Origin of the sequence: Streptomyces sp. NPDC085866 (assembly GCF_044541035.1) — a bacterium.
Taxonomy (GTDB): Bacteria; Actinomycetota; Actinomycetes; order Streptomycetales; family Streptomycetaceae; genus Streptomyces.
In genome coordinates, this window is sequence record NZ_JBITSQ010000010.1 from 285,229 (window position 1) to 391,587 (window position 106,359).

The 106,359-nt window shown below is 72.0% G+C and carries 95 protein-coding genes, 1 pseudogene and 2 riboswitches (1 of these 98 only partly in view); of the genes and pseudogenes, 59 read left to right on the forward strand and 37 right to left on the reverse strand.

All coding sequences use genetic code 11. The features are described 5' to 3' along the window. From ACIF83_RS26625 to ACIF83_RS26640, 4 genes are all read left to right on the forward strand, one after another. Positions 1-600 carry the 3' end of a protein kinase gene (locus ACIF83_RS26625; protein ID WP_399730556.1) on the forward strand. The gene continues 2,187 nt to the left of window position 1, outside the view, so 600 of the gene's 2,787 nt are visible here — the last part of the coding sequence; its start codon lies off the left edge, out of view; it ends in the stop codon at positions 598-600. 162 nt (positions 601-762) lie between these two features. Continuing rightward, on the forward strand, positions 763-2,475 hold the full coding sequence (locus ACIF83_RS26630) for a serine/threonine-protein kinase (protein WP_399730559.1): 1,713 nt from the start codon (positions 763-765) through the stop codon (positions 2,473-2,475). Between the two features lie 64 nt (positions 2,476-2,539). Then, complete coding sequence (locus ACIF83_RS26635; protein ID WP_399730562.1) at positions 2,540-4,324, forward strand: protein kinase; 1,785 nt, start codon at positions 2,540-2,542, stop codon at positions 4,322-4,324. 52 nt (positions 4,325-4,376) lie between these two features. Then, positions 4,377-5,969: a serine/threonine-protein kinase gene (locus ACIF83_RS26640; protein ID WP_399730565.1), complete on the forward strand. Its 1,593-nt coding sequence runs from the start codon at positions 4,377-4,379 to the stop codon at positions 5,967-5,969. On the opposite strand, the gene ACIF83_RS26645 is transcribed toward ACIF83_RS26640, so the two are convergent. Next, entirely contained in the window at positions 5,956-6,891 is a 936-nt protein-coding gene (locus ACIF83_RS26645; RefSeq protein ID WP_399730568.1) for an AraC family transcriptional regulator, read from the reverse strand. The two genes, ACIF83_RS26640 and ACIF83_RS26645, sit on opposite strands and share 14 nt — an antisense overlap. A gap of 71 nt (positions 6,892-6,962) precedes the next feature. Between ACIF83_RS26645 and ACIF83_RS26650 the strand changes: the two genes are divergently transcribed. The 4 genes from ACIF83_RS26650 to ACIF83_RS26665 all read left to right on the forward strand — a co-directional run bounded on the left by ACIF83_RS26650 (position 6,963) and on the right by ACIF83_RS26665 (position 12,535). After that, positions 6,963-7,865, forward strand: a complete 903-nt coding sequence (locus ACIF83_RS26650) for an MBL fold metallo-hydrolase (protein WP_399730571.1) — start codon at positions 6,963-6,965, stop codon at positions 7,863-7,865. Positions 7,866-7,910: 45 nt separating this feature from the next. After that, entirely contained in the window at positions 7,911-8,954 is a 1,044-nt protein-coding gene (locus tag ACIF83_RS26655) for a serine/threonine-protein kinase (RefSeq protein WP_399730574.1), read from the forward strand. A gap of 127 nt (positions 8,955-9,081) precedes the next feature. Then, a complete protein-coding gene (locus ACIF83_RS26660) occupies positions 9,082-10,695 on the forward strand; it encodes a succinic semialdehyde dehydrogenase (RefSeq protein WP_393467745.1) in 1,614 nt (537 codons plus the stop codon). Between the two features lie 34 nt (positions 10,696-10,729). Further along, complete coding sequence (locus ACIF83_RS26665) at positions 10,730-12,535, forward strand: GMC family oxidoreductase N-terminal domain-containing protein (protein ID WP_399730577.1); 1,806 nt, start codon at positions 10,730-10,732, stop codon at positions 12,533-12,535. Between the two features lie 692 nt (positions 12,536-13,227). Here ACIF83_RS26665 and ACIF83_RS26670 read toward each other — a convergent pair. Beyond that, a complete protein-coding gene (locus tag ACIF83_RS26670; protein WP_393467751.1) occupies positions 13,228-13,494 on the reverse strand; it encodes a chorismate mutase in 267 nt (88 codons plus the stop codon). Positions 13,495-13,878: 384 nt separating this feature from the next. Here ACIF83_RS26670 and guaA point away from each other — a divergent pair, with 384 nt between their 5' ends. Next, a complete protein-coding gene (gene guaA, locus ACIF83_RS26675; RefSeq protein ID WP_393467753.1) occupies positions 13,879-15,459 on the forward strand; it encodes a glutamine-hydrolyzing GMP synthase in 1,581 nt (526 codons plus the stop codon). A 15-nt stretch (positions 15,460-15,474) separates the two neighbouring features. Here guaA and ACIF83_RS26680 read toward each other — a convergent pair whose 3' ends face one another. Then, entirely contained in the window at positions 15,475-15,936 is a 462-nt protein-coding gene (locus tag ACIF83_RS26680) for a pyridoxamine 5'-phosphate oxidase family protein (protein ID WP_399730582.1), read from the reverse strand. A gap of 140 nt (positions 15,937-16,076) precedes the next feature. Between ACIF83_RS26680 and ACIF83_RS26685 the strand changes: the two genes are divergently transcribed. Continuing rightward, positions 16,077-16,871 carry a class II aldolase/adducin family protein gene (locus ACIF83_RS26685; RefSeq protein ID WP_398136990.1) on the forward strand — a complete coding sequence of 265 codons (795 nt, stop codon included), beginning with the start codon at positions 16,077-16,079 and terminating at the stop codon, positions 16,869-16,871. Between the two features lie 36 nt (positions 16,872-16,907). Here the strand turns inward: ACIF83_RS26685 and ACIF83_RS26690 are convergent, their stop codons facing one another. Continuing rightward, positions 16,908-17,807, reverse strand: a complete 900-nt coding sequence (locus ACIF83_RS26690; protein WP_399730585.1) for a DUF4429 domain-containing protein — start codon at positions 17,805-17,807, stop codon at positions 16,908-16,910. Between the two features lie 190 nt (positions 17,808-17,997). On the opposite strand from ACIF83_RS26690, the gene ACIF83_RS26695 reads away from it, so the two are divergent. Beyond that, entirely contained in the window at positions 17,998-19,284 is a 1,287-nt protein-coding gene (locus tag ACIF83_RS26695; RefSeq protein ID WP_399730588.1) for a hypothetical protein, read from the forward strand. A 297-nt stretch (positions 19,285-19,581) separates the two neighbouring features. Further along, a complete protein-coding gene (locus ACIF83_RS26700) occupies positions 19,582-20,109 on the forward strand; it encodes a DoxX family membrane protein (protein ID WP_393467769.1) in 528 nt (175 codons plus the stop codon). On the opposite strand, the gene ACIF83_RS26705 is transcribed toward ACIF83_RS26700, so the two are convergent. Further along, positions 20,106-20,324 (reverse strand): hypothetical protein, encoded by a 219-nt coding sequence (locus ACIF83_RS26705; protein WP_399730592.1) that lies wholly within the window; start codon positions 20,322-20,324, stop codon positions 20,106-20,108. The genes ACIF83_RS26700 and ACIF83_RS26705 overlap by 4 nt on opposite strands. Next, positions 20,311-21,765, reverse strand: a complete 1,455-nt coding sequence (locus ACIF83_RS26710) for a PspC domain-containing protein (protein WP_399730595.1) — start codon at positions 21,763-21,765, stop codon at positions 20,311-20,313. Before ACIF83_RS26710 ends, ACIF83_RS26705 begins: the two co-directional genes overlap by 14 nt. A gap of 199 nt (positions 21,766-21,964) precedes the next feature. Here ACIF83_RS26710 and ACIF83_RS26715 point away from each other — a divergent pair, with 199 nt between their 5' ends. Together ACIF83_RS26715 and ACIF83_RS26720 are read left to right on the forward strand one after the other, a co-directional pair. After that, positions 21,965-23,257, forward strand: coding sequence for a PspC domain-containing protein (locus tag ACIF83_RS26715; protein WP_393467777.1), 1,293 nt, complete (start codon positions 21,965-21,967; stop codon positions 23,255-23,257). Continuing rightward, positions 23,254-23,985, forward strand: coding sequence for a LuxR C-terminal-related transcriptional regulator (locus tag ACIF83_RS26720; RefSeq protein WP_381783978.1), 732 nt, complete (start codon positions 23,254-23,256; stop codon positions 23,983-23,985). Before ACIF83_RS26715 ends, ACIF83_RS26720 begins: the two co-directional genes overlap by 4 nt. A gap of 19 nt (positions 23,986-24,004) precedes the next feature. Here the strand turns inward: ACIF83_RS26720 and ACIF83_RS26725 are convergent, their stop codons facing one another. Then, positions 24,005-25,069, reverse strand: a complete 1,065-nt coding sequence (locus tag ACIF83_RS26725) for an NlpC/P60 family protein (protein ID WP_399730732.1) — start codon at positions 25,067-25,069, stop codon at positions 24,005-24,007. A 417-nt stretch (positions 25,070-25,486) separates the two neighbouring features. Between ACIF83_RS26725 and ACIF83_RS26730 the strand changes: the two genes are divergently transcribed. Then, entirely contained in the window at positions 25,487-25,840 is a 354-nt protein-coding gene (locus tag ACIF83_RS26730) for a hypothetical protein (protein ID WP_393467780.1), read from the forward strand. Between the two features lie 3 nt (positions 25,841-25,843). On the opposite strand, the gene ACIF83_RS26735 is transcribed toward ACIF83_RS26730, so the two are convergent. Continuing rightward, positions 25,844-26,812: a tellurite resistance/C4-dicarboxylate transporter family protein gene (locus ACIF83_RS26735; protein WP_399730600.1), complete on the reverse strand. Its 969-nt coding sequence runs from the start codon at positions 26,810-26,812 to the stop codon at positions 25,844-25,846. Positions 26,813-26,916: 104 nt separating this feature from the next. After that, positions 26,917-28,083: an NlpC/P60 family protein gene (locus tag ACIF83_RS26740; RefSeq protein ID WP_399730603.1), complete on the reverse strand. Its 1,167-nt coding sequence runs from the start codon at positions 28,081-28,083 to the stop codon at positions 26,917-26,919. Between the two features lie 8 nt (positions 28,084-28,091). After that, positions 28,092-28,265: riboswitch (cyclic di-AMP (ydaO/yuaA leader) on the reverse strand. Between the two features lie 263 nt (positions 28,266-28,528). Here ACIF83_RS26740 and pcrA point away from each other — a divergent pair. After that, complete coding sequence (pcrA, locus tag ACIF83_RS26745; RefSeq protein WP_399730606.1) at positions 28,529-31,012, forward strand: DNA helicase PcrA; 2,484 nt, start codon at positions 28,529-28,531, stop codon at positions 31,010-31,012. A gap of 51 nt (positions 31,013-31,063) precedes the next feature. On the opposite strand, the gene ACIF83_RS26750 is transcribed toward pcrA, so the two are convergent. Beyond that, positions 31,064-32,557, reverse strand: a complete 1,494-nt coding sequence (locus ACIF83_RS26750; protein ID WP_393467792.1) for a M23 family metallopeptidase — start codon at positions 32,555-32,557, stop codon at positions 31,064-31,066. A gap of 255 nt (positions 32,558-32,812) precedes the next feature. Then, positions 32,813-33,664, reverse strand: coding sequence for an esterase/lipase family protein (locus tag ACIF83_RS26755; protein ID WP_399730609.1), 852 nt, complete (start codon positions 33,662-33,664; stop codon positions 32,813-32,815). A 225-nt stretch (positions 33,665-33,889) separates the two neighbouring features. Here ACIF83_RS26755 and ACIF83_RS26760 point away from each other — a divergent pair, with 225 nt between their 5' ends. Then, complete coding sequence (locus ACIF83_RS26760; RefSeq protein WP_393467797.1) at positions 33,890-34,312, forward strand: cobalamin B12-binding domain-containing protein; 423 nt, start codon at positions 33,890-33,892, stop codon at positions 34,310-34,312. Here ACIF83_RS26760 and ACIF83_RS26765 read toward each other — a convergent pair. Further along, complete coding sequence (locus ACIF83_RS26765) at positions 34,288-35,958, reverse strand: DUF5691 domain-containing protein (protein WP_399730612.1); 1,671 nt, start codon at positions 35,956-35,958, stop codon at positions 34,288-34,290. The two genes, ACIF83_RS26760 and ACIF83_RS26765, sit on opposite strands and share 25 nt — an antisense overlap. A 40-nt stretch (positions 35,959-35,998) precedes the next feature. Further along, a complete protein-coding gene (locus ACIF83_RS26770) occupies positions 35,999-37,360 on the reverse strand; it encodes an SWIM zinc finger domain-containing protein (RefSeq protein WP_399730615.1) in 1,362 nt (453 codons plus the stop codon). A gap of 132 nt (positions 37,361-37,492) precedes the next feature. Between ACIF83_RS26770 and ACIF83_RS26775 the strand changes: the two genes are divergently transcribed. The 7 genes from ACIF83_RS26775 (at position 37,493) to sucD (ending at position 47,825) form a co-directional block, all read left to right on the forward strand. Continuing rightward, the gene (locus tag ACIF83_RS26775) at positions 37,493-38,623 is read left to right on the forward strand and encodes an AAA family ATPase (protein WP_399730618.1); all 1,131 of its coding nucleotides are present in this window, start codon (positions 37,493-37,495) and stop codon (positions 38,621-38,623) included. After that, positions 38,620-41,061, forward strand: a complete 2,442-nt coding sequence (locus tag ACIF83_RS26780; RefSeq protein WP_399730621.1) for a DUF5682 family protein — start codon at positions 38,620-38,622, stop codon at positions 41,059-41,061. Before ACIF83_RS26775 ends, ACIF83_RS26780 begins: the two co-directional genes overlap by 4 nt. Continuing rightward, positions 41,058-42,248: a VWA domain-containing protein gene (locus ACIF83_RS26785; RefSeq protein WP_393467807.1), complete on the forward strand. Its 1,191-nt coding sequence runs from the start codon at positions 41,058-41,060 to the stop codon at positions 42,246-42,248. The genes ACIF83_RS26780 and ACIF83_RS26785 overlap by 4 nt, the downstream gene beginning before the upstream one ends. A 164-nt stretch (positions 42,249-42,412) precedes the next feature. Further along, entirely contained in the window at positions 42,413-43,165 is a 753-nt protein-coding gene (locus ACIF83_RS26790; protein WP_399730624.1) for a hypothetical protein, read from the forward strand. Positions 43,166-43,301: 136 nt separating this feature from the next. Further along, a complete protein-coding gene (locus tag ACIF83_RS26795; protein ID WP_399730627.1) occupies positions 43,302-45,308 on the forward strand; it encodes a hypothetical protein in 2,007 nt (668 codons plus the stop codon). Between the two features lie 427 nt (positions 45,309-45,735). Beyond that, the gene (sucC, locus tag ACIF83_RS26800; protein WP_393467816.1) at positions 45,736-46,914 is read left to right on the forward strand and encodes an ADP-forming succinate--CoA ligase subunit beta; all 1,179 of its coding nucleotides are present in this window, start codon (positions 45,736-45,738) and stop codon (positions 46,912-46,914) included. Between the two features lie 26 nt (positions 46,915-46,940). After that, complete coding sequence (gene sucD, locus ACIF83_RS26805) at positions 46,941-47,825, forward strand: succinate--CoA ligase subunit alpha (RefSeq protein WP_097252849.1); 885 nt, start codon at positions 46,941-46,943, stop codon at positions 47,823-47,825. 91 nt (positions 47,826-47,916) lie between these two features. On the opposite strand, the gene ACIF83_RS26810 is transcribed toward sucD, so the two are convergent. Beyond that, a complete protein-coding gene (locus ACIF83_RS26810; protein WP_399730630.1) occupies positions 47,917-48,909 on the reverse strand; it encodes a helix-turn-helix domain-containing protein in 993 nt (330 codons plus the stop codon). Positions 48,910-49,008: 99 nt separating this feature from the next. On the opposite strand from ACIF83_RS26810, the gene ACIF83_RS26815 reads away from it, so the two are divergent. Further along, entirely contained in the window at positions 49,009-51,006 is a 1,998-nt protein-coding gene (locus tag ACIF83_RS26815) for a DUF6350 family protein (protein ID WP_399730633.1), read from the forward strand. A 40-nt stretch (positions 51,007-51,046) separates the two neighbouring features. Here the strand turns inward: ACIF83_RS26815 and ACIF83_RS26820 are convergent, their stop codons facing one another. Further along, complete coding sequence (locus tag ACIF83_RS26820) at positions 51,047-51,817, reverse strand: hypothetical protein (protein WP_399730636.1); 771 nt, start codon at positions 51,815-51,817, stop codon at positions 51,047-51,049. A gap of 283 nt (positions 51,818-52,100) precedes the next feature. Between ACIF83_RS26820 and purN the strand changes: the two genes are divergently transcribed. Beyond that, the gene (gene purN, locus ACIF83_RS26825; RefSeq protein ID WP_399730639.1) at positions 52,101-52,739 is read left to right on the forward strand and encodes a phosphoribosylglycinamide formyltransferase; all 639 of its coding nucleotides are present in this window, start codon (positions 52,101-52,103) and stop codon (positions 52,737-52,739) included. After that, positions 52,736-54,307 (forward strand): bifunctional phosphoribosylaminoimidazolecarboxamide formyltransferase/IMP cyclohydrolase, encoded by a 1,572-nt coding sequence (purH, locus tag ACIF83_RS26830; protein ID WP_393467824.1) that lies wholly within the window; start codon positions 52,736-52,738, stop codon positions 54,305-54,307. Before purN ends, purH begins: the two co-directional genes overlap by 4 nt. A gap of 102 nt (positions 54,308-54,409) precedes the next feature. On the opposite strand, the gene ACIF83_RS26835 is transcribed toward purH, so the two are convergent. After that, positions 54,410-54,988 (reverse strand): RDD family protein, encoded by a 579-nt coding sequence (locus ACIF83_RS26835; protein ID WP_393467827.1) that lies wholly within the window; start codon positions 54,986-54,988, stop codon positions 54,410-54,412. Between the two features lie 253 nt (positions 54,989-55,241). Here ACIF83_RS26835 and ACIF83_RS26840 point away from each other — a divergent pair, with 253 nt between their 5' ends. The 5 genes from ACIF83_RS26840 to ACIF83_RS26860 all read left to right on the forward strand — a co-directional run bounded on the left by ACIF83_RS26840 (position 55,242) and on the right by ACIF83_RS26860 (position 60,724). Beyond that, complete coding sequence (locus tag ACIF83_RS26840; RefSeq protein ID WP_399730642.1) at positions 55,242-56,096, forward strand: bifunctional methylenetetrahydrofolate dehydrogenase/methenyltetrahydrofolate cyclohydrolase; 855 nt, start codon at positions 55,242-55,244, stop codon at positions 56,094-56,096. Then, on the forward strand, positions 56,086-56,538 hold the full coding sequence (locus ACIF83_RS26845; RefSeq protein ID WP_393467832.1) for a DUF3017 domain-containing protein: 453 nt from the start codon (positions 56,086-56,088) through the stop codon (positions 56,536-56,538). Before ACIF83_RS26840 ends, ACIF83_RS26845 begins: the two co-directional genes overlap by 11 nt. 526 nt (positions 56,539-57,064) lie before the next feature. Beyond that, complete coding sequence (locus tag ACIF83_RS26850; protein WP_399730646.1) at positions 57,065-58,252, forward strand: DUF2690 domain-containing protein; 1,188 nt, start codon at positions 57,065-57,067, stop codon at positions 58,250-58,252. Positions 58,253-58,620: 368 nt separating this feature from the next. Then, entirely contained in the window at positions 58,621-59,610 is a 990-nt protein-coding gene (locus ACIF83_RS26855) for a malate dehydrogenase (RefSeq protein WP_393467838.1), read from the forward strand. A gap of 130 nt (positions 59,611-59,740) precedes the next feature. Continuing rightward, a complete protein-coding gene (locus tag ACIF83_RS26860; protein ID WP_393467840.1) occupies positions 59,741-60,724 on the forward strand; it encodes a hypothetical protein in 984 nt (327 codons plus the stop codon). Between the two features lie 214 nt (positions 60,725-60,938). Here the strand turns inward: ACIF83_RS26860 and ACIF83_RS26865 are convergent, their stop codons facing one another. Beyond that, positions 60,939-61,226, reverse strand: a complete 288-nt coding sequence (locus ACIF83_RS26865) for a hypothetical protein (RefSeq protein WP_399730650.1) — start codon at positions 61,224-61,226, stop codon at positions 60,939-60,941. Positions 61,227-61,252: 26 nt separating this feature from the next. Between ACIF83_RS26865 and ACIF83_RS26870 the strand changes: the two genes are divergently transcribed. Further along, a complete protein-coding gene (locus ACIF83_RS26870) occupies positions 61,253-61,951 on the forward strand; it encodes a LysR substrate-binding domain-containing protein (RefSeq protein ID WP_399730653.1) in 699 nt (232 codons plus the stop codon). On the opposite strand, the gene ACIF83_RS26875 is transcribed toward ACIF83_RS26870, so the two are convergent. Continuing rightward, entirely contained in the window at positions 61,934-62,716 is a 783-nt protein-coding gene (locus ACIF83_RS26875) for a GNAT family N-acetyltransferase (protein WP_399730656.1), read from the reverse strand. The genes ACIF83_RS26870 and ACIF83_RS26875 overlap by 18 nt on opposite strands. Continuing rightward, positions 62,713-63,471: a hypothetical protein gene (locus ACIF83_RS26880; protein WP_399730659.1), complete on the reverse strand. Its 759-nt coding sequence runs from the start codon at positions 63,469-63,471 to the stop codon at positions 62,713-62,715. Before ACIF83_RS26880 ends, ACIF83_RS26875 begins: the two co-directional genes overlap by 4 nt. Positions 63,472-63,671: 200 nt before the next feature. On the opposite strand from ACIF83_RS26880, the gene ACIF83_RS26885 reads away from it, so the two are divergent. From ACIF83_RS26885 to ACIF83_RS26905, 5 genes are read left to right on the forward strand one after another with little or no spacing between them, the layout of a single operon-like run. Then, positions 63,672-65,192, forward strand: coding sequence for an aldehyde dehydrogenase family protein (locus ACIF83_RS26885; protein ID WP_399730662.1), 1,521 nt, complete (start codon positions 63,672-63,674; stop codon positions 65,190-65,192). Between the two features lie 46 nt (positions 65,193-65,238). Next, positions 65,239-66,768: a GMC family oxidoreductase gene (locus tag ACIF83_RS26890; protein ID WP_399730664.1), complete on the forward strand. Its 1,530-nt coding sequence runs from the start codon at positions 65,239-65,241 to the stop codon at positions 66,766-66,768. Further along, a complete protein-coding gene (locus ACIF83_RS26895) occupies positions 66,768-68,054 on the forward strand; it encodes a glycine betaine/L-proline ABC transporter ATP-binding protein (protein ID WP_398137017.1) in 1,287 nt (428 codons plus the stop codon). Before ACIF83_RS26890 ends, ACIF83_RS26895 begins: the two co-directional genes overlap by 1 nt. Further along, a complete protein-coding gene (locus ACIF83_RS26900) occupies positions 68,054-70,000 on the forward strand; it encodes an ABC transporter permease (protein ID WP_399730668.1) in 1,947 nt (648 codons plus the stop codon). The genes ACIF83_RS26895 and ACIF83_RS26900 overlap by 1 nt, the downstream gene beginning before the upstream one ends. A gap of 1 nt (position 70,001) precedes the next feature. After that, positions 70,002-70,967 (forward strand): ABC transporter substrate-binding protein, encoded by a 966-nt coding sequence (locus ACIF83_RS26905; RefSeq protein ID WP_393467856.1) that lies wholly within the window; start codon positions 70,002-70,004, stop codon positions 70,965-70,967. 6 nt (positions 70,968-70,973) lie between these two features. Here ACIF83_RS26905 and ACIF83_RS26910 read toward each other — a convergent pair whose 3' ends face one another. The 3 genes from ACIF83_RS26910 to ACIF83_RS26920 are packed head-to-tail and all read right to left on the reverse strand — an operon-like array spanning position 70,974 to position 72,660. Further along, a complete protein-coding gene (locus ACIF83_RS26910) occupies positions 70,974-71,696 on the reverse strand; it encodes an isocitrate lyase/phosphoenolpyruvate mutase family protein (RefSeq protein ID WP_393467858.1) in 723 nt (240 codons plus the stop codon). Further along, on the reverse strand, positions 71,693-72,163 hold the full coding sequence (locus ACIF83_RS26915) for a carboxymuconolactone decarboxylase family protein (protein ID WP_399730672.1): 471 nt from the start codon (positions 72,161-72,163) through the stop codon (positions 71,693-71,695). Before ACIF83_RS26915 ends, ACIF83_RS26910 begins: the two co-directional genes overlap by 4 nt. After that, positions 72,160-72,660 (reverse strand): carboxymuconolactone decarboxylase family protein, encoded by a 501-nt coding sequence (locus ACIF83_RS26920; RefSeq protein ID WP_393467864.1) that lies wholly within the window; start codon positions 72,658-72,660, stop codon positions 72,160-72,162. Before ACIF83_RS26920 ends, ACIF83_RS26915 begins: the two co-directional genes overlap by 4 nt. A 47-nt stretch (positions 72,661-72,707) precedes the next feature. Here ACIF83_RS26920 and ACIF83_RS26925 point away from each other — a divergent pair, with 47 nt between their 5' ends. Then, positions 72,708-74,096 carry a PLP-dependent aminotransferase family protein gene (locus tag ACIF83_RS26925; RefSeq protein ID WP_393467867.1) on the forward strand — a complete coding sequence of 463 codons (1,389 nt, stop codon included), beginning with the start codon at positions 72,708-72,710 and terminating at the stop codon, positions 74,094-74,096. 81 nt (positions 74,097-74,177) lie between these two features. Here the strand turns inward: ACIF83_RS26925 and ACIF83_RS26930 are convergent, their stop codons facing one another. Then, positions 74,178-75,005 carry a DMT family transporter gene (locus ACIF83_RS26930; protein WP_399730735.1) on the reverse strand — a complete coding sequence of 276 codons (828 nt, stop codon included), beginning with the start codon at positions 75,003-75,005 and terminating at the stop codon, positions 74,178-74,180. Between the two features lie 120 nt (positions 75,006-75,125). On the opposite strand from ACIF83_RS26930, the gene ACIF83_RS26935 reads away from it, so the two are divergent. Then, positions 75,126-75,479: a hypothetical protein gene (locus ACIF83_RS26935; protein WP_393467869.1), complete on the forward strand. Its 354-nt coding sequence runs from the start codon at positions 75,126-75,128 to the stop codon at positions 75,477-75,479. Positions 75,480-75,493: 14 nt separating this feature from the next. Continuing rightward, on the forward strand, positions 75,494-76,678 hold the full coding sequence (locus ACIF83_RS26940) for a glutathionylspermidine synthase family protein (protein ID WP_393467872.1): 1,185 nt from the start codon (positions 75,494-75,496) through the stop codon (positions 76,676-76,678). Between the two features lie 10 nt (positions 76,679-76,688). Here the strand turns inward: ACIF83_RS26940 and rocD are convergent, their stop codons facing one another. Then, on the reverse strand, positions 76,689-77,894 hold the full coding sequence (gene rocD, locus ACIF83_RS26945) for an ornithine--oxo-acid transaminase (RefSeq protein ID WP_399730678.1): 1,206 nt from the start codon (positions 77,892-77,894) through the stop codon (positions 76,689-76,691). 102 nt (positions 77,895-77,996) lie between these two features. Further along, positions 77,997-78,088: riboswitch (ZMP/ZTP riboswitch) on the forward strand. A gap of 32 nt (positions 78,089-78,120) precedes the next feature. Between rocD and ACIF83_RS26950 the strand changes: the two genes are divergently transcribed. The 3 genes from ACIF83_RS26950 to ACIF83_RS26960 all read left to right on the forward strand — a co-directional run bounded on the left by ACIF83_RS26950 (position 78,121) and on the right by ACIF83_RS26960 (position 81,484). After that, positions 78,121-79,569: a glycine hydroxymethyltransferase gene (locus tag ACIF83_RS26950; protein ID WP_393467878.1), complete on the forward strand. Its 1,449-nt coding sequence runs from the start codon at positions 78,121-78,123 to the stop codon at positions 79,567-79,569. A 115-nt stretch (positions 79,570-79,684) separates the two neighbouring features. Next, a complete protein-coding gene (gene trpS / locus ACIF83_RS26955; protein ID WP_393467880.1) occupies positions 79,685-80,710 on the forward strand; it encodes a tryptophan--tRNA ligase in 1,026 nt (341 codons plus the stop codon). A 192-nt stretch (positions 80,711-80,902) separates the two neighbouring features. Continuing rightward, positions 80,903-81,484, forward strand: coding sequence for a 2'-5' RNA ligase family protein (locus ACIF83_RS26960; RefSeq protein WP_393467882.1), 582 nt, complete (start codon positions 80,903-80,905; stop codon positions 81,482-81,484). 87 nt (positions 81,485-81,571) lie between these two features. Here the strand turns inward: ACIF83_RS26960 and ACIF83_RS26965 are convergent, their stop codons facing one another. Next, complete coding sequence (locus ACIF83_RS26965) at positions 81,572-82,327, reverse strand: decaprenylphospho-beta-D-erythro-pentofuranosid-2-ulose 2-reductase (protein ID WP_399730682.1); 756 nt, start codon at positions 82,325-82,327, stop codon at positions 81,572-81,574. A gap of 85 nt (positions 82,328-82,412) precedes the next feature. Between ACIF83_RS26965 and ACIF83_RS26970 the strand changes: the two genes are divergently transcribed. Then, positions 82,413-83,330, forward strand: coding sequence for a YihY/virulence factor BrkB family protein (locus ACIF83_RS26970; protein WP_393467887.1), 918 nt, complete (start codon positions 82,413-82,415; stop codon positions 83,328-83,330). Here the strand turns inward: ACIF83_RS26970 and ACIF83_RS26975 are convergent. Beyond that, positions 83,278-84,513 carry a D-alanyl-D-alanine carboxypeptidase family protein gene (locus tag ACIF83_RS26975; protein ID WP_399730686.1) on the reverse strand — a complete coding sequence of 412 codons (1,236 nt, stop codon included), beginning with the start codon at positions 84,511-84,513 and terminating at the stop codon, positions 83,278-83,280. The genes ACIF83_RS26970 and ACIF83_RS26975 overlap by 53 nt on opposite strands. 91 nt (positions 84,514-84,604) lie before the next feature. Between ACIF83_RS26975 and ACIF83_RS26980 the strand changes: the two genes are divergently transcribed. From ACIF83_RS26980 to ACIF83_RS26990, 3 genes are all read left to right on the forward strand, one after another. Further along, complete coding sequence (locus ACIF83_RS26980) at positions 84,605-84,844, forward strand: SCO4848 family membrane protein (RefSeq protein WP_190012810.1); 240 nt, start codon at positions 84,605-84,607, stop codon at positions 84,842-84,844. Between the two features lie 17 nt (positions 84,845-84,861). Next, positions 84,862-86,142 carry a metallophosphoesterase gene (locus ACIF83_RS26985; RefSeq protein WP_399730689.1) on the forward strand — a complete coding sequence of 427 codons (1,281 nt, stop codon included), beginning with the start codon at positions 84,862-84,864 and terminating at the stop codon, positions 86,140-86,142. 213 nt (positions 86,143-86,355) lie between these two features. After that, positions 86,356-87,900, forward strand: coding sequence for an ABC transporter substrate-binding protein (locus ACIF83_RS26990; RefSeq protein WP_393467894.1), 1,545 nt, complete (start codon positions 86,356-86,358; stop codon positions 87,898-87,900). Here ACIF83_RS26990 and ACIF83_RS26995 read toward each other — a convergent pair whose 3' ends face one another. The 10 genes and pseudogenes from ACIF83_RS26995 to ACIF83_RS27040 all read right to left on the reverse strand — a co-directional run bounded on the left by ACIF83_RS26995 (position 87,901) and on the right by ACIF83_RS27040 (position 95,226). Beyond that, positions 87,901-88,647, reverse strand: a complete 747-nt coding sequence (locus ACIF83_RS26995; RefSeq protein ID WP_399730693.1) for a TetR/AcrR family transcriptional regulator — start codon at positions 88,645-88,647, stop codon at positions 87,901-87,903. 9 nt (positions 88,648-88,656) lie between these two features. Next, positions 88,657-89,232, reverse strand: a complete 576-nt coding sequence (locus ACIF83_RS27000; protein WP_399730695.1) for a thiol-disulfide oxidoreductase DCC family protein — start codon at positions 89,230-89,232, stop codon at positions 88,657-88,659. Beyond that, positions 89,229-89,636 (reverse strand): hypothetical protein, encoded by a 408-nt coding sequence (locus ACIF83_RS27005; protein ID WP_393467898.1) that lies wholly within the window; start codon positions 89,634-89,636, stop codon positions 89,229-89,231. Before ACIF83_RS27005 ends, ACIF83_RS27000 begins: the two co-directional genes overlap by 4 nt. 108 nt (positions 89,637-89,744) lie before the next feature. Beyond that, positions 89,745-90,155 (reverse strand): VOC family protein, encoded by a 411-nt coding sequence (locus ACIF83_RS27010; RefSeq protein ID WP_393467900.1) that lies wholly within the window; start codon positions 90,153-90,155, stop codon positions 89,745-89,747. Between the two features lie 141 nt (positions 90,156-90,296). After that, a pseudogene (locus ACIF83_RS27015) lies at positions 90,297-90,904 on the reverse strand (Uma2 family endonuclease). A gap of 154 nt (positions 90,905-91,058) precedes the next feature. Further along, positions 91,059-91,820, reverse strand: a complete 762-nt coding sequence (locus ACIF83_RS27020) for a succinate dehydrogenase iron-sulfur subunit (RefSeq protein ID WP_393467902.1) — start codon at positions 91,818-91,820, stop codon at positions 91,059-91,061. Continuing rightward, on the reverse strand, positions 91,820-93,574 hold the full coding sequence (gene sdhA / locus ACIF83_RS27025; protein ID WP_393467905.1) for a succinate dehydrogenase flavoprotein subunit: 1,755 nt from the start codon (positions 93,572-93,574) through the stop codon (positions 91,820-91,822). Before sdhA ends, ACIF83_RS27020 begins: the two co-directional genes overlap by 1 nt. Positions 93,575-93,593: 19 nt before the next feature. Beyond that, entirely contained in the window at positions 93,594-94,076 is a 483-nt protein-coding gene (locus tag ACIF83_RS27030; protein WP_393467908.1) for a succinate dehydrogenase hydrophobic membrane anchor subunit, read from the reverse strand. 5 nt (positions 94,077-94,081) lie between these two features. Continuing rightward, positions 94,082-94,462 carry a succinate dehydrogenase, cytochrome b556 subunit gene (gene sdhC, locus ACIF83_RS27035; protein WP_043406142.1) on the reverse strand — a complete coding sequence of 127 codons (381 nt, stop codon included), beginning with the start codon at positions 94,460-94,462 and terminating at the stop codon, positions 94,082-94,084. A 191-nt stretch (positions 94,463-94,653) separates the two neighbouring features. Then, positions 94,654-95,226: a 2-oxo-4-hydroxy-4-carboxy-5-ureidoimidazoline decarboxylase gene (locus ACIF83_RS27040; protein WP_393467912.1), complete on the reverse strand. Its 573-nt coding sequence runs from the start codon at positions 95,224-95,226 to the stop codon at positions 94,654-94,656. A gap of 211 nt (positions 95,227-95,437) precedes the next feature. On the opposite strand from ACIF83_RS27040, the gene ACIF83_RS27045 reads away from it, so the two are divergent. The 10 genes from ACIF83_RS27045 to ACIF83_RS27090 all read left to right on the forward strand — a co-directional run bounded on the left by ACIF83_RS27045 (position 95,438) and on the right by ACIF83_RS27090 (position 104,488). Then, complete coding sequence (locus ACIF83_RS27045; RefSeq protein WP_399730737.1) at positions 95,438-97,042, forward strand: glycoside hydrolase family 20 protein; 1,605 nt, start codon at positions 95,438-95,440, stop codon at positions 97,040-97,042. Between the two features lie 80 nt (positions 97,043-97,122). After that, entirely contained in the window at positions 97,123-97,824 is a 702-nt protein-coding gene (locus ACIF83_RS27050; RefSeq protein WP_398137030.1) for a DUF4328 domain-containing protein, read from the forward strand. 91 nt (positions 97,825-97,915) lie between these two features. Continuing rightward, the gene (locus ACIF83_RS27055; RefSeq protein ID WP_393467921.1) at positions 97,916-98,473 is read left to right on the forward strand and encodes a hypothetical protein; all 558 of its coding nucleotides are present in this window, start codon (positions 97,916-97,918) and stop codon (positions 98,471-98,473) included. A 146-nt stretch (positions 98,474-98,619) separates the two neighbouring features. After that, a complete protein-coding gene (locus tag ACIF83_RS27060; protein WP_398137031.1) occupies positions 98,620-99,006 on the forward strand; it encodes a hypothetical protein in 387 nt (128 codons plus the stop codon). 401 nt (positions 99,007-99,407) lie between these two features. Beyond that, entirely contained in the window at positions 99,408-99,782 is a 375-nt protein-coding gene (locus ACIF83_RS27065) for a hypothetical protein (protein ID WP_393467926.1), read from the forward strand. Positions 99,783-99,977: 195 nt separating this feature from the next. Next, a complete protein-coding gene (locus ACIF83_RS27070) occupies positions 99,978-100,370 on the forward strand; it encodes an ArsR/SmtB family transcription factor (RefSeq protein WP_393467927.1) in 393 nt (130 codons plus the stop codon). Positions 100,371-100,866: 496 nt separating this feature from the next. Then, positions 100,867-101,499, forward strand: a complete 633-nt coding sequence (locus ACIF83_RS27075) for an RNA polymerase sigma factor (protein ID WP_393467930.1) — start codon at positions 100,867-100,869, stop codon at positions 101,497-101,499. A 108-nt stretch (positions 101,500-101,607) separates the two neighbouring features. Beyond that, the gene (locus ACIF83_RS27080) at positions 101,608-102,429 is read left to right on the forward strand and encodes a hypothetical protein (RefSeq protein ID WP_399730704.1); all 822 of its coding nucleotides are present in this window, start codon (positions 101,608-101,610) and stop codon (positions 102,427-102,429) included. Positions 102,430-102,740: 311 nt separating this feature from the next. Then, entirely contained in the window at positions 102,741-103,403 is a 663-nt protein-coding gene (locus ACIF83_RS27085; protein ID WP_393467936.1) for an RNA polymerase sigma factor, read from the forward strand. After that, positions 103,403-104,488: a hypothetical protein gene (locus ACIF83_RS27090; protein ID WP_399730708.1), complete on the forward strand. Its 1,086-nt coding sequence runs from the start codon at positions 103,403-103,405 to the stop codon at positions 104,486-104,488. The genes ACIF83_RS27085 and ACIF83_RS27090 overlap by 1 nt, the downstream gene beginning before the upstream one ends. 217 nt (positions 104,489-104,705) lie before the next feature. Here the strand turns inward: ACIF83_RS27090 and ACIF83_RS27095 are convergent, their stop codons facing one another. Then, entirely contained in the window at positions 104,706-105,536 is an 831-nt protein-coding gene (locus ACIF83_RS27095) for a L,D-transpeptidase family protein (RefSeq protein WP_398137034.1), read from the reverse strand. An 80-nt stretch (positions 105,537-105,616) separates the two neighbouring features. On the opposite strand from ACIF83_RS27095, the gene ACIF83_RS27100 reads away from it, so the two are divergent. After that, positions 105,617-106,359: methylmalonyl-CoA mutase family protein (locus tag ACIF83_RS27100; protein WP_399730711.1), on the forward strand; the 743-nt coding region annotated here is incomplete at its 3' end.

Sequence of the window (106,359 nt, forward strand, 5' to 3'; positions counted from 1 at the left end):
GCGGGCAGCGACCGTACCGGCAGTGCCGGGGAGGCGAGCCCCGCGCCGTCCCGCACCCAGCAGCCGTCCTCCGGGCAGTCCGCGAGCGGCAGCCCCTCGGCGTCCGAGCCCGCCACCGAGACGCAGACGGGCGGCGATCCCTCCGTCGCCGACGGGTTCACCCTGCGCACCGACCCGGAGGGCTTCAAGGTCGCCGTCGCCAAGGGCTGGGACCGCACGCCCAAGAACGGCAGCGGCCAGGTGGTCTACTCGCACGGGAACTTCGAGCTGCTCCTCGTACCGGGACGGGACAGTGCCTCGGCCAACGGCAGCGATCCGATGGTCTACCAGCGGGACAAGGAACGCGAACTGCAGCCGTACCGGGACTCCAGCTGGGCCACGGCCACCGGCCTGAGAACCATCGAGGTGGGCGGACGGACCATGGCCGAGGGCCAGTTCACCTGGACCGACGGGCAGGGGCGCGACCTTTACGTGCGCAACATGGCGATCCTGCTGAACGGCCGCTACCACATCGTCCAGGTCCGGGGTCCGGAGGCCGAGCGGGACGCGGTGACGCGGCTGTACGAGCAGGCTACGGCGACGTACCGCTACACGCGTTGAGCGCCCTGTATACCGGTCGAGCGACCGGGGATTCGGTTCCCGTTCGCGAGGAGAAGCGACAACCGTCACAGTGCGGTTTCCTTGGCCCCCCGCTTGTTCCCAGCGGGCAGGCCGGTCCTTAGTCTGACCCTGTCAAGAGCATTGCGGGGCAACGTGAATCAGATGCAGGGCCTGCTGGTAGCGGGCCGCTACCGGCTTGCCGATTCCATCGGCAGCGGCGGCATGGGCCGGGTGTGGCGCGCCCACGACGAGGTGCTCCACCGGACGGTGGCCGTCAAGGAGTTGACCGCTGCGCTCTACGTCTCCGAGAGCGACCAGGCCGTTCTGCTCGCCCGCACCAGGGCGGAGGCCCGCGCCGCCGCGCGCATCAACCACTCCGCCGTCGTCACCGTCCATGACGTGCTCGAACACGACGGCCGCCCGTGGATCGTGATGGAGCTGGTCGAGGGCCGCTCGCTGGCCGACGCGGTCAAGGACCGCGGCCGCCTCGAAGCGCGCGAGGCCGCCCGGATCGGCCTGTGGGTGCTGCGGGCGCTGCGCGCCGCGCACTCCGCCGGCGTGCTGCACCGGGACGTCAAGCCCGGCAACGTGCTGCTAGGCCGGGACGGCCGGGTGCTGCTCACCGACTTCGGCATCGCCCAGATCGAGGGCGACACCACCATCACCCGCACCGGCGAGGTCGTCGGCTCGGTCGACTACCTGGCGCCCGAGCGGGTGCGCGGGCACGACCCCGGCCCGTCCTCGGACCTGTGGGCGCTCGGCGCCACGCTGTACACGGCGGTCGAGGGCCGCTCGCCGTTCCGCCGCACCTCGCCGCTGAGCACCATGCAGGCGGTCGTCGAGGAGGAGGCGGAGGAGCTCCGCCACGCGGGTGTGCTCGGCCCCGTCATCACCGCCCTGCTGCGCAAGGAGCCGGCCCAGCGGCCGAGTGCGGAGGAGACGGAGCAGTTGCTCGCCGAGGCGGCGGAGGGCCGCCGGCCGAACGCCGCACAGGCGTTCGTGCCGACCCAGGGCCGGGGCGTGGACACCGGCGGGTCGTACGCCAGTGGGTCGTACACCAGCGGGTCGTACGGCAGTGAGTCGTACGCCTCCGGGGCCGGCACCTCGGGCCACGGCTCCGGGCCGGGTGCCGCAGGACGTTCCGTCACCGGTCCGACGGCGGTGGGCCCGCAGGGGATGGGCCCGACCACGGTGGGGCCCACCGCACCGGCGCGCCCCCGCCCCCGGCGCCGTCTGCGCACGCTCGCGCTGGTCGTCGCCGTCGCGGCGGTGCTCGGCGGCGGCGCAGCGGTGGCCTTCAGGCAGTGGAGCACGATGCAGCAGGACACCGAGACGGGTGGCGGGGCGACCCCGGCGCCCGCGACCTCGGCCGGGAGCAGCCCGGGTCCCGGGGGCGCGGACCCCGACAACTGGGTTCGTCAGACAGACCCGTTGGGCTTCAGCCTCTCCCTGCCCAAGGGCTGGACGCGCAAGGTGTACCAGAACGACGGCGCCCTCAAGCAGGTCGACTACTCGCCCGACGGCGGCAAGCACTTCGTCCGCATCGCCATCGACACCGACCCGGACTTCGCCGACGCCTTCCAGCACCAGAGGGACCTGGAGCAGCAGCTCCAGCGGCTGATCGACTACAGGCGCGTGACCATGAAGCAGAACACCTACCGCGACTGCAAGGGCTCGGTGTGGGAGTACACCTGGACCGCGCAGAAGACTGTCCCGCCCTACGTGCCCGGCCCGCGGCGCGCCATCGAGGAGACGTACTACTCGCGCGAGGGCGTCGAGTACGCCATCTACATGTCGTCGCCCGCCGCCGACTGGGCGACGACGAGCAAGCAGTTCAAGCGGGTCCTGCAGGGCTGGCAGCCGAACTCCGGCTGAGTCTTCGAGGCTTGGCCGATGACCGCCCCGGAAGGCGTGCGGCCGGTGCGGCATGATGGGGCTCATGGGATCCGAGGGGGACGACTTCCGTGTGATCGCGGGCCGTTACCGCCTACTGGCGCGGATCGGGCGCGGCGGAATGGGCGTCGTATGGCGGGCGAGCGACGAGCTGCTGGGCCGCCAGGTGGCGGTCAAGGAGCTGGCCCCGGAGGACTCCCTGACGGACGACGACGCCCGTCGCCGCCGGGAGCGCACCTTCCGCGAGGCGCGGGCGGTGGCGCAGCTGCGGCACCCGCACATCATCGTCGTGCACGACGTGGTCGAGCAGGACGAACGGCCGTACATCGTCATGGAGCTGATCGACGGCGGCTCGCTCGCCGACCGCATCGCCGGCGGTGGGCCGGTCGCCGCCGCGGAGGCCGCCCGGATCGCCATCGACCTGCTGAGCGCGCTGCGCACCGCGCACGCGGCCGGGGTGCTGCACCGGGACATCAAACCGGCGAACGTGCTGATCGAGTCCGACACCGACCGGGTCGTGCTCACCGACTTCGGCATCGCACAGGTCGCGGGCGCCACCACGCTCACCGAGACCGGCTCCTTCGTCGGCTCGCCCGAGTACACCTCCCCGGAACGGATGTCCGGCGTCCGTACCGGGCCGGAGTCCGACCTGTGGTCGGTGGGTGCGCTGCTGTGCACGGCGCTCAGCGGCGAGTCGCCGTTCCGGCGCGACTCGCTCGGCGGCATCCTGCACGCCGTCGTCGCCGCCGACATCCGGCCACCCGCGCAGGCCGAGCCGCTGCTGCCCGTCGTGCTCGGCCTGCTGGAGCGCGACCCCGACCGGCGGCTGGGCGCGGCGGAGGCCGAGCGGATGCTGCGGACGTACCTGGAGACGGGCCGCACCCCGGCCGCACCGGGCGGTACACCGGGCTCGGCCCGCACACCCCGCACCGGTGACACGAGGGGGCGTACGCCCAGGTCCGGTGAGACGAGAGGCCGTACGCCCCGACTTGGTGATTCCAGAGGCCGTACGCCCCGGCTCGGTGATTCCAGAGGCCGTGCGCCCGTGACCCCCTACACGCCCACCGAGCACGACGTGCCGCGCGGCCCGCTCACCCCGCCCGCGCCCACCGCCGAACAGCCTCCGGCCGGACGCCAGTCCGCGCGCGGAGTGCTGGTCGCCGCGCTGCTCGTGGCCGCCGTGGCCGGCGCGGGCGTCTCGGCGACGGCGCTGCTGCTGAACCAGGGCGCCGACGGAGGCGGCGGCACCCCGAGCGGTACGGCGACCAGCCCGACGGCGCCCACCAGCAATTCCCCGTCCACCGGCAACTCCCGGTCCACCGGCGCCTCGAAGTCCCCGACGTCCACCGCGAGCAGCGCACCGGCGGCCTCCACCACGCACACCGCACCCTCCGGCTACCGCACCGCCCGGGACCCGGCCGGCTTCTCCCTAGCCGTGCCGGAGGACTTCACCCGCGAACGCCAGGGCGAGCGGGTCTTCTACCTCTCCCCGGGACAGACCTTCCGCCTCGGCATCAAGGTGGCCGCGCCCGAACCCGGCGGCCCCACCGCGGTGATGAACCGGTCGGCGGCCGACGGGCCCAGCACCAATCCCGGTTACCACGACGGCCGGGTCACCGCGACCACGCACGCCGGACACCCCGCCGCGCTCTGGGAGTTCACCTGGAACGGCTTCAGCGCCGCGGAGGGTGCGCGCCACACCTACGACGTGTGCTGGGAGGAGGGCGGCCGGATGTACGACGTGTGGGTGTCGGCGCCGGTCGGGAAGGTCAAGGAGGCCCGGGAGTACTTCGACGTGGCCGTGGACACCTTCTCGGTCACGGCTTCGTGACCGGTTCGCGTTCTCTGTGGCTGGAGCGCTCATGGCGCGATATTGATGAACCATGAGCAGTGACGGGGGAGTCGGCCGCACGGCCGACGACACGACGAGTTTTGTTCTGCAACCGCCGAGCCCGAACCCGGGCCCACGGCCGCCGGTGGTGCCCGCCCAGGGTGCCGGGCGGCTGATCGCCGGGCGGTACCGGCTGCTCGCGAAGCTCGGCCACGGCGGGATGGGCACTGTGTGGCGGGCCAAGGACGAGATGGTGGAGCGCGAGGTCGCCGTCAAGGAGCCCCGGGTCCCGGACCACCTTCCCGAGCGGGAACGCGCCAACGCCTTCGAGCGGATGCGCCGCGAGGCGCGCGCGGCGGCCCGGCTCGACCACCCCGCGGTGGTCGACGTGTACGACGTCGCGGTCGTCGACGACCGTCCGTGGATCGTGATGGAGCTGGTGCGCGGACGCTCGCTGGGCGACGCGCTCCAGGAGGGCACGCTGGACGCGCGCGAGGCGGCCCGGATCGGTCTGCAGGTGCTCGGTGCGCTGGAGGCCGCGCACGCGGCGGGCGTCCTGCACCGGGACGTGAAACCGGACAACGTGCTGCTGGGCCGGTACGACCGGGTCGTCCTCACGGACTTCGGCATCGCACAGATCGAGGGCGAGACGAACCTGACCGACACCGGCGGCTTCGTCGGCTCGCCCGAGTACATCGCGCCGGAGCGCGTGCTGGGGCAGCGCCCCGGCCCGGCGAGCGACCTGTGGTCCCTGGGCGTGGTCCTCTACTCGGCAACCGAGGGCGTCTCCCCGTTCCGCCGCAGCAACACCCCGGCCACCCTGCAGTCCGTCCTCAACGCCACCCCGGCCCCTCCCGCCGTCCCGCGGGGCCCGCTGGCCGAGGCCATCAACGGCCTGCTCCAGAAGGACCCCGCCCGCCGCCCGACGGCGGCGCAGGTCCGCGCCCTGCTGGAGGCGGCCGCCGACCCGCCGGCGCCGGAACCCACCCAGCAGGTCCGGGTCACCGAGCCCGCCACCCGCTCTGCTCGGCCGGGCCGGAAGGTCTGGCTGGGCGTGGGCGCCGCCGTGGTCGCGGCCGCGGCGGCCGGATACCTCGTTCTCGCCGACCCCTTCGCCGGCCCGCTCCCCGAAGGCTGGACGAAGCGGGCGGACCCCGGGCTGGGGGCCACCCTCGCCGTCCCCGCGACCTACCAGGCGGGCCACCCGGACAAGAACGCCGCCGACAAGAGCTGGGTGTCGTACACGGACTGGAGCGGCGGCATCTCGATCGTGCTGGACCTGACCAGGAAGTCGGAGGACTCCCTCAACGAGATCAAGAGCAACGCCGTGGCCCAGATGCGCGCCGACGACGAGAAGTTCAAGAACGAGGGCGACTACGACCGCGACATGGCCAAGGGCGCGAGGACGCACCCGGACGACAACGCCAAGTACCGTGGCAGGCAGGCCGCCACGAACACCGTCGCCTTCACGACCGACGACAGCGAGAACCCGCGCCCGCGGGAGATCCAGATCTTCTACTACCGCACCACGTCCGGCGACCTGTACCGGCTCACCATCGGCTACCCGGGCAAGGGCGACTTCACCGCACGCGGCCGGGAGGTGGCCAAGGCGGCGATCGCGAACCTGGACATCACGAAGCCGTGAGGGCGGGCTCCGCGGCCCGGACCCGTTCCCGGTACCGCCCCGGTGTGGTCCCGAACTCCCGGCTGAACGCGTGCGAGAGGGCGTACGGGCTGCCGTAGCCGGTCTCCCGGGCCACCGTCGCCAGGGGCGCGTCCGAGTCGCGCAGCCGGGTCGCCGCCATGGTCAGGCGCCACCAGGTGAGGTACGCCATCGGCGGGCGGCCGACCAGGGAGGTGAAGCGGCGGGACAGGGTGGCGCGGGAGACGCCCGCCTCCGCGGCCAGACGGTCGGCCGTCCAGGGAGCAGCCGGATCGGAGTGCAGGGCCCGCAGCGCGGCCGTCGCCACCGGGTCGTTCAGCACCGCCGGCCACGCGCCCGTCTCCGCCCGGGCCATCCAGGCACGGACCATGTAGATCAGCAGAAGGTCCAGCAGACTCGGCAGGGCCAGGCAGGCGCCCGGCCGGTGCTCGTCCAGCTCCCGTGCCAACAGATCCACCGCGGTGCGCAGTTCGGGATGGTCGCCGACCCGGTGCGGCAGGTGCACCACCTGCGGCAGCTCCGCCAGCAGCGGGTGTGTGCGACTGCGGTCGAGACGGTACTTGCCGCACAGCAGCTCGACGTCGGGGCCGGACCCGGGAAGCCGTACGTCCGTGTCCCCCACCTCCTCGAACGGCACCGCCCGCCGTATCTCGGCGTCCCCGGCCGCCCGGTCCGCCAGCACGTGTCCCGCCCCGTGCGGCAGCAGCACCACGTCCCCCGTGCCCAGGGGCACCGGGTCGCCGCCCCCGTCCGGCACGAGCCGGCATGCGCCGCTCAGGACGACATGGAAGCCCGCCCCCTCGTACGGCGCGAGCCGGACGCTCCAGCTGCCGCTCACCCGCAGCAGGTTCGAGGACGGTCGGCCCGCCCGGACCGCCGAGATCGCATCGCTCACCACATCCATGAGACAACAGCGTATTGGACAGAGCTGATTGAGCATTGGGACGTTCAATCCAGACTTCTAGGGTCATCGGTATGGCAGATGACAACGTGCAGAGTTTCAGGGTCGGCGACGTCGAGGTGCTCCGTATCGTCGAGTGGCGGGGGCCGTACGTGCCCGCCGGAGCCCTCGTCCCGGACTGCGACCCCGAGGTGTGGAGCGCCCACGAGGAGGAACTCGTCCCCGATCACCGGGAGCCCGGTGGCGACCGCGCCGTGGTGGCGCTCCAGACCTGGGTGGTGCGCTCCGGCGGGCGCACGTTGCTGGTCGACACCGGCGTCGGCAACGGCCGCGAGCGTCCCGGCAATCCGCTCTTCCACCAACGGCAGGGGGACTTCCTGGACCGCCTGGAGCGGGCCGGGGTCCGTCCGCAGGACGTCGACGTCGTCGTCAACACGCATCTGCACGGTGACCATGTCGGCTGGAACACCCGCAACGACGACGGCGAGTGGGTACCGTCCTTCCCCGGCGCCCGGTACCTCCTGCCGGCCGCCGACGACCACCACTTCGGGCCCGAGGGCGGCTACGCGGGCGGCGTGCGCGTGGACGACCGGCTCGTCTACGAGGACAGCGTCGCGCCTGTGCACCGGGCCGGGCAGGCCGTGCTGTGGGACGGCGAGTACCGCATCGACGAGCATCTCGTCCTGGAGGCCGCCCCCGGCCACACCCCGGGATCCTCCGTGCTGCGCCTCGCCTCGCGCGGCGAGCGGGCCGAGTTCGTCGGCGACCTGCTGCACAGTCCGGTGCAGATCCTGCACCCCGAGTGCAGCAGCTGCTTCTGCCTCGACCCGCGACAGGCGGCCGCGACCCGGCTCCGGGTGCTCGAACGCGCTTCTGACGAGCGTGCGTTGGTCGTCCCCGCGCACTTCGGTGGCGCCGGTGCCGTCGAAGTCCGCAAGGAGAAAGGGGAGTTCACCCTGCACCGGTGGGCCGCCTGACCGCCTGCTTCGACAAGGGCGTGGTGCGCACGGTACTGATGTGACATGACTGCAGACGGCGAACGCTCGCCCGACGGACAGGTGATCGGTGGGCGCTACCGGCTCCTGGAGTGCCTCGGTGCCGGTCCGTCCGGGACCGTCTGGCGGGCGCGGGACGAGCAGGGCCGGCGGGACGTCGCCGTCAAGGAGCCCGTCCTGCCCGGGGATCCGGCCGACGACGAGGAGAGCCGGCGGATCGCGCACCGGCTCTGCACGGAGGCGCGGGCCGCCGCCCGGGTGCGGCATCCCTCGGCGGTCACCCTGTACGACGTCGTCACCGAGGGCGGACTCCCTTGGATCGTCATGGAGTTGGTCCAGGGGGAGTCGCTGCGGGAGGCCGTCGGACGCGGGCCGCTGGAGCCCGCCGAGGCTGCCCGGGTCGGGCTCGCCGTCCTCGGGGCGCTCCGGGCCGCGCATGCCGTCGGGATCGTGCACCGGGACCTCAAGCCCGCCAACGTCCTGGTCGAGTCCGGCACCGGACGGGTCGTCGTCACGGACTTCGGGATCGGGGACGGGCACGCCGGAGAGGGGCCCGCCGAGTTCGTCGCGCCGGAGCGGGCGTCGGGGCGCGGTGCCGGTCCCGCCTCCGATCTGTGGTCCCTCGGGGCGCTGCTCGCCGCCGCCGTCGAGGGCGGGGACGCCGGCCCGCTCGGCCCGCTGCTGACCCGGCTGCACGCGCCGGAGCCGGAGGCGCGGCCCGGTGCGGAGGAGGTCGCGGCGGTGCTGGAGGCGTGCGGGGGTGTGCTGCCCCTGCCGGAGACGGCTCCCGAGCCCGAACCCGAGCCGGAACCGCGGCCCGAGCCGGAACCGCGGCCCGAGCCGGAACCGCGGCCCGAGCCGGAACCGCGGCCCGAGCCGGAACCGCGGCCCGAGCCGGAACCGCAGCCCGAGCCGGAACTCCAGCCCGAGCCGGAACCCCGGCCCGTGACTCCCGCACCGGTCCCCGTGCCCCCCGCCCCCACTTCCGCCCCCACTCCCGACCCCCGCCGCCGCACCCCCCTCGCAGCCCTCGGTCTCCTCCTCGCCGCGAAAAAACCCGGAGCCGAGTGATCGTCACCCAGACAACGCCCTGATCAGCACATTTGCTGCCAGTGATCACTGGCGTTGTGTGTGTACTCCGTGAATCCCCGTTACCGACGGGTACCCAAAGCCTTCGCCTCGGCATACCCTGCGCGTCATGACGGACTCGCAGGCCCCGGACATCACCGGTACCAACCCCCTCGCGCCCGCCCCCGAGGGCGCCCGCACCGCCGCCGACGTGGTCACCCCCGAACTGGTGGCCCAGCTGACCAAGGGCGTCGTCGGCTCGGGCCGTACCGCCAACCACACGCCGTTCACCGGCGAGAAGCTGGCCGACCTGCCCGAGTCCACCCCCGAGGACGTGCTCAAGGCCTTCCAGGCCGCCCGCGCCGCACAGGCGGTGTGGGAGAGGACGCCGGTGCGGCAGCGGGCCGCCGTGCTGCTCCGCTTCCACGACCTGGTGCTCGAGCGCCAGGCAGAGGTCCTCGACCTCATCCAGCTGGAGACCGGCAAGGCCCGCCTGCACGCGCACGAGGAGGTCCAGGCCGTCGCGGTGGCCGCCCGCCACTACGGCCGCAAGGCCCCCGCCTACCTGCGGCCCAAGCGGCACGCGGGCGCCATGCCGACCCTGACGAAGGTCACCGAACTCCGCCACCCGCGCGGCGTCGTCGGCCAGATCGCCCCCTGGAACTACCCCCTGGAGCTGTCGGTCGGCGACGCGCTGCCCGCCTTCGTCGCAGGCAACGCGGTGGTGATGAAGCCGGACACCGAGACCTGCCTCACCGCGCTCTGGGCGCGTGACCTGCTCATCGAGGCCGGACTGCCCGCCGACGTCTTCCAGGTCGTGCTCGGCGAGGGCCCGGTCGTCGGCCCGGAGGTCGTCCGGCACGCCGACTACGTCTCCTTCACCGGCTCCACCCGCACCGGCCGCGAGGTCGCCCAGGGTGCCGCCGCCCGCCTGGTCGGCGTCTCCCTCGAACTCGGCGGCAAGAACGCCATGCTGGTGCTCGACGACGCCGACATCGAGAAGGCCGCCGCCGGCGCCGTGCGCGCCTGCTTCTCCTCCGCCGGCCAGCTCTGCATCTCCATCGAGCGGCTGTACGTCCACGAGTCCGTCGCCGACGCCTTCCTGGAGCGTTTCGCCGCCCGCACCAGGGGCATGCGGCTCGGCAACTCCCTGGCCTACGGCGCCGACATGGGCTCGCTGGTCGGGGAACGGCAGCTGAAGACCGTCGAGCGACACGTGGAGGAGGCCGTCGCCAAGGGCGCGAAGGTGGTCGCGGGAGGTGTGGCCCGCCCGGACATAGGGCCGTACTTCTTCGAGCCCACCGTCCTCGACGGTGTCGAGGACTCCATGGCCGTCTGCGAGGAGGAGACCTTCGGACCGGTCGTGTCGATCTACCGCTTCAAGACCGACGACGAGGCGGTCGAGCGCGCCAACTCCACGCCGTACGGCCTGAACGCGTCCGTGTGGACCAGGAGCGCCCGCCGCGGCCAGGACGTCGCCTCCCGGCTGCGCACCGGCACCGTCAACGTCAACGAGGGCTACGCACCGGCCTACGGCAGCGTCCAGTCCCCGATGGGCGGCATGAAGGACTCCGGCCTCGGCCGCCGGCACGGCTCCGAGGGCATCCTCAAGTACACCGAGGCCCAGACGGTGGCCGAGCAGCGGCTGCTGCCGATGGCGCCGTCGCTGGGGATGGACGACGAGAAGTACGCGGCGTTCATGAGCCGCAGCCTCCGCCTCATGAAGGCGTTCCGCTTCCGCTAGAGCAGGACAACCCCGTTCTCAACGAGGAGAGCACGTGTCGCAGGAGAAGTCTGTCCAGGCCCGGGACGAGGACGGGTACGACTACGACGTCATCGTCGTGGGTTCGGGGTTCGGCGGCTCGGTGACCGCCCTGCGCCTGACCGAGAAGGGCTACAAGGTGGGCGTCCTTGAGGCCGGCCGCCGCTTCGCCCGCGACACCCTCCCGAAGAACTCCTGGGACCTGAGGAACTACCTCTGGGCCCCCAAGCTGGGCATGTACGGCATCCAGCGCATCCACCTGCTGGGCAACGTGATGGTGCTGGCGGGCGCCGGGGTGGGCGGTGGCTCGCTCAACTACGCCAACACCCTCTACGTACCGCCGAAGGCCTTCTTCGACGACCCGCAGTGGAAGGACATCACCGACTGGCAGGAGGAGCTGAAGCCGTACTACGACCAGGCGCAGCGCATGCTCGGCGTCCGGCTCAACCCCACCATGACCCCCTCCGACGTGCACCTGAAGGCGGCGGCGCAGCGGATGGGCGTCGGTGACACCTTCCACATGGCGCCGGTCGGCGTGTTCTTCGGTGACGGCAAGGACGCCGACGGGACGGCGAAGGCGCGGCCGGGCGGGCAGGTCGACGACCCGTACTTCGGCGGGGCCGGCCCGTCCCGCAAGGCCTGCACCGAGTGCGGCGAGTGCATGACCGGCTGCCGGCACGGCGCGAAGAACACCCTGAACGAGAACTACCTGTACCTCGCCGAGAAGGCGGGCGCGGTGGTCCACCCCATGACGACGGTCATGTCCGTCACCGACGACTCGCGGGGCGGCTACGCGGTGGCGACGCTCCCGACGGACCAGAAGAAGAAGGGCAAGGGCCGGCTGTTCACCGCGCGGCGGGTCGTGATCGCGGCCGGTACGTACGGCACCCAGACCCTGCTGCACCGCATGAAGTCCGGCGGCCAGCTGCCCCACCTCTCCGCCCGTCTCGGCGACCTGACCCGCACCAACTCCGAGGCGCTGGTCGGCGCGCAGACGGACAACCGCCGCTACCGCAAGGCGACCGGACAGGCGAGGGCCGACTTCACCCGCGGGGTCGCCATCACGTCCTCCGTCCACCCCGACGAGAACACCCACATCGAGCCCGTCCGCTACGGCAAGGGCTCCAACTCGATGGGCGGCCTGTCGATCCTCCAGGTCCCCTACGCCGAGGGCTCCTCGCGCGTCCTGGCCTGGCTGGCCAACGCGGCCCGCCACCCCGTGCTGGTCGCCCGTTCCCTGTCCAACCGGCGCTGGTCGGAGCGGACCATCATCGGCCTGGTGATGCAGTCCCTGGACAACTCGCTGACGACGTACCTGAAGCCCGACGGCGTCGGCAAGGGCCTGCTCACCGCCCGGCAGGGCCACGGCGCGCCGAACCCCAAGCAGATCAAGGCCGCCTCGGAGGCCGCCTCGGCCCTCGCCGCCGAGATCAACGGCTTCGCGGGCAGCAACGTCGGCGAGCTGATGGGCACCCCGCTGACCGCCCACTTCCTGGGCGGCTGCCCCATCGGCGCCTCTGCGGAGACGGGCGTGATCGACCCGTACCACCGGCTGTACGGCCACCCCGGCATTTCGGTCGTGGACGGCGCCGCGGTCTCGGCGAACCTGGGTGTGAACCCGTCGCTGACGATCACCGCGCAGGCCGAGCGGGCCATGTCGTACTGGCCGAACAAGGGCGAGGAGGATCCCCGTCCGGCGCAGGGAGCGGCGTACGAACGCCTGAAGCCGGTGGAGCCGCGCACCCCGGTGGTCCCGGCGGACGCGTTCGGCGCACTGAAGCTGCCGTTCCTGGGGATCCCGGCGGTGCCGCCGAAGAAGTAGCCGGTCCGGAGAAGTCCTCCGCCCGACCGGAGAAGCGCCGAGGGACCTGCATCCCCCTCCGAACGCAGGTCCCTCGCTCTTACCGTCTTCTTGATCCGGTAGCACGTTTGATCAGCGAGGGACTTGAACGGTTGCGCCGCCTCACGCGATTTTTTGTGTGACGTGAGTCACGCATGAGGGGTGTGGGGTGGGCATGACGAAGGGCCCCGCGGGCTTGAGTCGCGGGGCCCTCTTTCGTCAGCACCGACGTCAGGGCGGCGCCGGTGCCTGGGAGCGGCGCCGGGGGGTTGCGCCGCTTCTCCTGTGGTCTCGACCCCGGGCGGACAGGCGGGGGTGGGGCAATGCCGTTGCCTGCGAGGGGACTTGGGGGGCTTTCTACGCATCGTGCTGGATGAGCGAGGCATCCGCAACCGTTTGACCCGGCACTGGTGCATTTTTGCAGTTTTCCGCCGGTCGGCCCCGGGCGTCCCCGGAGCCGGCCGTTCTCTTGGGTGACCGGGCTGCTGTCCCCTGCCGTCCGGTCACTTCTCTGGAGCGAGGTCCCACGGCGCACGGCACGACCCGTACGCCTCATCGCTCCAGCGAGCCACGCGTGGTTCTGTCGGGCCCGCCCCTGGCTGGCACGGACACCGGGATCAACGAAGCGGTCGGCGGGCCGGTCACGCGCCGTACGGGTGAGAGCGGGACCGAACTCAGATGCGACCCCGGCACAGCTCCAGCAGCGTCATCGCGAGGGCGGTGCCCGGCTTGCCGAGGGCCTCGCGGTAGCGGCCGAGGATCTCCATCTCGCGGGAGAGGTTCACCCGTCGGCCGCCGGAGGCGATGCGGGTCTGCTGGACGACGGTGGACACGGCCATCCGCTCCTGGATGAGCCCGATGATCCGGTCGTCGAGCGCGTCGATGCGCTCGCGGGCGTCGGCGATGGTCCGGTCCGCACTGGTCGGGGTCGCGGTGCTCATGCTGGGGGCTCCTCGTGAGGTGACTGGTGGATGCCCCGGAACGACAGAACCCGGAAAACGACAGGCGCCCCGGGCCTTGTCGGCCCGGGGCGCCTGGGAAGTCGCTTGGCGTTCGCTCAAGCAGCACGACCATGGCAGCCGGCGGGCCGGGTGCCATAGGTAAAGACGAAGGTCGAGTGCTTGCGCATGAGGGCCAGTATGCCACGGCGTTTTCTCTGCATCGCCGATCCGGGCGGAGTCACCTTTCGTCCCACCGAGCCGGGTGCCGGCTGGGCGTGGACCGGGGGTCCGCGGGTGGAGCACCCGGCGCACGGGACGCCTCCCACGCCCACCCCGTTAGAATCGGAAACACAGACCCCCGCCCAAACCGCCGGAAGGCACCCCGTGTCATCAGCGACTCCCGCTGCCGCCACCCCCGACACCGTTCTGGTCGTCGACTTCGGCGCGCAGTACGCCCAGCTCATCGCCCGCCGTGTCCGCGAGGCGCGGGTCTACAGCGAGATCGTGCCGAGCACCATGCCGGTCCAGGAGATGCTCGCCAAGAACCCCGCGGCGATCATCCTCTCCGGCGGCCCCTCGTCCGTGTACGAGGAGGGCGCCCCCCGCCTCGGCCGCGAGCTCTTCGAGGCCGGCGTCCCCGTCTTCGGCATGTGCTACGGCTTCCAGCTCATGGCGGAGGTCCTCGGCGGCACCGTCGACAACACCGGCGCCCGCGAGTACGGCCGTACCGACCTGCACGTCTCCCGGACGTCCTCCACCCTCTTCGAGGGCACCCCGGCCGAGCAGCACGTGTGGATGTCGCACGGCGACGCCTGCTCCGCCGCTCCCGAGGGCTTCACCGTCACCGCGTCCACGGACGTCGTCCCGGTCGCCGCCTTCGAGAACGACGAGAAGAAGCTCTACGGCGTCCAGTACCACCCCGAGGTCATGCACTCCACGCACGGCCAGCAGGTGCTGGAGCACTTCCTGTACCGCGGCGCGGGCCTGACCCCGTCCTGGACCACGGGCAACGTGATCGAGGAGCAGGTCGCCGCGATCCGCGAGCAGGTCGGCGACAAGCGCGCGATCTGTGGTCTGTCCGGCGGCGTGGACTCCGCCGTCGCCGCCGCCCTCGTCGCGCGGGCCATCGGCGACCAGCTGACCTGCGTGTATGTCGACCACGGCCTGATGCGCAAGGGCGAGACCGAGCAGGTCGAGAAGGACTTCGTGGCCGCGACCGGCGTCAAGCTGGTCGTCGTGGACGCCGAGGAGCGCTTCCTGACCGCGCTCAAGGGTGTCAGCGAGCCCGAGGAGAAGCGGAAGATCATCGGCCGCGAGTTCATCCGCGTCTTCGAGCAGGCGCAGGCCGAGATCATCGCCGACGAGGGCCCGGCCGTGGAGTTCCTGGTCCAGGGCACCCTGTACCCGGACGTGGTCGAGTCCGGCGGCGGCACCGGCACCGCCAACATCAAGTCGCACCACAACGTCGGCGGCCTTCCCGAGGACCTGGAGTTCAAGCTCATCGAGCCGCTCCGCAAGCTCTTCAAGGACGAGGTCCGCATGGTCGGCCAGGAGCTGGGCCTGCCGGAGGAGATCGTCCAGCGCCAGCCCTTCCCGGGCCCCGGCCTCGGCATCCGCATCGTCGGTGAGGTCACCAAGGAGCGCCTGGACCTGCTCCGGGACGCCGACGCCATCGCCCGCGAGGAGCTGACCGCGGCCGGCCTGGACCGGGACATCTGGCAGTGCCCGGTGGTCCTGCTCGCGGACGTCCGCTCGGTCGGTGTCCAGGGCGACGGCCGCACCTACGGCCACCCGATCGTCCTGCGCCCGGTCTCCTCCGAGGACGCCATGACCGCCGACTGGTCGCGTCTGCCGTACGACGTCCTCGCCCGCATCTCGACCCGGATCACCAACGAGGTCCGGGACGTCAACCGGGTCGTCCTCGACGTGACGTCGAAGCCGCCGGGCACCATCGAGTGGGAGTAGTCCCGCTTCTGAGGATCATGTCCGCTTGAGAGTGCGCACCGGCTCTCCGGGCTTCCAGACCTGGGTGACCAGGTACTTCTCGTCCTCGACGTAGGTCCGTACGACCTCCGTCAGCTCGGTGCGGAAGAGGTGGAACGGCTGCGGCGGTTCCACCTCTTCGACGTATGCCGCCTTGGCCGCGCCGTCCTCGACCTCGAACGCCCGGCCGCTGATGCGTACGTCCCCGCTGCCCACGTCGGCGCCGGGGTTCGCCTGGAGCGCGAAGCGCGGGTCGCGCAGCAGGTCGAGGGCCTTCAGGGAGCGCGGCATCATGCCGAGCCACAGCTCTCCGCCCAGGAACCGGACCTCCAGGCCGGACGTGCGGGGGGACCCGTCCCTGCGCAGGGACGCGAGGACGTGGTGCCGGTAGGTGCCGAAGCGCTCCTCGGCGAGCGCTGCCAGTTCGGGTGCTGCGGTGGTGAAGGCTGCCCAGTTCATACGTGCCAGTCTCACCGGCAAACCGGACATCCTCTGTCGTGTATTCGCTGCGTACGTCATCTTTACAAAACAGCTCTGCCCTTTTGCGCTGACCGGCGGTAACTTCCGGCCCGTACAGCACTCCCCCCGCTGGAGGACCTATGCACGGGCCCACCCCGCCCCTGCCGCTGCCCACCGACCAGCTGCAGTTCGCCATGCCGCCGATGCACGGCTCGGTCGAGGACGAGCGCCGGCACCGCAAGGAGCGGCTCGCGGGCGCCCTGCGGATCTTCGGGCGCGCCGGATTCGAGGACGGCGTGTCGGGCCACATCACCGCGCGTGACCCCGAGTTCAGCGACTGCTTCTGGGTCAATCCGTTCGGGATGCCGTTCAAGCACGTCACCGTCAGCGACCTCGTCCTCGCCAACCAGGACGGCCAGGTCGTCGAGGGCCGGTACCACGTCAACCAGGCCGCGTTCACCGTGCACGCCCAGGTCCACGCCGCCCGCCCCGATGTCGTCGCCGTCGCCCACTGCCACTCCGTGCACGGCCGGGCCGTCGCCGCGCTCGGCGACCTGATCGACCCGATCACCCAGGAGAGCTGCGCCTTCTACGAGGACGTGGCGCTCTACGACGCCTACACCGGCGTCACCGTCGACGCCGACGAGGGCCGCCGCATCGCGACGGCCCTCGGCTCCCGCAAGGCGCTCGTGCTGCGCAACCACGGGCTGCTGACCGTCGGGGACTCGGTGGACGCGGCGGCCTGGTGGTTCATGTCGCTGGAGCGGTCCTGCCAGGTCCAGCTGATGGCGAAGGCGGCCGGCCGGCCCGTCCTGATCGACCACAAGCAGGCCGTGGCCACCCGCGAACAGCTCGGCGGCGACCTGGTGGGCTGGATCAACTACCAGCCGCTGTGGCAGGACATCAGCCGCAGCGAACCGGATCTGCTCAGCTAGTGCCCCCGACAGGCAACGTTCGCCCCGTCGCAAACGTCATCTGCCGGGGCACTGGAAGCCCCGCAGGACGGCGGCCTTCGTCTGCGCGAACTCCTCGTCCGTGAGCACCCCGTCGCGGTGCAGCTCGCCCAGCTCCCGCAGCCGGCGCAGCAGTACGTCGTGGTGGTCGGCCTGCCCAGGCTCGGTGGCCGGCGGCCGGTCCCGGTCCGTGAACGCGCCGTCGGTGCGGGTGGAGGGATGCGGCAGCCGGGCGGTGACGGCCGCCGCGACCAGCGCGGTCAGCAGGTCGCGCCGGACACTGCCCCACAGGTCGAGGGTGTAGGGGTCCCGCTCGGGCGGCAGCTTGGAGAACGCCGTCTCCCGGGTCACGAACCTGAGGAAGCCGTCCTCGTAGCCGGAGTTGGGCAGCCACTCGACCTGGACCAGATCGCCGAGGCCGATGATCCGCGGGCCGGTCGCGCGCTTGACCCGGTCGGAGGTGTCGGCCCAGTCGATGCGCACCTGCGCACCGTCGAAGGAGACCGTGCCGTCGGAGGAGCGCACCGAGACCGGCACCGGCGGCCCCGGCAGGAGGTAGGCCGCCGTGGGCTCCTTGGGGACCTGGTCGAGCAGCAGCGCGTGCCGGATCTCCTCGGCGACGAACTCGGCGACCCCGTCGCGGTCCGCGTCCACGGTCAGCCGGTAGGGGTCGGCCGCCTCCGGCAGCCGGCCGCCCGTGGCCTGCAGCAGCGGGTCGGCGCCCTCGCGCAGCCGCATCCGCAGCCGGCCCCGCTTGCGCTGGGGTTCGTAGCCGACGCCGGACACCGCTTCCAGCGGCACGGCGATCTCCCCGTACGTCTGCCGGAACAGCGGTACGGAACGGTGGAGTCCGGGGGTGATCCGGATCGTGCTGCCGTCGAACGCCCAGGTGCCGTCCCGCTGGATGATCTCGGCCATGGGGAGATTCTCGCAGCCGGGTCAACAAGGCGGCCCGAACTTCACCCTCCGGGACCCGGACACGGGAGCCGGAACGGCCCTGCGTAGGGCACAATTCGCTCTCGGCACAGGGGAGTTGCACGGCAGCGGGACGGCCCGCAGAGGGCGTCGTCGGCCGTGTCCCGGGGCGAGGGGAAGGCGGGCGTCGGGCGTGGCGGTGCAGGAGGCGAGACAGGGTGCGGCAACGGGTGCCGAAGGGGCGCACGGAGGCGGCTGCGCCTGCGGGGACTGTCCGCACGGGGCCCGCGAGGGGCATCGGCGGGCCGTCGCCGCGTTCCTGCGCGCCCGCGACGAGTTCGCGGCCGGGCAGGGCCTGCCGGCGGGCGTGGCGCACTCGGCGTCCGCCTCCCGGCAGTGGGTCTCCGCGGAGCTGACCGAGCAGGCGGAGGCCGTCGCCGAACGGGGCCGGGCGGAGGGCGAGTCCTGGCTCGCCAGGCTGTGGCTGCGCACGGTGTGCGCGGTGTGGGGCGCGGTCGTCGCCCTGCTGCTCGCCGAGTCGCTCACCGCGGTCGGCGCGCAGTGGACCAGCGCTCGTACGGCCGCACTGCTCGCCGCGCTCGTCGTCGCGGCGGCCCTGACCGCCGCCTCCTGGTTCCACCGGGCACGCGGTGGAGTCCTGGCGCCCGTCATCGGCGAGGACAACCGGATGTCCACCTCCCGCACGGTGGCCGCCTGCTGGGTGCTGTTCGTCGCCTACGCGGTGCTGCTGCTGGTGGGCCGCCTGGCCGCCGCCTCCGACCACGCCGAACGCGACGCGCTGCTCTCCGGCCTCGACCTCGCGCGCGGGGCGGGCGTGGTGACCGTCCTCGCCGTGGTGTGCGGCATCGCCGTGCTGGTCCGCCGGGTGGTCGGCCTGCGCATCCTCGGTCTGCGGCTGCAGAAGGTGCCGGCCCACCGGCCGCGCGCCGCCGACCTCCTGACCGACGACTCCGGCCGGGGCGCCTTCGCCGACATCCAGTACGTCGTCATCACCGCCGTCGCCCTGGCCTTCGCCGCGGTACGGCTGGCCCGCCGCCCCGACCAGCTGCCCGACCTGCCCTGGGGCCTCGCCGTCGTCGTGCTGATCTCGGCCGCGACCTACCTGGCCGGCAAGTACGCCGAGGGCGGCCGTCCGGTGATCCTCTCCGTGGTCCGTGCCCGTGAGCCCGGTGACCTGGACGGACCGATCCGCACCGGCGACGACATCGAGATCCGCGGCACCGGCTTCGTCCCGCCCGGGGCCCACGGCGCCGACCGCCTCTCCCGCATGGTCGTGCGCATCGGCGCGGTCGACGTCCGCGTCCCCCTGGTCCCCGTCGCAGGCGGCTTCCGCAACCCCACGGACACGGTCCTGACCGTCCCGGTCCCGGCCGAGGTGGAGCCCGGCTCGGTGGAGGTACAGGTGGTCACCGCGGCCGGGGTGGCGACCAACCGGTGCATAGTCCATGTGACGGAGTGAGGGGAGGGGAGCGGTGAGCGAAGGCTTCCTGCCGGTGATACCGACCGACCCGCACCGGCAGCCCGAGCCCGAGACCGGCGAGCGCGCCGCGGCCCTGTACGGCAACTGGTCTCGGGCGTGCCCGGCGCGGTGCTCGGTCACCCCGTGCGGCAGATCCTGGCCTGGATCCGACTCGGGCGCGCCTCAGTACGGGGACCCGAAATCCGGAAAAAAGTCCGGGAGAGGATTGAACCGGTCCCGTTTGTCGTACGTATCGTCGAGTGAGGGTCCACGGCGGGTGAGAGGCGGCCAACGGCGATGACTCACGGCATGCGGACGGACACACAGACGTCCTACCTGAACCGCGGCGGCTGGCGGGACACAGCCACCCGCTACGCCCTCCTTCCGCTCCGTGTCTTCCTCGGGGTCACCTTCATCTACGCCGGCCTGGACAAGCTCACCGACAGCGCGTTCCTGAAGTCCGGCGGTGCCGGTTCGGTCGGCGCCACGATGCGCGCCGCACGCGACTCCGCGGCCGTCCCCGCCCTGATCGACATGGCCCTGAAGAACCCGGTCGGCTTCGGATACGCCATCGCCCTCGGTGAGCTGGCCGTCGGTATCGGCACCCTGCTCGGCCTGCTCGGCCGGCTGGCCGCCCTCGGCGGCGCGCTGATCTCGCTCAGCCTGTGGCTGACCGTCAGCTGGGCCACGACGCCCTACTACTACGGCAACGACCTCGCCTACCTGATGGCCTGGCTGCCCCTCGTCCTCGCCGGAGCGCCCTACCTCTCCCTGGACGCGGTCTGGCGCTCCCGCCGACGGCAACGGGCGGGCGGCTACCGCTAGGCCCCCCGGCCGTTCTCGGCGCCGTGCCGTCTACGTATGCCCCGGGTCACCGCCGCCGCGACACCGGCCAGGACGAGGCCGCCCGCCACCAGCGGGACGCCCATGAACGGGGGCGTGTTCCACAGGCCGGCCGCGTCACCGGCGTAGACGGCGCCGGTGGCGGTGAGGAAGAGACCGGCGACCAGCTTCCCGGGCTGGAATTCATGACGCAGCACGGCTGACCTCCACCTCTCCGACGCCCACCCGCAGATCGAGCCGCAGCGTCCCGGCGTCCTTGCCGCCCTTGACCGGCGACAGCGTCACGGCCCTGTGCCTACCGGGCTGCACGTCCACGTCCTTCCCGTTCTGGCCGGGCAACCGGATGTCGCCCACCCCCACGTCGATACTCATCCGCACGGCCGCGTCCGCCGGCACGATCACCTTCAGCTGCCCCGCTCCCACCTCGGCGTCCGTGGCCACCGTCTGCCCCTTCGCCGGGTGCACCCGGGTCAGGTCCAGCGTGCCCACACCGGTGCCGAGGCCGTACGAGGACCGCACGTCCGCCGTCGCGGCCGGCTTCCAGGACGTCTGCCTCCAGTGGGTCGTGATGTCCTTGGGCAGGGCCGTGGCCCCGGCGAGCAGCGCCGCCGTGATGATCGCCAGGAACACCGACCCGGCCCCGGTCCGTCCCAGGAAGGCGCTGAGCGTGATGCCCAGGCCGAAGACCACGAGTGCGCAGGCAAGGCCGGCCTGCAGGCTGGTGCCCAGCGGGTGCGTGTCCCAGGTCAGCCCGGTGCCCACACCCCCGGCCAGCAGGGCGAGCAGGAATATCCAGCCGCCGATCCAGCGCGGGCCGCGTGGTCTCGGGGGTGCGGTGCGCGGCGGGTGCGCCGAGCCGTTGTGGGGCCAGGGGGTGGCGATGCCGACGTCCACGGACGAGGTCAGGTCGCGGTCGCGGGCGTCCCCGGGTCCCCAGAGGTAGCCGGTGCCGCCGACATGGGTGCCGTCCTTGACGATCGGGTCCCGCCACCAGGACGGGTAGGTGGTGACGACCGGCGGCGCCTGGGCCTCAGGCGGAGCGTCGGCTGCGGCCTGCGCGGCGAGCGGATCGGGGTCGGCGGCACCGCGCCGTCGCGACCAGTACCCGGCGCCGGCCAGCAGCAGGGAGAGCACCACGGCGAAGGTCAGCACCCCGCCGTTCTTCAGCATGGTCAGGAAGATCCCGCAGCCGACCAGGGCGAACAGCACGGCGGCCAGCGCCTGGCCGTCGACCCGGCCCGTCAGCAGCCTGCGGACCTCGTTCTCCTCTTCCTCCTCGTACGGCACCAGCAACCAGGCGAAGCCGTAGAAGATGAGGCCGATGCCGCCGGTCGCGGACAGCACGGCCAGGGTGATCCGGAAGATCACCGGGTCCATGTCCGTCTGCCGCCCGAGTCCGGCACACACCCCGGCGATCATCTTGTGCCGGCGGTCGCGCCGGAACCGGAGGACGCTGTCGGTGGTCTCCGGCTCCCCGGGGGTGTCCTGCTCCCGCGTCGCTCCCGTCTCTTCCCTCTCTCCTGCCGTTCCCGTCCCTCCCGTCGCGGCGGGTGCGGCATCCGTCGGTCCGGTGCCCGGGGCCGGGCGCGGGCCGGTGCCGGGTCCCGGACCCGTCGCGGCGTGCTCGTGATCCGTCATGCGTCCATGGTGACGGCCCGGCCGCCGCGACGGCAGTCGGGATGACCCTGGGCGAACCCTGAGATCGGCCCTGAGAGGCGGCGGGGAGGCGTTCGACACCGGGCCGGCGGGCCGATTCGAACGTCCGGCTCGAAGATCAGGGGAGTCTAGGGGGTCGACCCTGATGCTCAGCGCCCGCGGCCATGTGACCATCGATGGCATGCCGGAAGCCGCAGCCCTGCCCCTCGACGACCCGCGGCCGCCGCGAAAGCTCTACCGCAGCAGCGACGGACGCTGGCTCGGCGGAGTGGCGCGGGGCCTCGCCGGGCATCTCGGGCTGCCCGTGATCTGGGTCCGGCTCGCCTTCGTCGGCCTGTTCATGGCGAACGGACTCGGAGCGCTGCTGTACGCCGCGTTCTGGTTCTTCGTGCCGCTCGGCGTCGGCGGCGTCGGCGACCAGAAGCCGCAGCCGCCGGTGGGCACGGGGACCTCGCCGGAGGGCCGCCGCAGACTGCTGGCCCGCAAGCCGGACAAGGGGCAGATCGTCGCCCTGCTCCTCATGGTCATCGTGTCCATGGTCTTCGTGGGCAGCATCAACCTGACCAGTGCGGCCAAGGCGTATCTGCTGCCCGCCGTCCTGGTCGCGGCCGGTGTCGCCCTCGTCTGGCGCCAGGCGGACAACGCCCGCCGCGCGCGCTGGGTCGAGGTCGGTAGCCGGCGCCGCACCCTCACCCTGCTGCGCGCGGGCGCCGGCGTCCTGCTGGTCACCGCCGGTGTCTCCGCGATCTTCGTCATGCAGGGCTCGGCCGCCCATCTCGGCGCGGTCCTCCAGGCCGCGCTCGTCGTCCTCGTCGGCATCACGCTGCTCGCCGGCCCCTACCTGGTCCGCATGACCCAGGACCTGTCCGAGGAACGCCTGATGCGCATCCGCGCCCAGGAGCGCGCCGAGGTCGCCGCCCACGTCCACGACTCGGTGCTGCACACCCTCACCCTGATCCAGCGCAACGCCGACAACGCCGGCGAGGTCCGGCGCCTGGCCCGCGCCCAGGAGCGGGACCTGCGCACCTGGCTGTACAAGCCGGAGGGCACCGGCAAGGACGAGGCCGACGAGCCGGACACGGTCGCCGAGGCGGTGCGGCGCAACGCGGCCGAGGTCGAGGACAAGCACGGCGTGCCCATCGAGGTGGTCGTGGTCGGTGACTGCCCGCTGGACGAGAGGACCTCCGCGCAGATGCAGGCCGCGCGCGAGGCGATGGTCAACGCCGCCAAGTACGGTGGCGACGGCGGTGCCGTGCAGGTCTATGCCGAAGTCGAGGGGAGGACGGTCTTCGTGTCCGTCCGGGACCGCGGCCCGGGCTTCGACCTCGACTCGATACCCGCCGACCGCATGGGCGTTAGAGAATCGATCATCGGCCGCATGGAGCGCAACGGCGGCACGGCCCGGCTGCGGGCGGTGCCGGGCGGCGGCACGGAGGTCGAGCTGGAGATGGAGAGGGCGGAGAAGACGTCATGAGCGACGCGACCGAGGCGAACGGTACGGCGGGAGCGGCGGAGCCGGCCGGGTCCGGACCCGCCGGGAAGCGGCACGTGCGCGTGGTGCTCGTCGACGACCACCGCATGTTCCGCACCGGGGTGCAGGCCGAGATCGGGCAGACCGCCGAGACCGGCGTGGAGGTGGTCGGCGAGGCCGCGGACGTCGACCAGGCGGTCACGGTCATCACCGCGACCCGGCCCGAGGTGGTCCTCCTCGACGTCCACCTGCCGGGCGGCGGCGGGGTCGAAGTGCTGCGCCGGTGCGCCGGGTTGATGGCGGACGCCGAGCAGCCGGTGCGCTTCCTCGCGCTGTCCGTGTCGGACGCGGCGGAGGACGTGATCGGTGTGATCCGCGGCGGCGCCCGCGGCTATGTCACCAAGACCATCACCGGCACCGACCTGGTCGACTCGATCTTCCGGGTCCAGGAGGGCGACGCCGTCTTCTCCCCGCGCCTGGCCGGGTTCGTCCTGGACGCCTTCGCCTCCACCGACGCCCCGCCGGTCGACGAGGACCTGGACCGCCTCACCCAGCGCGAGCGGGAGGTGCTGCGCCTGATCGCCCGGGGCTACGCCTACAAGGAGATCGCCAAGCAGCTGTTCATCTCGGTGAAGACGGTCGAGTCCCATGTCTCGGCGGTCCTGCGCAAGCTCCAGCTGTCCAACCGCCACGAGCTGACCCGCTGGGCCACCGCCCGCCGCCTGGTCTGACCCAGCCGGGCAGCTGCCCTCACGCCACCCGGGTGGCCCCCGCGAACGGCATCTGGTCGATGGGAGCCACCCGGACCGGTGCCGAGGGGTTCGGGGCATGGATCATCTGGCCGTTGCCGATGTAGATGCCCACGTGGCTGATGCCGGAGTAGAAGAACACCAGGTCGCCGGGCTGGAGTTCCGAGCGGGAGACTCGTCGGCCCGCGTTGATCTGGGCGTAGGTGGTGCGGGGCAGGGAGAGGCCGGCGGAGCGGTAGGCGGCCTGGACCAGGCCCGAGCAGTCGAAGGCGTCCGGGCCGGTCGCGCCCCACACATAGGGGCTGCCGAGCTTCTGGTAGGCGTAGGCGACGGCCGCCGCCGCGCGGGAGCCGGGGGCGGCGGGGGAGCCCGTCGGCTCCAGGTCCGGCCGGGCGTCCGAGGCCGAGCGCGAGGCGTGCCCCGCAGTGGTGCCGTCGCCGGTGACCTGCGCCCGCTGTGCCGGAGTGAGCCGGGCCAGCAGGTCGCGCGCCTCCGCCAGCTTTCCGGTGATGGTCTTCTTCTGCCGCTTCAGCTCCGCCTGCCGTGACCGCAGCGCGTTCAGCTCGATCCGGGCGGCGCCGCGCAACTGCTCGACCTCCCGCAGCTGTTCGCGTACCCGTGCCACCGCCCCGGCCTGCCGGTCGCCGGCCCGCTCCGCGAACGCCGCCCCGTCCAGGTACCGGTCGGGATCGCTGGACAGGGCGAGCTGCCAGGCGGGGTCGATCCCGCCCTCGCGGTACTGCGCCGCCGCGTACGAACCCAGCGCGTTCCGGGCCGCGTTGAGCTTGTCCTGCTTCCGGGCGGCCTCGTCCCGCAGCGAGTTCAGCCGCCGCTGGGCAGTGCCCGCCTTCTCCTTCGCGCCGTTGTACTTCTCGGTGGCGGTCTCCGCCTCCTGGTACAGCTTGTCCACCTTGGCCTTCACCTGCGTCGGTGTCAGCTGCGGCTCGGCGTTGCCGGTTCCGTCGAAGGCCGTCGCGGTGGCCGCGCCCGCCAGGGCGAGGGTGGCGGCCGTGCGGGCCGTGTTCCCGCCGAGCGAGCGCTGTCGGGGCTTGCGGTGCGCTGCCACCTGGACCGTCACGTCCTTCCGTAGGACTCCTGCGACCGAACGAGCGGTGCGTCCGGCGACGGCCCGCACAGGGGAAGCGGGCCGCCGCCGGACCTTTCTCGGCGGTGGTGCCCGACTGCCGCCCCTGGCCCGGGCGGCGGTGGGGAGCCGGTCACCTGGGGGAGGACGCTAAGCCCGGGTGTGACGGGTTGGTAACGCGGAGTGCGGAACTGTCTTCGAGCGATCGAGGCGTGACCGCATGTGACCGGATTGCCGGTCTGGAGTCGTCGTCTTCACGTAGCGTGGTGACCGATGCACGGAATGCGGGACACACGGGAGCCATGTGCTGCTATGAGGCGCATATATGCAAGATCCACGGATGCTTCCGGCGGGCCCGGTGACAGGGGGCTGCCGGGCCTCTGATTAGGCTCCGGGCTCATGGACGTACTCATCCATCTCTTCGTCGGCCTGCACATCATCGGTATCGCCGCGCTGCTCGGCGGTTTCCTCACCCAGATGAAGGCGATGGGCCGGGGCACGGCCCGCTTCGTCCCCGGGATGCTGCACGGCGCGTTCACCATGCTGGTCACCGGTGTGGCCCTGGTCGGCCTCAACCAGGCCGATGGCCACCACGTCAACACCGTCAAGATCGGCGTGAAGCTGGCCCTGCTGATCGTGATCCTCGGGCTGGTGTACGTGAAGCGCGACGAGGAGAAGGTGGACAAGAGCCTCTTCGGGCTGGTCGGCCTGCTGACCACGGCGAACATCTTCATCGCCGTGCTGTGGACGTGACGTTCAGCGCCGTCCGCTGATCCCGGCGCGGGCCGCGAGGGCCGCGCCGGCCGCGACCACGACCCACGCCGCCACCGCCACCCACACCAACACCTGCCCCGGCCCCTTCAACCACCCGGTGCCCACGGCGGCCGCCACCGACAACGTGGCCGCCCCGGTCATCCCCATGGGGAACACCGTCGCCCAGCGCCGCATGTCGTAGCGCAGGCGCGGCCGGGCCACCTCGGCGATCAGCAGAACCACGTACCAGGCCAGGTCCAGGAAGAGCAGCGCCACCGTCACGTTCCGCAGAACGCCCCGGTCGTCGTCGTTCCACAGGTACAGCCGCGGACTGTCGGCGGAGAGCAGTTTCGCCCCGGCCAGCGCCGAGATGGCGAGCGCCCCGCCCGCGATCCATTGGTCCCCGGCCCCCTCGACGACCTGCCGCCGATCGAAGCGCGGCAGGTCGAGGCCGTAGAGCACCAGGCCCAGCCAGAACAGCACCAGTGCGGCGTGCGCGAGCCAGGCCGTCGTCTCCGCCGCGGCCAGCGTGGCCGCCAGCACCGCAAGCCCCTGTGTGGCCACACAACAAAGGAACACCGCTCCCGGCATGTGCCGCTCCCAGTGCTGTACGACCAGGTACAGCAGCACCGGCCAGAGCACGAGGGCCAGCGCCAGCGCCACCTCGGCCGGCGTCTGCCGGCCGAGCGCCGAGAACCGGGTGCCGAGCACGGCCGTGGCGGCGACGGCAGTGAGCGAGCCCGGGCTGTGCGCCTCGGCCACCCAGCGCTCCCGCTGCGCCACCAGCCGTACGAGGAAGTCGGCGGCCAGCGCCACCCAGGCGACGCAGGCCAGCCACAGGAAGACCCGGGACACCGTCTCGGCGCCCGTCTGATGCAGGCCCACCGAGACGATGCCGGTCGCCATGACGGCGGCACCCGCCGCCGACGGACGCCCCGCCCACCACGTACGCAGAGCCGAGATGCCGGGCATGGGCCCGATGCTAGGCAGCCGCGCGGGCGGGGCACGGAGGCCACGCGCGCGCGTGGCGCTCGAAACCTCGAAAAGGGGACGGCAGGGCTGGACGGAGGGGACGGTCAGGCGGGGCGGACCACGCTGTGGATGATCGATTCGCCGCCGTAGTAGATCGACTCCTCGCGGACGTACGCGCCGGGCTTGGGGGCGTGGATCATCATGCCGTTGCCTATGTAGATGCCGACGTGGCTGATGTCGTCGTAGAAGAAGATCAGGTCACCGGGCCTCGCATCGGCGAGGGAGACCGTGGTTCCCACGTTCACCTGGTCGTAGGTGGTGCGCGGGAGCGCGACGCCGGCGGCCTTCCAGGAGGCCTGGGTGAGGCCCGAGCAGTCGTACGAGCCGGGTCCGGTGGCGCCCCACACGTACGGCTTTCCGATCTGGGCGCGGGCGAAGGCGATCGCCTTCTCGGCCTTGGTGGCGTACGTCCCGGAGGACGTCGACGAGCCGCCGGAGCCGGACGAGCCGCTCGTCGTGGACGAACCGCCGGCCTGCTGCGCCTGCTGCTCCGCCTTGGCCTGTGCAGCCTGCTGCTTCGCCAGCTCCGCGGCCTTGCGCGCGGCCTCCTCCTGCTTCTGCCGCTCGATCGCCGCCAGCCGGGCCTTCTCCTCGGCCGTCAGCTGGGACAGCAGCTTGCGCGCGGAGGCGAGCTTCTTCTGGACGCCGGCCTTGGCGGCCTGCAGCTCGCTCTGCGACTCGGACAGCGCCTGGAGGCTCTTGGCGGCCTCCTGCCGCTTCTTCATGGTCGCGGCCTGCTCGGTGACGTAGTCGTCGACGGCGCTCTTCTGCCGCGAGGTCAGCCGGTTCATCAGCTGGCTCTCGTCGAAGTAGTCCTGGGGACTGTCCGCGAGCAGGAAGGTGGCGGTGTCGGGCGTGGCGGCCCCGGTCCGGTACTGGGCGGCGGCGAACGAACCCAGCCTCTCGCGGGCCTTGTTCATCCGGGCGGTCCGCCGGGCGACCTCTTCGCGCAGGCTGTCGATGTGGGTGCGCTGCTTGCCGGTCTGCTCCTTGGCGGCGTTGTACTTCTCGGTCGCCGACTCCGCCTGACGGTAGAGGTCGTCGACCTTCTTCTCGACCTCCTCCAGGCTCGGCTTTCCGTCGCCCGAGGGAGCGGCGTCGGCCGTCTGGGACAGGACGGCCACGGAGGTGAGGGCGGCGGTGGCCAGGACTGGGGTGCGGAAACCTGCTCCGAGTGTGCCCGCGGGGCGCGTCTTGCGGTGCGACGCCAAGGGAGGCGACTCCTTCCATGTGCCGCCTACCGGGTTAGCTGTCGGGTTCGGGCGGGTGGTCGGAAGGTTTGCCCTACGGCCCTCGTCCCGGGACGGGACGTGTGCCGATTCACCCCAAGGTTCGGTGGGTCCCCGGCTCCGGGCACCGTACGGGGGCGCGCCGGACTCGGCGGAGGCCGCGCGGATCGGCGACGTTCGCCGGAAGGGGGCGTGCGGCCCGCCCCGCAACCTAGCCAACTGGTGTGTCTCGTGTGAAGGTTGGTGCACGATATGTCCGATACATTTTCGTGACCTGAGTGTGGGACCGCTCCCGTGTCACAGTGTGATTCCGCTGCGTGAGGGGCTGTTCGGCCGACCTGGGCGCGCAGGACCGGCTCTTCCCGAACCGGCCATGTTCCCGGGACGGCGACCGGTTGTCGGTGCGGCGCCCTAGACTCGGAGAGCGATGAGCAGCCTCTTTGACGACAGCTTCCTGGCGGACCTCCAGGCCCCTCGCGGGCGCGAGGAGGAGCCCCCGCCGCCGCCCGAGGACGATCACGCTCCGGAGCCGCTTCCGGACGATCTGTTCGGCGGGAAGTTCGATGTGCCGCCGGACCGGGACGCGTACTACCGCGACGGCGCCCACCGCCCCGCGCTCGACGCGGCCGCACTCCTGGACGGGCTGAACGAGAACCAGCGCGCCGCGGTCGTCCACGCCGACTCCCCGCTGCTCATCGTCGCCGGCGCCGGCTCCGGCAAGACCCGTGTGCTCACCCACCGCATCGCCCACCTGCTCGCCGAGCGGAACGTGCATCCGGGCCAGATCCTCGCGATCACCTTCACCAACAAGGCCGCGGGCGAGATGAAGGAGCGCGTCGAGCAGCTCGTCGGCCCGCGCGCGAACGCGATGTGGGTCATGACCTTCCACAGCGCGTGCGTACGGATCCTCCGGCGCGAGTCGAAGAAGCTCGGCTTCACGTCGAGCTTCTCCATCTACGACGCCGCCGACAGCAAGCGCCTGATGGCCCTGGTCTGCCGTGACCTGGACCTCGACCCCAAGCGCTTCCCGCCCAAGTCCTTCAGTGCCAAGATCAGCAACCTCAAGAACGAGCTGATCGACGAGGAGGACTTCGCCGCCCAGGCCGGCGACGGCTTCGAGAAGACCCTCGCCCAGGCCTACGCGCTCTACCAGTCGCGGCTGCGCGAGGCCAACGCGCTCGACTTCGACGACCTGATCATGACGACGGTCAACCTGCTGCGTGCCTTCCCGGACGTCGCCGAGCACTACCGCCGCCGCTTCCGACACGTCCTGGTCGACGAGTACCAGGACACCAACCACGCCCAGTACGCGCTGGTGCGCGAGCTGGTCGGCACCGGCGAGCACGATGAGGACGCACCGCCGAACGAGTACGACCTCCCGCCCGCCGAACTGTGCGTGGTGGGTGACGCGGACCAGTCGATCTACGCCTTCCGGGGCGCGACCATCCGCAACATCCTCCAGTTCGAGGAGGACTACCCGAACGCGACGACGATCCTGCTGGAGCAGAACTACCGCTCCACGCAGACCATCCTGTCCGCCGCCAACGCGGTCATCGAGCGCAACGAGTCCCGCCGCCCGAAGAACCTGTGGACCAACGCCGGCCAGGGCGCCCGGATCACCGGTTACGTCGCCGACACCGAGCACGACGAGGCCCAGTTCGTCGCCGACGAGATAGACCGCCTCACGGACGCGGGCGAGGCGAAGTCCGGTGACGTCGCCGTCTTCTACCGCACCAACGCCCAGTCCCGGGTCTTCGAAGAGGTCTTCATCCGCGTCGGCCTGCCCTACAAGGTCGTCGGCGGCGTGCGTTTCTACGAGCGCAAGGAGGTCCGGGACGTCCTGGCCTACCTCCGCGTTCTCGCCAATCCCGAGGACTCGGTGCCGCTGCGCCGCATCCTCAACGTCCCCAAGCGGGGCATCGGCGAGCGCGCCGAGGCGATGATCGACGCCCTCTCCCAGCGCGAGAAGATCAGCTTCCCGCAGGCCCTCAAGCGCGTGGACGAGGCGTACGGCATGGCCGCGCGGTCCACCAACGCGGTCAAGCGGTTCAACACGCTGATGGAGGACCTGCGTACGATCGTGGAGTCCGGTGCCGGACCGGCGACCGTCCTGGAGGCGGTGCTCGAACGCACCGGCTACCTGGCCGAGTTGCAGGCCTCGACCGACCCGCAGGACGAGACCCGCATCGAGAACCTCCAGGAACTCGCGGCCGTGGCCCTGGAGTTCGAGCAGGACCGCGGCGAGGGCGAGTCGGTGGCGCTGTCCGACTTCCTGGAGCAGGTCGCGCTGGTCGCCGACTCCGACCAGATCCCCGACGAGGACGAGGAAGGCTCCGGCGTCATCACCCTGATGACCCTGCACACCGCCAAGGGCCTGGAGTTCCCGGTCGTCTTCCTGACCGGCATGGAGGACGGCGTCTTCCCGCACATGCGCGCCCTCGGCCAGACCAAGGAGCTGGAGGAGGAGCGGCGGCTGGCGTACGTCGGCATCACGCGCGCACGGGAGCGGCTCTACCTCACCCGGTCCACGCTGCGCAGCGCCTGGGGCCAGCCGTCGTACAACCCGCCCTCCCGCTTCCTGGAGGAGATCCCGGCCGCCCATGTGGAGTGGAAGCGGACGGGGGCCGCCGCCCCGGTGTCCTCCGGGCCGGCCTCCGGGATCGCGGCCTCGCTGTCCTCGTCCCGCTCCCGCTCGTCGGCGGCGGGTGCGTCCGGGTTCGCCACCCGGCGGGCCTCCGAGAAGCCGGCGGTGTCCCTGGCCGTCGGTGACCGGGTCACCCACGACCAGTTCGGGCTCGGCACGGTCGTCGCGGTGTCGGGTGTGGAGGACAAGGCCCAGGCGACCATCGACTTCGGGGACGGGAAGCCGAAGCGGCTGCTGCTGCGGTACGCGCCGGTGGAGAAGCTGTAGGGAGAGACGAGTGAGCCCCGCCGGATCGGCGGGGCTCGGTTCGTCGGAGGCTCAGGTCGGGTCCAGGCCGTGGCTGCGCAGCCACGGCAGGGGGTCTATGGCCGCCCCGCCCGCCGGACGTACCTCGAAGTGCAGGTGCGGCCCGGTGGAGTTGCCCGAGTTGCCGGAGTAGGCGATCGGGTCGCCGGCCTTGACGGTCGTACCGGAGGCGACGCGGTAGCTGGAGAGGTGGCAGTACCAGGTCTCCGTGCCGTCCTTCGCCGTCACGATCATCATGTTGCCGTAGGCGCTGTTCCACTTCGTGGAGACGACGCCGTCGGTGGCGGACATGACCGTGGTGCCGTACGAGACCGGGAAGTCGATGCCCGTGTGCACGGACATCCAGTTCACGCCGGCCTGGCCGAAGTAGGCGCTGAGCCCGCGCTGTGTGACCGGCAGCACGAACTTGGGACGCAGCCGCTCCTTGAGCGCGGCCTCCGCGGCCGCCTTCTTCTGCTGCAGTTCCTGCTGCGCCTTGAGGTCGATGCGCTCCTGCGTCCGGCTGGCCCGGTCGGCGAAGTCGTCGGCGCCGGCGGAGAGGGTCCGCAGCTGGGAGTCCAGCTTGCTGTTGGCGACGGACGGCTTCACCGCGTGCGCGTCCGAGGCGGTGGCGGTGGTGTCCTTGCCGTCGTCGGTCAGGCCGCCGACGGAGGCGGCGGCGATCCCGGCGACCCCCATCACACAGACCGAGGGCACGGCGACGGTCAGCAGCGCGGAGCGCTTGGGGGGCGTACGGCGCCGGGAACGAGCCGCGCTGCGGGAGCCCGCGCGGGTCACCGGGGCCGGGGTGCCCTCTTCCTGGTCGTCGAGCAGGGGCGGTACGGCGGGCAGCTCGCCCGCGTCACCCAACTCGCCGTCCTCGGACGGCATTTCGGTGAACTCGCCGACATGCTCGAAGGTGGCTGTGGCTTGCTGGTCGAACGGTTCGCCTACCTGACCGAACGTGGCCGTGGCCTGCTGGTCGAACGGTTCGGCAAGCTGCTCGTGCGGCGCGGCCGCGCCGTCGGAGTTCCACTGCGTGGCGTCGTACGTGCCTGTCTCGAACGACTGCGTGCCCCACTCCCACTGCTGGGTGGGGTCGGCGGCGGCGAACTGGTCGGGCTGGAGCCAGGCGTTCGCGTCCCACTGGCCGCTGATGTCGTTCCCGGTGGGCTGCGCGGGGACCGACCAGGCGGTGTTGTCGTACACGCCCGAGTCGTAGGCCGCGTGGTGCTGGGCCGCGTACGGGTCGTAGTTCAGGGTCTGGCCGGTGCCGGTCTGCCACTGAGTGGCGTCGTACGCGCCGGTGTGCTGCTCGTTGCCCGGGAGGCCGCCGAAGAGCGGGTCGGTGGCGAAGGATCCGGTGCCGGTGGTGCCGCCCGTGAAACCTGTGGCGTCGTAGCCGCCGTACGTGGTGAGGTCGTCGTACTGGGCTTCCTGCGCCCCGTACTGCGCGTAGTGCGCGGCAGAGGCATCGGAAGCCGGGGTCGGGGTGGTCATGGTCCCCGACGGGTGACGGTCGTTCACCAACTTCTCTTTCGCCTCGACAACAGGGGCTGCCAGAGCAGTGCGGCGACTGTACCCGGCGGTACGCGGGCGCGACAATCTTCGGCCGGTTTCGCGTTGGCCGGAAACGGGCAATCACCCGTGTTTTGGCGGACGACGGGCACGAGTTTGGCCTTGCGTTCGAATAGTGTTCGATGTCAGGTGACCGTGCGTCACCTGTGGACCGGCTGTGCCGCGCCCGTGCCGCCGCCCCGACCGCCTGTCCGGCCGCCGCCCTCAGGCCACCGTCAGGCCGTTGCTGAGCGGTTCCTCGGAGAGGGTGTTGTCGAGCGCGTCGCGTATCCCGGCCGCCACCGCGGGGTGTACCGGCAGCGCGAGATGCCCGATCCCGGTCACCCGGACGTTCAGGGCGTCCAGGTCGGGGTGGTCGATGCAGGCCGTCTCCAGCGGGTCCATCACGGAGTCGAGGTCGCTCCAGAAGCTGACGAACCGCGTCCGGCAGCCCGGTGCGGGCCGGGTCAGCTCCTCGATCACCTCCGAGCCGGGCCGCATCTGCCGCACGATCGGATGGGCGCTGGCCAGCGGTACGGCCCGGGTGCCGGAGTGCGGGGTGCCCAGCGTGACCAGGGTGCGCACCCGCAGGTCACCGCCCAGGCACTGTACGTAATAGCGGGCGATCAGCCCGCCGAGGCTGTGCCCGACGATGTCGACCTGGCCGTTTCCGGTGCGCTCGCAGATCTCCTCGACGTGCCGCCCCAGCAGTTCGGCGGCGGTGCGAATGTCGCAGGTCAGCGGGGAGTAGTTGAGCGATTCGACGCGCTGCCTGCCGTTCCGGGCGAGGTTGCGGCGCAGCAGGACGAAGACCGAGCGGTTGTCGATGAAGCCGTGCAGCAGGACGACCGGCGGTCCGGGCCGGTCGGGCAGCCGTGTGGCGCCGTCCCCGGCGGGGAGCGCGGGGGAGCGGCGCTCCTGGGTGAGGCCGGTCGGATACAGCAGCAGGTGGCCGGCCAGGATCGCGGCCTCGAGCGCTGTCGCCTTGAGGAGGGTCACGGACAGCTCGACCAGTCTGCCGGGCCACAGGCGCCGGTAGAGCGGGAGGAAGAGTGGCACTACCCCGGTGACCTTCATGGGCCGACCTCCTGTCGGCGCACGGAGAGACGGCTCGATCCCCCGTGCGCCCTCATGTCCCACCGTGTGATTTCCCCCTCGCTCGGCACCGTAAAACCGCCGGTTGCGGGATGCTGGGGATAACGTTCGTTCACTTCCCGACGGGTGGCGGAACGTGCCAGATATGCGGTACTTGTCGGTACGGACGGAAGCGGCCGCTTCCGTGGTCGCTTGATGGAGGCAGTGATGGGTGTGGCAGCCGGTCCGATCCGCGTGGTGGTCGCCAAGCCGGGGCTCGACGGCCACGATCGTGGGGCCAAGGTCATCGCGCGGGCGCTGCGCGACGCCGGTATGGAGGTCATCTACACCGGGCTTCACCAGACGCCGGAACAGATCGTCGACACCGCCATCCAGGAGGACGCCGACGCCATCGGCCTGTCCATCCTCTCGGGCGCCCACAACACCCTCTTCGCCGCCGTCATCGAACTCCTCAAGGAGCGCGACGCCGCGGACATCCTCGTCTTCGGCGGCGGCATCATCCCGGAGGAGGACATTCCGCCGCTGAAGGAGAAGGGGGTCGCGGCGATCTTCACGCCCGGCGCGACCACCACGGCGATCGTGGAGTGGGTCCGGGAGAACGTGCGTCAGCCGGCCGCGTCCGGGGGCTGAGCCCCGACGCCGGACGGGCCGCTCCCGCTCAGCTCCGCGGTCATCGCCGCCCGCAACCGCAGCGTGCTCACCAGCCGCTGGAAGGCCTCCGCCCAGTAGCCCCCAGCGCCGGGCGAGGCGTCCTCGCGCTCGTCGGGTACGGCCAGCAGGCCGTCCAGGCGGGCGGCCTCGGCCGGGTCCAGGCAGCGCTCGGCCAGTCCCATCACCCCGCTGAAGCTCCAGGGGTAACTGCCCGCGTCCCGGGCGATGTTGAGGGCGTCCACCACGGCCCGGCCGAGCGGGGCGCCCCAGGGGACGTCGCACACCCCGAGCAACTGGAAGGCCTCGGACAGGCCGTGGGTCGCGATGAATCCCGCCACCCACTCGGCCCGCTCTTTGTGCCCCAGCGTGGCCAGCAGCTTCGCCCGCTCCGCCAGGGACACCGCCCCGGGCCCGCCGGCCTCCGGCGCCGACGGCGCCCCGAGCAGCGCCCTCGACCATGCGGCGTCCCGCTGCCGCACCGCCGCCCGGCACCAGGCCGCGTGCAGTTCTCCCTGCCAGCCGTCGGCCACCGGCAGCGCAACGATCTGCTCCGGGGTACGTCCGCCCAGCCGGCCCGGCCAGGTGCCGAGCGGCGCCGCCTCCACCAATTGGCCCAGCCACCAGGACCGTTCACCTCGGCCTGTGGGAGGTTTGGCCGCCACGCCGTCCCGCTCCATGTCCGGGTCGCACTCGAGGGGCGCCTCCACGACGATCGTCGGCCTGCTCCCCATGTGGTCGACGGCCACGCAGGCGGTGGCCCGCACCGCCATCCGCGCCGCGAGCGCCGAGCCCGGCAGCGCGGACAGCAGCTCCGCCGCCGTGGCCCGGACGTTGCGGCTGCGATCCCCCAGAGCCTGCTCGAGGAACGGCTCGTCCCCGGCGGACAGGCCCGTACGGAGCGTGTCGAGGAACATCAGCCGGTCCTCGGCCCGCTCCGTCGCCCAGGTCGCGGTCAGCAGTTCCCGGGCGGGGCCGGGTGTGCGGGCGCGCAGGGCGGACAGCAGGGCGACCCGCTCGGCGAACAGGCCTTCCTGCCAAAGCCGTTGCACCGCCTCGTCGTCCTCGGGGTCGGGCAGTGTGGCTCCGCCGCCCGGTGCCGAGCGCAGGGCGAACCGCCAGTCCGGGTTCAGCCGGGCCAGCCACAGGGCCCGAGGCCCCGCGAACGCCAGCGCCGCCGGCCGCAGGTCAGTACGGCCCCGGGCGGCGTCCAGCAGTGCGGGCAGCGCCTGCGGGGGCGCCGCGAACCCGCGGGCGTTGGCCGCCGCGAGCCACTGCGGGAGCAGCTCCATGAGATCCGGTGCGCTGCCCCGTCTGCCACCGCCTCCGCCGCCGGAGCGGTCGGCCAGCAGCAGCGCGAGCCTGCGCGCGGCGGCGCCCGGCAGCGCCGGACGCGGATCCTCGGGAGCGGGCTCCGGTCGCTGCGCGGCAGGCCCGGGCCGCAGCCCCGCCCGCCTGCGCAGGGTGGCCACGGCGGCGGCGTCCAACAGGGCCACGGGCGCTTCCCGCCCGGGCGCGGCCGGCGCCCAGGGGCGCCGGTCGGTGCCGAGTAGGGCGGTGGTGACGAGGTCCTCCCAGGAGGGTGGGGCCAGGGCCTGGCCGGCCGTCGCGGTCGAGGTTCCGTGCATCACGTTCCCTTCTCTTCGTGTCCCTCGGTGGTCGGGCAGGTCAGCACAGCGTCACCGGGGCGCCCGGGCCCTCGGGCCAGGCCGTCAGCGGGGTGAAGCCGCGATGGCCGCACTCGCCGAAGACCTTGACGGGGGCGCCGCCGGAGAGGGCGACCAGGCGCCACAGGCCCGGGCGGGAGCGGGCGGACGGGGTGAGCGGGAGCGCCGAGTCCGCTTCGGCGTCGGCCAGTTGCCAACAACCCGGTTCGGTGTCCGGCGTGGGTATGACGCGGTCCAGCGTGACCGGCACCGACTCCAGCCAGGGGTCCTCGCCCAGGGCGTCGCCGTAGCGAGCCGCCGCCTGGGCCGTGCTCACGCCCGGCGGGCGCAGGGCGACGGGTGCGGGCGGGGCGTGCTGCTCGCCCAGGGCCGCCCGCAGCCGGCCGGCGCCGGGGAACACGGACAGGTCGGCCTCCAGCGCCAGACCGACCGGCAGTGACAGTTCCGGTGCCCGGCCGGCCGCGCCGTAGGACAGGAGCAGCCGGGTGTGGCCCGACTCGGCGCCGTGGAGCCAGATCCGGCGCGTCGTCAGTTTCGGTTCGGCCGTGTCGTACTGGGCGAGGACCAGCCAGCGGTCGCGCACCGGCGGGCCGTCCGCCGACGCGGGCAGGCCGAGCCGGGAGCGGACCGTGTCCGCGAGGTCGTCCGGCAGCCGGTCGCGGCGCAGCCAGCCCTGGTCGAGGAGATGCAGCAGAGCGCACTCCTCCAGCAGACGCGCCGGCCAGCCCGGACCGGAGGCGGGTACCGCCCCCAACTCCCTTACCCGAGACGCCAGTCCGGGGGCCTGTGCGTCGACCATGCGGGCCGCCGTCTCGTCCCACATCCCGTATCCCGCCTGTTCGGCCAAGGCCAGGCCGCCGCGCAGCAGGTCCGCGAGGCGTTGCTCCAGCTCCGTCGCGCCCGCCGTGACCCGCTCGGCCCGGCGCTCCGCCCGGCGCCGCGCCGCCTCCGGGTCAGCGGACCCGGGCGCGGAACTCCCGCCGCTCTCGGTCCGTTTGCTCTCCGCGCGCCTGCGTCTGCCCGAGAGCCACTGCTCGGCCCACTCCGGCGGCTCGGCCACCGCCGGCACCGCGCCGTCCCCCTCCGCCCACAGCAGAAGCAGCCCGAGCGCGTGCTTGCACGGGAACTTCCGGCTCGGGCAACTGCACTTGTACGCGGGCCCGGCGGCGTCCGCGAGGTCCACCACCGTCTGGTACGGCCTGCTGCCGCTGCCCTTGCACAGCCCCCACACCGTCCCCTCTCCGCTGCCCGACTCGGACCACGGTCCGGCCGTGCCCAGCTTGCTCCCCGCCTTGCGTGACGCGGCGTCAGGCGCCAGTGCCAGCACCTGCTCCGCGGTCCAGCGCACCCCCTGCTCAGTCATGCCACCGACGGTAGATCCCGCCACTGACAATCGGCCCTGCGAGCGCGTTTGCACAGGTCAGAGCGATTGTCAGTGCCGTGGTGCACGGTGGGTGCCAGATCCGAACCGGCCGAGCTGGAGGGGGCCTCAGCCATGACTGTGTCCGTGGAACCGACGTCCGTCGAAACGAGCGGGAGCAAGGGTCCGCAGGCGTTGCGACCGCACGCCGAGCACGCCTTCGCCGCCGAACTCGCGGCGCTGGCGGCCCAGGACGACCGCCCGCGCCCGGAGCGCTGGAAACTGTCGCCGTGGGCCGTGGCGACCTATCTGCTCGGCGGCACCCTGCCGGACGGCACCGTGATCACACCGAAGTACGTGGGCCCGCGCCGTCTCGTCGAGGTCGCCGTCACCACCCTCGCCACCGACCGCGCACTGCTGCTGCTCGGCGTGCCGGGCACGGCCAAGACCTGGGTGTCGGAGCACCTCGCGGCCGCCGTCAGCGGCGACTCGACCCTGCTGGTGCAGGGCACGGCGGGCACGCCGGAGGAGGCGATCCGCTACGGCTGGAACTACGCGCAGCTGCTCGCGCACGGACCCAGCCGCGACGCCCTGGTGCCCAGCCCCGTGATGCGGGCCATGGCCGAGGGCATGACGGCCCGCGTGGAGGAGCTGACCCGCATCCCGGCCGACGTGCAGGACACGCTGATCACGATCCTGTCCGAGAAGACCCTGCCGATCCCGGAACTGGGCCAGGAGGTGCAGGCGGTCCGCGGCTTCAACCTCATCGCCACCGCCAACGACCGCGACCGCGGCGTCAACGACCTCTCCAGCGCCCTGCGCCGCCGCTTCAACACCGTGGTGCTGCCGCTGCCGGAGAGCGCCGACGCCGAGGTCGACATCGTCACGCGCCGCGTCGAACAGATCGGCCGCTCCCTCGACCTGCCGGCCGTGCCCGACGGCATCGAGGAGATCCACCGGGTCGTGACGGTCTTCCGCGAGCTGCGCGACGGGATGACCGCCGACGGCCGGACGAAGCTGAAGTCGCCGAGCGGCACGCTGTCCACCGCCGAGGCGATCTCCGTCGTCACCAACGGCCTTGCTCTGGCGGCCCACTTCGGTGACGGCGTGCTGCGCCCGGGCGACGTCGCCGCCGGCATCCTCGGTGCCGTGGTCCGCGACCCGGCGGCCGACCGTGTCATCTGGCAGGAGTACCTGGAGACGGTCGTCCGCGAGCGCGACGGCTGGAAGGACTTCTACCGGGCCTGCCGGGAGGTGAGCGTGTGAGCGACGACTCCACGTGGGGCAGGGCCCGTGCCTCCGGGCCGCTGCTGCTCGGCGTTCGGCACCACGGGCCCGGTTCCGCGCGCGCGGTGCGGGCCGCCCTGGAGGCCGCCCGGCCGGGTGTCGTGCTGATCGAGGGGCCGCCCGAGGCCGACGCGCTGATCCCGCTCGCCGCCGACCCGGACATGCGGCCGCCGGTCGCCCTGCTCGGCCACGCCGTGGACGAGCCCGGCCGTTCGGCGTTCTGGCCGCTGGCCGAGTTCAGCCCCGAGTGGGTGGCGATCCGCTGGGCCCTCGAACAAGGCATCCCGGCCCGCTTCATCGACCTGCCCGCCACACACACGCTGGCGTGGGAGGCCGAGCCGGAGGCGCCGTCCGACGGGGACGACAAGGGCGACGGGGACGACAAGGGCGACGGGGACGACAAGGGCGGTGAGGGCGACGCGGACACCGAGGGCGACCCGGGCGCTGTGCGGGACCTGCGCGTCGACCCCCTCGCCGTGCTCGCCGAGACCGCCGGGTACGACGATCCCGAGCGCTGGTGGGAGGACGTCGTCGAGCACCGGGGCCCGGGGCGGTCGGACCCCTTCGCGCCGTTCGCCGCGCTGGAGGAGGCGATGACGGCGCTGCGGGAGCGCTACGGCGTCGGTGGGCGGCCCCGCGACCTGGTGCGGGAAGCCCACATGAGGCTCCAAGTGCGGGCCGCCCGCAAGGAGTTCGGGGACGCGGTGGCCGTGGTGTGCGGGGCGTGGCACGTGCCCGCGCTGCGGGAGAAGACCACCGTCACCGCGGACCGGGCGCTGCTGAAGGGGCTGCCCAAGGTCAAGGCGGACCTGACCTGGGTGCCGTGGACGCACCGCAGGCTGGCCCGGTCGAGCGGGTACGGCGCCGGGATCGACTCGCCGGGCTGGTACGGGCATCTGTTCCGGGCGCCGGACCGGCCGGTCGAGCGGTGGCTGACCAAGGTGGCGGGGCTGCTGCGCGAGGAGGACCGGGTCGTCTCCTCCGCACACGTCATCGAGGCGGTGCGGCTCGCCGAGACGCTCGCGGCCATGCGCGGCCGTCCGCTGCCCGGCCTGAGCGAGACCACCGACGCCGTGCGCGCGGTGATGTGCGACGGCTCGGACGTGCCGCTGGCGCTGGTGCACGGCCGGCTGGTGGTCGGGGACGTGCTCGGGGAGGTGCCGGAGGCGGCGCCAGCGGTGCCGTTGCAGCGCGACCTGGCCCGGGAGCAGCGCCGGCTGCGGCTCAGGCCGGAGGCGCTGGAGCGCGAGCTGGAGCTGGACCTGCGCAAGGAGACCGACGCCGGCCGCAGCAGGCTGCTGCACCGCCTGCGGCTGCTCGGCGTCGGCTGGGGCGAGCCGGCCGAGTCGCGGGGGAGTACGGGCACCTTCCGGGAGACCTGGCGGCTGCGCTGGGAGCCGGAGCTGTCCGTGCGGATCGCCGAGGCGGGGGTGTGGGGGACGACCGTGCTCGCCGCGGCCACGGCCAGGGCGGAGGCGGAGGCGACCTCCGCGGGAGCCCTCGCGGAGGTCACCGCGCTCGCCGAGCACTGCCTGCTGGCCGGGCTGCCGGACGCGTTGCCGGTGGTGATGCGGGTGCTCGCCGACCGGGCGGCCCTCGACTCGGACGTCGGTCACCTCGCCCAGGCGCTGCCCGCGCTGGTCCGCTCGCTGCGCTACGGCGATGTGCGCGGCACCGACACCGGCGCGCTGGCCGGTGTCGCGGCGGGCCTCGCCGAGCGGGTCTTCGTCGGCCTTCCGCCGGCCTGCACCGCTCTGGACGCGGACGCGGCGGAGGAGATGCGCGGTCATGTCGACGCAGTGCACGGTGCCGTGGGACTCCTGGCGGAGACCCTGGCCGGCACCCCGGACACCGGCCGGGGGGACCTGCGCGGCCGCTGGCGCTCCGTGCTGCGGACCCTGGCCCTGCGGGACACCGTGCCCGGTGTCGTACGGGGGCGGGCCGTGCGGCTGCTGCTGGACGACGGCGAGCTGGGGCCCGAGGAGGCGGCCCGGCTGATGGGTCTGGTGCTCTCGCCGGGGACACCGCCCGCCGACGCGGCCGCCTGGATCGAGGGCTTCGTCGGCGGCGGGGGCGGCATGCTGCTGGTGCACGACGAGCGGCTGCTCGGCCTGGTCGACACCTGGCTGACCACGGTTCCGGCGGAGGCGTTCACGGACGTACTGCCGCTGCTGCGGCGCACGTTCTCGGCGTACGAGCCCGGAGTGCGCAGGACCCTCGGCGAACTGGTGCGGCGCGGGCCCGGAGGGACCACCGGCTCGGCGGCTCCGGCGGCCGGACCGCCCGGCTTCGCCGCCGAACCGGACACCGAGCGCGCGGACGCCGTGCTGCCGGTGGTGCGGCTGCTGCTCGGCCTGGACGCGGAGCCGGAAAACGCGGCAACTCACGACAACAACCTCGCGGGGGTGGGCACATGACGACCGAACCGATGGTGGCCGGGGCGCCGGCCGAGTACGCCGACCCCGCGCGCGAGCGGCTGCGGCGCTGGCGGCTGGTGCTCGGCGGCGACCAGGCAGACGGCACCGGCTGCGCCCTGTCCGGCCGGGACGCGGCGATGGACGGCACGCTCACCGCGCTGTACGGCAAGGGGGACAGGCCGCAGACGGGACGGGACCGTTCGGCGGGGCTCGGGGCCTCGGCGCCGTCCGTGGCGCGCTGGCTCGGGGACATCCGCACCTACTTCCCGTCCTCCGTCGTCCAGGTCATGCAGCGCGACGCCATCGACCGGCTCGGGCTGGCCGCGCTGCTGCTGGAGCCGGAGATGCTGGAGGCGGTGGAGGCCGACGTGCACCTGGTCGGCACGCTGCTCTCGCTCAACAAGGCGATGCCGGAGACGACGAAGGAGACGGCACGGGCGGTCGTGCGCAAGGTGGTCGAGGACCTGGAGAAGCGCCTCGCCACCCGCACCCGGGCCACCCTCACCGGCGCCCTGGACCGCAGCGCGCGCATCAGTCGGCCGCGCCACCACGACATCGACTGGAACCGCACCATCGCGGCCAACCTCAAGCACTACCTGCCCGAGTACCGCACGATCGTGCCGGAGCGGCTCATCGGGTACGGGCGGGCCGCGCAGTCCGTGAAGAAGGAGGTCGTCCTCTGCATCGACCAGTCGGGCTCGATGGCGGCGTCCGTGGTCTACGCGTCCGTGTTCGGGGCGGTGCTCGCCTCCATGCGGTCGATCGACACCCGGCTGGTCGTGTTCGACACGGCGGTCGTGGACCTCACCGACCAGCTGGACGACCCGGTCGACGTCCTCTTCGGCACCCAGCTCGGCGGCGGCACGGACATCAACCGGGCGCTCGCCTACTGCCAGTCGCAGATCACCCGGCCCGCCGAGACGGTGGTCGTGCTGATCAGCGACCTCTACGAGGGCGGCATCCGCAACGAGATGCTCAAGCGGGTCGCGGCGATGAAGGCGTCCGGGGTGCAGTTCGTGGCCCTGCTCGCGCTGTCGGACGAGGGGGCACCCGCCTACGACCGTGAGCACGCGGCCGCGCTCGGGGCACTCGGCGCACCCGCCTTCGCCTGCACGCCCGACCTGTTCCCGGAGGTGATGGCGGCGGCGATCGAGAAGCGTCCGCTGCCCATACCGGACACCGTGTGACGGCAGGCTGGAAAAGGGACATGACTACCCATCGGTAACAGGGGGGTTGCGCTACCTCGGGCCGACCGTGCGAGGATCGACGACGCCGCCACCCCCCCCGCCGCGCCGACCGGAAGTACCTCCTCTTGACCTTGCCAGCCGCTGTGTTCGGTACCGCTGTGCGCGTGCTGCGTACGGCGGCCGGGCGGCGTGCGCTGCAACTGGCACTGCTGGTCGGCGGGTTGTTCCTGCTCGGGTTCCTCTGCGGGGAGCAGGCCCAGGCGGCCGAGCGGACGCCGGTGACTGCGGTGACCTCGGTGGTCCCGGTGACCGGGCATGAGAACGCGGTACGAACCGTCACCGAACGGGTCGTCACCCCCGTACGGGAGGTCGTACGGACGACCTCCCAAGGCCTCGATGAGACGCGGGCCCAGGCGCCCGCGCTGCCCGCCGCGCCCTCCGTGCCGCTGCCGAAGCTCCCGGAGGTCCCGGAGGTCTCCGAGCTGCCCGCGCACCCGCTGCCCGCGCCGGCCACCCCGGAACCCGGGGCGGACCGGCACGACAGCACGGCACCGGCGGCGGGCAAGGGCGACCGAGCCCGCACCGAGGCCCGTACCGCCGTCTCCACACCGGCGCGGGCCGCCATGTACGGACCGGACTTCACGCTTCCGGCGCAGGCCCCCCAGGCCCCGGCGCACACCTCCGTGCACCGCGCCGCCGCGGCCGTCGACGCCCCCGCCCGGCCCGCGCCCACCGGAGACCCGGACGGTGTGCTCGGCAAGCAGGCGGCCGACGGCACCGCATCCCGCCACGGTGACGCGTACGCCGTCACCCTCGACGGCCGGGCGCCCCTGCGGCTCCTGCCCGGCATCACCGCGCGCGTCGACGCGCCCGGGACCCGGGAACGGCACCGGGACATCCCGGTCTTCCCCGGCTAGGCCAAGGGCCGACCTCCCCGCCACGGACCTGTCGCGCGGGGGCGGAACAGGTCTGCCCACTCCGCCGGACCCGCCGGCCTCCCCGGCGCCCTCCGGACGGAATCCCCTAGCCGTTTCCGAAGGACTGAACGCACGCATGAACAAGAACATCCGCCGCTCGATCGTGATAGCCGCCGGAGTCACCGGCGCCTGGGCCCTCGGCTCGGCCGTGGCCAGCGCCGACGAACTGTCCACCCCGGCGGTCTCCGTACCCGACACCGAGAGCACCGTCGGCACCCTCACGGACACCGTCGACGGCGTCCTCACCGACGTCCACGACACCGTCTCCGGGGTGACCGGCACGGCCGGCACGGCCGTCTCCGGCGCCGCGGCCAAGGCGCAGCAGCCGACCCGGACCGTCACCGGCACCGCCGACCAGGCCCGCCGCTACGTCGACGCGAAGGTCCCGACCGCCGAGAAGATCAGGGGCGGCCAGGCCATCCAGGGCGCCCGGGCCGCCCGGACGCAGACCGAGGCGCACGTGCGGGCGGCGGGCGCCCGGGCCACCACCGAGGCCGCCGCGGCAACCCACACGGCCACCCACCTGTCCGCTCCTGCCACGCCCGCCACGCCCGCCACGCCTTCCGCTCCGACCCCGCAGGACGAGATCGACTACCTCTTCGGCCCCCTCGCCTCCTTCGCCCCCGAGGTGGAGGAGGCCCTGGCGGGGGCCCAGACCAAGCTGCAGGCCACCCAGGCCGCCGCGCGCCTGCGGGCCGCGGGGGTCGAGGGCGCCGCACGGACGACGGCACAGCAGACCGTGGCCGGGGCGCAGGGCCGTACCGCCGGTGCGGCCGCCCTCGCGGACGGCGAGGCGACACGGGTGGCCGGCGCCGCCGAGGCCTCCGTCGCCGCCGTGCCCGCGCACGTCACCGGCACGGCCGCCGGCGTCGAGCAGCGGGTCGTCGGCACGGTGCGGGCGGTGCCGGGCACCGTCGCGCCCGTCGTGGACGAGACGACCGCCGCCGCCGTCCCGCCGGTGGCCTCCGTCGCCGTGGCCGGGGTGCAGCCGGTCGCCGACGAGGCGGTGGCGGGCGTCCTGCCGACCGCGGGGCACGCGGTCGCCGGCGTCCACGGCACCGCCTCGGGCGCCGTGACGGGCGTCCAGGGGACCGCCACCGGCACGGTGTCGGGCGTCCTGCCCACCGCCGGGTACGCGGTCGCGGGCGTGCAGGGCACCGCCTCGGGCGCGGTGACGAGCGCGCAGGGAACCGCCACGAGCACTGTCGGGGGCGTGTACCGCACCGCCACGGACGCCGTGACCCAGGTGCACGGACGCGCGGCGGACACCGTGTACGGCGTGGACGGGCTCGGGACGGGTGCCGTCGCCGACGTGCACGGGGTCGGCACGGGTGCCGTGGCAGGCGTCCACGGCGTTGCCACCGGTGCCGCGGGCGAGGTGCACGGGGTCGGTACCGGCGCCGTCGCCGATGTGCACGGCGTGGCCACCGGTGCCCTCGCCGACGCGCTGCCCCTCGTCGGCGGGGTCCTCGCGGACGTGCCGCCGTACGCCACCGGGCTGGTCGGCCAGGTGGCCCACGACGCCGTGGACGCCGTGCTGCCGCCCGTCGCCGGGACCGCCGTGCACGGGTTCGTGCCGGTCGCCGGGCAGGCCGTGGCGGACGCGGGGACGCTCGGGTACGGCGTGGTGGGCGACGTGCACCCCTTCGCCGCCGGCGTCGTGGGCGCCGTACCGCCGCTCGCCCACGGGGCGGCCGGGCAGACCGGTGCCTTCGCGGAGGGAGTGACCGGACAGGTGCCGCCGTTCGCGGCGGGAGTCACCGATGCCGTGCAGCCGGTCGTAGACACGATCACCGACACGGTGACCGGGATCGTGTCGCCGGTCGTGGACGGTGTCGGCGGCAGTGCGAGCGGACTGGCGTACGGCGTGGCGGGCGAGGCCGGTCCCTACGCGGGCGGTGTCGTCGGCGAGACCGCGCCCCTCACGCAGCAGGTCGGGCCGTTCGCGCAGGACCTCGCCGGGACCGCGCAGGTCACCGGCGGTCCGCTGGCCGGGCACGCCGTCGCCGGGGCCCAGGGCGTCGCCCACGCCGCCACCCCGGGCTACGTCCAGGGTCTGGCGTACAGCCACGGCGTGCAGTAGGGCTGAGCGCCCGCGCAAGCTCCGCGGGGGCCGGGAACCCGGACGGCCGAACGCCGGCGGCCCGTCCGGCCTCACCCCCCGCGGTACGGGGCGGGTGGTCCCCATTGGGGTGGGGATCAACCGCCCCGGGCCCTTCGGGGGCCGTCCAGGGGCCTCACCGGGTCAACCCCAGCCCGGTGAGGCCTCGCACATCACCCCGATCGCGGCACGCCGTGTCAGCAAACTCGGCATCATGTGACAGGTATCACCGCTCAGGTGTGACCCTCGATTTAGGGTGCCCACGCAAGCGGCGATAACCTGCGAGACGGACATGCCGCGCGCTCGGACACCGTGTGCGCTTCCCTAGTGACAGCGGACGTCACGTTGCCCTTCGCGGCACGCCCACGCATCCAACGAACCGCGAGATCACTGATAGGGACGGAAGCGCGTGGACCTGTTCGAGTACCAGGCGAGGGACCTCTTCGCCAAGCACGATGTACCGGTGCTGGCCGGTGAAGTCATCGACACGCCTGAGGCGGCGCGCGAGATCACCGAGCGGCTGGGCGGCAAGTCCGTCGTCAAGGCGCAGGTGAAGGTCGGTGGTCGCGGCAAGGCCGGTGGCGTCAAGCTGGCCGCCTCCGCGGACGAGGCCGTCGCCCGTGCGACGGACATTCTCGGCATGGACATCAAGGGCCACACGGTCCACAAGGTGATGATCGCCGAGACGGCTCCGGAGATCGTCGAGGAGTACTACGTCTCCTTCCTCCTCGACCGTGCCAACCGCACCTTCCTCTCCATCGCCTCTGTCGAGGGCGGCATGGAGATCGAGGAGGTGGCGGCCACCCGTCCGGAGGCCGTCGCCAAGACGCCGATCGACCCGATCGACGGTGTGGACGAGGCCAAGGCCCGCGAGATCGTCGCGGCCGCAAAGTTCCCGGCCGAGGTCGCCGACAAGGTGGCGAACGTCCTCGTCAAGCTGTGGGACACCTTCATCAAGTCGGACGCCCTCCTGGTCGAGGTCAACCCGCTCGCGAAGGTCGCCTCCGGTGAGGTCATCGCCCTCGACGGCAAGGTGTCGCTCGACGAGAACGCCGAGTTCCGCCACCCCGAGTACGAGGAGCTGCACGACAAGGACGCGGCCAACCCGCTCGAGGCCGCCGCCAAGGCGAAGGGCCTCAACTACGTCAAGCTCGACGGCGAGGTCGGCATCATCGGCAACGGCGCGGGTCTCGTCATGAGCACCCTGGACGTCGTCGCCTACGCCGGTGAGAACCACGGCGGCGTCAAGCCCGCCAACTTCCTGGACATCGGCGGTGGCGCCTCCGCCCAGGTCATGGCGAACGGCCTGGAGATCATCCTGGGCGACCCGGACGTCAAGTCCGTGTTCGTCAACGTCTTCGGTGGCATCACCGCGTGTGACGAGGTCGCCAACGGCATCGTCCAGGCCCTGAAGCTCCTGGAGGACCGCGGCGAGAAGGTCGAGAAGCCGCTCGTCGTCCGCCTCGACGGCAACAACGCCGAGCTGGGCCGCAAGATCCTCACCGACGCCAACCACCCGCTGGTGCAGCGCGTCGACACCATGGACGGCGCGGCCGACAAGGCCGCCGAGCTGGCCGCCGCCAAGTAAGCACAAGGACGAGGACTCACACCACCATGGCTATCTGGCTCAACAAGGACAGCAAGGTCATCGTCCAGGGCATGACCGGCGCCACGGGCATGAAGCACACCAAGCTCATGCTGGGTGACGGCACCCACGTCGTCGGCGGCGTGAACCCGCGCAAGGCGGGTCAGACCGTGGACTTCGACGGCACCGAGGTACCCGTGTTCGGCACGGTCGCCGAGGCCATCGAGAAGACCGGCGCCAACGTCTCCGTCATCTTCGTGCCGGAGAAGTTCACCAAGGACGCGGTCGTCGAGGCCATCGACGCCGAGATCCCGCTGGCCGTCGTGATCACCGAGGGCATCGCCGTGCACGACACGGCCGCCTTCTGGGCGTACGCCGGCAAGAAGGGCAACAAGACCCGCATCATCGGCCCGAACTGCCCCGGCATCATCACCCCGGGTCAGTCGAACGTCGGCATCATCCCGGGCGACATCACGAAGCCGGGCCGCATCGGCCTGGTCTCGAAGTCCGGCACGCTGACGTACCAGATGATGTACGAGCTGCGTGACATCGGCTTCTCGACGGCCGTCGGCATCGGTGGCGACCCGATCATCGGCACCACGCACATCGACGCCCTGGCCGCGTTCCAGGACGACCCCGACACCGACCTGATCGTCATGATCGGTGAGATCGGTGGCGACGCCGAGGAGCGCGCGGCCGCGTTCATCAAGGAGAACGTGACCAAGCCGGTCGTCGGCTACGTCGCGGGCTTCACCGCGCCCGAGGGCAAGACCATGGGCCACGCCGGCGCCATCGTCTCCGGTTCGTCCGGCACCGCCCAGGCGAAGAAGGAGGCCCTCGAGGCCGCGGGCGTCAAGGTCGGCAAGACCCCGACCGAGACGGCGAAGCTGGCCCGGGAGATCCTGAGCGCCTGAGCTTCCCAGCCGCACACAGGCAGGCCCGTCCCGTTCGCCGGGGCGGGCCTGCCTGCGTTTTCGCTCGCCGCGCCGGGTGCAGCAGCGCGGCTCAACGTGCCGCCGGCGCGAGGCGCTCGGGGCCGTTGGACTCCGCCCGGTGCAGCTTCGCTCGCAGAGCCTGTTCCGCCCGTGACAGCGGACCCATGGCCGGTGGCGGCGGGACCCCCTGCACCGCCTGGGCCGGGGCGATCGGTGGCTCGTAGTGTGTGGGCGCCGTGCGCAGGGTCAGGGCCGTCGAGCCGATGATCGCGACCGTGAAGGCGATGGCCGCCCGTGTCCAGAACACGTTCCGGCGTTCGCCGACCGTCCGCACCGTGGGCGGCCTGGCGGCGCGCAGATGCTCCCTGGAGGCCAGTTCCAGCAGTCGTCGGTGCAGTGCGGCGGGGGCGGCCAGTTCCGGGACCTGCTCGGCCACGGCTGCCCGCGCGCGGGTCAGCCGGCCGGCCGCGGCCGGGGTGCTCGCCTCCGTCTCCGCCGCCGTCTCCGGCAGGTCGAGGCCGACGCCGTCGTACAGGATGAGCGTGCGCCGGTACGAGGGCGGGAGCTTCAGCAGCGCGTGCAGCAGCGCCCGGTCGGCCGGGTCGGTGGGCGGGGGTTCGGGGGACCGGTAGCGCGGGCGGAAGGAGTGCCATGGGGAGAGGGCGTACTCGTAGGCCATCGCCCGGACCCAGCCGCCGGGGTCCCGGTCCTGGGCCACCTCCGGCCAACGCTGCCAGGCGAGTTGGAAGGCCCGCTCCACGGCCTCCCGGGCCAGCTCCCGGCGCCCGGTGAGCAGGTACGTCTGGCGTACGAGGGCGGGGGCGCAGAACGCGTAGAGCGCGTCGAAGGTCTGAGCGGGAGTCAGGACTTCACCGGTCAGGAGGCGGGCGTACGCCTCGCCCTCCCGGCCGCTCGGGATGCTGCGCCCTCTCTCCCACGAGCGGACCGTGGCCCGGCTGACGCCCACCTGCGTGGCGACCTGAGCCTGAGTCAGCGAGCGGGACTCGCGCAGCTGTCGGCGTTCCTGCGGCGGTGGCAGCGAGCCGGCGGGGATCTCCGTCACAGTACCTCACCCCTTCGTACGAAAATGTACATAAACATATATTGGGCGACACATCGGTAGTTCCGCTGTTACGACGGGAAAGCGCGTGTCGTTGGGAGCATGGCGGGCGTGACGCTGATGACCGCTCGCCGACCGCCGTTGTCGCTGCTGCTGCACGGGATGCGCGACCGCTCGCCCGGGCTGGGCGCAAGCCTGCTGGGCGGTGCGGTCGCCGCCGGGCTCGGGATCGGCTCGCTCGCCGTGCTCGTCCTGGGGCTGTGGATCAGCTCGCCGTACCCCGACAGCGGGCCGGCCGGCGCGCTGCACATCGCCGCCGCTCTGTGGCTGCTGGCGCACGGCGTCGAACTGGTCCGCACCGACACGCTCTCCGGCGCTCCCCAGCCGGTCGGCGTGACCCCGCTGCTGCTGCTCGCACTGCCGGTGTGGCTGCTGTACCGGGCGGCGCGGGACGCGACGGACGCGTCCGCCGAACCCGACGCGCCGCCACCGGTCCCGGCGCACACGGTGTGGACGGGGGTGGTCCTCGGCTACCTCGGCGTCGGCGTCGCGGCCGCGCTGTACTGCTCGGGCGGCGAACTGCGTCCCGTGTGGGGCGGGGTGACGGCATGTCTGCCGCTCGTCGCGGCGAGCGCGGCGGGGGCGGGGGTGTGGTCGGCGAACGGCCGCCCGCGCGAGCCCGTGCTCGGTGTGCTGCTGATGCTGCCGGGGTCGGTGCGGCGGCTGCTGTTCGGGTCGGACGCGCGGGCGCGGCTGGGTACGGCCGTACGGGCCGCGCTGGCCGGGACGACGGTGCTCTTCGGGGGCGGGTCGCTGCTGCTCGGCGTCTCGCTGGTCCTGCACGGCGCGGCCGCCCGTGCCTCCTTCCTGCAGCTGACGGAGGGCTGGACCGGCAGGTTCGCCGTCCTGCTGCTCGGCATCGCGCTGATCCCCAACGCGGCGGTGTGGTCGGCCTCCTATGCCCTCGGCCCCGGCTTCGCCCTCGGCACCGGGCACCTGGTGCACCCGCTCGCCTCGAACCCTGCCCCGCTGCTGCCCCCGTTCCCGCTGCTCGCGGCGGTACCGGACGCGGGCGCCGGAACGCCGCTGAACTGGACGGCGGGAGTGGTGCCGGTGGCGGCCGGGGTGACGGTCGCCTGGTTCGTGGGGCGGGGGGCCGTGGGGCGCCTGGAGGCGGAGGCGCAGGGGGAGCCGCGAGCGCCCTGGTCGGCCGGGCGGACCGCAGGAGTGCTCCTGCTGTCGGCGCTCCTGTGCGGAGCGATCCTCGCCCTTCTCGCCGCGCTGGCCGGCGGCCCACTGGGCGTGGCAGCGATGGCCCATTTCGGCCCGTTGTGGTGGCAGAGCGGGGGAGCGGCCGCGCTCTGGCTCACGGTGACGGGGATGCCGGTGGCGCTGACGGTACGGGCGTGGCGGCTGTGGGGACGGCGGGCGCGGGGCACGGTTCCGGCGCAGGGGACGGAGCCGGGGCGCAGGCGGCCGACGGACACGGGGAAGAAGGCGGCGAACAAGGCGGCGGGGGAGGAAGCGAAGGCGACGGCCGAGGAGGCCGTGAAGGGGGCGGCCGAGGAGTCCGCGAAGGGTTCTCCACAGGCCGCAGCGAAGGAGCAGGCGGACGAAACGCGGGGGAAGCCGACCAAGGCGGGGAAGGCGCCGAAGACCCGGGCCCACCAGGAGGACCCACCGTCCCCCCTCACCCAGCCCGACGAGGACGAGAGGTACGACGTCCTGCCCGCCGCCGACCCGTTCCCCTCGGCCTGGCACGACGATGTCGCCCGAGCCACCCGCTGGGCAGCCCTGCGAGCAGCGTCGACACCCTTGGACTCGCCCGGCTCACCCACCGACCAGCCCGCCGCACCCAGCTGGCCAGCCCTGCAAGAACCGTCACGCCCGCCGTTCGCGCCCGCCCCGGTGGCGGAGCCTTCGCCGCCGCCGGTAGACCGCTCACCCGCACCGGATCCGTCGCCCGCGCGGGTCGACCACTCACACCCGCCGGAGCCCTCGTCCCCGCCGGTCGCGCCCGCGCCGGTGTCGGAGCCCCCGGCTCCCGCGGACGCTCTTCACCAACCCGCCGAACTCCCCGACCCGGAAGCCCCCCGCTGAGCCCCCGACTCGCAAGCCACTTGCCGAAGCCCCGCCGGGGCTAGTCGTTCCCGACCCGCAGCCAGTCCCGCAGTTGCTCGTTCTCGGGCAGCAGTTGCTCGCAGGACAGTTTGGCCTCGTGGGTCAGGGCGTCGCCGACGCAGGTGTAGTAGTCGCGGTAGGCCAACTGCACCGCGAAGCTCGTGGCCACCAGGGCGAGGGCCAGGGAGGCCGTGACCAGGCCGCCGATCGCCGCGTTGGCTTGCGGGCGGGGGCCCGGGGCGGGCGCCGGGGTGTTCGGGTCGGCGGGGCGGGGCTTGGCGCGCAGGGCGCTGATGCCCCAGTACAGGGCCAGCGCGCCCAGCAGCAGGGCCACGTAGGGCCAGCTGAAGAGGGCGAAGAAGACGGCCCACATGCCGGACAGGAGTGCGTAGCGCGCCCGGCGCTGGGCCGGGTCCGTCGGGTCCCAGCGCATGCCGGAGCCGGTCGGGCCGCCCGGGCCCTCGGGGCCGCGGCCGGGCCGGTCGCCGAAGCCACCGGGGGAGCGGCCGGGCTGGCGGTCGCTCCACTGGGTGCCCCAGGGGGAACCGCCCCCGGAGCCCGAGGAGCCCTCGGGGTGGCGCGGCTGCCACGGCTTGTCGGGGGTGCCCTCCGGCGGCGGCGCGAACGGGTTGTCGTCCTGCTGCTCGCTGCCGCGCCCGTCGCCGTCCCGCCCGCCCTGGGGTGCCTGGGGCGGCGAGGCCGGCCGCTCACGCAGCAGCACGGCGCCTCGCTCGCCTCCCTGGGCCGGGCGCGGGGGGAACGTGAGGAGTCGCAGGCTGCGATCGGGCATCAAAAGAGCGTCTTCCCCTAGGCGAATACGGCGGTCCGACGTGAGCTTCCACCTCGTGAAACGCACCGCACGACGACCGCGTTCCCGAGGCTGCTCCTTCGTGATTCCTTCCGAACGCTACCTTCCGGCCACGCCCCCGTCCCGAGGGGGCCTTCCGGAGTGCCGGTATCGTTGCTGACGGTCGGCCGCTTCGTAGACTTCCCCGTATCCGGGGGCGCGAAGCATTCGTACGACTGTACAAACGCCGGCCGGACACAACGCTTCCCCGAGAAAGGGCCCCACCGTGGCCGCCACCCCCGCTGGCCAAGCGGTCAAGCGCCTCGTCGTGCTGGTCTCCGGATCCGGCACCAACCTGCAGGCGCTCCTGGACGAGATCGAGCGCATCGGAGCCGAGTCGTACGGCGCGCGGATCGTCGCCGTCGGGGCCGACCGCACCGGCATCGAGGGGCTCGCCCGCGCCGAGCGGGCCGGGCTGGCGACCTTCGTGTGCCGGGTGAAGGACTTCGAGACGCGCGAGGAGTGGGACGCCGCCCTGGCCGAGGCCGTGGCCGCGCACGAACCCGACCTCGTGGTCTCCGCCGGGTTCATGAAGATCGTCGGGAAGGAATTCCTCGCGCGGTTCGGCGGGCGGTTCGTCAACACGCACCCCGCCCTGCTGCCCAGTTTTCCCGGGGCCCACGGCGCGCGGGACGCGCTCGCGTACGGCGTCAGGGTCACCGGCTGCACCGTCCACTTCGTCGACGACGGCGTCGACACCGGGCCGATCATCGCTCAGGGCGTGGTCGAGGTCCGGGACGAGGACGACGAGAGCGCGCTGCACGAGCGCATCAAGGAAGTCGAGCGAAGGCTGCTCGTCGAGGTCGTGGGGCGGCTCGCCCGCAACGGCTATCGCATTGAGGGACGAAAGGTAGTTATCCAGTGACCGCCACCGCCGAGAGCACCAAGCGGCCCATTCGCCGGGCGCTCGTCAGCGTCTACGACAAGACCGGGCTCGAAGACCTCGCGCGCGGGCTGCACGAGGCAGGTGTCGAGCTCGTCTCCACCGGGTCCACGGCCGGCCGTATCGCCGCCGCCGGTGTCCCCGTGACCAAGGTCGAGGAGCTGACCGGCTTCCCCGAGTGCCTGGACGGCCGGGTCAAGACCCTGCACCCCAGGGTGCACGCGGGCATCCTCGCCGACCTGCGTCTGGACAGCCACCGCGAGCAGCTCGCCGAGCTGGGTGTCGAGCCGTTCGACCTGGTCGTCGTGAACCTCTACCCGTTCCGGGAGACCGTCGCCTCCGGCGCCTCGCCCGACGAGTGCGTGGAGCAGATCGACATCGGCGGCCCGTCGATGGTCCGTGCCGCCGCCAAGAACCACCCCTCCGTCGCCGTGGTCACCAGCCCGGAGCGGTACGCCGACGTCCTCGCCGCGGTCGCGGTCGGCGGCTTCGACCTCGCCACCCGCAAGCGGCTGGCGGCCGAGGCCTTCCAGCACACGGCCGCCTACGACGTGGCCGTGGCCTCCTGGTTCGCGTCCGCGTACGCGCCCGTCGACGACTCTTCGTTCCCCGACTTCCTGGGCGCCACCTGGGAGCGCGAGAACACCCTGCGCTACGGCGAGAACCCGCACCAGCCCGCCGCCCTGTACGTCGACGCCGCCGGCGCCGGTCTGGCCCAGGCCGAGCAGCTGCACGGCAAGGAGATGTCGTACAACAACTACACGGACACGGACGCCGCCCGCCGTGCCGCGTACGACCACGACGAGCCGTGTGTCGCGATCATCAAGCACGCCAACCCCTGCGGCATCGCGGTCGGCGCGGACGTCGCCGAGGCGCACCGCAAGGCGCACGCCTGTGACCCGCTGTCCGCGTTCGGCGGGGTCATCGCCGTGAACCGTCCGGTCAGCCGGGAGATGGCCGAGCAGGTCGCGGAGATCTTCACCGAGGTCATCGTCGCGCCCGACTACGAGGAGGGGGCCCTGGAGGCCCTCACCAAGAAGAAGAACATCCGGGTCCTGAAGGCCCCGAACGGCCCGGCCAACCCGGTCGAGGTCAAGCCGATCGACGGCGGCGTGCTGCTGCAGGAGACCGACCGGCTCCAGGCCGAGGGCGACGACCCGGCCAACTGGACGCTGGCGACCGGAGAGGCGCTCTCCGGCGACGAGCTGGCCGAGCTGGCCTTCGCCTGGCGGGCCTGCCGCGCGGTGAAGTCCAACGCGATCCTGCTCGCCAAGGACGGCGCCTCGGTCGGCGTGGGCATGGGCCAGGTCAACCGGGTCGACTCCGCGAAGCTGGCGGTCGAGCGGGCCGGTGTCGAGCGCGCCCAGGGCTCGTACGCCGCTTCGGACGCGTTCTTCCCGTTCCCGGACGGCCTGGAGGTCCTGACCGCGGCGGGCGTCAAGGCCGTGGTCCAGCCGGGCGGTTCGGTCCGTGACGAGCTGGTCGTGGAGGCCGCGAAGAAGGCGGGCGTCACCATGTACTTCACGGGCACGCGCCACTTCTTCCACTGATCCCGCAGGGTCACGCAAAGCGGCCTCCGGCTCCCCTCGCAGGGGGCCGGAGGCCGCTTTCCGTTCAGGCGCTCAGCTCGGTTCGAGCGGATGGCGCTCAGCTCAGTTCGAGCGGATGACGATCGAGCCGCAGACCTTGTCGGCGAACGTCTGACGCTTGGCGTCCCAGGCCGGCCACAGGTAGCCGAGGTAGCAGGGCAGGCCGTCCAGGATGTGGGCCAGCTGGCGCACGAACGCCATGCCGCCGCCGAGCGGCTGCCCGGTCTCCTCCTTGAGCGTGCGGATGCCCAGCGCCTTCTTGCCGACGGTCTGGCCGGTCTTGCCCTCCATGATGATCTGCCAGACGAACAGGCCGATCAGGGCGAGGAAGCCGATGATGGCGAGGATCGGGGCGTTCTTGGCACCCGCGACCGCGATGCCGTAGGGCACCGCGTACAGAAGGCTGTCGAGCAGGCGGGCCAGGAAGCGCTGTCCCCAGTTCGCGTACGTCGGCTGCATGCCGTAGCCGGCCTGCTGCGGGTAGCCCGGGTATCCGCCCTGGGGTGCCTGCGGGTAGCCGTAGCCCTGCTGCGGCGGGACGCCCTGCGGGGCCTGCGGGTAGCCGGGCTGCTGCGGGTAGCCGTAGCCCTGCTGTGGATCCTGCGGCTGACCGTACGGGTTGTTGGGCGAGCCGAAACTCATGGCGGATTTCCTCCGTTGACACTGCGGGGACGACGCGGAAGGAACGGAGGAACGTCAGGATCTGAGCGGTTTGCCCCCCAACCGGACCGCGATACTGCGCCGCTCATGGTTGTAGGAAAGGCCGATTGTTGTCCAGCCGGATTCGCAAGGTGTTGTGCAAGTGCAACATCGTCGATCAAGCACGGGGCGCGGGGAACCGGCCCAGGCAGCCCCGGATTGGAACAGGGACCGGGTCATCCGCGAGGATGGTGTCATGACCGCCCAGATTCTCGATGGCAAGGCCACCGCAGCCGCGATCAAGTCCGATCTGACCGCCCGCGTGGCGGCGCTGAAGGAGAAGGGCGTCACGCCCGGCCTCGGCACGATCCTGGTCGGGGACGACCCCGGCAGCCAGAAGTACGTCGCCGGCAAGCACCGCGACTGCGCCCAGGTCGGCCTCGCCTCCATCCAGCGCGAGCTGCCCGCCACGGCCACCCAGGAGGAGATCGAGGCGGTCGTCCGGGAGCTGAACGAGGACCCGGCCTGCACCGGCTACATCGTCCAACTCCCGCTGCCCAAGGGCATCGACGAGAACCGCATCCTGGAGATGATGGACCCGGCCAAGGACGCGGACGGCCTGCACCCGATGAACCTCGGGCGTCTCGTCCTGAACGAGCCGGCGCCGCTGCCCTGCACCCCCAACGGTATCCTGACCCTGCTGCGCCGCCACGGCGTCGAGATCAAGGGCGCCGAGGTCGTGGTGGTCGGCCGGGGCGTGACCATCGGCCGCCCGATGCCGCTGCTGCTCACCCGGCGCAGCGAGAACGCCACCGTGACCCAGTGCCACACCGGCACCCGTGACCTGTCCGCGCACCTCAAGCGGGCCGACATCATCATCGCCGCGGCCGGTGTCCCGCACCTGATCCGCGCCGAGGACGTCAAGCCGGGCGCGGCCGTCCTGGACGTCGGCGTCTCCCGCAACGCCGAAGGCAAGATCGTCGGTGACGTCCACCCGGACGTGGCCGAGGTGGCCGCCTGGATCTCCCCGAACCCGGGCGGTGTGGGCCCGATGACCCGGGCGCAGCTGCTGGTCAACGTGGTCGAGGCGGCGGAGCGCAGTGCCGGCTGAGGACACCCACTCCAGCACCGGGCCGGCTGCCCCCGACGCCGACGGGCACCCGAGGCGGACCACGCGCCGCTTCCCGCGGTTCACCAGGGACACCGCCCGCCCGGAGGGCGGCGGCCGGGCCGCCCCCGGCAACGCTCCGGCGCCCGCCCGGCAGTGGCCGCTGCTCGCCGTCGTCTGCCTGGTGGCCATCGGCCTGCTGGTGATCACACTGGACGCGCTCCGCCCGGGGACGCTGCTCATCGGCGTCGCGCTGCTGGGCGGCGCGGTGCTGCGCTGGCTGCTGCCGGGCGTCGGCATGCTCGCCGTGCGCTCCCGCTTCACGGACGTCGCCACCTACGGCGTCCTGGGTCTGGTGATCGTCCTGTTGGCGTTGATGATCCAGCCCGACCCGCTGCTGAAGCTCTCGTTCCTGAAGGACATCCTGCACTTCACGGTCAAGTAGCGGGTCCGGTACGGCCGCAGGCCCGCGCCTTCCCGGAGGGCGCGGGCGGAACGGCGACCCGTCCCCTCCCCCGAGCAAGGACGAGCCGCCGTCGGGATCCAGCCTCCCCTCCATGAACTGCCTGTTCAACGGCTGTCCGTGCGCTGTGGCACGGAAGTGACCGTTCCGCTACGGTGTCCGCGCACTGCCACATGTGTGCCCGCCGTGTCGATGTGTTGACAGTTCGGGAACACGTCACGAGGGCCCCGCGGAACCGGGCTAACGTGTCCAAGGTGTCCAATCGGGACGGTCCGGTGGACTGTGGGGCGGTCGGCGTGCGACGGTGCACAACCGGCGGGAGCGATGCTCCTGTGCGCCCCCACTCCGGGAACTGGGATCCTTAGTCAGCGCATCCCTGTGGGTAGTCAGAGGGGGCCGCGCCGGGGGGACCGGACCGGCGCGAGGGTCACGTGCGGGGAACGGCGCGGGGAACCATCAGCACCAACCGGGGGGAATGAGGGGGGAAGCAATGCCTCGATGGAAAGCCTTGCCGGACGAGCTGGATCCGCAGATCAAGGAGTTCACCAGCCAGGTGCGGCGCCTCGTGGACCGCAGCGGCCTGAGCATCGCGGCGCTGGCCGACCGGACCGGCTACAGCAAGACGTCCTGGGAGCGTTACCTGGGCGGCCGGCTGCTCGCACCCAAGGGCGCGGTCGTCGCGCTCGCCGAGGTCACCGGCACCAACCCGGTCCATCTCACCACCATGTGGGAGCTGGCCGAACGCGCCTGGAGCCGCGCGGAGATGCGGCACGACCGGACCATGGAGCAGATTCGTATCGCCCAGGCACGCGCCGCGCTCGGGGAGTTCGGGGCGGCCGAGGCCGAGGGCGCGAGCGGCACCAAGACGGCCGGCAGAGGCACCGGCACCACCGTGGCCCCGGGCATCGCCGGCCCGGCGGGCGTCTCACCGACGATCCCGTCGCAGCCGACGGCGTCGGACGCCGACGAGCGGGAGAACGCGGACCGGGATGCGGCCCCCGAGGTCAACTCCTGGGGACTGGCGGGCTATGAGGGTCCGTCGAAGACGAGCCGCCGGCCCGGTGCCCCGGCCGGTGGCGGTTCCGACGCGCGTCCCGCGTCCCCGCCGGACGGCCCGGGCTGGACCCCGGGCACCCCGAACCCGTACGACGGGCAGCCGCAGGCTGCGCGGCCCGACGGCGGCACCCCCGGCAAGGGGGCCGGGCGCAAGGGGCGGCTGACCATGTTCCTCGCGGGCGTCGTCGGTGTCCTCGTCGTCGTCGCGGCCGTCTACTTCTTCACCAACCAGGGCAACGGCGCCAAGCACGAGGGCGCCGCCAAGTCGCCGTCCCCGACCGCCAGCAGCAACCCCAGCCTGCCCGTCGGGGTCAAGTGCAGCGGGGCCGCCTGCAACGGCAAGGACGCGGAGGCGATGGGCTGCAGCGGTGACCTGGTGACCACCGCCAAGACCGCCACCGTCGGCACCACCACCCTGGAGGTCCGCTACAGCAAGACCTGTGGCGCCGCCTGGGGACGGATCACCGGCGCCGCCCAGGGCGACCAGGTCCAGGTCTCCGCGGGCAAACTCCGCCAGACGGGTGACATCACCACCGTCGGCGACACCATCGCCTACACGCCGATGGTCGCCGTGAAGGACGCGGCCGAGGCCAAGGCCTGCGCGACCCTCGCCTCCGGGCGGAAGGGGTGCACGAAGTAGGACGCGAGGGTCCGCCGGGCAGGCCGCGAGGGCGCGTTCGGCAGGCTCCGGAAGTGCGGGGCGAACCAATTCGGGTGGAATTCCGGGGACGGACGCATGGGTCGCCGGATCCTGGGCACGCGAACGGTACCCCCACGGGAGTCCGGCCAGCCGGTACCCCCCACGGCGGCCGCCCTTCCCTCCTCTCCCGGACGGGCGGCCGCCCCTTCCTGAATCACGAGTCCGACTTGTGGGCTGAGCCACACGGCCCCGGACGTCTCGCATGCCGGATGCGCGATAGCCTGACCGCTGGATTCTCTTGACGCCAAGAGATCGATCATCCGCCGGGGCAGTGACGCCCCACCGCCAGCTGTCATACGGAGAACGCCATGACCCGCACTCCCGTGAACGTCACCGTCACCGGCGCGGCCGGCCAGATCGGTTACGCCCTGCTCTTCCGCATCGCCTCCGGCCAGCTGCTCGGCGCGGACGTGCCGGTCAAGCTGCGCCTCCTGGAGATCACCCCGGCACTCAAGGCCGCCGAGGGCACGGCCATGGAGCTGGACGACTGTGCGTTCCCGCTGCTGCAGGGCATCGACATCACGGACGACCCGAACGTCGCCTTCGACGGCGCCAACGTAGCCCTCCTGGTCGGTGCCCGCCCCCGCACCAAGGGCATGGAGCGCGGTGACCTGCTGGAGGCCAACGGCGGCATCTTCAAGCCGCAGGGCAAGGCCATCAACGACCACGCCGCGGACGACATCAAGGTTCTCGTCGTCGGCAACCCGGCCAACACCAACGCGCTCATCGCGCAGGCCGCCGCGCCGGACGTCCCGGCCGAGCGCTTCACCGCGATGACCCGCCTGGACCACAACCGCGCGCTGACCCAGCTCGCGAAGAAGACGGGCTCGACGGTCGCCGACATCAAGCGCCTGACCATCTGGGGCAACCACTCCGCCACCCAGTACCCGGACATCTTCCACGCCACGGTCGCCGGCAAGAACGCCGCCGAGGTCGTCGGCGACGAGAAGTGGCTGGCCGAGGACTTCATCCCGACCGTCGCCAAGCGCGGTGCCGCGATCATCGAGGCCCGTGGCGCGTCCTCCGCCGCCTCCGCCGCCAACGCCGCCATCGACCACGTGTACACGTGGGTCAACGGCACCGCCGAGGGCGACTGGACCTCCATGGGTATCCCGTCGGACGGCTCCTACGGCGTCCCGGAGGGCCTGATCTCCTCCTTCCCGGTCACCACCAAGGACGGCAAGTACGAGATCGTCCAGGGCCTGGACATCAACGAGTTCTCCCGCGCCCGCATCGATGCCTCCGTCAAGGAGCTCACGGAGGAGCGCGACGCGGTCCGCTCCCTGGGCCTCATCTGAGGCTGCCTCCGGCGGATTCGCCGCGAGCCTGTGCGGGCCCTGTTCCGGTTTCGTCCGGAGCGGGGCCCGCGCCCGTTTTCGCCGTTACTGTCAAAAGCAGGGCAGGGAAGGGTGATTCGGGGGGTTCGTGATGAGCGGCTGGAGCGGATGGAACGGCCCGGAGGGTTACGGCGAGCAGGGTTCCGGTCCGGAACTCGGGCCCGGGGCCGAGTACGGACCCGGCGAGGAGAGAGGCCGGGCGGCCTGGACCGCCGACGAGCCGCCGACCCCGCCGCCGTGGGCTTCGGCCCAGACCCAGTCGGCCGCGCTCCCACTGCCTCCGCCCTGGGCGTCCGCGGAGACCAGTACGGCCCCGGTGCCGCCGCCTCCGCCGCAGCCCTGGGCTGCCGCCCCCGCCCGTACCGACGGCCCGGTCCCCTCGCCGTCGTACGCCCCCGCGCCTCGCCGTGTGCACGGCGGCCGGCTGGTCGCCCTGGTCGTCGCCATGGCGCTGGTCGGGGCCGGCTCCGGCTTCGGCGTCTGGTACCTCGGCCGGGACCGCGCCGGCAGCGGCACCCCGTCGGCATCCGCTCCGGCCACCGGCGTCACGGTCACCGCCTCGGCCTCCACTACGCCGCGGACGCCGGCCGCGTCGCCGCCGCCCGCGTCGCGGCAACTCCCCGCCGGCTACCGCCTCGTCCACGACCCCGTCGGCTACACCCTCGCCGTCCCCGAGGGTTGGACCCGGCGGCAGAAGCAGGGGGAGAAGGCGACCGTGGTGTTCTACGACTCCCCGTCCGACGGCCGCCAGTTGCAGATCTTCGAGCTGGCCGAGTCCACCGTGACCGAGTCCCTGGACCTCGCCGAGAACGACCCGGGCTACGGCTACTCCCACGAGCCCGGCTACCAGGCCCTCACCCGCAGCTCCGGCGACTCCTGGGCCGAGCTGTCGTACCGCTACGACGATCCGGACAAGGGCGCCCGCCGCGTCGTCGACCACCGCTTCCGCGCGACCGGCGGCACGCTGTACGCGATCCGCTCCAGCGGCCCGGAACGCCTGTCCGAGGCCCGCGTGCGCGCTCCGCTCACGACGGCACTGGCTTCGTTCTGCCTGACTGGGGCGTCCTGCTCGTAGGAGGTGGGAGCGGCCCTGTCCGGGTGGCCGGCTGTGGCAGCGCGGGTGCGGTGCGGGGTGCCGTTCCGTCGATCCCCGCGGGCGCGCGCTTCCTTCTGGCCGGCGGGGCGTCTTACCCGTAGGGGGCGGGAGCTGCCTGGGCAGGGTGGTGCGGGTTCCCGGTTCGGGTGGCCGGCCGTGGCTGCGCTGGTGGGGTGCCGTGTCCCGTAAGCCCTCAAGAGCGGCGGGGCAGTGCCGGTTCCCGGTCCGTGGGGCTCTTCGGGGCCGGGCCGGTGGCGGGGCGGGTGCCGTAGGTCGTGGTCACCAGGGCCGTTGCCAGGACCACCAGGGCCACCGTGCGCAGGGCCGGGCCCATGCCGTGGATGAGGTCGGGGTGGGCGGACAGCACGGTTCCGGTGACGGCGACGGCGCCGGTCTCGCGGGCGGTGGTGCCCAGGCCCGAGCCGAGGCCCGCCTGGTGGGCGGGGAGTGAGGTGACGACGCCGAGGGTCAGGGCGGGCATGGACAGGCCGGTGCCGGCCGAGACGGGTGAGCGCGGTGGTGGAGCGGGCCCGCGCGCTGTTCCGGCCCGGCCGGGACGCCGACCTGCGCACGGTCACCCGCACCTTCACGATCATCGGCCACGACGCGATCGCCGCCACGCACGGCGCCACCCTGTTCGCCCGTGCTGCCGAGGAGGCGCCCGGCGTCCGCCTCCGCTTCCTGTCGGAGAGCCACGTGGACGCCCCGGTCCTGCGCCAGGGCACCGCCGATCTGGAAGTCGGCGTGATCGACGCTACCGCCCCCGAGGTGCACGTCGAGACGGTGCACGAGGACCGCATGCTGGGTGTCGTACGGGCCGGACACCCACTGCTCACCGGTGAGTTGACGGCCGAGCGGTTCGCCACCGAGGCCGATCACCTGGGCGTCTCCCGGCGCGGCAGGCTGCACGGGCCGGTCGACGAGGCGCTGGCCGAACTCGGCCTGGAACGCCGGGTGGTGGGCAGCGTCGGCACCTTCCCGTCCTCGCTCTTCGTGCTGCGCGAGACCGACCTGGTCGGGCTGGTCAGCTCCTGGGGGTGCCCGCCGGCCGCCGCCCTCGGCCTGGTCACCTTCGAGGTGCCGCTCGCTCTCCCGCCGCTCCCGGTGGGGCTGGCCTGGCACCCCCGCCACGACGCCGACCCGGCCCACGCCTGGCTGCGCGGCTGCGTACGGGAGTTGATGCGGCGGTCAGCCGGTGGCGACTAGCCGCTTCTCGAACCAGTGGCCGGCGTGCACGTTGTCGTCGTAGCGCGGGATCTCGGTGTAGCCGCATGCCCGGTACAGCGCCTGCGCCTCGGTGAGCACGGCATGCGTGTCCAGTCGTACGACGTCCAGGCCACGCGCCCGTGCCTCCCGCTCCAGCCCGTCGAGCAGCCGCCGGGCCAGACCCGGCCGCCGGGCCTCGGCGTGCACCCTCACGTGCCGGATCTCGCCCACCCCCGGTTCCAGTCGCCGAAGCGCCCCGCAGCCCACCGGCCGCGCCTCCTCGTACGCGACCAGGAAGGCGCCGGCGTCCCCGGTCACCTCCTCGGGGCGGACCAGGGCGGCGCTGTCGAAGCCCTCCGGGAAGCGGGCGTCGATGTCGGCCGCGTACGCCTCCAGGCAGGCCCGGGCCACGGCCGAGGCGCTGTCGACGGCGCGCACCGTGATCGCCGCCAGCCGCAGCAGGCGCTGCGCGGTCGCCATCGCGTCGGTCAGCTCGGCCCGCTGGTCCGGGGGCGCCTCGACCCGGACCATGCCCTGGCCCTCCAGCGCCTTCGCCGTGCGGCTGAGGTAACCGGCGTCCAGCCCGAGCCGGTTCCTCAGCTCGCGCAGGGAGGCGCCCTCCCCGATCTCGAACACCAGCCGGGCCTCTCCGAGGGGGCGGTCCTGCCCCAGGTAGTGATCGTCCAGGGCGCCGATGCGGCGCGTGAAGCAGCGGTTGAAACGGCGCAGGGCCGCGACCTGCTCCGCCGACACTGGCTCGGTCATCCCTTGACTTTGGTCAAAGGACTCAGCCGGGACACGTCCACCGACTCCTTTGTGGAGGGGGTGGCGGACGGCACGGGCTCGCCGTAGTCCGAGAACGTCATCGTCAGGTCGGTGCCGTCGCCCTGCCGGGTGCCCTCGACCAGTACGTGAGGCGAGTCCGCAGTGACGTAGAGGGTGACCGGCCTGCCGTCCTCCTCGCCCTTCAGCGGGATCACCGGTATGCCCTGGACCGTGGTCCTGTCCCCTCGCTTCAACGGCTTCCTGTGCGACAAGTCGGGTGTCAGCTTCTTCTGGAAGGCGTCCAGGTCGCAGACGTCCTCCCACTCCTTGAGCGCATTGTCGTGCGTGGTGCCGTGGATGTAGCGGTCCTTGAGGAGTTCGGCCGCCGCGGCGCCCTCGCTGCCCGGAAGCTCGGCCTTCCAGTACGTGCTGTCGCCCTTCAGCCACACCTCGTCGCCGCGTTTGACGATCGCGATGCTGCCGCCGTGCGCGCCCATGCGCACCGTGCCGACGCAGTTGCCGTCCCGGTCCAGGGACAGGTCCATCGACGCCGGCTCCCCCTTCTTCGCGGCCGCCGCCCGGTCCGTCCACGTCATGTGGAGCGACTGGGTGTGGAGCAGGTGGTCCTGCGCCTCCCGGGCGAGCTCGCGGGCGCCCGGATCGCCGGTGTCGTCCGCCGCGGCCGCCGTCACCAGGGCGGGGGAGAGGAACAAGGTCACGCTCGCCGCCGCACAGATCAGCGGTCGTCCGGACATCGCGGCACCTCCGTGATCACCCCAAGCCGCTTCGCTCAGCCTACTTTTGTCCCTTTTCGCCCGCATTTTCAGTGACGCGGCGCACTTTCGGTCATCGATTGCGCATGCGATCGGAGGGGTGGGGCAGGCGGTCACGGTCCCTGACTGTGACACGACTGTGACACAGGGGCGCTGAACAGGAACGGAAGGCAATACCGATCATGGCGGACAGAGCGGAACGACAGGCCCCGGCGACCATCCACGCCGGCGGCGAGTGGCTGGAAGCAGGCTCCGGCGCGACACGCGAGATCCTCGACCCCGCAGACGCCCGGCCGTTCGCCGTGGTCGCGGAGGGCGACGAGAAGGACGCGGAGCGCGCGGTGGCGGCCGCCCGGCAGGCGTTCGACCACGGCCCCTGGCCCGGCACCCCTGTCGGTGAGCGCGCCGCCCTGCTGCGCCGCGCCGCCGGCCTCCTCGTGCGCGACCGCGAGGAACTCGGCCTGCTGGAGAGCCGGGACGCGGGCAAGACCGCCGAGGAGGGCCGCATCGACATCGACTGTGTCGCCGACGCCTTCCGCTACTTCGCGGACCTGGTCGCCGGCGAGGCCCCCGGCCGGGTCGTCGACGCGGGCTCCCCCGACATCCACAGCGTCGTCGTGCACGAGCCCGTCGGTGTGTGCGCGCTCATCACCCCCTGGAACTACCCGCTGCTCCAGGCCAGTTGGAAGATCGCCCCGGCGCTCGCCGCCGGCAACACCTTCGTGATCAAGCCCAGCGAGATCACCCCGATGACGACCATCGCGCTGATCGACCTGCTGACCGAGGCCGGTCTGCCCGCCGGAGTCGCCAACCTGGTCACCGGACCCGGCCACACCGTCGGCGCCCGCCTCGCCGAGCATCCCGACGTCGACCTGGTCTCTTTCACCGGCGGCCTGGTCAGCGGCACCAAGGTCGCCCGGGCGGCCGCCCCGACCGTCAAGAAGGTCGCCCTCGAACTCGGCGGCAAGAACCCCAACGTGGTCTTCGCCGACGCCTGCGCCACCGAGGAGGGCTTCGACACCGCCGTCGACCAGGCCCTCAACGCCGCCTTCATCCACAGCGGCCAGGTCTGCTCGGCCGGCGCCCGGCTGATCATCGAGGAGAGCGTGCGGGAGCGGTTCGTCGCCGAACTAGCCCGGCGGGCCGCCCGGATCCGCCTCGGCCGGGGCACGGCCGAGGGCGCCGAGTGCGGACCGCTGGTCTCCGAACAGCAGCGCGCCAAGGTCGAGGCGTACGTGCGGTCGGCACTGGAGGAGGGCGCGGTGCTGCGCTCGGGCGGCAGGCGCCCCGAACCGTCCGCCGAGCGGCCCGCCACCGGCTACTTCTACGAGCCGACGGTCCTCGACCGGTGCCACCGGGAGATGAAGGTCGTACGCGAGGAGGTCTTCGGCCCGGTCCTCACCGTCGAGACCTTCCGCACCGAGGACGAGGCGGTCGCCCTCGCCAACGACACCGAGTACGGCCTCGCGGGCGCCGTCTGGACCGCCGACGCCGGACGCGCCCGCCGGGTCGCCGGCCGCCTGCGCCACGGCACCGTCTGGATCAACGACTTCCACCCCTACCTCCCGCAGGCGGAGTGGGGCGGCTTCGGAAAGAGCGGCGTCGGCCGCGAGCTGGGCCCCGCCGGGCTCGCCGAGTATCGCGAGACCAAGCACGTCTACCAGAACCTCGCGCCGAAGCCGGTGCGCTGGTTCGCCGGCTGATCCCCCCGACTGCCGTACACAGCAAGTCCTTTGGAGTAGCACCCCGATGTCCCACACCCCTCACCTCTACGACTACGTCGTCATCGGCGGCGGCACCGCGGGCTCGGTCATCGCCTCCCGCCTCACCGAGAACCCCGACGTCACCGTCGCCGTCATCGAGGGCGGCCCCAGCGACGTCGGCCGCGACGACGTGCTGACCCTGCGCCGCTGGACGGGCCTGCTCGGCGGCGACCTCGACTACGACTACCCGACCACCGAACAGCCCCGCGGCAACTCCCACATCCGGCACAGCCGGGCCCGCGTCCTCGGCGGCTGCTCCTCCCACAACACCCTGATCTCCTTCAAGCCGCTCCCGTCCGACTGGGACGAGTGGGAGGCGGCCGGCGCCAAGGGCTGGGGCGCCGTCCCCATGGAGGCCTACTACGCCCGCCTCCTCAACAACATCGTCTCCGTGGACGAGAAGGACCGGAACGCCATCGCCCGCGACTTCGTGGACGCCGCCCGGGCGGCGCTCGACGTGCCCCGCGTCGAGGGCTTCAACAAGAAGCCGTTCACCGAGGGCGCCGGCTTCTTCGACCTCGCCTACCACCCCGAGGACAACAAGCGCTCCTCCGCATCGGTGGCGTACCTGCACCCGGTGATGGACGAGCGCCCGAACCTCCGCATCTTCCTGGAGACCTGGGCGCACAAGCTGGAGCTGAACGGCACCCGTGCCGAGGGCGTCCACGTGCGGACCAAGGACGGCGACGAACTGCTGATCCGGGCGCGCAACGAGGTCCTGCTGTGCGCGGGCGCCGTCGACTCGCCCCGCCTGCTGTTGCACTCGGGCATCGGCCCCCGCGAGGACCTGGAGGCGCTCGGCATCCCCGTCGTGCACGACCTGCCGGGCGTCGGCGAGAACCTGCTCGACCACCCCGAGTCGGTCATCGTCTGGGAGACCCACGGACCGATCCCGGAGAACTCCGCGATGGACTCCGACGCGGGCCTGTTCGTGCGCCGGGACCCCGAACACGCGGGCCCGGACCTGATGTTCCACTTCTACCAGGTCCCGTTCACGGACAACCCGGAGCGCCTCGGCTACGAGCGCCCGCAGCACGGCGTCTCGATGACCCCCAACATCCCCAAGCCGAAGAGCCGCGGCCGTCTGTACCTGACCAGTGCCGACCCGTCCGTGAAGCCGGCCCTGGACTTCCGGTACTTCACCGACGAGGACGACTACGACGCCCGGACCCTGGTCGACGGCATCCGCATCGCCCGCGAGATCGCCAAGGCCGAGCCGCTCGCCGGCTGGCTCAAGCGCGAGGTCTGCCCGGGCCCGGAGGTCGTGGACGACGCCGAGCTGAGCGAGTACGCCCGCAAGGTCGCCCACACCGTGTACCACCCCGCCGGCACCTGCCGGATGGGCGCCGTCGACGACGAACTCGCCGTGGTGGACCCCGAGCTGAGGATCCGCGGCCTCGACGGCATCCGGGTCGCCGACGCCTCCGTCTTCCCGACCATGACCGCCGTCAACCCGATGATCGGGGTGCTCATGGTCGGGGAGAAGGCCGTCGACCTGATGGGAGGTGGTGCGTGATGAGTACGACCACTCAGTCGCCCGTGTTCTCGGTGAACGGCCTCTGGAAGGTCTTCGGCCCCAAGGCCGACCGCATTCCGGCCGACCCGGAACTCAGCACGCTGGCCCCCGCCGACCTGCGCTCCCGCACCGGCTGCACGGCCGCCGTCCGGGACGTCTCCTTCGACGTGCGCAAGGGCGAGGTCTTCGTCGTCATGGGTCTGTCCGGCTCCGGCAAGTCCACCCTGGTGCGCTGCCTGACCCGGCTGATCGAGCCGACGGCGGGCACCATCGCCATCGACGGCGAGGACGTGCGCGCCATGGACAAGGCCCGCCTGCGCGAACTGCGCCGGCACCGTGCCGCGATGGTCTTCCAGCACTTCGGCCTGCTCCCGCACCGCACGGTCCTGGACAACGTGGCCTACGGTCTGGAGATCCAGGGCGTAGGAAAGTCCGAACGGCGCGAGCGGGCCGCCGAGTTCGTCGCCAAGGTCGGCCTGGAGGGCATGGAGAAGCGCCGCCCCGGCCAGCTCTCCGGCGGCCAGCGCCAGCGCGTCGGTCTCGCCCGCGCACTCGCCGTCGACCCCGAGGTGCTGCTGTTCGACGAGCCCTTCAGCGCCCTGGACCCCCTCATCCGCCGCGACATGCAGGACGAGGTGGCCCGGCTGCACCGCGAGGAGGGCCGCACGATGGTCTTCATCACCCACGACCTCAGCGAGGCGCTCAGGCTCGGCGACCGCATCGCCCTGATGCGCGACGGCCGCGTGGTCCAGCTCGGCACCCCGGAGGAGATCGTCTCCTCCCCGGCCGACGACTACGTCCGCGAGTTCGTCCGCGACGTGCCGCGTGAGCAGGTCGTCACGTGCCGCACGGCCATGCGCCCCGCGCACCCGCAGGAGGTCGGGAGCGGCCCCGCGGTCAGCCCCGACGCCCCGGTCGCCGAGGCCATAGGGGCAGTGGCCCGCGCGGGCGCTCCGGCCCGGGTGATGGACGAGGGGAAGTGCCTGGGGGTCGTCGGCCACGAGCAGCTGCTGGACGTGGTGGCCGGCGTGGCTGCGGACGGCGATGCCGCGGTCGCCGCGGGCGGTCGTGCCGACGCAGCCGCGGGCGGTGATGCTGCGGAAGCGGCGGGCGGTCGTACGGACGCGGCTGCGGACGGCGAAGCCGCGGTAGCCGCGGGCAGCAGGGCCGACGCAGCTGCCGGCAGTCGTGCCGCTGGGGCGGCGCCCGTCCCACCGATGGCGGCACCCGGCAAGCGCCGCCGAGTGACCCCGCCCGCGCCCCGTACCAGTCCGGAGGACGTCTGATGGCAACGCTCACCGTCCCGACCTCCAGCGCCGCGATCCCGGGCTTCCTGAGAAACCGCGCCGCGGCCAAGCTCCTCGCCCTGGCCGCCGTCGCCGCGGTCCTCGTACCCCTGGTCGACAGCCACTGGGGAAGCAACGCCTGGCCGCACGCGCTCACCGTCGACCTCTCCAAGCCCCTGGCCACCGCCAGCGACTGGGTCATCGACAACCGTGACAGCCACCCCCTGTTCCTCTACTTCTTCGGCTACATCAGCAACGCCGTCGTGCTGGCCGTGCGCGCCGTCTACCTCACCCTGCTCGCCGCAGGCTGGGCAGGCGTCACCGCATTCGGAGCCCTCGTGGCCTGGCGCCTCGGCGGTGTCCGCCTGGCCGCCGGCACGGCGATCGCGTTCCTGGCCTGCGGCGCGCTCGGCATGTGGGTGCCCACCATGCAGACCCTCGCGCTGATGGTGGTCGCCGTCCTCGCCTCCGTGGCCGTGGGCGCCCTGCTCGGCCTCGCCGCCGGCCTCTCCGACCGCCTGGACCGCGCCCTGCGCCCGGTCCTGGACACCATGCAGGTGCTCCCGGCGTTCGCGTACCTCCTCCCCGTCGTCCTGGTCTTCGGCATCGGCGTCCCCGCGGCCGTCCTCGCCACCGTCGTCTACGCCGCCCCGCCGATGGCCCGCCTCACCGCGCTGGGCCTGCGCGGCGCCGACCCCGAAGTCCTGGAGGCCGTGGAGTCGCTCGGCGCCACCGCCCGCCAGCGGCTGCTGACCGCCCGTATCCCGCTGGCCCGCAAGGAACTCCTGCTCGGCCTGAACCAGACGATCATGATGGCGCTGTCCATGGCCGTCATCGCCTCTGTCATCGGCGCCGGCGGCCTCGGCGACCGCGTCTACCAGGCCCTGGCCTCCGTCGACGTGGGCGCGGCCCTCGCGGCCGGCATCCCGATCGTGCTGCTGGCGGTGGTCCTGGACCGTGTCACCGCCGCCGCGGGAACCGCGGGAGACGGCAGCCCCCGGCCCCGTACCATCGGCCGGCCGTACGCCCTGGCCGTCACCGTGGCCGTGGCCCTGGCCACCCGCCTCCTCGGCGCCCTCGACTGGCCCGCCTCCTGGAGCCTGGACATCGCCGAACCGGTCAACCGCGCCGTCGACTGGATGACCGCCCACCTCTACGCCGGCGTCCCGGTCGTCGGCGGCACCGCCGACTGGGCGGGCCACTTCACCACCTGGATCCTGGACCCCGTCCGCAGCGGCCTGCAGTGGCTGCCCTGGTGGGCGGTGCTGCTCCTCGTCGCCGCACCGGCCTGGCTGATCGGCACCTGGCGCAGCGCACTGACCGCCGTCCTCGCGATGGCCGGGATCGGTGTGCTCGGGGTGTGGGAGCCCTCGCTCGACACCCTGTCGCAGGTGCTCGCCGCCGTCGCGGTCACCCTCGTCCTCGGCTTCGCCACCGGTGTCGCCGCCGCCCGCAGCGACCGTGTCGAACGGGCGCTGCGCCCGGTCCTGGACGTCTTCCAGACCATGCCGCAGTTCGTGTACCTGATCCCGGTCGTCGCCCTGTTCGGCGTCGGCCGCGCGCCCGCCGTCGCCGCGGCCGTCGTGTACGCCCTCCCGGCCGTCGTCCGGATCACCGCGCAGGGCCTGCGCCAGGTCGACCCGGCCGCGCTGGAGTCGGCGCGCTCGCTCGGCGCGACCGGCCGCCAGCAGCTGTGGCAGATCCAGCTCCCGCTCGCCCGGCGGTCGTTGCTGCTCGCCGCCAACCAGGGTGTGGTCCTGGTTCTCGCCGTCGTCATCATCGGCGGTCTGGTCGGCGGTGGCGCCCTCGGCTACGACGTCGCCTTCGGCCTCGCCCAGGGCGACCTGGCGACCGGCCTGGTCGCCGGCGCGGCCATCGTCTGCCTGGGTCTGATGCTCGACCGGGTGACCCAGCCGACCGAACGCCGCGCGAAGAAGGGAGCGTGACATGCGATTCCGTACGACTGTCCCCGTCGGCATCCCTGTCGCTGTCGCCGTCCTCGGACTGACCACCGGCTGCGGCGCCGCCGACATGACCAAGCAGGCGTCCCCGTTCGCGAACGCCCGGGGCGCGAAGACGGTCACCCTGTCCGTGCAGTCCTGGGTGGGTGCGCAGTCCAACGTGGCCGTCGCCCAGTACCTCCTCGAACACAAGCTGGGCTACCGCGTCGACACCGTCCAGGTGGACGAGGTGCCCGCGTGGGACGCGCTCAGCCAGGGCCGGGTCGACGCCATCCTGGAGGACTGGGGCCACCCGGACCAGGAGAAGCGGTACGTCACCGACAAGAAGACGATCGCCCGCGGCGGCGACCTCGGGGTGACCGGGCACATCGGCTGGTTCGTCCCGACGTACCTGGCCGAGCAGCACCCGGACATCACCGACTGGAAGAACCTCGACAAGTACGCCCCGCTCTTCCGCACCGCGGAGAGCGGCGGCAAGGGCCAGCTGATGGACGGCTCCCCGTCCTACGTCACCAATGACAAGGCCCTGGTGAACAACCTGAAGCTGGACTACCAGGTCGTCTTCGCCGGTTCCGAGGCGGCCCAGATCACCCAGATGAAGCAGTTCGCCAAGGAGAAGAAGCCCTTCCTGACCTACTGGTACACACCCCAGTGGCTGTTCAAGAAGGTCCCCATGACCGAGGTGAAGCTGCCGCCGTACAAGGAGGGCTGTGACGCGGACGCGGCCAAGGTCGCCTGCGCCTACCCGCACACCCCCCTGCAGAAGTACCTCAACGCGGACTTCGCCAGGTCCGGCGGCGAGGCGGCGGCCTTCCTGAAGAAGTTCCGGTGGACGACCGAGGACCAGAACGAGGTCTCCCTGATGATCGCCGACCAGAAGCTCTCGCCCGAGGAGGCGGCGAAGAAGTGGGTGGACAGCCACCCCTCCGTGTGGAAGAAGTGGCTGCCCTGAACCGCCCTACTTCGCCAGGCCGCCGACGATCTCGCGGAGCGCCAGGGCGGCGCGCCGCTGGAGGCCCGGCCCGAACGTGACGCGGGTGGCCCCGAGTTCGCCGAGCACGGCGGGCGAGGGGCCCTCGCCGTCCAGCCGGGCCACCATGTTGAGCGGGCCCTGGATCCCGGCCCGCAGCAGGGGCAGCACGTCCACCGGAGCGAGGATCGGATACACGCAGTCCGCGCCCGCGGCCACGTAGGACGCGGCCCGCTCGATGGCCCGTTCGGGATCCCCGTCGCCGTGCAGGAAGGTGTCGACGCGGGCGTTGACGAAAAGCCGGTCGGCGGCGGCCGAGCGGACCTCGGCGAGGTACTCGGCGTGCTCGTGCGGGTCCTTGAGGACACCCCCGTTGGAGTCCTCGAGGTTGCACCCCACGACGCCCGCCTCCAGCAGCCGCTCGACCAGCTCCTTCGGCGCGAGCCCGTACCCACCCTCGACGTCCGCCGAGACCGGCACGTCCACCGCCCGCACGATCCGGGCCACCGCCGCGAACATCTCGTCGGCCGGGGTCGCCCCGTCCGCATGGCCGAGGGAGGCGGCCACCCCCGCGCTCGGCGTGGCCAGCGCCGGGAACCCGGCCTCGGCACACACCCGGGCGCTCGCCGCGTCCCAGGGGCCGGGCAGGACCAGCGGATCGCCCTGGGCGCGCTTGCGGTGCAGGGTGCGGAACACGTCCACCTTGCTCATGGCTGGTAACCCCCTGGCGGAACACGGCGGCTGACCATGAGACGGTTCCAGCCGTTGATGACGGTGATCAGGCCGATGAGATGGGCGAGTTCGGCCTCACCGAAGTGCTTGGCGGCGGTGTCGTACACCTCGTCCGGCACGAAGCCTCCCCCAGACATCGTCCGGGAGGTGCCCCCAGTCAGAACGGTGACCGCCTCGGTCAGTGCCAGCGCGGCCCGCTCCCGCTCGCTGTACTGGTCCTCGGCCTCCTCCCAGGCGTCCAGCAGCTGGACGCGGTCCTCCGACTCGCCGTTCTTCCGGGCCACCCGGAGGTGCATGTCGAGGCAGAACGCGCAGTGGTTGAGCTGCGAGGCGCGGATCATGACCAGCTCGGCGAGGACCGGATCGCCGAGCCCCTTCTTCGCGGCCGCGCTCAGCGCCGACATGGCCAGGCCGACCTCCCGGTCCAGCAGCTGGGTACGGCTCACCTGTACTGCCCCGGCCGGTAGTGGCCCGGGGTCATCCGGGTGGTCACGCCGAACCGGTTCCACGCGTTGATCACCGTGATCGCGGCGATCAGCCGGGCCAGCTCCGCCTCCTCGAAGTGCGCGGCCACCCGGTCGTACACCTCGTCCGGCACGAAGCCGTCGGTCAGGACGGTGACCGCCTCGGTCAGCTCCAGTGCCGCCAGCTCCTTCTCGGTGTAGAAGTGCCGCGACTCCTCCCACGCGCTGAGCTGCACGATCCGCTCCACGCTCTCGCCGGCGGCGAGAGCGTCCTTGGTGTGCATGTCGAGGCAGAACGCGCAGTGGTTGAGCTGCGAGGCGCGGATCTTCACCAGCTCGTACAGCGCCGGGTCGAGGCCCTGCTTCGCGGCCGTGTCCAGGCGGATCATCGCCTTGTAGACCTCGGGCGCGTGCTCGGCCCAGCTGAGCCGTGGGGCCTGTTCGGTGGCGTACTCGACGGTTTCCTCTGCAGTGCTCATGGCTTCGACCCTAGGAGCGGGGATGCCCAGGGGTATGGTCCATTTCCATGGCGAATTCATGGGCCACTCTGGGGGTCGACCTGCACCTGGAACCGGCCGGTTCCAGCGGGCTGCGCCGCGGTCTGACCGACGCGCTGCGGGACGCCGTCCGCACCGGCCGCCTCGCCCCCGGCACCCGGCTGCCGTCCTCCCGCAGCCTCGCCGCCGACCTGGACATCGCCCGCAACACCGTCGCCGAGGCCTACGCCGACCTGGTCGCCGAGGGCTGGCTCACCGCCCGCCAGGGCTCCGGGACCCGGGTGGCGGAGCGCATCGTCGTCCCGCCGGCCGACACCGCACCCCGGCGCCGCGAACCCGGCCGTCCCGCCTACAGCCTCGTCCCCGGCACCCCCGACCTCGCCGCCTTCCCGCGCACCGAGTGGCTCAAGGCCGCCCGCCGCGCGCTGGCCACCGCGCCCTTCGACGCCCTCGGCTACGGCGACCCGCGCGGCCGCCCCGAACTGCGCACCGCCCTCGCCGGCTACCTCGCCCGCGCCCGCGGCGTCCGCACCGACCCGGACACGATCGTGATCACCGCGGGCTTCTCGCACGCCCTGCGCATCCTCGGGGCGCTGCTGCGGGCGCGCGGGGTGCGGACCGTCGCGGTGGAGTCGTACGGGCTCGACGTCCACTGGGGGCTGCTGAGGGGCGCGGGACTCGCGACACCCGCACTGCCCTACGACGAACTGGGCACCGACACGGGCGCGTTGAGCGACGAGGGTGCGGTACTCGTCACCCCCGCCCACCAGTTCCCGATGGGCATGCCCCTGCACCCCGACCGGCGGACCGCCGTCGTGGAGTGGGCGCGGCGGACCGGCGGGCTGGTCCTGGAGGACGACTACGACGGCGAGTTCCGCTACGACCGCCAGCCCGTCGGCGCCCTCCAGGGCCTCGACCCCGACCGGGTCGTCTACCTCGGCACCGCCAGCAAGTCCCTCGCCCCCGGCCTGCGCCTCGGCTGGATGGCGCTGCCGCCGTCCCTGGTGGAGGGGGCGGCTGCGGCCAAGGGCCTTGTCGACACCTGCGGAGTGCTGGACCAGTTGACGCTGGCCGAATTCCTCACCTCGGGCGCCTACGACCGCCATGTCCGCTCCGCCCGTCTGCGCTACCGGCGCCGCCGCGACGCCCTCGCCGCCGCCGTCGCCGACCGCGCACCCGAAGTCCGGGTCACCGGGATCGCGGCCGGCCTGCACGCCGTGCTGCGGCTGCCGCCCGGCACCGAGCAGTCGGTGATCCAGGCGGCGACCTGGCAGGGTCTGGCCCTGCACGGGCTCGCCTTCCACCGGCACGAGCAGGCGGTCGCCGAGCCGCTGGACGCGCTGGTGGTGGGGTACGGGACGCCGCCGGACAGCGCGTGGGCGGGAGCGTTGGAGGCGTTGTGCAGGGTGTTGCCGTGAAGAGCGGCCGCGCCGGGTCAGGCACCGCCGGACAGCGCCGCGGTGGTCGCTCGCCGTCGCGGCGGATGTGAAGAGACGGCGTCAGGTTTCCTCGGCCGTCACAGGCGCCTCACCGAACCGGGCCAAGGCCAGCGCCCCCGCCACCGCCACCGCGAACCCGAGCGCCGCCAGCCAGGTCAGGCCCTCCCTGGTGCGGTCGCCGAGCCAGATCACGCCGATGGCCGCCGGGCCGATCGTCTCGCCGATGACCATGCCGGCCGTCGCCGTCGTCACCGAGCCGCGCTGCAGGGCGGAGGTCAGCAGCATGAAGGCGGCGCCGCCGCCGATCAGGAGGGCGTAGGCCGCCGGGTTGGTGAGCAGGTCGGCCGGCCGCAGCGAGTCGATCAGGCGGACCGAAACCTCCACGACCCCGAATCCGAAACCCGCCCCCAGGCCCAGTACCAGCGCCCGCATGCGCCCGGTCAGCCGCCCGCCCAGCAGCGCGAGCACCAGCATGCCGACGGCCGTCGCGAGCATGGCCCACTTCAGGGTGTCCGACCCCTGCTGGTCCCCCTCCGGGCCGGACGCCAGCCCCAGGATCGCGAGCCCGAGGCAGACCACGCCCACCGCGCCCCACTCCGTGCCGCTCAGCCGCACCCGCAGCAGCCGCGCCGCGACCACCGCGGTCACCGCCAGACTCGACGCCAGTGCCGCGCTGACCGCGTAGATCGGAATCGAGCGCAGCGCGGCGATCTGGAAGAGGAAGCCGAGACCGTCCAGCGCGAGACCGGCCAAGTACCGCCACTGCCTGAGCGCCCGCAGCAGCAGTGCCGCCTCGCCGCCCCCGCCCGTACCGGCCTGCCTCGCGGCGACCGCCTGCAACACCGTCGCCGTACCGAAGCAGACCGCGGCTGCCAGGGCACACACCATTCCAAAGAGCACGAAGCGACTCTAGGCGAGGGGCGAAGCGGCAACCCGCCTTCCTGCCCACTCTCACCAGTCTCTAGGCTGACCGCCGAAAACAGGCCAGCCGACGGGGGAGACACCAGCATGGACACCGCACGCCGACGCCTTCGCTCGGGAACCGTCCTCCTCGGCGGCATGGGCCTGCTCGCCACGGCCCTGACCGCCTGCTCCTCCGCCCCGGACAAGCGCTGCGTCGACCGCGACAGCTACCGGCTGGCCAAGGGCTACAAGATCGTCTCCGACAAGAACTGCAAGTCCACCAAGGCCTTCGTCAACGGCGCCTGGTACTACGGCGGCAAGAAGAAGGGCTCCTGGGTGAACGGCGGCTCCTTCACCAAGCCGAGCAAGGGCTCCGGCTCGCATTCCAGCTCGGGCGGCTCGTACGGCGGCGTGCACCGCGGCGGCTTCGGCGGCGGCCACGGCAGCTCCGGCGGCTGACGAGGAAACGCCGCATGGAACGCCGTACGACCACCCCCCGCCCCGGCTGGCAGCAGACCGTCGAGGAGCAGGGTCTCGTCTACCCCCTGACCCGCCACCCCGACGGCTCGCTGCGCCCCTACTGGGACGAGAGCGCCTACTACGTCTTCACCCTGGACGAGGTCGAGGCGCTGGAGGAGACCGTCGAGGAACTGCACCGCATGTGCCTCGCGGCCGCCGGGCACATCGTGGCCGAGGGCCGCCTCGCCGACCTCGGTATCACCGACCCGCGCGTCGCCGAGGCCGTCACCGAGGCCTGGCGGCGCCGCGCCGAACTCCCCTCCGTCTACGGCCGCTTCGACCTCCGCTACGACGGCACCGGCCCGGCGAAGCTCCTCGAGTACAACGCCGACACCCCGACCTCCCTGGTCGAGGCCGCCTCCCCCCAGTGGTTCTGGATGGAGGAACGCTTCCCCGGCGCCGACCAGTGGAACTCCCTGCACGAGCGCCTGGTCGACGCCTGGCGCAAGCAGGCCGCGCTGCTCCCGCCGGGCAGCCCCCTGCACTTCGCGCACTCCTCCGCCGACGAACTCGGCGAGGACCTGATGACGGTCGCCTACCTGAAGGAGACCGCCGAACAGGCCGGCCTCGCCACCGACTGGATCTCCATGGAGGAGATCGGCTGGGACACCCTCTCCGGCCGCTTCGTGGACAACGGGCTCCGCTTCATCCGCAGCATCTTCAAGCTCTATCCGTGGGAGTGGCTCACCACCGACGCCTTCGCAGGGCACGTCCTCGACACCCTGGACAACGGCGGCGGCACCGGCAGCACCCTGTGGATCGAACCCGCCTGGAAGATGCTCCTGAGCAACAAGGCCCTGCTGGCGATCCTCTGGGAGCTGTACCCCGGCCACCCGAATCTGCTGCCCGCCTACCTGGACGGCCCGCGCGAGCTCGCCGGGTCGACGGGCTATGTCGCCAAGCCGCTGCTCGGCCGCGAGGGCGCGGGCGTGACCGTCCACGAGCCCGGCGCCCCGGCCGTCGCCCGGGACGAGCCCTGCTGCTACCAGCAGCTCGCCCCGCTGCCCGCCTTCGACGGCAACCACCTCGTCCTCGGCGCCTGGGTCGTCCGCGACGAGCCGGCCGGCCTCGGCCTGCGCGAGTCCTCGGGCCTGATCACCGACGAGTACGCCCGCTTCCTGCCGCACGTGATCCTGTAGGCCCTGTCGTCTAGCCGGCCAGCACCGCCCGTAGCTGTTCGAGCCCCCAGTCCAGGTCCTCCTTGCTGATCACCAACGGCGGCGCGATCCGGATCGTCGCACCGTGGGTGTCCTTCACCAGGACACCCCGGTCCATCAGCCGCTCGGACACCTGCCGGCCCGTTCCGACCCTCGGCGCGATGTCGACCCCGGCCCACAGCCCGCGCCCACGCACCGCCGTCACCCTGCCGGTGCCGAGCAGGGCGCCAAGCTCCCGGTGCAGATGCTCGCCGAGCTCGGCGGACCGCGCCTGGTACTCGCCCGTCCGCAGCATCGCGATCACCTCCAGCGCCACCGCGCAGGCCAGCGGGTTCCCGCCGAACGTCGACCCGTGCTCACCCGGCCGGAACACCCCGAGCACCTCGCTGCTCGACACCACCGCCGACACCGGCAGGATCCCGCCGCCGAGCGCCTTCCCCAGCACGTACACATCCGGTACGACCCCCTCGTGCTCGCATGCGAACGTCCGCCCGGTCCGGCCCAGCCCCGACTGGATCTCGTCCGCGACGAACAGCACGTCCCGCTGCCGGGTCAGCTCCCGGACCGCCGGCAGATAACCGGCCGGCGGGACGATCACCCCCGACTCGCCCTGGATCGGTTCGAGCAGTACCGCGACCGTGTTCTCGGTGAGCGCCGCCCGCATCGCGGTCAGGTCGCCGTACGGCACGATCTGGAAGCCCGGCGTGTACGGCCCGAAGTCCGCCCGCGCCTCGGGGTCGGTGGAGAAGCTGATGACCGTCGTCGTACGGCCGTGGAAGTTGCCGCTCGCGACCACGATCTTCGCCATCTCGGCGGGCACCCCCTTGATCCGGTACCCCCACTTCCGGGCGGTCTTCACCGCGGTCTCCACCGCCTCGACGCCGGTGTTCATCGGCAGCACCATCTCCATGCCGCACAGATGGGCCAGCTGCTCGCAGAACGCGGCGAACCGGTCGTGGTGGAACGCCCGCGACGTCAGCGTCACCCGCTCCAGCTGCGCCTTGGCCGCCTCCACCAGCCGCGGGTGGCCGTGCCCGAAGTTCAGCGCCGAGTACCCGGCCAGCAGGTCGAGGTAGCGCCGCCCCTCGATATCCGTCATCCAGGCCCCCTCCGCGGTGGCCACGACCACCGGCAGCGGGTGGTAGTTGTGCGCGCTGTGGGCGTCGGCGGCGGCGATGAGCGTCTCCGTAGCGTTCACGGGAACTCCAGAGGGCCAGAGAGTCGGGATGCATCCCCTTTCTTATCCTCGCTCGCATGGTGGACGCGGGAACTGCACGATCCGACGCGCCCGGTAGGCTGATCAGCGGGCCGTGACTGGCGCGCTAGGGATGGGACCGACCATCGGGGAGCGGCCCGAGCGGGAAAAGAGTGCCGTGCGCCTGGGCCGAACGTGAACGCTGTACGCACGCCGTCCGGAGGTCCCCATGCCAGAGCAGCCCCTGTCGACCGAGTCCATCGCCTTCCGTGCCGCCCTCGACGTGATCCGTGCCGTCGAGCCGCGGGTCGCCGACGCCATCGGCCAGGAGGTGACCGACCAGCGCGAGATGCTGAAGCTGATCGCCTCCGAGAACTACGCCTCGCCGGCCACCCTGCTGGCGATGGGCAACTGGTTCAGCGACAAGTACGCCGAGGGCACCATCGGCCGCCGCTTCTACGCCGGCTGCCGCAACGTCGACACGGTGGAGTCCCTGGCCGCCGAGCACGCCAAGGCGCTCTTCGGCGCCCGGCACGCCTACGTCCAGCCGCACTCCGGCATCGACGCCAACCTCGTCGCCTTCTGGGCCGTGCTCGCGGACCGCGTGGAGGTCCCGTTCCTGGAGAAGACCGGCGTCCGTCAGGTCAACGACCTCTCCGAGGCCGACTGGGCCGAGCTCCGCCAGGCCTTCGGCAACCAGCGCATGCTCGGCATGTCCCTGGACGCCGGCGGCCATCTCACCCACGGCTTCCGCCCGAACATCTCGGGCAAGATGTTCGACCAGCGCTCCTACGGCACCGACCCGGCCACGGGCCTGATCGACTACGAGGCGCTGCGCGCCCAGGCCCGCGAGTTCAAGCCGCTGATCATCGTCGCCGGCTACTCGGCGTACCCCCGTCTGGTGAACTTCCGCGTCATGCGCGAGATCGCCGACGAGGTCGGCGCGACCCTGATGGTCGACATGGCCCACTTCGCGGGTCTGGTCGCCGGCAAGGTCCTGACCGGCGACTTCGACCCGGTCCCGCACGCCCAGATCGTCACCACGACCACCCACAAGTCCCTGCGCGGCCCGCGCGGCGGCATGGTCCTGTGCGACGACTCCCTGAAGGACCAGGTCGACCGCGGCTGCCCGATGGTGCTCGGCGGCCCGCTCCCGCACGTCATGGCCGCGAAGGCCGTCGCCTTCGCCGAGGCCCGTCAGCCCTCCTTCCAGGACTACGCCCAGCGCATCGTCGACAACTCGCGCGCCCTCGCCGAGGGCCTGATGAAGCGTGGCGCCACCCTGGTCACCGGCGGCACGGACAACCACCTCAACCTGATCGACGTGGCCACCTCCTACGGCCTCACCGGCCGCCAGGCCGAGGCGGCCCTCCTCGACTCCGGCATCGTCACCAACCGCAACGCCATCCCGGCCGACCCGAACGGCGCCTGGTACACCTCCGGCATCCGCATCGGCACCCCCGCCCTGACCACCCGGGGCCTCGGCACGGCGGAGATGGACGAGGTGGCGGGCCTGATCGACCGAGTCCTGACGACGACGGAGCAGGGCACCACCAAGTCGGGGGCCCCGTCCAAGGCCGCCCACGTCCTGGACCCGAAGATCGCGGACGAGATCGCCCAGCGGGCGACGGACCTGGTGGCGGGCTTCCCGCTGTACCCGGAAGTCGACCTGGGCTGAAGCGCCCCGTAAGGGGCGCGGGGAACTGCGCGCGCAACCACGGACGGCCCGCAGTCCCCCGCGCCCCGAAAGCACCTCCCACCTCGGGCCGATGCCGCCCTCAGCCGATGAGAGAATGGGCAACATGGCCTCTGCTGACCGACCCCGCGTGCTCTCCGGCATCCAGCCCACCGCCGGCTCGTTCCACCTCGGCAACTACCTCGGCGCCGTCCGTCAGTGGGTGGCCCTGCAGGAGTCCCACGACGCCTTCTACATGGTCGTCGACCTGCACGCGATCACGGTCCCGCAGGACCCGAAGGACCTGCGCGCCAACACCCGCCTGGCCGCGGCCCAGCTGCTGGCCGCCGGTCTCGACCCCGACCGCTGCACCCTCTTCGTGCAGAGCCACGTGCCCGAGCACGCCCAGCTCGCCTGGATCATGAACTGCCTCACCGGCTTCGGCGAGGCCAGCCGGATGACCCAGTTCAAGGACAAGTCCGCCAAGCAGGGCGCCGAGCGGGCCTCCGTCGGCCTGTTCACGTACCCGATCCTGCAGGTCGCGGACATCCTCCTGTACCAGGCCAACGAGGTGCCGGTGGGCGAGGACCAGCGCCAGCACATCGAGCTGACCCGCGACCTCGCCGAGCGTTTCAACGGCCGGTTCGGCGACACGTTCACGATCCCGTCGCCGTACATCCTCAAGGAGACGGCGAAGATCTACGACCTTCAGGACCCGTCGATCAAGATGAGCAAGTCGGCGTCCACGCCGAAGGGCCTGATCAACCTGCTCGACGAGCCGAAGGCGACGGCCAAGAAGGTCAAGAGCGCCGTCACCGACACCGACACCGTGATCCGCTACGACGCGGAGAGCAAGCCGGGCGTGTCGAACCTCCTCACCATCTACTCCACGCTCACCGGCAAGTCGATCGCCGAGCTGGAGCAGGACTACGAGGGCAAGATGTACGGCGCGCTCAAGACGGACCTCGCCGAGGTCATGGTCGACTTCGTGACGCCGTTCCGGGAGCGCACCCAGCAGTACCTGGACGACTCCGAGACGCTCGACTCGATCCTCGCCAAGGGCGCGGAGAAGGCGCGTGCCGTGGCCGCGGAGACGCTTGCGCAGGCGTACGACCGGGTGGGTTTCCTGCCTGCGAAGCACTGAGAAGCACGAACCGGCGCTGAGGCGCACGACCGTACACACGTCCGACCGGGCAGAGCGCTGCACATCACTTCCACTGCGCCTGCCCACAGGACATCCGTGGCCGTACAGTCGATAGCCGACGGCCCGGACGAAGACGCGACGAAGACGGTGACGAAGACGGCCGTAATGCATCACGCGACGACAGGAGACGACGTGGGGACCGTAACGATCGGCGTGTCGATCGCGGTCCCGGAGCCTCACGGCAGCCTGCTCCAGCAGCTGCGTGCGGGCTTCGGCGACGCCGCGGCTCACGGCATCCCCACGCATGTCACCCTGCTGCCGCCGACCGAGGTGGACGCGACCGACCTGACGGCGGTCGAGGCGCACCTCACGCAGGTCGCGGCGGCCGGCCGGCCGTTCCCGATGCGGCTGTGCGGGACCGGCACCTTCCGGCCCCTGTCGCCGGTCGTCTATGTGCGTGTCGTGCAGGGTGCCGAGGCCTGCGCCTGGCTGCAGCAGCGGGTGCGGGACGCCTCGGGTCCGGTGGCGCGCGAGCTGCAGTTCCCGTACCACCCGCATGTCACGGTCGCGCACGGCATCGACGAGGCCGCGATGGACCGCGCCTTCGCCGAGCTGGCCGGCTTCGAGGCCGAGTGGCCGTGCACCGGGTTCGCGCTGTACGAGCAGGGCGCCGACGACGTGTGGCGCAAGCTGCGGGAGTACACGTTCGGTGGATCCGTGGTGCCCCCGCAGGGAGGCCACGCGGACGTCGAGCGCGGGGCGCTCCGCGGGTAGTGCCGCGATGCGCCGTCACTCGTCTGCGGCATCGTTGTGGCTGGTCGCGCAGTTCCCCGCGCCCCTTTGGGGCGCGGGACCAGGGCGCTAGATCGCCAGCCGTCGGAACAACGCCCGCGGAGTGTGCCGCAGAGCCGTCATTACCAGCCGGAGCGCGCCCGGCACCCACACCGTCTCCGAGCCGCGGCGCAGGCCCAGTTCGACGGCCGTGGCGACGGCCTCGGGGGTGGTGGCGAGCGGAGCCGCGGGCAGGTCCGCCGTCATGCGGGTACGGACGAATCCGGGGCGTACGACCATGACGTGCACGCCGGTGCCGTACAGCGCGTCGCCGAGGCCCTGGGCGAAGGCGTCGAGGCCGGCCTTGCTGGAGCCGTAGATGAAGTCGGCGCGGCGGGCCCGTTCGCCGGCGGCGGAGGAGAGGACCACCAGGGAGCCGTGGCCCTGGGTCTGGAGGGCGCGGGCCGCGACCAGGCCGGCCGACACGGCTCCGGTGTAGTTGGTCTGGGCGACCCGGACCGCGCGCAGGGGCTCGCGCTCGTCGTGGGCCTGGTCGCCCAGGATGCCGAACGCGAGCAGCACCAGGTCGATGCCGCCCTCGGCGAAGACCTTGCCGAGGGCCGCCTCGTGGGACTCGGGGTCGAGGGCGTCGAAGGCGACGGTGCGGACATCGGCGCCCAGGGCACGCAGCTGCTCGGCCGCCTGGTCCAGCGCGGGCGAGGGGCGGCCGGCCAGCCAGACGGTGCGGGTGCGGCGGGCGATCAGCCGACGGGCGGTGGCCAGCGCGATCTCGGACGTGCCGCCGAGGATGAGCAGGGACTGGGGCAGAGCGGTGGCGTCCTTCATGACAGCCGACCGTATCGCCCTCATATGTCCGTTCTGGTGAAGAAACGCGGTGTTGACGTCCACTCGGAGCGGGCACAGTCCGATCATGGACTGGCTGAAGAAGCTCCCCGGGATCGGGCCGATCGTCACCTGGCTGATGACGACGCACGCGTGGCAGGCGTACGAGCGGCTGGACCAGGTGAAGTGGACACGGCTGGCCGCCGCGATGACCTTCATCAGCTTCGTCGCGCTGTTCCCGCTGCTGACGCTGATCGCCGCCATCGCCGCCGCCACGCTCAGCCAGTCGCAGCAGAAGAACCTCCAGAACAAGATCGCCGACCAGGTGCCCGGCATCGCCGACCAGCTGGACATCAACTCCCTGGTGCAGAACGCCGGTACGGTCGGAGTCATCGCCGGTGCCGTGCTGCTGTTCATCGGCATGGGCTGGGTCGGCCAGATGCGCGAGTGTCTGCGCGTGGTGTGGGAACTGCCCGACAGAACAGGGAACCCGGTCCTGGCCAAGGTCAAGGACGCGGGCATTCTGGTCGGCCTCGGCGGAGCCCTCCTCGCCACGCTCGCCATCTCCACCATCGCCTCCGCGCTGGTGGGCTGGGCCATCGACCACCTCGGCATCGAGCGGGCGGGCTGGGGCGCCGTCCTGCTGCGGATCGCCGCGTTCACCGTCGCCGTACTCGCCGACTTCCTGCTCCTGCTCTACGTCCTGACCCTGCTGCCCGGCGTCGAACCGCCGCGCCGCCGCCTGCTGGAGGCCGCGCTCCTCGGCGCGGTCGGCTTCGAACTGCTGAAGGTGCTGCTCAGCGGCTACATCCAGGGAGTCGCCGCGAAGAGCATGTACGGCGCGTTCGGCGTCCCCGTGGCGCTGCTGCTGTGGATCAACTTCACCGCGAAACTCCTCCTGTTCTGCGCCGCCTGGACGGCGACGCAGAGCGAGGAGACCGGGGCGGAGGACGTCAGTCCCGCGTCCGACGGCGCATCAGGTCCGGCAGCGGCCAACGGCGGTTGACCAGGAACGCCCCGCCGCCGAGCAGCACCAGCAGCCCGCCGGCGACGGCCAGGGCGATCCCGATGCCGCTGGAGCCGCCCGCGGTGGTGGCGCTCACCACCGGCTTCGAGCCGGACCCGCCCGTCGTCCCCGCCGCCCCGGCGGAGGCGGTGGCGCCGGGGCTCGGGGTGGCCTGCGCGGCGCTCTTCGGCGGGACCAGCTCGCCCACCGGGCTGACCTTGCCGGCCGCATTGAAGCCCCAGTCGAACAGCTTCGCCGTCTCCTTGTAGACCTCGTTGTGCTCGTGCTTCTCCGGGTTCATCACCGTGACCAGCAACACCTTGCCGTTCCGCTCGGCGACACCGGTGAAGGTGGCGCCGGCGTTGGTGGTGTTGCCGTTCTTCACCCCGGCGATGCCCTGGTACACGGGCACGTCGGTGTCGCCGCTCAGCAGCCGGTTGGTGTTCTGGATCTCGCCGGACCCGAACTTCGCCCGCACCGTCGAGCAGTAGTCGCGGAAGTCCTTCTTCTGCAGCCCGGAGCGGGCGAAGAGCGTCAGGTCGTACGCCGACGACAACTGCTCCGGCTCGTCGTAGCCGTCCGGGCTGACCACGTGCGTGTCGAGCGCCTGCAGCTCGTCGGCGTGGTCCTGCATGTCCTTGACGGTCTGTGCGATGCCGCCGTTCATCGCGGACAGCACGTGCACGGCGTCGTTGCCCGAGCGCAGGAAGACGCCGAGCCACAGGTCGTGGACGGTGTAGGTGCGGCCCTCCTTTATCCCGACCACGCTGGAGCCGATGCCCATGCCGGCCAGGTCGTTCGGCACTACCTTGTGCTCGGTCGTCTTCGGGAACCTCGGCAGCACGGTGTCGGCGAACAGCATCTTCAGGGTGCTTGCCGGGGGCAGCCGCCAGTGCGCGTTGTGCGCGGCGAGGACATCGCCGGACTCGGCGTCGGAGACGATCCAGGAGCGGGCGGTGAGGTCCTTGGGGAGCACGGGCACGCCGGCGGCGAGGTTCACCTGTGTCCCGGGCAGCCCGAGCCGGGCTCCGCCGACCTGTGACATCCGCGCCGGGGGAGTGGCCGTCGGGCTCGTCGACGGGGTGGGGGCCGCGAGCGCGGCGGGCGCGGCGACGGACAGGGAGAGCAGCGTGGCGGTGGTGACCAGCAGGGATCGCCTGACGGTCTTCTTCGGTGCGGGCACGGCCCTGAACGTACCTGGCACGGGCCGCGAAGTCCCGCCGCGCACCCCACCCCGGACACGGAACCGGACATCGAAAGGCGATACTGATGTCATGAAGCTCAGCCGCCCGGTCTCCTGGTTCCTGCTCGCCTTCGGGGTGTGGAGCTGGGTCATCTGGGTCACTTTCGTCAAGAACCTGGTCAAGGACGGCAGCGGTCTCGCCTTCGACGACGGTCACCCGACCGCGTACTTCTGGGTGCACCTGCTGCTGGCGGTCGTCTCCTTCGTATTGGGGACGGTCATCGGGGTCATCGGGTTGCGCGGACTGCGCGCACTGCGCCGGACGTCATAGCGGGGGAACTCGGCAGCGTGGTCATCGTCTTCGCCCTTGTCGCGCTGGTCGTCCTGACCGTCCTGGTGCTGGGGCACTGGTACGTGTGGCGTCGCCTGGTCCGCGACACGACCCGCGGCCCGGGCCTCGCCCGCCGCGCCGGCACGGCGCTCTTCGTCGCCGGCCCGCTCCTGATGACCGCGGCCCTGGTCGCCGAACGCTCCGGCGCTCCCTTCTGGCTCCAGCGCACCCTCGCCTGGCCCGGCTTCCTGTGGATGGCGCTGGCGCTCTACCTGCTGCTGGCCGTGGCGGCGGGAGAGGCGGTGCGACCGCTGCTGGGACGCGTCCTGGACCGGCAGTCCGTGCGCCCGCTGCCCAGCCGACAGAGTCGGGTGGCGGTTGTGCACGGGGCGGCGGTCCAGGAGGCGGAGCCCCTTGGTACGCCCACCATGGCACCGGAGCCGACTCCGGAACCCACCGCCCAGAACCCCGCCCCCACCCGTCGCCTGGTCGTCTCCCGCGTCATCGGCGGAGCCGCAGCCGCCGCAGCCGTGGGGACCGTCGGCTACGGCACCTACGGCGTCCTGCGCGGGCCGCGGGTGAAGCGGGTCACCGTCCCGCTCGCCAAACTGCCGCGCGCCGCACACGGCTTCCGGATCGCCGTCGTCAGCGACATCCACCTCGGTCCCGTCCTCGGCCGCGGCTTCGCGCAGCGGGTCGTCGACACCGTCAACGCCACCCAGCCCGACCTGATCGCGGTCGTCGGCGATCTGGTGGACGGCAGCGTCAAGGACCTCGGCCCGGCCGCCGCGCCCCTCGCCCGGCTCAGCGCCCGGCACGGCGCGTTCTTCGTCACCGGCAACCACGAGTACTTCTCCGGCGCCGAACAGTGGGTCGCCGAGGTGCGCACGCTCGGCCTGCACCCGCTGGAGAACGCCCGCACCGAGCTGCCGTACTTCGACCTGGCCGGCGTGAACGACCTCCAGGGCGAGAGCGAGGGCCGGGGCCCGGACTTCCAGAAGGCGCTCGGGGACCGGGACCCGGCACGCGCCTGCGTGCTCCTCGCGCACCAGCCGGTGCAGATCCACGAGGCCGTCCGGTACGACGTCGACCTCCAGCTCTCCGGCCACACCCACGGCGGCCAGCTCTGGCCCGGCAACCTCATCGCTGCCGCGGCCAACCCGACCGTGGCCGGTCTCGATCGGTACGGCGACACACAGCTGTACGTCAGCAGGGGTGCGGGCGCGTGGGGTCCGCCCACGCGCGTGGGGGCACCGTCGGACGTGACAGTGATCGAACTCGCCGCGACGCGAGCGTGACCAAAACTCCCCCCCACCCCTGTGAAGACGCTGTGAAACCCGGCGGAAACAACGTCTCGGTAAGTTCTTCCACATCTGGTCAGAAAGCCCTTCCCCCAGGTGAAAGTCCTGTGATTAGGTGAGCCGCGCCGCTTAGGGGAGTGGCGAAATTGTGCTGGCCAGGGGTAGGGCCCTGGAGGGCCTGGGGAGGGCACCACCATGCGATCAGTTCGCATGCGCATTCTCGTGACGCTGCTCGTACTCGCCGTCGTGGGAATCGGCGGCTGGCAGTTGCTGCCGTCGCAAACGGACAAGAACAAGACGATCAGGGTCGGTACGACCGACGCCGTCACTTCGCTGGACCCAGCGGGCGCGTACGACGCCGGTTCCTGGGCCCTGTTCAGCAACGTCTTCCAGACGCTGCTCACCTTCGAGCCGGGCGGTGTCGAGCCGGTCCCGGACGCCGCGAAGAGCTGTGGCTTCGTGGGCAGCGGGCTGAAGACGTACCAGTGCAGGCTGCGTGACGACATCACGTTCCCGAGCGGGCGCAAGATGACCGCCGAGGACGTCCGGTACTCCTTCGAGCGGGTCAAGAAGATCGACGCCCCCGTCGGACCGGCGTCGCTGTTCTCCACGCTCGGCTCGGTGACCGCCGACAGCGCGACGACGGTCACCTTCCATCTGTCGTCCCCGGACGCCACCTTCCCGCTGAAGGTCGCCACGGGCGCCGGTTCCATCGTCGACAAGGACAAGTACCCGGCCACCGCCCTGCGCAAGGACGACGGCGTCGACGGCACCGGCCCGTACACGCTGACCTCGTACACGAAGGACAAGAAGGCCGACCTCGACCCGTACGGGAACTACAACGGCTACCTGAGCGGCACCGGCCGCCCGGTCGAGCTGCGCTACTACACCGACTCCGACCAGCTCAACAGCGCCTGGCAGGACAAGCAGGTCGACGTCGCCACCCGGACGCTGCCGCCGAGCGTGCTGTCCCGGCTGAACCCGAGCGACCCGAACAACCGCGTCACGGAGTCCGACAGCGCCGAGACCCGCAACCTCTACCTCAACACCCGCGCCGGCTCGCCGCTGCACGACGCGCGCGTGCGCCGCGCCCTGGCCTGGCTGGTCAACCGCGAGCGGCTGGCCGCCAAGGTGTACGAGGGCACGGTCGACCCGCTGTACTCGCTGATCCCGACCGGCATCACCGGCCACACCACGTCCTTCTTCGACGACTACCCGACGCAGAGCACCCAGAAGGCGCGGCAGCTGCTCACCCAGGCCGGGGTGACCCTGCCGGTGCACTTCACCTTCGGCTACGGCAAGAACCGGGGTGCGGGCGAGGAGGAGGCCGCGGAGCTGAAGAAGCAGCTGGAGGCGGGCGGCCTGTTCAAGGTGGACGTCCAGGGCTACGAGTGGACCGACTTCCAGAAGCGCTGGGCCGCCGGGAAGATGGACGCGTGGGCGGTCGGCTGGGTGGCCGACTACCCCGACCCGGACACCTTCGGCTCCCCGCTCGTCGCCACCGGCTCCACCATGGCCACCGGCTACAGCAACAAGGTCGTCGACCACCTCATCCTGGACAGCCAGCAGTACCCCGACCGCACGCGGGCCGCGAACGACTTCCGTGACATCCAGGCGGACGTGGCGACCGACGTGCCGCTGATCCCGCTGTGGCAGCGCAAGGAGTACGTGGTCAGCACCGAGGACGTCGGCGGCGGCCAGTACCTCACGGACGGCACGGGCGTCTTCCGCCTGTGGCGTCTGCAGTGGATCTGATCAGTCCGTCTCGTCGCGGCGTGCCCTGGCCCCCGGGTCCGGCAGTGTCTTCGTCATCCCCGGCAGGAAGTCCGTGAACAGTTCGTGGACTTCGAGCACCAGGGGACGCAGCACCCGGAAGCGGGCCAGGGCGACCCCGCGGGCGGTCAGCCGTGCGCCCCGGCGCGCCAGCCGGTAGCTGCGCTCACGTCCCTCGGTGCGGTCGAACACCCAGTACAGGACGAGGCCCATCTGGGAGAGCCACATCAACTCCGGGAGCACGTCCCGGAGTTCGGGCGCGACCTTGGACTTGGAGCCGGCCAGCACCTCGCGGTGGACGCTGATGGCCTGCTCGCGGGCGTGCTCGCTCTCCGGTGAGAAGGGGCTGAGCGGGCTGTCGGGGTCGGCGGCGTTCTTGAAGAACTGCACCGCGAACTCGTGGTACGGCTTGGCGATGTCCAGCCATGCGGTCAGCACGCCCGCGAGCCGCGCCTCCAGGTCGGTCTCCCGGTCCAGGACCTCCCGGACCGCCACCTGGTGCTCGGTGGCGATCCGGTCGTAGAAGCCCTGGATCAGGTGCTCCTTGCCCGCGAAGTAGTAGTAGGCGTTGCCTACGGAGACCCCGGCCTCCTTGGCGATGGCCCGCATGGTCGTCTTGTCGTAGCCCCGCTCCTGGAACATCCGCATGGCGGTCTCCAGGATCAGGGCGCGGGTCTGCTCGGACTTGGTCGGGGAGCCGGCCTCGGGGCCGTCGTTCTTCGCGGGCACGGGACGAGCCTAACCAGTCGGGCAGGCACCGTCTGAACAGGACGGCGGGTTGTAACTCCAGCCCGTGCCCGGGTGGTACTCCCACCCGCCGCCCGACCGCCGCCCCTCAACGAGGCGCTGCGCGCCGCCCCTATTGATGTCCGCACGCCGGTAGGACTGCCCGCCCCACTGCGCACCGCCTCGCTGCGCGCCGCCCCACAGCGCACCCCGCCACTTCGCGGCCGCCAGCACCGCGCCCCGGGCCAGCTTGGCGCCCGCCGGGGTGCTCAGCTTGTGGGCGAGCGGGCGGTGTTCACGCAGGGCCCACAGGACGACGATCCAGGCCCGGGAGGCCTGGTAGACCTGGCCGGAGTCGCCGATCACGGTGACCTCGTCGAGGGTGGCGGCGTGGTCGAGACCCGGGTAGCGCCTGCGGGCCTCGGCGGATCCGGCCGGCACCAGCTCGAGCGGCACCAGCTGCGGCTGCCGTACCAGCCAGTCGCGCAGGTGGGTGCAGAGGGTGCACTCGGCGTCGTACAGGACGGTGAGACGGCGGACCGGGACGCCCGTGGCGCCCCGGCCGTCCGTGGCGGTCACGGCCGTCACGCCCCGACCGTCGGCGGCATCCAGCCCTGCGGGTTCACCGGAGGCTGCTGCTCGCGCTCCATGATCCCGCGCCGCCGGATCTTGTTGAGCACGTACACGTTGCCCAGGTGCATCGCGCCGAGCACCAGCAGCACCACGCCGAGCTTCACCGACAGCACCTCGAAGATGGCCCGGGTGTCGCTGACGTCGCTGTTGTCGGTCAGGAACAGGGCCACGAAGCCGAGGTTGACGAGGTAGAAGCCGACCACCAGGAGGTGGTTGACGGCGTCGGCCAGCTTCTCGTTGCCGTGCAGCACGTCGGCGAGGAAGACCCGGCCGTTGTGGCTGAGCGTGCGGGCCACCCAAACGGTCAGCGAGATGCTGACGACCAGGTAGATGACATAGGCGATGACGATGCGGTCCATGCGCCCCACCCCTTCTTGAACGCGTTCAAAACGCTGACAGGCATGACTGTAGACCTGCTTTTGAACATGTTCAACTCAATGGGTGGGGGTCGGTGGGAGACCCTCGTCTCAGCCCCTGCGCCCCAGGGTCCGCCGCTTGGTGTAGTCGGTGAAGCCGAGGACGTTTCCCCAGGGGTCGGCGATCTCTACGGTCCAGCCGGTGGCCACCGGGAACACCTCGTCCAGCGCCGGGATTCCGGCGGCGGCCAGCTCCCGCGCCGCGGCCCGCGCGTCCGGCACCTCCAGCCACAGGCGCGGCGAGGGCCAGAGCGGCGGCCGGTGTCCCAGTCCGTCCTCGACGCGCAGCAGAATCCCGGGCGTCTCACCGCCGACCTTCAGCAGCGCGATCCCGGCCTCGTCGAACCGGAACCCGACGGCGAACCCGGCCCGCTCGTAGAACCCGACGGCCTCACCGAGGTCCCCGACGGGCAGCAGTACGTTGTCGAACCCGAGCAGTTCGTACGACTCTTCGTCTGACATGTCGTCAGATTAAGGGCTGAACCGGACAAGATGCGAGGAGCCCCACCGAAGCGGATTCGGCGGGGCTCCTCGGGAAGAGCCTGGCCGGGGTGACGATCTGCTCGCGTCCCGGCCCGGGAGACGTGGAGAGCCCCAGGGGGCTCACGGGCGGCGAGGGCGGCCCGCTTCGAGGATCTCGGCGACGTCCAGGGTGACCTTGGCGCCGAGGGAGTCGGGGAGGGTGACCATCTCGCCGGGGGCGTGGGGGCGGTGGTTCTCGTACTTGTCCCCGGCGGGGTCTGTGAGGACGTGGAGGCGCTGGTGCTTGCGGTCGACGACGACGTAGACCGGGACCTTCGCCTCGGCGTACGCGGCGACCTTGGTGCGCAGGTCGGTCCGGTAGTTGCTGGAGGTGACCTCCAGGACCAGGCGGAAGCAGACGGGGTCGTAGCAGTTGTTCTCGACGAAGTGTTCCTCGAAGTCGGCGTCCACGACGACGAGGTCCGGAATCGCGTAATCCTCGCCCCCGGCGGGGAGCCACAGGCCGATGCCCTGGAGGACCTCGGTTCCGCCGTCGGCCGGCCCAGCAACAATGAAGGGACGCATCAGCTTCGTCAGGCGCGGGCGTGGGCGCCGCCCGGGGGCGGGGACACGAGGATCTGGCCGCCGATGATCTCGACGCGGTAGCCCGGGAAGCGCTCCATGATCCGGTTGGCTTCCGCGATCAGCGGACGGTCTCCAGAGGGCCGCTCGACAGCTGCAGCGGACATCACGTGCCTCCCGTGGGCTGGTGTCGAGGCCATCATCGTAGGGCGGACCATGCCCGTGCGTCCTGCGCGATCATGTCCACCCGATCGTGTTTCCGCACGCCAGAGGGCCCCGTCTCCAGCGGAGACGGGGCCCTCTGGCGTACGGATGCCGACGTCAGAAGCGGCGCGTGATCAGTGCCTTCTTCACCTCGGCGATCGCCTTCGTGACCTCGATACCGCGCGGGCAGGCGTCCGTGCAGTTGAAGGTCGTGCGGCAACGCCACACGCCGTCCCGGTCGTTGAGGATCTCCAGGCGCTGCTCGGCCGCCTCGTCACGGCTGTCGAAGATGAAGCGGTGGGCGTTCACGATCGCGGCCGGACCGAAGTACTGGCCGTCGTTCCAGAACACCGGGCAGGAGGACGTGCAGGCGGCGCAGAGGATGCACTTCGTCGTGTCGTCGAAGCGCTCACGGTCCTCGGCGGACTGCAGACGCTCACGCGTCGGCTCGTTGGTGTCCTTCGTGATCAGGAAGGGCATCACGTCCCGGTACGCCTGGAAGAACGGCTCCATGTCCACGACCAGGTCCTTCAGGACCGTCAGGCCCTTGATGGGCTCGACCGTGATCGGCTTCTCGGGGTTGATGTCCTTGATCAGCGTCTTGCAGGCAAGGCGGTTCTTGCCGTTGATCCGCATCGCGTCCGAGCCACAGATGCCGTGCGCGCAGGAACGGCGGAAGGTGAGGGTGCCGTCGACGTCCCACTTGATCTTGTGGAGACCGTCGAGGACACGCTCCTTCGGGTCGATTTCCAGCTGGAAGTCTTCCCACGTCGCCTCGGCCGAGACCTCCGGGTTGAAGCGGCGGACCCGGAAGGTGACGGTGATGTAGGGAGAGGCCGCGGCCTCCGCCTCCACCTTGTCCAGAACAGGAGTTGCCATCAGTACTTACGCTCCATCGGCTGGTAGCGGGTCTGGACGACCGGCTTGTAGTCGAGACGGACGGTTTCCGAGCCGTCGGCGCCGACCTCGCGGTACGCCATCGTGTGGCGCATGAAGTTGACGTCGTCGCGGTTCGGGTAGTCCTCGCGGTAGTGACCGCCGCGGGACTCCTTGCGGGCCAGGGCCGACACCGCCATGACCTCGGCCAGCTCGAGCAGGTTGCCCAGCTCGATGGCCTCCAGCAGGTCCGTGTTGAACCGCTTGCCCTTGTCCTGGATCGCCACGTTCTTGTAGCGCTCGCGCAGCTCGGCGATCTTCTCGACCGCGGTCTTGATCGTCTGCTCGGTGCGGAACACCATGACGTTGGCGTCCATGGTCTCCTGCAGCTCGCGACGGATCTGGGCGACCCGCTCGTTGCCGGTGGAGTTGCGCAGCCGCTCGATCTGCTCGACGACGAAGGCCTCCGGGTTCTCCGGCAGCTCGACGAAGTCGGCCTTGTGGGAGTACTCGGCGGCGGCGATGCCCGCACGGCGGCCGAACACGTTGATGTCCAGCAGCGAGTTGGTGCCGAGGCGGTTGGCGCCGTGCACGGACACGCAGGCGACCTCGCCGGCCGCGTACAGACCCGGGACGACGGTGGTGTTGTCCGACAGGACCTCACCCTCGACGTTCGTCGGGATGCCGCCCATCGCGTAGTGCGCGGTCGGCTGGATCGGGATCGGGTCCGTGTAGGGCTCGATGCCGAGGTAGGTGCGCGCGAACTCCGTGATGTCCGGGAGCTTGGCGTCCAGCTGCTCCGGCGGGAGGTGCGTGAGGTCGAGGTAGACGTGGTCGCCCTCGGGACCACAGCCACGACCCTCGCGGATCTCCGTGTAGATGGAGCGGGAGACGACGTCACGGGACGCGAGGTCCTTCATGACCGGCGCGTACTTCTCCATGAAGCGCTCGCCGTCCTTGTTGCGGAGGATGCCGCCCTCACCACGGGCGCCCTCCGTCAGCAGGATGCCCATGCGCCAGATGCCGGTCGGGTGGAACTGGAAGAACTCCATGTCCTCCAGCGGCAGACCGCGGCGGTAGACGGCGGCCTGGCCGTCACCGGTCAGCGTGTGGGCGTTCGACGTCACCTTGAAGAACTTGCCGGTGCCGCCGGAGGCGTAGATGACGGCCTTCGCCTGGAAGACGTGGATCTCACCGGTGGCCAGCTCGTACGCCACCACGCCGGCCGACTTCTTGACGCCGTCGACCTCGGTGATCAGCTGGTCCAGGACGTAGAACTCGTTGAAGAACTCCACGCCCTCCTTGACGCAGTTCTGGTACAGCGTCTGGAGGATCATGTGGCCGGTGCGGTCCGCGGCGTAGCAGGACCGGCGGACCGGGGCCTCGCCGTGGTTGCGGGAGTGACCGCCGAACCGGCGCTGGTCGATCGTCCCGTTGGGCGTCCGGTTGAACGGCAGGCCCATCTTCTCCAGGTCGAGGACGGCGTCGATGGCCTCCTTCGCCAGGATCTCGGCGGCGTCCTGGTCGACCAGGTAGTCACCGCCCTTGACCGTGTCGAAGGTGTGCCACTCCCAGTTGTCCTCCTCCACGTTGGCCAGCGCGGCGGCCATGCCGCCCTGCGCGGCGCCCGTGTGGGAGCGGGTGGGGTAGAGCTTGGTCAGGACCGCGGTGCGGCTGCGCTTCGTCGACTCGATGGCCGCGCGCATGCCGGCGCCGCCGGCGCCGACGATGACGGTGTCGTACTTGTGGATCTTCATGATTCTCGCAGCCCCGTGCCTAGCGGATGTTCGGGTCGAAGGTGAAGATCACCAGCGTGCCCAGCAGGATGGTGAACACCGTGGCGGTGTAGAGCAGGCCCTTGAGCCACAGCCGGGTGTTCGCGCGCTCCGCGTAGTCGTTGATGACCGTGCGCAGGCCGTTGGCGCCGTGCAGCATGGCGAGCCAGAGCATCAGCAGGTCCCAGACCTGCCAGAACGGGGACGCCCACCGGCCGGCCACGAAGGCGAAGCCGATCTTGGAGACGCCGCCGTCCAGCACGAGCTGGATCAGCAGGTGGCCGAGGACGAGGACGACCAGCACGACGCCGGACAGGCGCATGAACAGCCAGGCCGCCATCTCGAAGTTGCCCCGCGTGGACTTCGGGGTCTTCTTGGTCCGCTTGCGCGGCGCCTCGATGAACGGGGCCGGGTTGTCGACCGTGTAGGCGGGGGCACCCTCGACGGGGCCGACTCCGGACGCGGTGGTTTCAGTCGTGGACATGGGCGTCAGCTCCCGAACAGAACACGAGCGGCGTGGCCGAGGACGGGATAGATCGCCCCGGCCATCAGAACGACCCAGACGCCGACGACGGTCCAGAGCATCTGCTTCTGGTAGCGCGGGCCCTTCGACCAGAAGTCGACGGCGATGACGCGCAGGCCGTTGAGCGCGTGGAAGAGGATGGCGGCGACGAGGCCGTACTCCAGCAGCGCGACGATCGGCGTCTTGTACGTGGCTACGACCTTGTCGTAGTCCTCGGGGGAGACACGGACGAGTGCGGTGTCCAGCACGTGAACGAACAGGAAGAAGAAGATGAGGACGCCGGTGACTCGGTGAGCCACCCAGGACCACATTCCTTCCCGGCCGCGGTACAGCGTTCCAGCCGGCACGGAAGAACCCTCCGGGAGCGGGGACTAGGGCCGCGCCGGCTTCGGTGTCGGTCGGGCCCGGCCGGGTACGGTCCACCGGCCCTCAGCATCGTATCCATGCGGTGCGCTGCCGCTTACGGGGGGCCTACCTGTGTGATCAAACTGGCATCGGATGGGCTATTGCGTTGCGGCTACTGGGGTGGGGTGTCCTGTTATCTGCCGGGTGCGGCGCCGTTGTGGCTGGCCGCGCCCCGCGGCGGAGCCGCTGGTAGATGCAGCCCCGCGTCCCTGAGGAGTTGTTCCAGCCGCTGCCTTGCAAGGCGCCGGAGTTCCTCTGCCGCCAGTACCCGTTCTTCCTCCGGATCGTTTGTCAATCGTGATCGAATGCCTTCGAGGGTGCGGTCGAGGGTCTCGGCGGGTGGCGTATCACCCAGATAGATGACGAACACATGACCGAAGCGGGCCTCGTATGCGGCATGTGCCGCGCTGAGTGCCGTATGCGCCGCCGAGTACGTTCTGTCCGGAAGTTCCGGAAGTGATTCGCTCGCCAAGGCCTCCGACAGATCCCCCGGCGACAGGTCGTACGCCGCCTCGTCCGCCGCCGCCAGGAGGGAGTCCAGGTCGGGGTAGGGGCGGTGCTCGGTCAGGCGGCGGGACCAGTGCAGGCTGCGCAGGCAGTGCAGGAGCAGGGCGCGGGCCTCGTCGGCGGGTGCGGCGTTGAAGGCGTCCAGCGGTTTGGGGAGGTACGGGAGACGGTGCGCAGGCAGCGTGGGTCCTCGTGTCACATGTGGTGTGGCAGGGGATGCCGTGAAAGGTGTGTCGTCACGTTATCGAGAGTGGTCACTGTGTGTCCGACGGATGCCCGAATTTCACTCCAACGGGAGAGTTTCAGAACGCCTCGGTGACGAATGAACCTCCGATCGGTCGTACGTTGGCTGGGTGAGCCAGCACAGGCGCCGGGCCTCGGCGCAGCAGGTGAGGCGGAAGCGGGCGGTCGTGGCCGCCGCGTTCGCGGGGACCGTCGCGCTCGGCGTGAGCGTGGGCGTGTGGGCCTCGGCGGACGGTGGCGGTGGCGGAAAACCGGCGGGCGGCGCGGCGCAGGCGCCGTCGGACCGCACCTCCGGTGCCGCGTCCGGTCGCGCCGCCACGCCGAGCAGTCCCTCGCCCAGCCGGTCCTATCCGCTCTCCCAGGCGCCGCGCACCATACCCGCGGTGCGCTCCCACACCCCGGCGCGCGGTCCCGGCTGGCGGGCCCAGCGGGGCGAGCGGGTGGTGGTGAGCGATCCGGAGCTGGCCGACGAGGGGCGGCTGATAGCCGGTGAGCTGGGGCTGTCGTACGCGGGGGAGAAGAACGACGTCCGTGCCGGCGATCTGCGGCTGGCCCTGGGCAGCGGCGGCGGGAACCCGGAGTCGTACACGATGACCGTGCGCGACGGGCGGGTCGACATCAGCGGGCCGGGCGACGCGGGCGTCTTCTACGGCACCCGCACCCTCAAACAGGAGGTCCACGGCGGCGGTACGGCGCCGGAGGGCGTCGTACGGGACGAGCCCGCCAAGCCGCGGCGCGGCTTCATGCTGGACATCGCACGCAAGCCGTACAGCGCGACCTGGATCGAGGACCGGATACGCGAGCTGGGGGACCTGAAGTTCAACGAGCTGGGGCTGCACTTCTCCGACGACCAGGGCTTCCGGATCGAGTCCAGCACCCATCCCGAGATCGTCTCCAAGGACCATCTGACCAAGACGCAGGTCAAGCAGATCGTCAGCCTCGCGGCCGCCCGGCACATCACCGTGGTGCCCGAGATCGACTCGCCCGGGCATCTGGGCGCGGTCATCGCCGCCCACCCCGACCTGCAGCTGCGCAACGTGAACGGGGTGGCGACCCGGGGCGCGATCGACATATCCAAGCCCGCCTCCGCGAAGATCGTCGACGACCTGCTGGGCGAGTACGCCGGGCTTTTCACCGGCGACCAGTGGCATCTCGGCGGCGACGAGTACCAGGCGCTGACCGCGGCGAACCCACAGGCCTCGTATCCGCAGCTGGCGGCCGCCGCCCGGCAGAAGTACGGCTCCGGCGCCACCGTCGCCGACCTCGCCACCGGCTGGCTGAACGACCGGGCCGCCACCGTGCGCGCCCACGACCGGACCATGCGGGCCTGGAACGACGGCTTCTTCCGCAACACGTCGGTGCAGCCCGCCAAGGACCTCCAGGTCGCCTACTGGACCGGCAAGGAGATCGGCGCCAGGCAGCCGGTGGAGTACCTGAGCGCGGGCCGCAAGGTGCTCAACTACAACGACGAGTTCCTGTACTACGTCCTCGGGCAGCCGCAGACCTTCGTCTACCCGACCGGGCAGCGCATCTACGAGCAGTGGAACCCCCGGGTGCTGCGCGGCACGACCGCCGTACCGGCGAGCTACGACGGGCAGATCCTCGGCGGGTCCTTCGCGGTGTGGAGCGACATCGCGGGCGCCCAGACACAGGACCAGGTGGCGGCCGGTATCCGGATGCCGCTGCGGGCCACCGTGCAGAAGCTGTGGGACCCGCGTACGCCCGCTCTGTCCTGGGCGCAGTTCAAGCAGCTGGCGGACCGGCTGGGCTGATTCTTCAGGTGGACATGCCAGGCCGGTGAACCGTATCTTCCGCCTGCCACGACGTACCTGGGGGACACGGGGGATGCACCATGAGCACTGATGTCATGAGCGCCGGCACCAAGGGCGCCCGGCTGCGTTCGCCGGTCGGGCTCGGCAGGGCCACCGCCGTGCTTCTCGGCCTGGTCGCCCTGACCGACCTGGCGGCCGTCGTGGCCGGTCTGAACGTGTACCGCGTGGCGGACGACCTCGCGGCGGGCGCCGGCCCCCTCGGCAAGCACCTCTCCGGGCGCGCCGACCGGGCGGACACTCTGTACTCGGCGGCGGGGGGCGCACAGAGCGTGCTCTGGCTGGTCTGCGCGGTCGTGTTCCTGGTCTGGTTCTACCGGGCGCGGGTGAACGCCGAGGTGTTCAGCCCCGACGGGCACAGCAAGGCGCGCGCGTGGACCATCGCCGGCTGGGTGGTGCCCATCGCGAACTTCTACTTCCCGCGCCGGATCGCCCTGGACGTCTGGGACGCCAGTCACCCCGTCGGTGTGCGGGCGCGGCACGGGCTGATCAACGCCTGGTGGGGGTTCTGGCTGCTCTCCACCGCCGTCGGCCGACTCATGCAGAGCGAGTACGAGGCGGCGCGCACCGCCCCGGCGATCCGGGACGCCGCGCTGCACGTCATGATCGCCGACGGCGTCGACATCCTGGCCGCCGCACTCGCCGTCCTGCTCGTGCTGCGGCTGACCCGCATGCAGCACGAGAAGGCCCTCGCGGGACCCGTGTTCGTCCCGGCTCTTGGCTGAAAACCCACTGATGTGACACTCTCTCGCCGTCGCACGCAGTTAGGGGAAGTGCGGGCTCCGTAAAGGCGGCGCCCTGGCGAGGGAGGCTTTCATGAGCCTGGTGGAACTGATCGCTCAGGCCGACGAACGCGGACTGGCTGCCAGTGGGCTGGCTTGTTTGGACCGGTGCGTGCCCTTGCTGGGCGGTGACGACGAGGTGCTGCGCCCGCTGTGGGCGAGCCTCGTCGACGGTTCCGAGTGGGTCGCAGGCCTGGAGAAGGCGCGGGGTGCGCTCGGTCCGGCGCAGGCCGGCGAGGACGAGGCCGAGCAGCTCGCCCACCGCATGCTGGACGCGGCTCCGGCCGAACGCACCGCCGAGGCGATACGGGCCTGGGCCGACGCCTGCTCCGTCGCCTCCCTGCGCATCCACCGGCTCCTCGACCCGGCCGCGGGCGGCAGCTCGTCGGCCGACGGCCCGGACACCGGGCGCGAGGGCGGCGCCGCGGACGCGTCCCCGCTCGTCGCCGCCGAGCTGCGCCGCCAGGTCACTGTCCTGGAGCTCCTCGCCGAGCACGGTTCGAACGGGCTGCGCCGCGCCCTGGACGTCTCGGTCGAGGGCCGCCGGGTGCTGCAGGCGGTCGTGTCCCGCCGGGCCCGCAGCCGCGGCTGACCGTAATCCAAACCCCGGTTCTGGGGGATTCCTGTGGCCGTCGTGCGGTGGCGGTGGGGCGGTCCTGCGCCGATTGCGGAACCGGGTCCGATCCGGGTGACGGATGCCATGCCCCGGCCGCTTCTCCCTATGTGACAGCGCCGTACGTGACAGCACAGCAGGAGACCAGGCCGCACGCAGCGGCGAAGCCCGTCCGGTGGGCGGCCGACGCGGTGGCGACCATGCGCGAGGGCGCGCGGGTGCGGCTCGACTACTCGGCACAGAGCCTGTGGCGGGTGGACCGGATGATCGAGGACATCCGCCGCGAGGATCCGCCGTACGCGGCGGTCGGGAACGTGCTGCGCGGTTTCGGTGCCTACGCCGGCGAGGTCATCGTCCGCCAGACCGGCGCCGAGTGGTGGTCGACCGGCGGCGACCACTGGGTCCGCACACCCGACGGCAAGCTGTGGGACCCCATCGAGGAGGCCCGCCGCTGCTTCGCCGGCCAGGGTTCCCTGCGCCTGCTCTGTCGCGACGCGACCGCTTCCGCCTGAACGCCCGGCGGTGCCGCTCCCGGACGGGCGGGCCGCCGGCCGGATTCATCGGGCAACTGCGCCTGAGCAGGTCACCACAAGCACCATCCGACGCACCCCGTCGCCGGAGCCACCGGCGACGGGGTGCCGTGTCTCACCGTCAGTGGGGTGCCATCACCAGATCGCCGATCACCAGTCCGTGTCCGGGAGCAGCTCCAGCACCCGCGTCAGCGCTGTCCGAGCCGTTCTTCGGACGGCTCGTCAATTCTGATCGTCAGACAAGCACATTCGAAGGCTGTCCGATCATCTTGGGCCGCTTCCGAGCAGGCTTGTCGCCCGCCGGGCCGGCGCGCCTACGGTGCGGTTGTGGGCGGGTGAGGAACGGGCAGCCCGCCGCAGCCGACAACCAAAGGGAAGCGCCGATGGCGAGTGTGGAAGTGGCTCTGAAGGAAATGATGAGCGGGATCGAGGGGGCGCTGGGGGCGGCTGTCGTCGACTACACCAGCGGCATGGCCCTCGGCACCTTGGGCGGGGGCAGGGACCTGGACCTGACGGTCGCCGCGGCCGGGAACACGGACGTGATCCGCGCCAAGGTGCGCACGATGGAGCATCTGGGCCTCGAGAGCCAGATCGAGGACATCCTGATCACGCTGGGAGGGCAGTACCACCTCATCCGGCTGGTGACCGGCCGCAGCGGCAACGGCCTGTTCGTCTATCTCGTCATCGACAAGGCCCGCTCGAACCTGGCCATGGCCCGCCATCAGCTCAAGCGGATCGAAGAGCAACTCGAGGTCTAGGCCGTACTCGAGGACCGGGCTGACGTGCGCCCATGAGTTGAATACTTCTTCAAGCCATCACATGGAGAGGATGACAACTCATGAACGACGGGCACCCGGACCGAGAAGAATGAGCAGGCACGACACGCATCGCGGTGGCGTCCTCAGGGCGCCACCGCGATACGAGAAGCCACCTCGACAGGCAGGAAGAGTGCTGTGCAAGTACCTCTCTACCAAGCCAAGGCGGAGTTCTTCCGTATGCTCGGGCACCCAGCGCGCATCAGGGTCCTGGAACTGCTGCAGCACGGCCCGGTCCCGGTGCGGGACTTGCTCGCCGATATCGAGATCGAGCCTTCGAGTCTCTCGCAGCAGCTGGCGGTCCTGCGCCGTGCAGGCATCGTCGTGTCCACACGAGAGGGATCCACCGTCAAGTACGAGCTCGCCGGCGGCGATGTAGCCGAACTCCTGCGCTCGGCCCGCCGTATCCTGACCGAGCTTCTGGCCGGGCGGAACCAGCTCCTGGCGGAACTCCAGCAGACCGACGTCGCCCCGCTACAGGCAACAGCGGCAGTCAGCACTTCAGCCAGGTCTGCCCAAGAAGCGGTGTAAATCCGGGAAGTCTTGCCTCGGTGAGAGCGATTCCGCTCTGCCCTGTTCGCACCGCTCCATCCGAACGCTCACCGTCCTTTCCGTAGCCGCCGCACAACCGGGCCTTCATCGAACTCAATGTGTCTGTCAAAGGGTTGATTCGTGCTGCCCTCTTCGCGGTCCCGTGCTCGTACGTGCTGCGTCGCCGCGCCGGCCGGGTCGGCTCCAACGGCGCCACGAACGGGGCGACACGGCAGCAGGGCCACGATGAACCAGCTCATGGGGTGGATACGGCCCGGTGCGCATCCGTGTGTCGCCATGGGCTGACGTCGGCGCCGCGGGTGTGACCGGCGAGGCCGCGGCGGGCCGTGACAAGCAGCCCGCTGCCGACTGTGACAAATCTGTGAGCTTCGGCGCTGATGACCGTGGGGCGTGGGACACGGGCTGCCGTGTCGCACGATGGGGATTCGAGGCGAGCGCGGGCGCGGCCCGGGCTCGGTACGGACGAGGACGGTTCTTGGGCCACGGAAGGGAACCCCGCCGCGTACAGGCGTACGACGGGGAATTGGGCGCGGCCGTCGCACGGGCCCAGGACGGTGACGAGAACGCCTTCGCGGTGGCCTACCGGATCGTGCAGCCGGGCCTCCTCGGCTTTCTGCGCGGCCTCGTCGGCGAGGACGCCGAGGACGTGGCCTCCGACGCCTGGCTGGAGATAGCCCGCGACCTCGGCAGGTTCCGGGGAGACGGTGCCGGGTTCCGCGGCTGGACCGCGACCATCGCCCGGCACCGGGCCCTGGACCACCTGCGCAGGCAGCGGGTACGGCCCCGGGGGACGGCGCTCGAACAGGACGTACTGGATCTGCCGGGGCCGCACAGCACCCACGAACAGGCGTTGGAGTCCATCTCCACCGAGCGCGCCCTGGAACTGGTCCGGTCACTGCCGCGCGACCAGGCCGAGGCCGTCCTGCTGCGGGTGGTCGTCGGCCTCGACGGCCCCTCCGTCGCGCGCGTGCTCGGCAAGCGACCGGGCGCGGTCCGTACGGCCGCGTACCGCGGGCTGAAGCGGCTCGCCCGCCAGCTGGGCGTCCAGGACGCGGCGGACGCAGGTGTGACGGATGACGGCTCGCGGACGCTGGGGGAGTCGAAATGAACGCTGACGGCCGCCAGCCGTATGGATTCTGCAGAGACAGTGGGGCGAGGCCCCCGGCAGATCCGAGACGCCGGGCGGGCCGCACCAGGAACAGGATCGGGAACGGACATGGGTGAACGGCACAGCGGCGAGGAGCCCGGCCGCCGGCGCGGGCACCCTGGCGGCACCGTCCTGGGGCCGGCCCCGGCCGACCGGGTCGCCGCCTTCGAGGTGCGGCTCGGCGCCGCGCTCAGCCCGGGCGGAACCTCGAGCGGTATCGACCCCGAGGCCGAGCGACGCGCCGTGGCCGCGTTCCGTGCCGCCCGTGACTCCGGTGCGCACGCGGTGCGGACCCGGCGCCGGGACGACTGGCGGCCCCGGCAGGCGCGCGGCGCCAGGCTCTCGCTGAAGGCCACCGTCTCGGTGTTCCTCGCGAGCGTCACGCTGGGCGGCGTCGCCTTCGCCGCGATCGACTCCGTGCGATCCGGGAAGGACGACGGCGGGCAGCAGAAGCGGCCCTCGTCGAGTGCCCCGGGACAGTCGACCGCGGAGCCGGCCGCTCCCGGGTCCGCAGGTGCTTCGGTGCGCCCCCACCACCCGGCCACGGCGAAGGACACCCTGGCCCAGTGCCGCGCCTACGAGCAGGTCAAGGACCACGGCAAGGCCCTGGGCGCCACGGCCTGGCAGCGGCTCGTCACGGCAGCGGGCGGCGAGGAGAACGTCGCCGGCTACTGCGCCGAGCGGATCGCGCGCGCCGACGGTGTGAACAGTGACAAGGGCGACAAGGGCGACAAGACGCACAACAGCGGCAACGAGCGCAGCAGTTCCGACAGCAGCAACAGCACCAGTAGCGGCAACGGCACCAGTAACGGCAATAGTGACAACAGTGGCAAAGTGGGAGAAAAGCCCACCAACTCTGCCAACTCCGGGAAGTCCGGCGGGAAGAAGTAACGTCGTCCCCGCTGTCGGACGCGAGGGTTCACCTGCCGACGTGAGGATTCACCCACCGTCGGACGTCGGCTCGACAGCGCCGTGAGGCGCCAGGGCAACGGCCGGGGCCGCCACCCCCCACAGGAGAGGCCCCGGCCGTCGCGCTCACGGGCCGCCGTGCGGCCCGTACTTCCTTCAGCGTCGAGAGTGCGTTTTCTGTCACACCTGGGCGCGTCACGAGTTAGTTGCATCTTCTACCGACCTGGACGGGAGCGGTTTCACGCCGTAACGTGCCATTCGCGCCGACCGAAGACAGGCGTAAAGGGAGTGCGGTGCTGGGGGACGACGCGGAGCTGACCACCGCGGTGCGTGCGGCACAGGGCGGGGATGAGACCGCGTTCCGTACGGTGTACCGCGCGGTGCACCCGAGGCTGCTCGGATACGTACGCACGCTGGTCGGCGACCCGGACGCCGAGGACGTGACGTCCGAGGCCTGGCTGCAGATAGCCCGGGACCTCGACCGATTCAGCGGTGACGCGGACCGCTTCCGGGGCTGGGCCGCCCGTATCGCCCGCAACCGCGCCCTGGATCACATACGGATGCGTGGCCGCCGCCCCGCGATAGGCGGCGACGAGACGGAACTGACCGGCCGGCCCGCCGAGTCCGACACGGCCGGCGAGGCCATCGAGGCCCTGGCCACCGACAGCACCCTCTCGCTCATCGCCCGGCTCCCGCAGGACCAGGCCGAGGCCGTGGTGCTGCGCGTGGTGGTCGGCCTGGACGCCAAGTCGGCCGCCGAGACCCTCGGCAAGCGCGCGGGCGCCGTACGCACCGCCGCGCACCGCGGTCTGAAGCGGCTGGCGGAGCTGCTCGGTGACGATCCGGAATCGGCGGGCGTGCTCGACGCGCTCCCTCCCCAGCGAGAACCGCGTGGTCGCGCGGTGACGTCCGCAACTGTGACGCATACGCGTGCGAGGACGCAGAAGGACATGTGATGGCCGACGAGCACAACAAGTGGCTTACCCGTGATTTGGCGGAACGTCTGCTGCGCGGTGAGTCGCTGGAAGCCGTCGACGCCTCCTCATCTGACCAGGCGGAACGGCTTGCGAAGGCGTTGGGCGCACTCTCCGCCGAGGCGGCTCCCGCGACCGGTGAACTCCCCGGCGAGCAGGGCGCGTTGGCAGCGTTCCGCAAGGCCCGAGAGGCGGCCGAGGCCGAACGGACCGCCGCCGCGCTCGGCGACGGCACCCCCGCCGGGCGCTCCCGCCCGCCCGCGAGCGTCTCCGACGCGGGACTGGTCCGCATCGGCGCCCCGACTCGTACCGGAACCCGCGCCCGTCGCCCGCGCTGGGCCCGCCCGGTGCGCCTCGCGCTCGCCGCGGCGGTGGCCGCGGGCACGCTCGGCGGGGTCGCCATGGCCGCCGGCAGCGGGGTGCTGCCGATCCCGTTCCACGACGACCACCCAAATCCCACCTCCTCCGTCTCCGCCGCCCAGAGCCCCGGGCAGCCGCACACCTCGCCCACGCCGCAGTCCCCCGAGGGCATCCGCCCGAGCACGGACACGCCCGAGGGCGGTACGAGCGGGTCGCTCGACCCCTCCGGCGGAGCCACCCAGCAGGGCACGCACCCGGGCGTCACGCCCGGTTCCGGTGACGCCTCCGGGACCCCCGGCACCTGGTGGCAGGTCGCACGCGCGGCCTGCCGCGACCTGAGGGACGGCAGGGAGCTGGGATCCGACCGCAGGCGGGTCCTGGAGGGCCTGGCGGGCGGCTCCTCCCGGGTGGCCACGTACTGCAAGTCCGTCCTGGCGGGCCAGTACAGCTCCGGCGGTACGGGCAAGGGCACCGGCGACGACGAGGGCGGCAAGGGCCGCGGGGGCGACGGCGACGGCAAGGACAAGGGTGACGGGAACGGCCAGGGCGGTGACGACGACGGTCACCCGGGCCGGGGTCACGGCCACCGCCACGACCGCCGGGGCCGCGCCGTCAGCCCCGCACCCTCGGCCCTCGTGCCCCTCGGCCCGGACCGGAAGGCTGCCGGACCGGTGCCCTCGCCGAGCCCGTCGTACACCGCGCTCTGAGTTCTGCGGGCACCTACCCCGCCTGTGACCTGCGGTTTTGTGAACCGCGAAAATTTTTCCGCGAGGGGTGTGACATTTCCGGGCCCCGCGACGCAGTACTGAGTGAGCCGACTGGTCATCGGCCGTAGCACTGAGCCGGGGTTCCCCCCGTACCCGCGGCTCGTGCACCTGGCGCGGGCGGGACACGTTCCCCCGGTCCCGCCCGCGCCCCGCTTCCTCACCAGGAGACGACGACCTTGTCGCCGATCCTCACCTGCGCGAACAGCCGCGCGATCGCCGCCTCGTCCCGCACGTTGACGCATCCGTGCGAACCGCCCGCGTACCCGCGCGCCGCGAAGTCGTAGGAGTAGTGCACCGCCTGGCCGCCGCTGAAGAACATCGCGTACGGCATCGGGGAGTGGTAGAGGGTCGACACGTGGTGCCGTGACTTCCAGTAGACGTGGAACTCACCCTCGCGGGTGGGGGTGTACTGGGTGCCGAAGCGGACGGACACCGTCTCGACCGTGCGCCCGTCGATCATCCAGCGCAGCGTCCGGCTGGTCTTGCTGACGCACAGCACCCGGCCGGTCAGGCAGCGCGGGTCGGGCGCGGCGGCCGGCTGACCGCCCATCAGGTACAGCTCCCATCGGCCCGGCCGGTGTGTCATGGCCAGCAGCCGCTGCCAGGTGACGGTGTCCAGCTCTCCCGTCCGCGGCAGCCCGCGCTTGCCCTGGAAGCCACGGACGGCCTGCTCGGTCAGATCGTCGTACGTCCCCGTCGGTCCGTCGAACAGCCAGGCGACCTGGCGGAGCCGCGCCTGCAGCTCGCGCACGCCAGGGCCGCTGTCCCCGCGTGTCCACAGCACCCGGGGCGCGGGCCGGTCGGGCTTGGCGGCGGGCGTGCTCTCGGCCGTTCGGGTGGGTTCTGCGGCGGGGCTGGAGGGCAGCCGGACCTGCACCGGCGGGCGGTGCTTGCCGTCGGCGTCCTGGGGCTGCACGGTGCAGCCGCAGAGCGCGGCGAGGGCGGCGGCCGAGACGAGTAGGACGGCTGGTCTCCCCGGGATCCTCATGCCGGGGATGTTTCCCCGCGTGACCGCCGCCGAACTACGGGGCATGGTGAGGAGGGACAAACCGTACTGCGGAGGCATCCATGGCGCGTGAGTCGGAGTCGGGGCTGCCGATCGAGCCGGTCTACGGGCCGGCGGACCTCGCCGGCTGGGACCCGGCCGGGAAGCTGGGCGAACCGGGGTCGTACCCGTACACCCGCGGGGTGTACCCGACCATGTACACCGGCCGCCCCTGGACCATGCGCCAGTACGCCGGTTTCGGCACCGCGGTCGAGTCCAACGCCCGCTACCGGCAGCTGATCGCGCACGGCACCACGGGCCTGTCGGTCGCCTTCGACCTGCCCACCCAGATGGGCCACGACTCCGACGCGCCCCTCGCGTCCGGTGAGGTCGGCAAGGTCGGTGTGGCGATCGACTCGATCGAGGACATGCGGGTGCTGTTCGACGGCATCCCGCTGGACAAGGTCTCGACGTCGATGACGATCAACGCCCCGGCGGCCCTGCTGCTGCTCCTGTACCAGCTGGTCGCCGAGGAGCAGGGCGTACCGGCGGACCGGCTGACGGGCACGATCCAGAACGACGTGCTCAAGGAGTACATCGCGCGGGGCACCTACATCTTCCCGCCGAAGCCCTCCCTCCGACTGACCGCCGACATCTTCAAGTACTGCCGGGCCGAGATCCCGAAGTGGAACACCATCTCGATCTCGGGCTACCACATGGCCGAGGCGGGAGCGTCGCCCGCGCAGGAGATCGCCTTCACCCTCGCCAACGGGATCGAGTACGTCCGCACGGCGGTCGCGGCCGGCATGGACGTGGACGACTTCGC

Excerpts from the sequence above, each read along its gene's own strand:
- ACIF83_RS26630 (WP_399730559.1), top strand. The coding sequence starts at position 763 with ATGCAGGGCCTGCTGGTAGCGGGCCGCTACCGGCTTGCCGATTCCATC.
- ACIF83_RS26635 (WP_399730562.1), top strand. The coding sequence starts at position 2,540 with ATGGGATCCGAGGGGGACGACTTCCGTGTGATCGCGGGCCGTTACCGC.
- ACIF83_RS26640 (WP_399730565.1), top strand. The coding sequence starts at position 4,377 with ATGAGCAGTGACGGGGGAGTCGGCCGCACGGCCGACGACACGACGAGT.
- ACIF83_RS26645 (WP_399730568.1), bottom strand. The coding sequence starts at position 6,891 with ATGGATGTGGTGAGCGATGCGATCTCGGCGGTCCGGGCGGGCCGACCG.
- ACIF83_RS26650 (WP_399730571.1), top strand. The coding sequence starts at position 6,963 with ATGGCAGATGACAACGTGCAGAGTTTCAGGGTCGGCGACGTCGAGGTG.
- ACIF83_RS26655 (WP_399730574.1), top strand. The coding sequence starts at position 7,911 with ATGACTGCAGACGGCGAACGCTCGCCCGACGGACAGGTGATCGGTGGG.
- ACIF83_RS26660 (WP_393467745.1), top strand. The coding sequence starts at position 9,082 with ATGACGGACTCGCAGGCCCCGGACATCACCGGTACCAACCCCCTCGCG.
- ACIF83_RS26670 (WP_393467751.1), bottom strand. The coding sequence starts at position 13,494 with ATGAGCACCGCGACCCCGACCAGTGCGGACCGGACCATCGCCGACGCC.
- ACIF83_RS26680 (WP_399730582.1), bottom strand. The coding sequence starts at position 15,936 with ATGAACTGGGCAGCCTTCACCACCGCAGCACCCGAACTGGCAGCGCTC.
- ACIF83_RS26685 (WP_398136990.1), top strand. The coding sequence starts at position 16,077 with ATGCACGGGCCCACCCCGCCCCTGCCGCTGCCCACCGACCAGCTGCAG.
- ACIF83_RS26690 (WP_399730585.1), bottom strand. The coding sequence starts at position 17,807 with ATGGCCGAGATCATCCAGCGGGACGGCACCTGGGCGTTCGACGGCAGC.
- ACIF83_RS26700 (WP_393467769.1), top strand. The coding sequence starts at position 19,582 with ATGACTCACGGCATGCGGACGGACACACAGACGTCCTACCTGAACCGC.
- ACIF83_RS26710 (WP_399730595.1), bottom strand. The coding sequence starts at position 21,765 with ATGACGGATCACGAGCACGCCGCGACGGGTCCGGGACCCGGCACCGGC.
- ACIF83_RS26715 (WP_393467777.1), top strand. The coding sequence starts at position 21,965 with ATGCCGGAAGCCGCAGCCCTGCCCCTCGACGACCCGCGGCCGCCGCGA.
- ACIF83_RS26720 (WP_381783978.1), top strand. The coding sequence starts at position 23,254 with ATGAGCGACGCGACCGAGGCGAACGGTACGGCGGGAGCGGCGGAGCCG.
- ACIF83_RS26730 (WP_393467780.1), top strand. The coding sequence starts at position 25,487 with ATGGACGTACTCATCCATCTCTTCGTCGGCCTGCACATCATCGGTATC.
- ACIF83_RS26735 (WP_399730600.1), bottom strand. The coding sequence starts at position 26,812 with ATGCCCGGCATCTCGGCTCTGCGTACGTGGTGGGCGGGGCGTCCGTCG.
- pcrA (WP_399730606.1), top strand. The coding sequence starts at position 28,529 with ATGAGCAGCCTCTTTGACGACAGCTTCCTGGCGGACCTCCAGGCCCCT.
- ACIF83_RS26755 (WP_399730609.1), bottom strand. The coding sequence starts at position 33,664 with ATGAAGGTCACCGGGGTAGTGCCACTCTTCCTCCCGCTCTACCGGCGC.
- ACIF83_RS26760 (WP_393467797.1), top strand. The coding sequence starts at position 33,890 with ATGGGTGTGGCAGCCGGTCCGATCCGCGTGGTGGTCGCCAAGCCGGGG.
- ACIF83_RS26765 (WP_399730612.1), bottom strand. The coding sequence starts at position 35,958 with ATGCACGGAACCTCGACCGCGACGGCCGGCCAGGCCCTGGCCCCACCC.
- ACIF83_RS26770 (WP_399730615.1), bottom strand. The coding sequence starts at position 37,360 with ATGACTGAGCAGGGGGTGCGCTGGACCGCGGAGCAGGTGCTGGCACTG.
- ACIF83_RS26775 (WP_399730618.1), top strand. The coding sequence starts at position 37,493 with ATGACTGTGTCCGTGGAACCGACGTCCGTCGAAACGAGCGGGAGCAAG.
- ACIF83_RS26785 (WP_393467807.1), top strand. The coding sequence starts at position 41,058 with ATGACGACCGAACCGATGGTGGCCGGGGCGCCGGCCGAGTACGCCGAC.
- ACIF83_RS26795 (WP_399730627.1), top strand. The coding sequence starts at position 43,302 with ATGAACAAGAACATCCGCCGCTCGATCGTGATAGCCGCCGGAGTCACC.
- sucD (WP_097252849.1), top strand. The coding sequence starts at position 46,941 with ATGGCTATCTGGCTCAACAAGGACAGCAAGGTCATCGTCCAGGGCATG.
- ACIF83_RS26815 (WP_399730633.1), top strand. The coding sequence starts at position 49,009 with ATGGCGGGCGTGACGCTGATGACCGCTCGCCGACCGCCGTTGTCGCTG.
- ACIF83_RS26820 (WP_399730636.1), bottom strand. The coding sequence starts at position 51,817 with ATGCCCGATCGCAGCCTGCGACTCCTCACGTTCCCCCCGCGCCCGGCC.
- ACIF83_RS26835 (WP_393467827.1), bottom strand. The coding sequence starts at position 54,988 with ATGAGTTTCGGCTCGCCCAACAACCCGTACGGTCAGCCGCAGGATCCA.
- ACIF83_RS26840 (WP_399730642.1), top strand. The coding sequence starts at position 55,242 with ATGACCGCCCAGATTCTCGATGGCAAGGCCACCGCAGCCGCGATCAAG.
- ACIF83_RS26855 (WP_393467838.1), top strand. The coding sequence starts at position 58,621 with ATGACCCGCACTCCCGTGAACGTCACCGTCACCGGCGCGGCCGGCCAG.
- ACIF83_RS26860 (WP_393467840.1), top strand. The coding sequence starts at position 59,741 with ATGAGCGGCTGGAGCGGATGGAACGGCCCGGAGGGTTACGGCGAGCAG.
- ACIF83_RS26865 (WP_399730650.1), bottom strand. The coding sequence starts at position 61,226 with ATGCCCGCCCTGACCCTCGGCGTCGTCACCTCACTCCCCGCCCACCAG.
- ACIF83_RS26875 (WP_399730656.1), bottom strand. The coding sequence starts at position 62,716 with ATGACCGAGCCAGTGTCGGCGGAGCAGGTCGCGGCCCTGCGCCGTTTC.
- ACIF83_RS26880 (WP_399730659.1), bottom strand. The coding sequence starts at position 63,471 with ATGTCCGGACGACCGCTGATCTGTGCGGCGGCGAGCGTGACCTTGTTC.
- ACIF83_RS26885 (WP_399730662.1), top strand. The coding sequence starts at position 63,672 with ATGGCGGACAGAGCGGAACGACAGGCCCCGGCGACCATCCACGCCGGC.
- ACIF83_RS26890 (WP_399730664.1), top strand. The coding sequence starts at position 65,239 with ATGTCCCACACCCCTCACCTCTACGACTACGTCGTCATCGGCGGCGGC.
- ACIF83_RS26895 (WP_398137017.1), top strand. The coding sequence starts at position 66,768 with ATGAGTACGACCACTCAGTCGCCCGTGTTCTCGGTGAACGGCCTCTGG.
- ACIF83_RS26900 (WP_399730668.1), top strand. The coding sequence starts at position 68,054 with ATGGCAACGCTCACCGTCCCGACCTCCAGCGCCGCGATCCCGGGCTTC.
- ACIF83_RS26905 (WP_393467856.1), top strand. The coding sequence starts at position 70,002 with ATGCGATTCCGTACGACTGTCCCCGTCGGCATCCCTGTCGCTGTCGCC.
- ACIF83_RS26910 (WP_393467858.1), bottom strand. The coding sequence starts at position 71,696 with ATGAGCAAGGTGGACGTGTTCCGCACCCTGCACCGCAAGCGCGCCCAG.
- ACIF83_RS26920 (WP_393467864.1), bottom strand. The coding sequence starts at position 72,660 with ATGAGCACTGCAGAGGAAACCGTCGAGTACGCCACCGAACAGGCCCCA.
- ACIF83_RS26925 (WP_393467867.1), top strand. The coding sequence starts at position 72,708 with ATGGCGAATTCATGGGCCACTCTGGGGGTCGACCTGCACCTGGAACCG.
- ACIF83_RS26930 (WP_399730735.1), bottom strand. The coding sequence starts at position 75,005 with ATGGTGTGTGCCCTGGCAGCCGCGGTCTGCTTCGGTACGGCGACGGTG.
- ACIF83_RS26935 (WP_393467869.1), top strand. The coding sequence starts at position 75,126 with ATGGACACCGCACGCCGACGCCTTCGCTCGGGAACCGTCCTCCTCGGC.
- ACIF83_RS26940 (WP_393467872.1), top strand. The coding sequence starts at position 75,494 with ATGGAACGCCGTACGACCACCCCCCGCCCCGGCTGGCAGCAGACCGTC.
- ACIF83_RS26950 (WP_393467878.1), top strand. The coding sequence starts at position 78,121 with ATGCCAGAGCAGCCCCTGTCGACCGAGTCCATCGCCTTCCGTGCCGCC.
- trpS (WP_393467880.1), top strand. The coding sequence starts at position 79,685 with ATGGGCAACATGGCCTCTGCTGACCGACCCCGCGTGCTCTCCGGCATC.
- ACIF83_RS26965 (WP_399730682.1), bottom strand. The coding sequence starts at position 82,327 with ATGAAGGACGCCACCGCTCTGCCCCAGTCCCTGCTCATCCTCGGCGGC.
- ACIF83_RS26970 (WP_393467887.1), top strand. The coding sequence starts at position 82,413 with ATGGACTGGCTGAAGAAGCTCCCCGGGATCGGGCCGATCGTCACCTGG.
- ACIF83_RS26980 (WP_190012810.1), top strand. The coding sequence starts at position 84,605 with ATGAAGCTCAGCCGCCCGGTCTCCTGGTTCCTGCTCGCCTTCGGGGTG.
- ACIF83_RS26990 (WP_393467894.1), top strand. The coding sequence starts at position 86,356 with ATGCGCATTCTCGTGACGCTGCTCGTACTCGCCGTCGTGGGAATCGGC.
- ACIF83_RS27005 (WP_393467898.1), bottom strand. The coding sequence starts at position 89,636 with ATGGACCGCATCGTCATCGCCTATGTCATCTACCTGGTCGTCAGCATC.
- ACIF83_RS27010 (WP_393467900.1), bottom strand. The coding sequence starts at position 90,155 with ATGTCAGACGAAGAGTCGTACGAACTGCTCGGGTTCGACAACGTACTG.
- ACIF83_RS27020 (WP_393467902.1), bottom strand. The coding sequence starts at position 91,820 with ATGGCAACTCCTGTTCTGGACAAGGTGGAGGCGGAGGCCGCGGCCTCT.
- sdhA (WP_393467905.1), bottom strand. The coding sequence starts at position 93,574 with ATGAAGATCCACAAGTACGACACCGTCATCGTCGGCGCCGGCGGCGCC.
- ACIF83_RS27030 (WP_393467908.1), bottom strand. The coding sequence starts at position 94,076 with ATGTCCACGACTGAAACCACCGCGTCCGGAGTCGGCCCCGTCGAGGGT.
- ACIF83_RS27050 (WP_398137030.1), top strand. The coding sequence starts at position 97,123 with ATGAGCACTGATGTCATGAGCGCCGGCACCAAGGGCGCCCGGCTGCGT.
- ACIF83_RS27055 (WP_393467921.1), top strand. The coding sequence starts at position 97,916 with ATGAGCCTGGTGGAACTGATCGCTCAGGCCGACGAACGCGGACTGGCT.
- ACIF83_RS27065 (WP_393467926.1), top strand. The coding sequence starts at position 99,408 with ATGGCGAGTGTGGAAGTGGCTCTGAAGGAAATGATGAGCGGGATCGAG.
- ACIF83_RS27080 (WP_399730704.1), top strand. The coding sequence starts at position 101,608 with ATGGGTGAACGGCACAGCGGCGAGGAGCCCGGCCGCCGGCGCGGGCAC.
- ACIF83_RS27090 (WP_399730708.1), top strand. The coding sequence starts at position 103,403 with ATGGCCGACGAGCACAACAAGTGGCTTACCCGTGATTTGGCGGAACGT.
- ACIF83_RS27095 (WP_398137034.1), bottom strand. The coding sequence starts at position 105,536 with ATGAGGATCCCGGGGAGACCAGCCGTCCTACTCGTCTCGGCCGCCGCC.